General features: G+C 68.4%; 99 protein-coding genes and 1 tRNA gene. 60 read left to right on the top strand and 40 right to left on the bottom strand.

What is annotated here, in order from left to right; genetic code table 11:
- Window positions 1-282: 282 nt before the first annotated feature.
- The 3 genes from PMI01_RS10935 to PMI01_RS10925 all read right to left on the bottom strand — a co-directional run bounded on the left by PMI01_RS10935 (window position 283) and on the right by PMI01_RS10925 (window position 6,515).
- Window positions 283-2,232 carry a sialate O-acetylesterase gene (locus tag PMI01_RS10935; protein WP_007668015.1) on the bottom strand — a complete coding sequence of 650 codons (1,950 nt, stop codon included), beginning with the start codon at window positions 2,230-2,232 and terminating at the stop codon, window positions 283-285.
- Between the two features lie 70 nt (window positions 2,233-2,302).
- A complete protein-coding gene (locus PMI01_RS10930; protein WP_238537042.1) occupies window positions 2,303-3,040 on the bottom strand; it encodes a FadR/GntR family transcriptional regulator in 738 nt (245 codons plus the stop codon).
- 136 nt (window positions 3,041-3,176) lie between these two features.
- Window positions 3,177-6,515, bottom strand: a complete 3,339-nt coding sequence (locus PMI01_RS10925; protein WP_007668008.1) for a TonB-dependent receptor domain-containing protein — start codon at window positions 6,513-6,515, stop codon at window positions 3,177-3,179.
- Between the two features lie 380 nt (window positions 6,516-6,895).
- Here PMI01_RS10925 and PMI01_RS10920 point away from each other — a divergent pair, with 380 nt between their 5' ends.
- From PMI01_RS10920 to PMI01_RS10895, 6 genes are all read left to right on the top strand, one after another.
- Entirely contained in the window at window positions 6,896-9,076 is a 2,181-nt protein-coding gene (locus tag PMI01_RS10920) for a polysaccharide lyase 6 family protein (RefSeq protein WP_007668007.1), read from the top strand.
- Between the two features lie 5 nt (window positions 9,077-9,081).
- A complete protein-coding gene (locus tag PMI01_RS10915) occupies window positions 9,082-11,250 on the top strand; it encodes an alginate lyase family protein (protein WP_007668006.1) in 2,169 nt (722 codons plus the stop codon).
- Window positions 11,247-12,557: an MFS transporter gene (locus PMI01_RS10910; protein ID WP_007668005.1), complete on the top strand. Its 1,311-nt coding sequence runs from the start codon at window positions 11,247-11,249 to the stop codon at window positions 12,555-12,557. The genes PMI01_RS10915 and PMI01_RS10910 overlap by 4 nt, the downstream gene beginning before the upstream one ends.
- On the top strand, window positions 12,557-13,309 hold the full coding sequence (locus PMI01_RS10905) for an SDR family NAD(P)-dependent oxidoreductase (RefSeq protein WP_007668004.1): 753 nt from the start codon (window positions 12,557-12,559) through the stop codon (window positions 13,307-13,309). Before PMI01_RS10910 ends, PMI01_RS10905 begins: the two co-directional genes overlap by 1 nt.
- Before the next feature lie 14 nt (window positions 13,310-13,323).
- Window positions 13,324-14,208 carry an alpha/beta hydrolase gene (locus PMI01_RS10900; protein ID WP_007668003.1) on the top strand — a complete coding sequence of 295 codons (885 nt, stop codon included), beginning with the start codon at window positions 13,324-13,326 and terminating at the stop codon, window positions 14,206-14,208.
- Between the two features lie 299 nt (window positions 14,209-14,507).
- Complete coding sequence (locus PMI01_RS10895; protein ID WP_007668002.1) at window positions 14,508-16,046, top strand: FAD-dependent monooxygenase; 1,539 nt, start codon at window positions 14,508-14,510, stop codon at window positions 16,044-16,046.
- A 102-nt stretch (window positions 16,047-16,148) separates the two neighbouring features.
- Here the strand turns inward: PMI01_RS10895 and PMI01_RS10890 are convergent, their stop codons facing one another.
- Window positions 16,149-18,179, bottom strand: a complete 2,031-nt coding sequence (locus tag PMI01_RS10890; protein ID WP_007668001.1) for a phytase — start codon at window positions 18,177-18,179, stop codon at window positions 16,149-16,151.
- Between the two features lie 215 nt (window positions 18,180-18,394).
- Here PMI01_RS10890 and PMI01_RS10885 point away from each other — a divergent pair, with 215 nt between their 5' ends.
- Entirely contained in the window at window positions 18,395-19,624 is a 1,230-nt protein-coding gene (locus tag PMI01_RS10885) for a histidine-type phosphatase (protein WP_238537041.1), read from the top strand.
- Between the two features lie 170 nt (window positions 19,625-19,794).
- Here PMI01_RS10885 and iolG (PMI01_RS10880) read toward each other — a convergent pair whose 3' ends face one another.
- On the bottom strand, window positions 19,795-20,781 hold the full coding sequence (iolG, locus tag PMI01_RS10880; RefSeq protein WP_007667999.1) for an inositol 2-dehydrogenase: 987 nt from the start codon (window positions 20,779-20,781) through the stop codon (window positions 19,795-19,797).
- Window positions 20,782-20,796: 15 nt separating this feature from the next.
- Entirely contained in the window at window positions 20,797-21,783 is a 987-nt protein-coding gene (gene iolG / locus PMI01_RS10875; protein ID WP_007667998.1) for an inositol 2-dehydrogenase, read from the bottom strand.
- Between the two features lie 169 nt (window positions 21,784-21,952).
- Here iolG (PMI01_RS10875) and PMI01_RS10870 point away from each other — a divergent pair, with 169 nt between their 5' ends.
- The 9 genes from PMI01_RS10870 (at window position 21,953) to PMI01_RS10830 (ending at window position 32,645) form a co-directional block, all read left to right on the top strand.
- A complete protein-coding gene (locus PMI01_RS10870) occupies window positions 21,953-22,840 on the top strand; it encodes a MurR/RpiR family transcriptional regulator (RefSeq protein ID WP_007667997.1) in 888 nt (295 codons plus the stop codon).
- A gap of 114 nt (window positions 22,841-22,954) precedes the next feature.
- Complete coding sequence (iolC, locus tag PMI01_RS10865) at window positions 22,955-24,880, top strand: bifunctional 5-dehydro-2-deoxygluconokinase/5-dehydro-2-deoxyphosphogluconate aldolase (RefSeq protein ID WP_007667996.1); 1,926 nt, start codon at window positions 22,955-22,957, stop codon at window positions 24,878-24,880.
- Entirely contained in the window at window positions 24,880-26,727 is a 1,848-nt protein-coding gene (gene iolD / locus PMI01_RS10860; RefSeq protein WP_007667995.1) for a 3D-(3,5/4)-trihydroxycyclohexane-1,2-dione acylhydrolase (decyclizing), read from the top strand. The genes iolC and iolD overlap by 1 nt, the downstream gene beginning before the upstream one ends.
- Window positions 26,728-26,733: 6 nt before the next feature.
- On the top strand, window positions 26,734-27,633 hold the full coding sequence (iolE, locus tag PMI01_RS10855) for a myo-inosose-2 dehydratase (protein WP_007667994.1): 900 nt from the start codon (window positions 26,734-26,736) through the stop codon (window positions 27,631-27,633).
- 4 nt (window positions 27,634-27,637) lie between these two features.
- Window positions 27,638-28,444, top strand: a complete 807-nt coding sequence (gene iolB / locus PMI01_RS10850; RefSeq protein ID WP_007667993.1) for a 5-deoxy-glucuronate isomerase — start codon at window positions 27,638-27,640, stop codon at window positions 28,442-28,444.
- A 25-nt stretch (window positions 28,445-28,469) separates the two neighbouring features.
- The gene (locus PMI01_RS10845) at window positions 28,470-29,969 is read left to right on the top strand and encodes a CoA-acylating methylmalonate-semialdehyde dehydrogenase (RefSeq protein ID WP_162136390.1); all 1,500 of its coding nucleotides are present in this window, start codon (window positions 28,470-28,472) and stop codon (window positions 29,967-29,969) included.
- A 214-nt stretch (window positions 29,970-30,183) separates the two neighbouring features.
- Window positions 30,184-31,530: an MFS transporter gene (locus tag PMI01_RS10840; RefSeq protein ID WP_007667991.1), complete on the top strand. Its 1,347-nt coding sequence runs from the start codon at window positions 30,184-30,186 to the stop codon at window positions 31,528-31,530.
- A 2-nt stretch (window positions 31,531-31,532) separates the two neighbouring features.
- Window positions 31,533-32,336: an inositol monophosphatase family protein gene (locus PMI01_RS10835; protein ID WP_007667990.1), complete on the top strand. Its 804-nt coding sequence runs from the start codon at window positions 31,533-31,535 to the stop codon at window positions 32,334-32,336.
- Between the two features lie 87 nt (window positions 32,337-32,423).
- Complete coding sequence (locus PMI01_RS10830; protein ID WP_007667989.1) at window positions 32,424-32,645, top strand: hypothetical protein; 222 nt, start codon at window positions 32,424-32,426, stop codon at window positions 32,643-32,645.
- Here the strand turns inward: PMI01_RS10830 and PMI01_RS10825 are convergent.
- On the bottom strand, window positions 32,642-34,660 hold the full coding sequence (locus tag PMI01_RS10825; protein WP_007667988.1) for a TonB-dependent receptor plug domain-containing protein: 2,019 nt from the start codon (window positions 34,658-34,660) through the stop codon (window positions 32,642-32,644). The genes PMI01_RS10830 and PMI01_RS10825 overlap by 4 nt on opposite strands.
- Window positions 34,661-34,779: 119 nt before the next feature.
- Between PMI01_RS10825 and PMI01_RS10820 the strand changes: the two genes are divergently transcribed.
- The 5 genes from PMI01_RS10820 to tpiA all read left to right on the top strand — a co-directional run bounded on the left by PMI01_RS10820 (window position 34,780) and on the right by tpiA (window position 40,728).
- Window positions 34,780-35,106, top strand: coding sequence for a PepSY domain-containing protein (locus PMI01_RS10820; RefSeq protein WP_007667987.1), 327 nt, complete (start codon window positions 34,780-34,782; stop codon window positions 35,104-35,106).
- Window positions 35,103-35,771 (top strand): response regulator transcription factor, encoded by a 669-nt coding sequence (locus PMI01_RS10815; RefSeq protein ID WP_162136389.1) that lies wholly within the window; start codon window positions 35,103-35,105, stop codon window positions 35,769-35,771. Before PMI01_RS10820 ends, PMI01_RS10815 begins: the two co-directional genes overlap by 4 nt.
- A 10-nt stretch (window positions 35,772-35,781) precedes the next feature.
- Window positions 35,782-37,143 carry a sensor histidine kinase gene (locus tag PMI01_RS10810; protein ID WP_035035749.1) on the top strand — a complete coding sequence of 454 codons (1,362 nt, stop codon included), beginning with the start codon at window positions 35,782-35,784 and terminating at the stop codon, window positions 37,141-37,143.
- A gap of 231 nt (window positions 37,144-37,374) precedes the next feature.
- On the top strand, window positions 37,375-39,846 hold the full coding sequence (locus PMI01_RS10805) for a TonB-dependent receptor (protein ID WP_051989950.1): 2,472 nt from the start codon (window positions 37,375-37,377) through the stop codon (window positions 39,844-39,846).
- Between the two features lie 75 nt (window positions 39,847-39,921).
- On the top strand, window positions 39,922-40,728 hold the full coding sequence (gene tpiA, locus PMI01_RS10800; protein WP_007667983.1) for a triose-phosphate isomerase: 807 nt from the start codon (window positions 39,922-39,924) through the stop codon (window positions 40,726-40,728).
- Here tpiA and PMI01_RS10795 read toward each other — a convergent pair.
- The gene (locus tag PMI01_RS10795) at window positions 40,725-41,009 is read right to left on the bottom strand and encodes a PepSY domain-containing protein (RefSeq protein ID WP_007667982.1); all 285 of its coding nucleotides are present in this window, start codon (window positions 41,007-41,009) and stop codon (window positions 40,725-40,727) included. The two genes, tpiA and PMI01_RS10795, sit on opposite strands and share 4 nt — an antisense overlap.
- Before the next feature lie 669 nt (window positions 41,010-41,678).
- A complete protein-coding gene (locus tag PMI01_RS10790; protein WP_007667981.1) occupies window positions 41,679-42,551 on the bottom strand; it encodes an alpha/beta fold hydrolase in 873 nt (290 codons plus the stop codon).
- A gap of 259 nt (window positions 42,552-42,810) precedes the next feature.
- Here PMI01_RS10790 and PMI01_RS26435 point away from each other — a divergent pair, with 259 nt between their 5' ends.
- The gene (locus tag PMI01_RS26435; RefSeq protein WP_007667980.1) at window positions 42,811-43,860 is read left to right on the top strand and encodes a TniQ family protein; all 1,050 of its coding nucleotides are present in this window, start codon (window positions 42,811-42,813) and stop codon (window positions 43,858-43,860) included.
- 75 nt (window positions 43,861-43,935) lie between these two features.
- Here PMI01_RS26435 and PMI01_RS10780 read toward each other — a convergent pair whose 3' ends face one another.
- The 6 genes from PMI01_RS10780 to PMI01_RS10755 form a co-directional block, all read right to left on the bottom strand.
- On the bottom strand, window positions 43,936-50,151 hold the full coding sequence (locus PMI01_RS10780) for a YDG domain-containing protein (protein WP_007667979.1): 6,216 nt from the start codon (window positions 50,149-50,151) through the stop codon (window positions 43,936-43,938).
- Window positions 50,152-50,178: 27 nt separating this feature from the next.
- Window positions 50,179-51,894 carry a ShlB/FhaC/HecB family hemolysin secretion/activation protein gene (locus PMI01_RS10775; protein WP_238537040.1) on the bottom strand — a complete coding sequence of 572 codons (1,716 nt, stop codon included), beginning with the start codon at window positions 51,892-51,894 and terminating at the stop codon, window positions 50,179-50,181.
- Between the two features lie 212 nt (window positions 51,895-52,106).
- A complete protein-coding gene (locus PMI01_RS10770) occupies window positions 52,107-55,325 on the bottom strand; it encodes an efflux RND transporter permease subunit (protein WP_007667977.1) in 3,219 nt (1,072 codons plus the stop codon).
- Entirely contained in the window at window positions 55,325-56,485 is a 1,161-nt protein-coding gene (locus tag PMI01_RS10765) for an efflux RND transporter periplasmic adaptor subunit (protein WP_007667976.1), read from the bottom strand. The genes PMI01_RS10770 and PMI01_RS10765 overlap by 1 nt, the downstream gene beginning before the upstream one ends.
- Entirely contained in the window at window positions 56,482-57,738 is a 1,257-nt protein-coding gene (locus PMI01_RS10760; protein ID WP_007667975.1) for a TolC family protein, read from the bottom strand. Before PMI01_RS10760 ends, PMI01_RS10765 begins: the two co-directional genes overlap by 4 nt.
- Window positions 57,739-57,790: 52 nt before the next feature.
- Window positions 57,791-58,117, bottom strand: coding sequence for a hypothetical protein (locus tag PMI01_RS10755; protein WP_035035740.1), 327 nt, complete (start codon window positions 58,115-58,117; stop codon window positions 57,791-57,793).
- A gap of 318 nt (window positions 58,118-58,435) precedes the next feature.
- On the opposite strand from PMI01_RS10755, the gene PMI01_RS10750 reads away from it, so the two are divergent.
- The 5 genes from PMI01_RS10750 (at window position 58,436) to PMI01_RS10730 (ending at window position 65,135) form a co-directional block, all read left to right on the top strand.
- Window positions 58,436-60,694 (top strand): TonB-dependent receptor, encoded by a 2,259-nt coding sequence (locus tag PMI01_RS10750; RefSeq protein WP_007667973.1) that lies wholly within the window; start codon window positions 58,436-58,438, stop codon window positions 60,692-60,694.
- Between the two features lie 17 nt (window positions 60,695-60,711).
- A complete protein-coding gene (locus PMI01_RS10745; protein WP_007667972.1) occupies window positions 60,712-61,887 on the top strand; it encodes an MFS transporter in 1,176 nt (391 codons plus the stop codon).
- Between the two features lie 67 nt (window positions 61,888-61,954).
- The gene (locus PMI01_RS10740) at window positions 61,955-62,632 is read left to right on the top strand and encodes a TetR/AcrR family transcriptional regulator (protein WP_007667971.1); all 678 of its coding nucleotides are present in this window, start codon (window positions 61,955-61,957) and stop codon (window positions 62,630-62,632) included.
- Window positions 62,633-62,695: 63 nt separating this feature from the next.
- A complete protein-coding gene (locus PMI01_RS10735) occupies window positions 62,696-63,970 on the top strand; it encodes a D-arabinono-1,4-lactone oxidase (protein WP_007667970.1) in 1,275 nt (424 codons plus the stop codon).
- 13 nt (window positions 63,971-63,983) lie between these two features.
- On the top strand, window positions 63,984-65,135 hold the full coding sequence (locus PMI01_RS10730) for a DSD1 family PLP-dependent enzyme (RefSeq protein WP_007667969.1): 1,152 nt from the start codon (window positions 63,984-63,986) through the stop codon (window positions 65,133-65,135).
- A 95-nt stretch (window positions 65,136-65,230) separates the two neighbouring features.
- On the opposite strand, the gene PMI01_RS10725 is transcribed toward PMI01_RS10730, so the two are convergent.
- The gene (locus PMI01_RS10725; RefSeq protein WP_007667968.1) at window positions 65,231-65,848 is read right to left on the bottom strand and encodes a flavin reductase family protein; all 618 of its coding nucleotides are present in this window, start codon (window positions 65,846-65,848) and stop codon (window positions 65,231-65,233) included.
- Between the two features lie 221 nt (window positions 65,849-66,069).
- On the opposite strand from PMI01_RS10725, the gene PMI01_RS10720 reads away from it, so the two are divergent.
- The 6 genes from PMI01_RS10720 to PMI01_RS10695 all read left to right on the top strand — a co-directional run bounded on the left by PMI01_RS10720 (window position 66,070) and on the right by PMI01_RS10695 (window position 71,517).
- Window positions 66,070-66,735, top strand: a complete 666-nt coding sequence (locus PMI01_RS10720; protein WP_007667967.1) for a hydrolase — start codon at window positions 66,070-66,072, stop codon at window positions 66,733-66,735.
- A 56-nt stretch (window positions 66,736-66,791) separates the two neighbouring features.
- Window positions 66,792-67,049 carry a DUF1427 family protein gene (locus tag PMI01_RS10715; RefSeq protein ID WP_007667966.1) on the top strand — a complete coding sequence of 86 codons (258 nt, stop codon included), beginning with the start codon at window positions 66,792-66,794 and terminating at the stop codon, window positions 67,047-67,049.
- An 83-nt stretch (window positions 67,050-67,132) separates the two neighbouring features.
- Window positions 67,133-68,989 (top strand): amidohydrolase, encoded by a 1,857-nt coding sequence (locus tag PMI01_RS10710; protein WP_202948075.1) that lies wholly within the window; start codon window positions 67,133-67,135, stop codon window positions 68,987-68,989.
- Window positions 68,990-68,991: 2 nt separating this feature from the next.
- Window positions 68,992-69,411, top strand: coding sequence for a DoxX family protein (locus PMI01_RS10705; RefSeq protein ID WP_157223742.1), 420 nt, complete (start codon window positions 68,992-68,994; stop codon window positions 69,409-69,411).
- Window positions 69,408-70,136, top strand: a complete 729-nt coding sequence (locus PMI01_RS10700; protein WP_007667963.1) for a YoaK family protein — start codon at window positions 69,408-69,410, stop codon at window positions 70,134-70,136. The genes PMI01_RS10705 and PMI01_RS10700 overlap by 4 nt, the downstream gene beginning before the upstream one ends.
- A gap of 4 nt (window positions 70,137-70,140) precedes the next feature.
- Window positions 70,141-71,517 (top strand): alginate export family protein, encoded by a 1,377-nt coding sequence (locus PMI01_RS10695; RefSeq protein WP_157223741.1) that lies wholly within the window; start codon window positions 70,141-70,143, stop codon window positions 71,515-71,517.
- 7 nt (window positions 71,518-71,524) lie between these two features.
- Here PMI01_RS10695 and PMI01_RS10690 read toward each other — a convergent pair whose 3' ends face one another.
- Window positions 71,525-72,484, bottom strand: a complete 960-nt coding sequence (locus tag PMI01_RS10690; RefSeq protein WP_007667961.1) for a LysR substrate-binding domain-containing protein — start codon at window positions 72,482-72,484, stop codon at window positions 71,525-71,527.
- A 149-nt stretch (window positions 72,485-72,633) separates the two neighbouring features.
- On the opposite strand from PMI01_RS10690, the gene PMI01_RS28065 reads away from it, so the two are divergent.
- From PMI01_RS28065 to PMI01_RS10635, 11 genes are all read left to right on the top strand, one after another.
- On the top strand, window positions 72,634-73,713 hold the full coding sequence (locus tag PMI01_RS28065; RefSeq protein ID WP_007667960.1) for an HlyD family secretion protein: 1,080 nt from the start codon (window positions 72,634-72,636) through the stop codon (window positions 73,711-73,713).
- Window positions 73,710-75,245 carry a DHA2 family efflux MFS transporter permease subunit gene (locus PMI01_RS10680; protein WP_007667959.1) on the top strand — a complete coding sequence of 512 codons (1,536 nt, stop codon included), beginning with the start codon at window positions 73,710-73,712 and terminating at the stop codon, window positions 75,243-75,245. The genes PMI01_RS28065 and PMI01_RS10680 overlap by 4 nt, the downstream gene beginning before the upstream one ends.
- Window positions 75,229-76,692: an efflux transporter outer membrane subunit gene (locus PMI01_RS10675; protein WP_007667958.1), complete on the top strand. Its 1,464-nt coding sequence runs from the start codon at window positions 75,229-75,231 to the stop codon at window positions 76,690-76,692. Before PMI01_RS10680 ends, PMI01_RS10675 begins: the two co-directional genes overlap by 17 nt.
- 309 nt (window positions 76,693-77,001) lie before the next feature.
- Window positions 77,002-79,800 (top strand): TonB-dependent receptor, encoded by a 2,799-nt coding sequence (locus PMI01_RS10670; RefSeq protein ID WP_007667957.1) that lies wholly within the window; start codon window positions 77,002-77,004, stop codon window positions 79,798-79,800.
- A 58-nt stretch (window positions 79,801-79,858) separates the two neighbouring features.
- Window positions 79,859-81,157 carry an alginate lyase family protein gene (locus PMI01_RS10665; RefSeq protein WP_007667956.1) on the top strand — a complete coding sequence of 433 codons (1,299 nt, stop codon included), beginning with the start codon at window positions 79,859-79,861 and terminating at the stop codon, window positions 81,155-81,157.
- A gap of 92 nt (window positions 81,158-81,249) precedes the next feature.
- Window positions 81,250-81,591, top strand: a complete 342-nt coding sequence (locus tag PMI01_RS10660) for an ArsR/SmtB family transcription factor (RefSeq protein ID WP_007667955.1) — start codon at window positions 81,250-81,252, stop codon at window positions 81,589-81,591.
- Window positions 81,584-82,042, top strand: a complete 459-nt coding sequence (locus PMI01_RS10655; protein ID WP_007667954.1) for an SRPBCC family protein — start codon at window positions 81,584-81,586, stop codon at window positions 82,040-82,042. Before PMI01_RS10660 ends, PMI01_RS10655 begins: the two co-directional genes overlap by 8 nt.
- A gap of 46 nt (window positions 82,043-82,088) precedes the next feature.
- The gene (locus PMI01_RS10650; RefSeq protein WP_007667953.1) at window positions 82,089-82,859 is read left to right on the top strand and encodes a DUF899 domain-containing protein; all 771 of its coding nucleotides are present in this window, start codon (window positions 82,089-82,091) and stop codon (window positions 82,857-82,859) included.
- 170 nt (window positions 82,860-83,029) lie between these two features.
- On the top strand, window positions 83,030-83,239 hold the full coding sequence (locus tag PMI01_RS10645; protein WP_007667952.1) for a hypothetical protein: 210 nt from the start codon (window positions 83,030-83,032) through the stop codon (window positions 83,237-83,239).
- Window positions 83,236-83,418, top strand: a complete 183-nt coding sequence (locus PMI01_RS10640; RefSeq protein WP_007667951.1) for a hypothetical protein — start codon at window positions 83,236-83,238, stop codon at window positions 83,416-83,418. Before PMI01_RS10645 ends, PMI01_RS10640 begins: the two co-directional genes overlap by 4 nt.
- Entirely contained in the window at window positions 83,419-83,619 is a 201-nt protein-coding gene (locus PMI01_RS10635) for a hypothetical protein (RefSeq protein ID WP_007667950.1), read from the top strand.
- 72 nt (window positions 83,620-83,691) lie between these two features.
- On the opposite strand, the gene PMI01_RS10630 is transcribed toward PMI01_RS10635, so the two are convergent.
- The 15 genes from PMI01_RS10630 to PMI01_RS10565 form a co-directional block, all read right to left on the bottom strand.
- Complete coding sequence (locus PMI01_RS10630) at window positions 83,692-84,384, bottom strand: response regulator (protein ID WP_007667949.1); 693 nt, start codon at window positions 84,382-84,384, stop codon at window positions 83,692-83,694.
- A 7-nt stretch (window positions 84,385-84,391) separates the two neighbouring features.
- A complete protein-coding gene (locus tag PMI01_RS10625) occupies window positions 84,392-87,070 on the bottom strand; it encodes a sensor histidine kinase (RefSeq protein WP_007667948.1) in 2,679 nt (892 codons plus the stop codon).
- Window positions 87,071-87,073: 3 nt separating this feature from the next.
- A complete protein-coding gene (gene kdpC / locus PMI01_RS10620) occupies window positions 87,074-87,652 on the bottom strand; it encodes a potassium-transporting ATPase subunit KdpC (RefSeq protein WP_007667947.1) in 579 nt (192 codons plus the stop codon).
- Between the two features lie 27 nt (window positions 87,653-87,679).
- Window positions 87,680-89,758 (bottom strand): potassium-transporting ATPase subunit KdpB, encoded by a 2,079-nt coding sequence (gene kdpB / locus PMI01_RS10615; RefSeq protein WP_035035735.1) that lies wholly within the window; start codon window positions 89,756-89,758, stop codon window positions 87,680-87,682.
- Between the two features lie 52 nt (window positions 89,759-89,810).
- Window positions 89,811-91,523 carry a potassium-transporting ATPase subunit KdpA gene (gene kdpA / locus PMI01_RS10610; protein WP_007667945.1) on the bottom strand — a complete coding sequence of 571 codons (1,713 nt, stop codon included), beginning with the start codon at window positions 91,521-91,523 and terminating at the stop codon, window positions 89,811-89,813.
- 13 nt (window positions 91,524-91,536) lie between these two features.
- Window positions 91,537-91,629, bottom strand: coding sequence for a potassium-transporting ATPase subunit F (locus PMI01_RS27070; protein ID WP_007667944.1), 93 nt, complete (start codon window positions 91,627-91,629; stop codon window positions 91,537-91,539).
- Between the two features lie 211 nt (window positions 91,630-91,840).
- Window positions 91,841-92,062 (bottom strand): hypothetical protein, encoded by a 222-nt coding sequence (locus PMI01_RS10605; RefSeq protein ID WP_007667943.1) that lies wholly within the window; start codon window positions 92,060-92,062, stop codon window positions 91,841-91,843.
- Window positions 92,059-93,108 (bottom strand): hypothetical protein, encoded by a 1,050-nt coding sequence (locus PMI01_RS10600; RefSeq protein ID WP_007667942.1) that lies wholly within the window; start codon window positions 93,106-93,108, stop codon window positions 92,059-92,061. The genes PMI01_RS10605 and PMI01_RS10600 overlap by 4 nt, the downstream gene beginning before the upstream one ends.
- Window positions 93,109-93,138: 30 nt before the next feature.
- Window positions 93,139-93,588, bottom strand: a complete 450-nt coding sequence (locus PMI01_RS26690; protein WP_007667941.1) for a RebB family R body protein — start codon at window positions 93,586-93,588, stop codon at window positions 93,139-93,141.
- 10 nt (window positions 93,589-93,598) lie between these two features.
- Complete coding sequence (locus tag PMI01_RS10590; protein ID WP_007667940.1) at window positions 93,599-93,868, bottom strand: RebB family R body protein; 270 nt, start codon at window positions 93,866-93,868, stop codon at window positions 93,599-93,601.
- Window positions 93,869-94,033: 165 nt separating this feature from the next.
- The gene (locus PMI01_RS10585; RefSeq protein ID WP_007667939.1) at window positions 94,034-94,843 is read right to left on the bottom strand and encodes an MBL fold metallo-hydrolase; all 810 of its coding nucleotides are present in this window, start codon (window positions 94,841-94,843) and stop codon (window positions 94,034-94,036) included.
- Window positions 94,840-95,634 carry a TatD family hydrolase gene (locus PMI01_RS10580; protein WP_007667938.1) on the bottom strand — a complete coding sequence of 265 codons (795 nt, stop codon included), beginning with the start codon at window positions 95,632-95,634 and terminating at the stop codon, window positions 94,840-94,842. The genes PMI01_RS10585 and PMI01_RS10580 overlap by 4 nt, the downstream gene beginning before the upstream one ends.
- A gap of 4 nt (window positions 95,635-95,638) precedes the next feature.
- Window positions 95,639-96,643, bottom strand: a complete 1,005-nt coding sequence (locus PMI01_RS10575; protein WP_007667936.1) for a DNA polymerase III subunit delta' — start codon at window positions 96,641-96,643, stop codon at window positions 95,639-95,641.
- 2 nt (window positions 96,644-96,645) lie between these two features.
- Window positions 96,646-97,272, bottom strand: coding sequence for a dTMP kinase (gene tmk, locus PMI01_RS10570; protein WP_007667934.1), 627 nt, complete (start codon window positions 97,270-97,272; stop codon window positions 96,646-96,648).
- A 54-nt stretch (window positions 97,273-97,326) separates the two neighbouring features.
- Complete coding sequence (locus PMI01_RS10565; protein WP_238537039.1) at window positions 97,327-98,280, bottom strand: septal ring lytic transglycosylase RlpA family protein; 954 nt, start codon at window positions 98,278-98,280, stop codon at window positions 97,327-97,329.
- 154 nt (window positions 98,281-98,434) lie between these two features.
- Between PMI01_RS10565 and PMI01_RS10560 the strand changes: the two genes are divergently transcribed.
- A tRNA-Ser gene (locus tag PMI01_RS10560) sits at window positions 98,435-98,524 on the top strand.
- A 188-nt stretch (window positions 98,525-98,712) separates the two neighbouring features.
- The gene (locus tag PMI01_RS10555; protein ID WP_035035732.1) at window positions 98,713-99,903 is read left to right on the top strand and encodes a tyrosine-type recombinase/integrase; all 1,191 of its coding nucleotides are present in this window, start codon (window positions 98,713-98,715) and stop codon (window positions 99,901-99,903) included.
- On the opposite strand, the gene PMI01_RS10550 is transcribed toward PMI01_RS10555, so the two are convergent.
- Window positions 99,900-100,094, bottom strand: coding sequence for a hypothetical protein (locus PMI01_RS10550; RefSeq protein WP_007667928.1), 195 nt, complete (start codon window positions 100,092-100,094; stop codon window positions 99,900-99,902). The two genes, PMI01_RS10555 and PMI01_RS10550, sit on opposite strands and share 4 nt — an antisense overlap.
- A gap of 78 nt (window positions 100,095-100,172) precedes the next feature.
- On the opposite strand from PMI01_RS10550, the gene PMI01_RS10545 reads away from it, so the two are divergent.
- From PMI01_RS10545 to PMI01_RS27060, 13 genes are all read left to right on the top strand, one after another.
- Complete coding sequence (locus PMI01_RS10545; RefSeq protein ID WP_007667926.1) at window positions 100,173-100,376, top strand: hypothetical protein; 204 nt, start codon at window positions 100,173-100,175, stop codon at window positions 100,374-100,376.
- A complete protein-coding gene (locus PMI01_RS27065; RefSeq protein WP_007667924.1) occupies window positions 100,373-100,549 on the top strand; it encodes a hypothetical protein in 177 nt (58 codons plus the stop codon). Before PMI01_RS10545 ends, PMI01_RS27065 begins: the two co-directional genes overlap by 4 nt.
- Window positions 100,550-100,774 carry a hypothetical protein gene (locus PMI01_RS10540; protein WP_007667917.1) on the top strand — a complete coding sequence of 75 codons (225 nt, stop codon included), beginning with the start codon at window positions 100,550-100,552 and terminating at the stop codon, window positions 100,772-100,774.
- A gap of 29 nt (window positions 100,775-100,803) precedes the next feature.
- The gene (locus tag PMI01_RS10535; protein ID WP_007667915.1) at window positions 100,804-101,175 is read left to right on the top strand and encodes a hypothetical protein; all 372 of its coding nucleotides are present in this window, start codon (window positions 100,804-100,806) and stop codon (window positions 101,173-101,175) included.
- 16 nt (window positions 101,176-101,191) lie between these two features.
- Entirely contained in the window at window positions 101,192-101,392 is a 201-nt protein-coding gene (locus PMI01_RS10530; protein WP_007667908.1) for a hypothetical protein, read from the top strand.
- Window positions 101,393-101,476: 84 nt separating this feature from the next.
- Window positions 101,477-101,980, top strand: a complete 504-nt coding sequence (locus tag PMI01_RS10525; RefSeq protein ID WP_157223739.1) for a hypothetical protein — start codon at window positions 101,477-101,479, stop codon at window positions 101,978-101,980.
- Window positions 101,980-102,234 (top strand): hypothetical protein, encoded by a 255-nt coding sequence (locus tag PMI01_RS10520; RefSeq protein WP_007667904.1) that lies wholly within the window; start codon window positions 101,980-101,982, stop codon window positions 102,232-102,234. Before PMI01_RS10525 ends, PMI01_RS10520 begins: the two co-directional genes overlap by 1 nt.
- Window positions 102,234-102,506: a hypothetical protein gene (locus PMI01_RS10515; RefSeq protein WP_007667898.1), complete on the top strand. Its 273-nt coding sequence runs from the start codon at window positions 102,234-102,236 to the stop codon at window positions 102,504-102,506. Before PMI01_RS10520 ends, PMI01_RS10515 begins: the two co-directional genes overlap by 1 nt.
- Window positions 102,506-102,838: a hypothetical protein gene (locus PMI01_RS10510; RefSeq protein ID WP_007667897.1), complete on the top strand. Its 333-nt coding sequence runs from the start codon at window positions 102,506-102,508 to the stop codon at window positions 102,836-102,838. Before PMI01_RS10515 ends, PMI01_RS10510 begins: the two co-directional genes overlap by 1 nt.
- Before the next feature lies 1 nt (window position 102,839).
- Window positions 102,840-103,058 (top strand): hypothetical protein, encoded by a 219-nt coding sequence (locus PMI01_RS10505; RefSeq protein ID WP_007667896.1) that lies wholly within the window; start codon window positions 102,840-102,842, stop codon window positions 103,056-103,058.
- 23 nt (window positions 103,059-103,081) lie between these two features.
- Complete coding sequence (locus tag PMI01_RS10500) at window positions 103,082-103,267, top strand: hypothetical protein (protein ID WP_157223738.1); 186 nt, start codon at window positions 103,082-103,084, stop codon at window positions 103,265-103,267.
- Window positions 103,264-103,776, top strand: a complete 513-nt coding sequence (locus tag PMI01_RS10495) for an HD domain-containing protein (RefSeq protein WP_007667894.1) — start codon at window positions 103,264-103,266, stop codon at window positions 103,774-103,776. The genes PMI01_RS10500 and PMI01_RS10495 overlap by 4 nt, the downstream gene beginning before the upstream one ends.
- 697 nt (window positions 103,777-104,473) lie before the next feature.
- On the top strand, window positions 104,474-104,737 hold the full coding sequence (locus tag PMI01_RS27060; RefSeq protein ID WP_157223737.1) for a hypothetical protein: 264 nt from the start codon (window positions 104,474-104,476) through the stop codon (window positions 104,735-104,737).
- Window positions 104,738-104,838: 101 nt separating this feature from the next.
- Here PMI01_RS27060 and PMI01_RS10485 read toward each other — a convergent pair whose 3' ends face one another.
- From PMI01_RS10485 to PMI01_RS10460, 6 genes are all read right to left on the bottom strand, one after another.
- Window positions 104,839-105,411: a hypothetical protein gene (locus PMI01_RS10485; RefSeq protein WP_007667893.1), complete on the bottom strand. Its 573-nt coding sequence runs from the start codon at window positions 105,409-105,411 to the stop codon at window positions 104,839-104,841.
- Window positions 105,412-105,478: 67 nt separating this feature from the next.
- Window positions 105,479-105,925, bottom strand: coding sequence for a lysozyme (locus PMI01_RS10480; RefSeq protein WP_007667891.1), 447 nt, complete (start codon window positions 105,923-105,925; stop codon window positions 105,479-105,481).
- Window positions 105,922-106,194: a hypothetical protein gene (locus tag PMI01_RS10475; RefSeq protein WP_007667890.1), complete on the bottom strand. Its 273-nt coding sequence runs from the start codon at window positions 106,192-106,194 to the stop codon at window positions 105,922-105,924. The genes PMI01_RS10480 and PMI01_RS10475 overlap by 4 nt, the downstream gene beginning before the upstream one ends.
- Window positions 106,191-106,499, bottom strand: coding sequence for a hypothetical protein (locus PMI01_RS10470; RefSeq protein WP_007667888.1), 309 nt, complete (start codon window positions 106,497-106,499; stop codon window positions 106,191-106,193). Before PMI01_RS10470 ends, PMI01_RS10475 begins: the two co-directional genes overlap by 4 nt.
- A gap of 89 nt (window positions 106,500-106,588) precedes the next feature.
- Window positions 106,589-107,182, bottom strand: a complete 594-nt coding sequence (locus PMI01_RS10465) for a hypothetical protein (protein ID WP_007667885.1) — start codon at window positions 107,180-107,182, stop codon at window positions 106,589-106,591.
- Window positions 107,183-107,217: 35 nt separating this feature from the next.
- A complete protein-coding gene (locus PMI01_RS10460; protein WP_035035729.1) occupies window positions 107,218-109,245 on the bottom strand; it encodes a hypothetical protein in 2,028 nt (675 codons plus the stop codon).
- 123 nt (window positions 109,246-109,368) lie between these two features.
- Between PMI01_RS10460 and PMI01_RS10455 the strand changes: the two genes are divergently transcribed.
- Window positions 109,369-109,716, top strand: a complete 348-nt coding sequence (locus PMI01_RS10455) for a hypothetical protein (protein ID WP_157223736.1) — start codon at window positions 109,369-109,371, stop codon at window positions 109,714-109,716.
- Here PMI01_RS10455 and PMI01_RS10450 read toward each other — a convergent pair.
- A complete protein-coding gene (locus PMI01_RS10450; RefSeq protein ID WP_007667876.1) occupies window positions 109,691-110,527 on the bottom strand; it encodes a hypothetical protein in 837 nt (278 codons plus the stop codon). The two genes, PMI01_RS10455 and PMI01_RS10450, sit on opposite strands and share 26 nt — an antisense overlap.
- Between the last annotated feature and the right edge of the window lie 260 nt (window positions 110,528-110,787).

Raw genomic sequence — 110,787 nt, 5'->3', positions numbered from 1 at the left:
GGGTGGGGCTTCACCGCCGCAAGATGCCCTGCACCGATCCCCCACCCGACCCGCTACGCGGGCCACCCTCCCCACAAGGGGGAGGGAAGGACGAGATGGTTTTTGGATTTCAGAAACTGACGGTTCAAAGGTCCGACTTGGGTCGTTCATCGCCCTTGGAGCGCCGGGCCGAAGGTCGTATTTCTGGCGCGACCTGAGAGTCCGTTAGTGGCGCGGACTCGACCGCTAGTTCCCAGCGCGTCTGCATCCCGATACGCGAAGGGGCGTCCGCCCCGCGCGTTGCTAGTCGACCGAAATCTCGAAAGGCCCCACGGGCAGGTCTTCGCTGTTGAACAGGTTGACGAACGGGGCGTCGCTCCAGGCATAGCGGATGGCGCGGATTTCGGGCCGATTGACGCCGGACAGCGTCACGCGGTCCCCCGCGGCCATCGCGGATGCGTAGCGGCATCGGCGGTCGCGGTCGCAGACCTCGAAGCCGATGGCGGTGTCGCTGCTGTACGTGCGCAGGCCGTCCGCGGCGTCGCTGAAGCGCACGACCAGATCGTCGCCCGAACGCATCACGGTCACGGGGGAGGGGCTCTGCGCCACCGTCTCACCATAGGCCACGCGCCGGGCGGTCAAGGCCAACCGGGCGCCCACGACGGTCTTCTGGCCAGGATGAATGTCGTAGCGGTCGCCGATGTCGATGATCGAGGTTAAGCCCACACGGTCAAGCGTCTGGGCCGTCCGCCGCTGCTGTTCGCGCACCTCGGCGGTGTTCGATGCGCCCGGGCGGTCGCTGACGGGGCCGTAGCTCGGCAGCTGGGCGAGCACGAAGGGCAGGTCGGTCTCGCCGAACGCGGCGCGCCACTGCCGGATCAGCGCCGGCAGAAGACGACCGAAACCGGCCGGGTCATGGACGTTGGACTCGCCCTGATACCAGGCGATGCCCTTGACAGTATAGGACGTCACGGGCGCGACCATGGCGTTGTACAGGCTGCCCGTGCCCTTGGTCGGATCCCAGGGGGTCAGCGGAACATCGCCCAGGGCGTCCAGCGGCGCGGAGACGCGATAGCGCCAGGCTTGCGGCAGCGGGGCCTTCGATCCGTCCGCCAAGGCCAGGAAGCGCTGGTCGTCGGTGTCGTAGAGGCCGCCGGAGCCGCCCGAATCCAGCACCCGGACCGCGACGACGTTCCGGCCCGCCACGAGCAGGCCCTTGGGCAGGGCGTAGCTGCGGCGCGTGGTGCGTCCCTCGATGCCGCCGACGCGCACGCCGTTGACGAAGGTGGTGTCGCTGTCGTCGATCAGGCCCAGGGCGATACGCGTGGCGCCCTCCGCCTGGGCCTTGGTCAGGGTGACGGCGGTGCGATACCAGACCGCGCCGTTGAAGCTGCTCAGTTCCGGGTCGCCGAGGCGCTCCCAAACCCTTGTCGGATGGACCGGCTTCCAGCCGGCGTCGTCGAAATCGGGCCGGGCCCAGGCGGCCTTGGCCTTGGCGTCCGGCTCGTGGGCCGTCCACCAGGCTTCGAAATAGCGCGCCTGCCGCGCCTCGCCGGCCTGCGGATCCTTGGCGTAGAGGTCCAGGCGATCCAGCGCGTCGTCATAGGTCTTGAGGGAACGCAGTCCGGCCTCGCCGATCCAGGCCTGGGTCTGGGTGCCGCCCCAGGTCGACGTGATGAAGCCGACCGTCACGCCGAAGTGGGCTTGCAGCGCCTTGGCCATGAAGTAGCAGGCGGCCGAGGCCGGACCGACGCTCGCCGGCGCCGCCAGGGTCCAGCCGCTGACGGCCTTGGCCTCGTCGAGCGGGCGCGGGGCGACATCGCGCCCGACATCGGTGAACCGCAGCAGTGGGTTCTCGGAGTCCCGGACCTCGTTGCCGCCGTTGGTCGCGTCTTGCAGCTTGAGGCCCATGTTCGACTGGCCGGAGCAGAACCAGACCTCGCCGATCATGACGTCGCTGAGCACGGTTTGATCGCGGCCGTCGGAGACGGAAAGCGTGTGGGGGCCGCCGGCGTCCATGGGCTTGGTCGTCATCGCCCACCGCCCGTTCGCATCGGCGGTCGTCGCCAGGCTCTGGCCGCCGATCTCGACGCTCAGGACGGCGCCGGGGTCGGCTCGGCCGTTGAGCCGAACCGGTTGGCCCCTCTGAAGGACCGCGTGATCGCCAAAGAGATTGGTGAAGCGGGGAGTCTCGGACAGAGCCGGGCCGCAGCCAAGGGTTCCGGCCAAGGCCAGAGCGGCAAAGCGTTTCATGCCGTTTCCTCGATGTCGTCGGCTGGGCTTCGTCCGCCCAGTCTTGTGTGGTCTGTCTGCCGTTCAGCCGTCAGGCGGCGCCGTGCTGCACGGAAAGCTTGAAGCGGTCGCGGTGCTGCAGCGCCTTGCGGCGCAGTTGCACGATGGCCTCGGTCTCCTCGGCCGCCAGCATGGCTTCGAAGAGGCGGCTGAAGTGCTCGCGCATCGCCAGCCGCGCGGCGTTGGGATCGCGGTTGCGGATGGCGTCGAGCACCGCCCGATGCTCCTCGATCCGGTCCTCGAATCCGCTCTTGCAGACGTTGCTGTAGACCTGGACGACCCGCGGCGCCTCGTTGCGCATCCGCCAGAGGGTGCGCACGAAATGCTCGATGATGGGACTGCCGCTGTTCTCGGCGATCAGCAGATGGAAGCGCTCGTCAGCCTCTTCGGCCGCCTCGTCGTTGCCCGCCATCACCCGCATGGTCTCTTCCAGCAGCGCCAGGGACTCCGGGGGCATGTTCAGCGCCGCCAGCGCCGCCGACTCCGCCTCGACGACCGCGCGGACCGTCGTCAGTTCGAACGCGTCGATCTCGGTCAAGGGCGACAGGTCTGTTGGCCGGCGGGGGCGGACATAGACGCCCGAGCCCGTCTTGACGGCGATGTAGCCCTGAGCCTCGAGGGCGATCTCGGCTTCCCGCACAGTGACGCGCGACACGCCGAGCCGTTCGGCCAGTTCGCGCTCGCCAGGCAGTCGGCTGCCCGGGGCGAACTCACCGGACTCGATGAGCTCGATGATCTGCTTTGCGACCTGTTGGTAACGCCTATCCATGGTCATCCGCCGATGCTCCGCTGCCGCTCGTCCGTGTCGCCTTGAGACGACTCGGCGTTCCCAACCCGGGCTGATGGGACATTGGAAGGTTCTATCAGGGGTGAACCAAAGCGGTATACCCCTGATAGGCCAAAGCCTAGTGCTTGAAACGCAAGCCCACCGTGAACTGCCGCCCGGGCGAGCCGTAGAGCGCGGCCACCGGATTGTCGGCGTAGTAGTACCGGCTGGTCGCTTGGTTGGTCATGTTCAAGCCCTCGATCGAGAAGGACGCCTGGTTCGACAGCTTGTAGCTGAACGCGAAGTCGACGTTCAGCGTGTCCTTGGAGCCGCCGAAGTCGTTGATCAGCGGCGTATCGCACGCCACGCCGCCGACGACGCCGGGCGCGCAGGCGCCGGCCACCAGCGGGTAGGTGGTGTAGTAGCTGTCGCGCTGGGCTAGGGACACGCGCGTGTTGATGCGCTCGTCCTCGTAATAGACTGTCAGGTTGACGGCGTTGGGCGACGCACCTAGCCACGGGGCCTTGCCCAGGGTCGCCGGGGTCGTGTCGGTGCCGGGATCCAGGATGTAGGTGAGCTCGGACTGGATGTGGGTGGCGTTGAGCTGGATGCCCGTGTTCTTCAGCAGTCCGGGCAGGAAGGTGAAGGCCTGCTGGTAGTTGACCTCCCAGCCCTTCAACTCCCCGCCGGGAGCGTCGCGGAACTGGCGCGCGGTCGCATCGTAGTCGCCGCGGATATAGGCGGCCTGGTCGCTGTTGGCGCCGAACTGCTCGATCAGGCTGGCAAGCCCCTCGGCGTCGAGGAAGGTCGACAGCGGCGCGGCGAAGCGCACGGTCTGCGGATAGGAGCCGATCTTCTTCTTGAACACGGCCACCGAGATCAGGCCGCCCTCGGCGTAGTACCACTCCACGGCGGCGTCGAAATTGTTGGCCCGGAAGGGCGACAGCTTGGGATTGCCGATCGTCAGGGTGGCGCCGGACGTCATCCCGCCCTCGGGGATCGTCAGCTGGGTGATGGTCGGCGCCAGCTGCTGCAGGGTCGGGCGCGACATGGTCTGGGCTCCGCCGAAGCGGAAGTAGAGGTCGTCGCGCGGGCGAATGGCGATGTTGAACGATGGCAGTACGTCCGAATAGGAATTGCCGCCCTGGACGGTGCGGCCGCCGGTCGAGCGGCCGGTCGAGTCCACGTCGGTCTTGGCGTAGCGCACGCCGATGTTGCCGAAGGTGTTCCAGCCGCCCAGGAAGTCGTAGTTGAAGTTGAGCTGGCCGTAGGCGCCTTCGGTCTGCTCGCGCACGGCGAAGGTCTCCCGGCCCTGCTGGCGGAACTGGGTGAGGCGCCAGTCGCCCCACTTGTTAATGCACTCGCAGGTGAAGCCGAACAGGTCGTCGAACTTCTGGATGTCGGGGCCGAACCACGACGTCGTCGTACCGGCGGGCACATCCAGGCCCTGGCCGAAATCGATGACCTTACCGAGGCTGGCGATCGAGACGCCCGCTTCCTTTTCGGTCGGGTTGATCTGGACGTTCTGGCGCTCGGTCTGCGAGGTCGAGAAGCGATAGTCGCGCTGGGTGCCGCCGAACTTCAGGGTTAGGTTGTCGTTGAGCTCCCAGGTGAAGTCGGCCTTCCACGAGTTGTAGCGGTTTTCGACGACCTTCTTGTGGTAGCGCAGGAACGAGACCCCCTTGAGGATCGTCCACTGGTTGGGATCGGCGGCGTTGAAGCCGGCGTCGAACAACGGCATGTCGCCGCCGCCGCGCTCGTCATAGGTGAAAGTGGCCGGCTGGTCGAACTGGCCCCACTCGGCCATCTTGCCGTAGGAATTAAGTTTGGACCGCGAGGCGCCGTAGGTGAAGTCGGCCCTGAACCGGTCACTGAACTCATGGGTCAGGTTGACCGAGATCTGGTCGAAATTGGTGTTGTAGCTGCCCTGGTCGGCGCGGGCGGCCCAGTCCAGGTTCCGCAGCTGCAGATAGTCAGCGACCCCGTTGGTGACATGGGCGGCCAGCACATCCGTCGCCGGGCGACCGATCTGCTGGGCGCGCATGGCCAGGCCGTCCGCAGAGGGGACATAGCCGCGCGAGACGGGCGAGTTGTAGTAGTCGTAAACGTCGAGATTGTTGGGGTTGTACGAGAAGCTGGTGCCGGCGACGAGCGCGCCGCCATAGGTGGCCTGGCCGCAGTCGATCGGCGAGGCGAAGGGCCCGCCGGCCGTGTAGGTGCAGGTGCCCGGGTAGAGGCCGCGCTTGGAGTTCAGCGCGGTCGCCGCATTGGCCGTGGCGTAGGTCGCGTTGGTGTTGTTGCGGTTCAAGCCGAACGGCAGCAACTGGTTCAGCGTCGAAGTGCTCTTCTGGTTCGAATGCAGCCCGTCGATGGTGAGGCGCGTCCGGGAGGAGATGTCCCATTGGTAGGACGCGGTGAGGCCCAGCCGCTTTTGGTGCAGGTCCTGTTGCTCGGGGCCGGCCAGGGCGGGGAAGATGATCTGCGAGCCGTCCAGCGACGGATGGAGCAAGGCATAGGCGGCCGGATCCGAGCCGGTCACCGCGTCGATATAGGCCGGGTTTGTGATGGCGGGCGTGGCCGACACCGTACCGGGGTTCGTCGCCGTCGGATTCGAGATGCGGTTGGTGAACAGCGTCCCGACCGGCGCTGAGAAACCGGCGCGGCGCGGGTTTTCCAACGTCGCCCAGGTGGCGGAGCGATAGACATATTCGCCCGTCACGATCTGGCGGCGGTACTGATCGGTTTCGGAGTCCTTCTCCGAATAGGCCGCCGAGGCCAGGAAGCCCATCTTGTCGTTGGCGAAGCGCTTGGAGAACAGGCCCGCCAGGCGTGGATTGTGGTGCTTGCCGTTCTGGTAGTAGGCGTCCTCGACCGAGAGCGCGTAGCGGTCCTGGCGATAGTCGAACGGTCGGCCGGTCTGCAGGTCGACCGTGGCGCCGAGCGAGCCTTCATCGGTCTCGGCCGAGGCGGTCTTGCGCACCTTTAGGCTGTTGAAGAGTTCCGAGGCGAAGACGTTGAAATCGAACGTCCGGGTGGAATTGATCGCGGTGGAATTGGTGTCGTTGGTGCCCGCCGTCGACAGCGCCTCGAGGTTGTTGATGCGCACGCGGGTGAAGTCGCCGCCCAGCCCGCGAACGGTGATGGTCCGCCCTTCGCCGTTGTCGCGATCGATCGAGATGCCGGGGATGCGCTGCAACGACTCGGCGAGGTTGGCGTCCGGGAAGTCGGCGATGTCCTCGGCGTTGATGGCGTCGATCATGACGTCCGACTGACGTTTGACATTCAGCGCGCTCTGCAGCGAGGCGCGGTAGCCGGTGACGACGACAGCCTCGACCTCCTGGGCGTCCTTGGTCGCGTTGGGGTCCTGCGACGCCGGCGCTTCCTGCGCGAAGGCTTGGCCGAAGCCCGAGCCGATGATCAGGCAGGTCGATGCCAGCAGCATGGCGCGCACACCGGCGCGCCGTGGATGGGTGTCCATAGTTCTCATCCTCCCCGGATACCAATTTTCTATATTTGGCTTACCTATTTGGTTGACCTCTTGAAAGCGAATGTCAACTCCCCAGCACGCAGTTTTCCCAGAGCGTTCCCCGATCAGGGCCTAGCAAGGCCTGGCTTCCCGCGGCCGACCGCCTCGGTTCGACGCTGTTCAGCGCAGAAGTGGCCGCTGAGCGCCTGCGGAAAATCCTCGTCGTTCAGGCTGCGGTTTGCGTGTCGCCTAAAATTGGTCGACAAAGTGGTTGACAGCTTATCGCTCAAATGGTCGGACTGATGTGTCCTTGTCATCCGACGCGCAGGTCGCGCGGCGCGGGTTTGACGGGCACAGGAAGCGGTCACGGCTTCGGGCGGGGAGGACGTCGATTGAGAAACCTGCGCTCGAGCCTTGCCACCTTGATGGGCCTGGGCGCCCTGGCCGGCTCGGTCCAAGCCTACGCGGCCGAACGTCTGGTGCGCACGCCGGAAGCCTTCGGGGCGGCGGTGCGGGCTTCGGTCCCCGGCGACTCGGTGGTGCTGGCCAATGGCGTCTGGAGCGATTTTGAGATGGTGTTCACCGGCGAGGGAACGGCCGTCAGGCCGATCACCCTGCGGGCCCAGACCCCCGGCAAGGTCGTGATCTCCGGCAAGTCCAACCTGCGCATCGCCGGCCGGCATCTGGTCGTCTCGGGCCTGACCTTCAAGGACGGCTTTAGTCCATCGTCCGAGGTCATCTCGTTCCGCAAGGACAATCAGGCGCTGGCCTTCGACTCCCGCGTCACAGAGACGGTGATCGACGGGTTCAACAAGCCCGACCGCGTTGCCGAGGATTACTGGATCGGTCTCTATGGCCAGAACAACCGCTTCGACCACAACCACCTGCAGGGCAAACTGAACAACGGCGTGACCCTGGCCGTGGTGCTGAGCTCGGCCGAGAGCCAGCAGAACCATCACCGCATCGACCACAACTATTTCGGCCCGCGCCCCCCGCTGGGGTCCAACGGGGGCGAGACGATCCGGGTCGGGACCAGCCCGTTCTCGCGCACCCGCTCCCTGACCGTGGTCGAGGACAACTATTTCGAGGGCTGCAGCGGCGAGGTCGAGATCGTCTCGAACAAGTCAGGCGGCAATATCTATCGCCGCAACGTCTTCGTCCGCTCGCAAGGGGCGCTGGCGCTGCGCCATGGCGACGACAATCTGGTCGAGGACAACGTCTTCCTGGGGGGCGGCCTGGCTCATACCGGCGGCGTGCGGGTGATCAACGCCGGCCAGACAGTGCGCAACAACTACTTCCAGGGCCTGCGGGGCGATGGCTTCACCGCGGCGCTGGTGATGATGAATGGCGTCCCGAACTCGCCGCTCAATCGCTACAACCAAGTGCTCGACGCGCGCATTGAGAAAAACGTCTTCGTCGATGTGAGGCAGGTGCTGTTCGGCGCCGGCGCGGACCAGGAACGCACCTTGCCGCCGGCCCGGAGCACGCTGTCGGGCAACGTCTTCCTCGGCGTAGGCGGCGAAGCGATCTTCAAGGCCATGGCGCCGATCGACGGCCTGACTTTCGTAGGCAACACGATCGACGGGGTTGCGCCGCCGACCGGCGCTTCGGGCTTCGAGGCCAAGGCGATCGGTCGCCACACCCTGCCCGATGGCCGTGTCTATCCGGACGCCGCCGCGCGCAAGGCCCTGGGCCTTCAGGCGCCGGGCAGGCTGCTGACCCGCGAGGAGACCGGCGTGGCCTGGTATCCCAAGAGTGACCGGGCCGTGGCCTTCGACAGCGGCCGCGTTCTTAAGATCAAGCCGGGCCAGGACCAGCTGGCGGCCATCGCTGTCAGGGCCAAGGCCGGGGACATCATCGAACTGGCGAGCGGCGACTATGCCGAGGGTCGCGTCGTCGAGGTCCGCCAGCCCCTGACCTTTCGCGCCGGGAAAGGCGCCGAACCGGTCGTGACCTTCGATCATACGACCCTGTTCAACCTAATCGGCACGGGCGCTCTGAAGCTGCAGGGCCTGCGCCTGTCGGGCGTCAACGCGCCGGACGCGATCGGCAACGCCGTGATCCGCGTAAGCCCCAGCGCCCCATTGAACAACTACGCCGTCGAGCTGGTCGACACTGAGGTCTCGCATCTAGGCGGCAAGGCGTTCGCCGTCCTGAGGGGGGAGAAGGGCGCTTTCGCCGACCATGTGACGATCAGCGGTTCGCGCTTCGCCGACATCAGCGGGACGGTGCTCGATCTCGCCGGCGAGACCGATGGCCTCTACGGCGCCGAGAGGGTCGACGTCGCCGGCAGTCAGTTCACACACCTGGGCGGACCCGTGCTCGATCTCGTGCGGGGCGGGACGGACGAGAGCACCTTTGGCCCACAGGTTCGCGTCAAGGGCTCGACGTTTCGCAACGTCGCGCCGGGCCAGCCGTCGATGCGACTGGACGGCGTCCAGGTCGTGAAGCTCGATGGCAATCTCTTCGAACGCGCGGCCCCGGTCCGCGTCACCGTCCACGTCGGCAAGCCCGATCTCAGCGAGGCCGGCAACAGCGGCGCGGCGCTCGAGATCGTCGATCAGCGCAAGTAGGTCAGATGCCCAAGCTTAAAGCGAAGTTCTACGCGGGCCTTGCGGTCCTGGCTCTCGCCGGAGCGGCTCAGGCCGCCACGCCCACGCCGCCCAAGCGAGCGGCCGGCGCGGCTGTTCAAGCGCCCCCCCTGTTCGCCGCCACCCTAGCCAAGAGCGAGGCTTTCGTGGATCCGCAGCTGCGCAAGGCCATCGACGTGCCGGTCCCGGCCGACGCCGGCGGCGGCTACACGCACGAGCGGCACAAGGACAACTACCGCCTGATCTATGAGGCGGGGATGCTGTACCGGCAGACCGGCGACAAGGCCTATGCCGAGTTGGTGCGGCGCGTGCTGCTGGACTACGCCAAGCTCTATCCGTCTCTGCCGCTGCACCCCAAGCGCGCCAATCAGGTCCCGGGCAAGCTGTTCTGGCAGGTGCTGAACGATAGCGTCTGGCTGGTCAATGCGATCCAGGGCTACGAGGCGGTCAAGGACGCCATCCCGGCCGCCGACCGCGCGACCATCGAGGCCGGCGTGTTCCGGCCGATGGCGGCGTTCCTGTCGACCGGCTCGCCCAAGACCTTCGACAGCATCCACAACCACGGCACCTGGGCGCTGGCGGCGGTCGGCATGACCGGCTACGCGATCGGCGACCAGGGCCTGGTCAACCAGGCGCTGTATGGCCTGGACGGTTCGGGCAAGTCGGGCTTCTACAAGCAGTTGGAAGAGCTGTTTTCGCCTGACGGCTACTACGCTGAAGGCCCGTACTACCAGCGCTACGCCCTGTCGCCGTTCCTGCTGCTGGCCCAGTCCATCCAGCGCCACGACCCGTCGCGCAAGATACTCGACTATCGCGACGGCGTGCTGCGCAAGGCCGTCTACGCCACCATCCAGCAGAGCTATGGCGGCCTGCTATTCCCGATCAACGACGCCATCAAGGACAAAGGGCTCGACACCCCGGAGCTGGTCCACGGCGTGGCGGTGACCTATGCCGCGACGCGGGACCCAGCCTTGCTGTCGATCGCCATCCAGCAAGGCTCCGTGGTGCTCAGCCCCGAAGGCCGCGACGTCGCCGCCGGCATCGCGCGCGGCGAGGCCAGGCCGTTCCCGTTCGCGTCGATGGAGCTTCGCGACGGGGCCAAGGGCGACAAGGGCGCGCTGGTCATCCTGCGGTCGGGTCCGAAGGCCAAGGACCAGGCGCTGGTGTTCAAGGCCACCTCCCAGGGCATGGGACACGGCCATTTCGACAAGCTGTCCTGGCAGTTCTACGACGCGGGCCGCGAGGTCGTGACCGACTATGGCGCGGCGCGGTTCCTGAACGTCGAGGCCAAGGCCGGCGGCCGCTACCTGCCCGAAAACGACAGTTGGGCCCAGCAGACGGTCGCCCACAACACGCTGGTGGTCGACGAGAAGAGCCAGTTCGGCGCCAACACCGACACCGGCGAAAAGCATTGGCCCACGATCCTGGCCTTCGCCGCCAAGGACGGCGTCCAGATGACCGCCGCCAGCATCGAGGACGCCTGGCCGGGCGTGCGCTATCGCCGCGCCATGGCTCTGATCGACCGGCCCGAGGTCGGGCGTCCGATCGTGCTGGACCTCGTGCGCGGAGAGGGGGGCGGCAAGCACCGCTTCGACCTGCCGCTGCACTATGACGGCCAGATCGTCGACTCCGGCCTGAAGTTCCTGGGCGGGACCAGCGAACTGAAGCCGCTCGGCAAGGCCGACGGCTACCAGCACTTGTGGGATCGTGGCCGCGCGCCGGTGAAGGACGGGGCGCGCGTCTCCTGGTTCAACCAGGGCCGGTTCTACGACTACGTCTTCGCCTCCAGCGACGTCGACCAGGTGGTCCTGACCGAGCTGGGCGCCGACGACCCCAACTACAATCTCCGCAACGAGCGGGCCTTCGTCCTGCGCGGCGACGACAAGGACAGCTTCACGCTAGCGGGGGTGCTTGAGCCGCACGGCGCCTACAGCGCCGCAGAGGAATACGCCCGCGACACCATCTCGTCCGTGAAGGCGGTCGAGCGCGTGTCGGAGAACGGCGCGGACCTCGTCTTCATCCGCCTGAACTCCGGCAAGAGCTTGGCGATCGGCGTCTCCTGGGATCGCGATCCCGCCAAGCGCCATCGGATCGTGACTCCCCACGGCGCCTATGCCTGGACCGGCTTCTCTGGCGTAGCGGAGCCCGTGCAATGAGCCGCCAGATGAGGTTCAAGGGCCTTCGCTGGCTGATCGTCGGCATGGTCGGCCTGGCCACGGTGATCAACTACATCGACCGCAACGCGCTGGCCGTGATGTGGCCGCAGATCTCTAAGGACATGGGCGTCGGCAAGGAAGAATACGCCCTCATCCTGACCTGCTTCATGCTGTCCTACGCCACCGGCCAGACGATCTTCGGCAAAATCTTCGACGCCCTGGGCACGCGGGTCGGCTTCATGCTGTCGATCCTGGCCTGGTCGGCCTCGATCGCCCTGCACTCAGTCGCGCGGTCGATCCTGACGCTCGGTGTGCTGCGCGCCACCTTGGGCGTCAGCGAGGCCGGCAACTGGCCCGGCGCGGCCAAGGCCAACGCCGAGTGGTTCCCGGTCCGCGAGCGCGCCTTCGCCCAGGGCATCTTCAACGCCGGCGCCTCGGTGGGAGCGATCATCTCCGCGCCGCTGATCGCCTGGCTGTTCCTGACCTTCGGCTGGCGCGCGACCTTCATGGTCATCGGCCTGCTGGGCGTCCTGTGGGTGGTCCCGTGGGCCATCGTCTGCCGCGCCGCGCCCGAGGACCATCCGTGGCTGTCCGCCGAAGAACGCCAGCACATACTGACCGGCCAGCGCCCGGCTTCCGGCGACACCGAGATCGACTATAGGCCCACGTGGTGGGGCTTGCTGCGCCACCGCGAAGCCTGGGGCCTGATCCTGGCCCGCTTCTTCATCGACCCGGTCTGGTGGCTGTTCGTCTCATGGCTGCCGATCTACCTGGCCGAGCGCTTCGGCTTCGACATCAAGCAGATTGGCCTGTTCGGCTGGGTGCCCTATGTCGGCGCTGCGGCGGGCAGCCTGTTCGGCGGCTGGATCTCCGGCTGGCTGATCGGTCGCGGCTGGCAGCCGGTCAAGGCCCGCAAGTGGGCGATCACCCTGGGCGGCGTCTTCATGCTGCCGGCCCTGCTGCTGACCATCGGCGCGTCCTCGCCGCTGCACGCGGTGCTGCTGATCGCCGTGATCCTCTTCGGCTTCCAGGTCGCCATCAACAACATTCAGACCCTGCCCAGCGACTACCTGCCCCGGTCGGTCGGTTCGCTGGCCGGGATCAGCGGCACCGCCGCCGTGGTCGGGGTGCTGATCACCACCTGGATCGTCCCGGTCGCCACAAAGGTCAGCTACGCCCCGGTCTTCGCCATGGGCGCCAGCCTGGTTCCCCTTTCCATCCTGTCCATCTGGCTCTTGGGCGGCCGAGGCGAACGCCTCGTCGATCCCGCCCTTTCGGTCCCCACTTCCAACGGAGCAAATTCCTGATGCGCCTCAACAACAAGACCGTCATCGTCACCGGCGGCGCACGCGATATCGGCAAGGCCGTGTCGCTGAAGCTGGCGGCCGAAGGCGCCAATGTCGCCGTCAACTATTTCGGCAGCGAAGAGGGCGCCAAGGCGACCCTCGCAGAGATCGAGGCGGCCGGCGGCCGCGCGCTCATCCTGAAAGGCGATATGACCTCCGCCGCCGACGTCCAGGCGCTGATCGATACGGCCGTATCGACCTTCGGTGGCCCTATCGGCGCCCTAGTCAATGTCGCCGGGGGCATGGTGGCCCGCAAGACGCTGGGCGAGATGGACGAGGCCTTCTTCGACCACGTCATGCGCCTGAACCTGACCTCGGTGTTCCTGACCACCCAGGCGGCGGTCCCGCACATGACCGCCGGCGCCGCGATCGTGAACCTGTCCTCGCAGGCCGGCAAGGACGGCGGCGGTCCCGGCGCCACGGCCTACGCCACGGCCAAGGGCGCGATCATGACCTTCACCAAGGCCATGGCCAAGGAACTGGGTCCCAACGGCATCCGCGTCAACGCCCTGTGCCCGGGCATGATCGGGACAACTTTCCACGACACGTTCTCCAAGGACGAGGTCCGCGCCCGTGTCGCCGCCGGCACCCCGCTGCGCCGCGAGGGCCGCGCGCCCGAGATCGCCGACGCGGTGGCCTATCTGGCCAGCGACGAGTCCAGCTTCCTCACGGGGGTCTGCCTGGACATCAACGGCGGCCTGCTGATGAGCTGATGGGAGAGACGTCGATGATCGCCAAGGCTCTCGCCGCCATCGCCCTGCTGGGCGCGACGCCCGTCGCCGCCCAGACCCCGACCGACCCCGTGACGCGAATCCCGGTCACGGCGCCGGAGGCGACCAGGGACGTCGTCTACCTGCAGCCCAGCGGCAAGGACCTGCATCTCGACGTCTACCGCAACACCGCGTTCAAGGGTCCACGCCCGGTGCTGGTCTACATCCATGGCGGCGCGTGGTGGAAGGGCGAGAAGCCGGCTGGATGGGGCGGCTTCCGCGCCTATCTGGCGGCGGGGTTCTCGGTGGTCACGGTTGAGTATCGCCTGACCGACGTCGCGCCCGCGCCTGCGGCGGTGCAGGATGTGCGCTGCGCCCTGTCGTGGGTGAAGGCCAACGCCAAGGCGTACGGCTTCGACGCCAAGCGGATTGTACCCTACGGCGCCTCGGCAGGCGGTCACTTGGCCTTGATGGCCGGCATGCTGCCCAGGAACAACGACATCGACCTGCCCGCCTGCCGCGACCAGCCGACCGTTCCGGCGATCCTCGATTTCTACGGACCCTATCACCTGCGGCCAGACCTTCCCGGCGCGTTCAAGAGCCCGTCGACCGCGCGTTGGATCGGTGAAGGGCCGGAGTCCCTATGGACGACGATGTCGCCGGCGGCGTACGTGCGTAAAAGCCAGCCACCTGTCTTCATCGTTCATGGGGATGCGGACCCGACCGTGCCTTACGAGGCTTCGCTGGCGCTGAAGGCGGACCTAGATAAGGCTGGCGTTCAAAACCTCCTCCACCCTGTGCCGGGGGGCGTGCATGGCAAGTTCCCAAAAGAGGAGCAGGACAAGATCGAACGCGAGGCCCTGGAATTTCTGACGATGACCAGGGTAGTTGGCGCTCGCTAGCGCTAAGCGCTGGCCAAGTGTCGGCTTTCCGGCGCGGGGCCAAGGTCAGCTTCTGGCGCTTGTCGAACGAAGGCTGCGATTGAAGGCCGCAGGCCATTCCGCTATGTACGCCCCGTCGGAAAAGGCAGACTTGGTCTGGTAAGCCCAAGTCCTTTCGGTAACGAAAGCTCTGGTCTTTGGCTTCGCGCCTGGGATCCCCGCGACGAACTTTGGACGCTCTGGCGAGCGCCCGTCGTTCGTCCGCGCGATCTCCTGCTCGAGGAACGCTCCGGTCGAACACCATCGACCAAGGAGCGACTATGCCTATCCATCATCCTTACACCCATGACGTCGTCATCGCCGGCGCTGGCCCGGTTGGGCTCCTTCTCGCCTGTGAGCTAAGGCTTGCCGGCGTTTCCGTCGTGGTCCTCGAACAGGCCGCGAATCCGCGTTCCCCGCTCAAGGGGCTGCCGTTCGGCATGCGCGGCCTATCGGCGCCGACGCTCGAAGCCCTCGACCGTCGAGACCTCTTGAACGCGGTCGAAGCCGCGCAACGCTCCAACCAGTCCACTGGCGCCGCCAAGGCCGCCTCCCATTGGATGCAGACGCCGCGTCGCCCCGCCGGCCATTTCGCCGGCATCCAGTTTTTCCATGAGCAGGTCGATACTGCCCGCTGGCCATATCGACTGCCGGGGTCGGCAGACGTCAACCTGGCGGTAGACATGCAGTCTCTGGAAACCGTTCTGGCCGAACGGGCGACCGCCATGGGCGCCGAGATCTGGCGCGGCGCGCGGGTCGAGGGCCTTGAGCAGTCGGACGAGGGCGTCACCGTCCAAGTCGGCGGCGAAAGCCTCCACGGCCGATGGCTGGTCGGATGCGATGGCGGCCGCAGCATTGTGCGCAAGGCCGGCGGCTTCGCCTTCGTCGGCACCGATCCTGAGTTCACCGGGTATTCGGTCGAGGTCGAGCTGGCCGATCCCGACGCGCTCATCCCCGGGCGAACCTACACCGCGACCGGCATGTACACATATGCGCGGCCTGGCGTGATCGCCATGGTCGATTTCGACGGCGGGGCTGCTCATCGGACCCAGCCGCTCACGCTCGATCATGTGCAGGCGGTGCTGCGACGGGTTTCGGGTGTCGATGTCACCATAGTCGCCCTCAAGCTCGCCGCGACCTGGACCGATCGAGCCTTCCAGGCGACGGAATATCGCCGGGCGCGCGTGCTGCTGGCGGGCGACGCGGCGCATATCCATTCGCCGCTCGGTGGCCAAGGGTTGAACCTCGGCATCGGCGACGCCATGAATCTTGGCTGGAAGCTTGCCGCCACCATCCGCGGTGAGGCGCCTGCGGCGCTGCTCGACAGCTATGCCGCCGAGCGTCTCCCTGAAGGCGCCCGCATTCTCGACTGGTCGCGCGCCCAGGTCGCCCTGATGAGGCCCACGCCAAGCACCCGTGCTTTGGAGGCCGTCATCCGTGACCTCATCGCCACGGGCGACGGCGCCACCTATTTCGCCGAGAAGGTCTGGAACGTATCGCTGCGCTATGATCTCGGCTCGAACCATCCTTTGGTCGGCCGTAGCGTTCCCGACTTCGCTTTTTCAGGTGGTCCCAGGACGGGCGAACGATTGCGTGACGGGAAGGCCCTGCTGCTGGACTTTGCCTCCGGCGCGCCGCTTCAATCATTCGCCCACCGTTGGCAAGGGCGGGTATCTTACGTCGCCAGAGAGCCGGAGGATCGGCTAGGCCTAAGCGCCGTGCTCGTCCGTCCGGATGGCGTCGTCGTTTGGGTCAGCGAGATCGCCGGCGATGATGAAGGCCTGCCTCGGGCCGCTTTGCGGTGGATCGGCGAACCATGAATTGCGATTGAAGCCGAGGAACCAACGTTATCGCGGGCCGCGCTGCAGGTCGCGTTTTGGCAGTGGCGCCAAGGTTCGCAATTGGCGCCGATAGGCGCCGGCTCAGTTCAGCCCCAGCTTCCTGGCGATCGTCGACCAGGGCACCAGCTTGAAGTTCTGGTTCTCGGGCGGAGAGACGTTGCGGCCGTCCTGGGCGACGAAGGCGCCGCCCTCCAGGCCCGCGCCCAACGAAGCGCTGGTGACCTCCAGCCCGTCGGTCTCGGAGATGCCGTCTATACCGCTGGCCCCGTCGGCGATCACGGCGAAGCTGCCGACATAGGCATTGTCGCCCTCGCGGCGGAACAGGGCGTAGCTGTTGTTGCCCTGGCTGGAGACCACCAGATAGCCCTTGCCGCCGGCCTGGGCGTACAGACCCACGCCCTCCAGATCATCCTTCAGGGCAGGATTGTCGGCGACGCGCGCCACGGCCTTGCGCGCCGTTCCGGTCGCGGGTTCGGCGCCCAGCGTCCACAGCGCGACGTCCTCCTCGGCGACATAGAGCTTGCCGGTCTCGTCGTCGGCGACGCAGCCCTCGGTCTGGGTGTCGAACTTGACGTCGCGCACCGGCTGGGCGCGGACCTTGCCGGCCGGGGTGGCGACCAGCTTCCACTGCCGGACCAGGCCGTTCGGATCGCTGATGAAGACGAAGGTCGCGCCCTTGCGGTTGCGATACATGCAAAGACCGTAGGGGTCCGAGAGGCCTGTGGCCTGGACGCCATCGGCGACGCTGGTCAGCAGCCGGGTCTCGGGATCGATCGTATAGATCGCGACGGCCTTGTGGGTGCGGTCGCTGGCCGTGACCAGAGTGACGCTCTTGCCGGCCAGCTTGAAGCCGTGGCGCAGGTCGACATTGTTCATCTTGCCGTCGGGGAGGTGCTGCAGAAGCTTGCCCGACAGGTCGTAGACCAGCATGCCGCCCTTCTTGTCGGTGGCGATGATGGCGCTCTTGGCCGGATCGGTCGGGTGGACGTAGATCGCCGGATCATCGGCGGCGTCGCCGCCGTGGTCGACCGGCCGGGTCTCCATCGTCGCCGTCACCAAGGTCAGCTTGCTGGGCGCGACCGTCGGGGTGTCGGCTCCGGGCGAGACGTTCAGGGCGGCGGCGACATCCTTCCACGACAGCACCTGGGTGTTGGCGCCGACCTTGCGGTCGTCGGTGACCAGCAGGGCGCCGGCCGGCAGGCCCGCGCCGGCGGGGGCGCGCAGGCCGAACAGGCCCGAGGGGGCCTCTAGCAGGTCCGCGCTGGCGGCCTGGATGCGGAAGGCGCCCAGGAACTTGTCGTCGGCGTTGCGGTCATAGACGTTGTAGTCGCCCGCATCGGCGTTGGCGGCCACAAGGTAGTTTCCCTGGGCGCCGCCATTCAGGACGGCCAGGCCGCCGACCTCGCCCTGGATGCGGCCCAGGCGGTTGATGTCGATCACGGTGGCCACGGCCTCGGCCTCCGGATCGGCGTCGTAGCGCCAGATCCCGACCGCCTGCTGGGCGACATAGAGCGCGCCGCTGGCGTCATCGGCGACGCAGTACTTGGCTTCGGACGACAGGTGCAGGCGTCGCACGATGCGCCCGTCCAGCTTGCCGTCTGCGGCCTGGAACAGCAGCCATTGGTCCAGCTGGCCTTCGCCGCCCAGCGTGAAGGCGTAGAGCGCGCCGTCGCGGGCGCTCCTGTGCAGGCACAGACCCTCGCCGGCGTAGCCCAGGGTCAGCGGGCGGGCGTCGAGGCTGGCCGCGGCGCCGGTGGTGAAGTCGTATCGCGACAGGCGCAGGCGGCCGTCCTTGCGATCCAGCACCGCGATCAAGTCGTCGCGCACGTCCACGCCATAGGTCTCGCCGCCGGGCAGGGCCGAGCGGCGCTGTCCGTCCAGGCCGTAGAACGCCAGCCCGCCCAGTTCGGCGGTGGCGGCGAGGACGCTCTTGGTCGGGTCGGCGGCGTTGTAGAGCAGGGCGGCGGCGTTGGCGCCGCCCTGCGCGGCAGGCGTCGTCGCGCCGACCGGCGCAACGGTGACCTGGGCGCTCGATGTCTGGGCCAGCGCCGGGGCGGCGATCAACAGAGCCAAGGCGCTGGCGGCGGTGAAGCGAGTGCGGCGATGGATCATGTGGTCCCCCTGATGTCGCATCTGAAATCGTGCGACCTGGCTAGATCGCCGGCCCTGACGTCTCGCTGACGAAACACGGTTTGGCGACAAAAATTGCACTGAAAATTCTAATCAAGTTGCAAAATAGAATATCTGTTCGTACAACTCGGTCAACAAGCACGCCGCCAAGGGTGAGCGGCGAGGGAGGCGTTATGGCGAGACTTCGATACGCACTGATGACGGCCGCGATGATCGCCGCGCCCCTGATCGCGAGCCCGGCGAGCGCCGCGTCGACCGGCGGCCCGACCGGCGACCTGAAGCTGGATCGTGTGGTCATGCTGATGCGTCACAGCGTGCGTCCGCCGACCAAGTCGCCGGCCACGCCGGAAGGCACGACCGCCCAGCCCTGGTCGACCTGGACCACACCGTTCGGCGAGCTGACCCCGCACGGAGCCGAGGGCGCGCGGCTGATGGGGGTCTATAACCGCACCTTCCTGGGCGCGCGCGGCCTGATCCCGCGCGACGGCTGCGCGCCCAAGGGCGAGATCGTGGTCTGGGCCAGCGGCAAGTCGCGCGCCATCAAGACTGCGGAGTCGTTCGTCGAAGGCCTGCAGCCCGGCTGCGGCATCGTCGTCGACCATCCCCAGACCGAGGACGACGATCCCGTCTTCCATCCGGCGGAAGGCATCGACGGCGCGGTCGCGCTGAAGGCCGCCGAGCGCCGGAAACCCGGCGTTCACGCCGAGGCGCGCATCCACGCGGCGGACTTCGCGGTCCTGCAAAGGGTGCTGGGCTGCGATCCGGCCACCAAGGCCGGCTGCGACCTCGCCAAGCGGCCGTCCGGGCTGAAGGGCAACAAGGGCGACAGCCCCGACCTGGAAGGCGCCCTGTCGATCGCCTCGACGGGCGGCCAGACGGTCCTTCTGGAGTATGTCGAGGGTAAGCCGATGGACCAGGTCGGCTGGGGACGCGCGTCCAAGGCCGACATCCAGGCCATGCTCCGCTTCCATCCGGTGAAGTTCAACTACGAGGTCGGCGCGCCCTACATCGCCGAGCGCTATGCCGCCCCGATCGCCAAGCGCGTGCTGTCGGCCCTGAACGGCGAGGCCGACACCGGCCGCCTGACCCTGCTGGTCGGCCACGACACCAACATCGCCGCCCTGCGCGCCTTCTTCGACGCCCACTTCACCGCCGCCGACTATCCGCGCGACGATCCGCCGCCCGGCGGCGCCATGGGTTTCGAGTTGCTGAAGGACGGCGGCGGCCACGCCTTCGTCCGCGCCTACTACACCGCCCAGAGCATGGACCAGCTGCGCGAGCTGCAGCCCCTGACCGCCGTCAATCCGCCGGCCTTCTCGTACTTCCCGATCCCGGGCTGCGGCGTGAAGGGCGACGCCACGGTGTGCCCGCTGGAAACGTTCAGGAAGATCGTTGGCGGCAAGCTGGCTGATCCCGCGAAGAACTGAACCTCTCGATCTTGGTGAAACTGCGCGGCGGCCCTCGCGAGGGGGCCGCTGTTTTTTCGCGTGCTTCCTTCCGGCGAAGCCGGACCCGAACTGTCGGAGGTCAGAACGAAAAAAGGGCCGCGCGGTGTCCGCCCGCGCGGCCCTCATGCGTCGGCTACGAGGACGACGGTCTAGAGCTTCACGACCTGACCGGTCCGCGCCGACTGGCCTGCCGCCTCGGCCAGGGCCAGGGCCTCGACGCCGTCGGCATAGCCCACCGACGGCAGCTCGTCCCCGCGCAGGATCCCCGCGAAGTGCGCCATCTCGCGGCGATAGGCTTCAGCGTAGCGGTCCAGGAAGAAGTTCTGGAAGCTGTCGGTGGCCGCGCCGGCCTCGCCCCAGACCGAGACGGTGCTTTCCATGACGTTGTCGGCCCGCACCAGGCCCTTGGCGCCGAACGCCTCGATGCGCTGGTCGTAGCCGTAGCCGCTGCGGCGGCTGTTGGAGATCACGCAGATCTTGTCCGAGGCCGTGCGCAAGAGGATCTTGGCGGTGTCGACGTCGCCAGCCTCGCCGATGGCCGGATCGACCAGGCAACTGGCTGCGGCGAACACCTCGGTCACCGGCTCGTCCAACAGCCAGCGGGCCATGTCGAAGTCGTGGATGGCCATGTCCTTGAACAGGCCGCCCGACACCTTCACGTACGACACCGGCGGCGGGGCCGGGTCGTGGCTGGTGATGTGCACGGTCTCCAGCGCGCCCACGACGCCGCCGGCCAACCGGGCCTTCAGGCCCTGGAAATTGGGATCAAAGCGCCGGTTGAAGCCCAGGAACAGCTTGACGTCCTTGCCGCCCAGCAGGCCTTGCGCCGAGCGGGCGCGGGCCAGGTCCAGGTCGATCGGCTTCTCGCAGAACACCGCCTTGCCCGCCGCCACGGCCTTGAGGCAGTAGTCGAGGTGGGTGTCGGTGGAGCTGGCGACGATGACGCCGGCGACGGCGGGATCGTTCAGGGCGGTCTCCAGATCGGTGACGGTCGCGCCGATCTCGGCCGCCAGGTCGTCGGCGGCCGCCGCGACCGGGTCGACCACGTATTTCAGGCGCAGGCCGGGCTGGCCGCCGACGTTCTTGGCGTGGATGCGGCCGATGCGGCCGGCGCCCAGGATGGCGATATCGTACATGGGAACCTCGATATTCTAGAGTCTGACGGGGGCGCCGGTCGCCGCCGAGCAGGCGGCGGCTTCGGCCAGTTCCAGGGCGGCGACGCTGGCGGCGAAACCGGTTTCCGGTGCGGCCTTGCCTTCCAGGATGTCGGCGAAATGATCCATCTCGGCGGCGTAGGCGCCGGCGTAGCGGTCAATGAAGGCGAACGGAAACCGGTCGGCCTGGGCGCCGGCCTCGCTCCATACCGAGACGGCGGTGTTGGTCAGGTTGTCGACCCGCGCCGCGCCCTTGGCGCCGAAGGCCTCGATGCGCTGGTCATAGCCGTAGCCGCTGCGGCGGCTGTTGCTGATCATGCACAGGCGGCCGGTCGCGGTGGTCAGGACGACCTTGGCGGTGTCGACGTCGCCCAGGCGGCCGATCTCCGGATCGATCAGGCAGCTGGCCCAGGCGAACACCTCGATCGGACGCTCGCCCATCAGCCAGGAGGCCAGGTCGAAGTCGTGGATGGTGAAGTCCTTGAACAGGCCGCCGCTGGTCGGGATGAAAGCCGGGGGCGGGGTGGCCGGGTCGTGGTTGACGATGTGCAGGCTTTCCACCTCGCCGATCTGGCCGCTGTCGATCTTGGCCTTCAAGGCCTGGTAGTGCGGGTCGAAGCGTCGGTTGAAGGCCACGAACAGCTTGCCCTCGGCCTTTTCGAGCTCTCCCGAGGCGGTCAGCAGCCGAGCCAGGTCCAGGTCCAACGGCTTTTCGCAGAACACCCTCTTGCCCGCCCGCAGGGCGTCCAGGGCGTTGTCGAGATGGGCGTCGGTGGAGCTGGCGACGATGATCCCCTTGATGTCCGGATCAGCCAGCACTGCGTCGAAGCTGGCCAGCCGCGCGCCCAGCGCCTGGGCCAGCGGGCCGGCGACCTCGGGGCGGGGGTCGACCAGGGCGACCAGGTCCAGGCGGGGATTGGCGGCGGCGTTGCGGGCGTGGATCGCCCCCATGCGTCCCGCGCCCAGTTGCGCCACCTTGATCATGCCTGTCGCTCCCCGTTCCGGCGGCTCCGCGGGCCACGTTCCATTCCGGTGTAATGTAGAACAAAAATTCCTTCCAGATGGAAAGTGGAACGCGGCGGCGAATCTGGTGCGTTTGTGTTCGGGCGCGGAACGGATATTCTAAAACTTGAGCGATCATATCGAGGGACCGATGGACGAAGCGACCCCGGCGTTGGAAACCGCGCCCAAGACGGCCGAGGAGCTGCGCGCGGCGATCCTCGAGCGCTACGACTCGCTGAGCAAGCGCCTGCAACAGATCGCCCGCTACGTGCTCGACGAGCCCAACGAGATGGCGCTGGAGACCCTGGCGGTGATCTCCGAGCGCTGCGGCGTGCAGCCCTCGGCCATCGTCCGCTTCGCCAAGACCTTCGGCTATCCGGGCGCCAGCCAGATGCAGCGGCTGTTCCGCGACGGCCTGCTGTCGGGCCATGCGGCGCTGGGCTACGGCGAGCGGGTGCGCCACTTCAACGAAGCGGTGGCCAAGAAGCCTGACGGCGGAGCCGACGTGCTGGCCGAGTTCGTGGAAGGCAACACCCTGGCCCTGCAGAACCTGGCCCAGACGGTCAGCGAAGAGGACATGGCCAAGGCCGTGAAGCTGATCGACAAGGCCGAGACGGTCTATGTGGTCGGCTTTCGCCGCTCGTTCCCGGTAGCCTCGTACCTGGCCTATTCGCTGCAGCAGGTGAACAAGCGCACCCTGTTCATCGACGGGGTGGCGGGCCTGACCAAGCAGCAGGTCCAGACCATCGGCCCCAAGGACGTGCTGATCGCCGTCAGCTACCACCCCTACGCCGAGGAGACGATCCAGGCGGTTGAGATGGCGGCGGCGCGCGGCGCGTCGATCCTGTCGATCAGTGACAGCCTGGTCAGTCCGATCGCCAAGCCGGCCACCGTGGTGCTGCACGTGCGCGAATCGGAGGTGCGGACCTTCCGGTCGCTGGCCGCCTCGATCTGCCTGGCCCAGGCCCTGGTCATCGGATTCGCCTTCGAGAGCTCGCGCGCCAAGGGACGTTCGGCCAAGGCGGCCAAGTCGGCCTGAACGACCTGTTCCATTTCACCCTCAAAATGAAATGGATATTGCAAGCGTTCCAGAGTTGGAATATGCGTTACATATCGCCGGCGGGGAGCCGGCTCCAAGTGACGTGGAACTGGCATGGCGCAGGACGCTAAAACTCTCGATCTGATCGCCGTGGGCCGTTCCAGCGTGGACCTCTACGGCCAGCAGATCGGCGGCCGGCTGGAGGACATGGCCTCCTTCGCCAAGTATCTGGGCGGCAGCCCGACAAACACCGCCTCGGGCGGCGCGCGCCTGGGCCTGAAGACCGGCCTGCTGACGAAGGTCGGCGCCGACCACATGGGCCGCTTCATCCGCGAACAGCTGGCCCGCGAGGGCGTCGACGTGGCCGGGGTGCTGACCGACGCCGAGCGGCTGACCGCCCTGGTCGTCCTGGGCATCCGCGACCGCGACACCTTCCCGCTGATCTTCTACCGCGAGAACTGCGCCGACATGGCGCTGGAGGCCGGCGACGTCGACGAGGCCTGGTTCGTCCGGGCCGGGGCGGTGCTGATCAACGGCACGCACCTGTCCCAGCCCGGCGTCTACGCGGCCAGCCTGAAGGCGGCCCGCGCGGTCAAGGCCGCTGGCGGCCGGGTGGCCTTCGACATCGACTACCGCCCGGTGCTGTGGGGTCTGACCGGCAAGGACGCCGGCGAGAACCGCTTCGTCGAGAACCAGGACGTCACCCGCAAGCTGCAGGAAGTCCTGACCCTGTGCGACCTGATTGTCGGCACGGAGGAAGAGATCCACATCCTGGGCGGCGCGACCGACACCATCGCCGCCCTGCGGGCTATCCGCGAGCGCTCCGACGCCCTGCTGGTCTGCAAGCGCGGTCCCGACGGCTGCGTGGCCTTTCCCGGCGCGGTGCCGGACAGCCTGGACGAGGGTGTCAGCGCCCGCGGCTTCAAGGTCGAGGTGTTCAACGTGCTGGGGGCGGGGGACGCCTTCATGGCCGGCTTCCTGCGCGGCTGGCTGCGCGGCGAGCGGATCGAGACTTGCTGTGAGTGGGGCAACGCCTGCGGCGCCATCGTCGTCTCGCGCCACGGCTGCGCCCCGGCCATGCCGACCTGGATCGAACTGGAGCAGTTCCTGAGCGAGCGCGAGCGGCCGTTCCGCCTGCGCGAGGACAAGGACCTCGAGCACACCCACTGGGCCACTACCCGTCAGGGCGTGCACGAGGAGTTGACGGTCCTGGCCATGGACCATCGCAGCCAGTTCGAGGACCTGATCGCCGAGACCGGCGGCGACGCCGACCGCATCCCGCACTTCAAGACCCTGGCCCTGCGCGCCGTCGAGGCTGTGGCCGGCGGCGACCACCGGTTCGGCGTGCTGCTGGACGGGCGCTTCGGTTTTGACGCCCTGGCCCAGGCCGCCGACAGGCCATACTGGATCGGCCGCCCGATCGAGCTGCCCAAGTCACGGCCGCTAGTGTTCGAGAGTTCGGCCGACGTGGCCACCGAGTTGGCCGAGTGGCCGCTGAACCACGTGGTCAAATGCCTGATCTTCTACCATCCCGACGACGAGGTCGATCTGCGCGAGCGGCAGGAGCGCCAGCTGCTTCGGCTGTTCGACGCCTGCCGCAAGACCCGACATGAGCTGCTGGTCGAGGTGATCCTGCCCAAGGGCATGGACAGCGACGCCCACACCGTGGCCCGGGCCATCCGCCGGCTCTACGCCATCGGCGTGCGGCCCGACTGGTGGAAGCTGGAGCCCGTCGCCGATCCGGCCGCCTGGCGCGAGATCGAACTGGCGGTCAACGAAAATGACCCTCTGTGTCGGGGCGTGGTGCTGCTGGGCCTGTCCGCGCCCGAGGCCGAGTTGTTGGCCTCGTTCGAGGTCGCCGCGCGCTTTCCGATCATCAAGGGCTTCGCCGTCGGCCGGACCATCTTCTACGATGTGGCCCGTGACTGGCTGAGCGACCGCCTCGACGACGACGCGGCCGTGAAGGCGCTGGCCGGCAAGCTGTCGGTGCTGGTCGAAGCCTGGCGTCGGGCCCGCGCCGCTGGGGAAAAGGCCGCGTAATGAGCACCATCCGTCTCACCGCCGCCCAGGCGACCGTCCGCTGGCTGAGCCAGCAGCATGTCGAGACCCGCCAGGGCGTCGTTCCGTACTTCGCCGGGGTCTGGGCGATCTTTGGTCACGGCAACGTCGCCGGCCTGGGCGAAGCCCTGCATGGCGTCCGCGACGTGCTGCCGACCTATCGGGCTCACAACGAGCAGGGCATGGCTCATGCCGCCATCGCCTTCGCCAAGCAGTCGCGGCGAGAGCAGGCCATGGTCTGCACCAGCTCGATCGGTCCTGGCGCGACCAACATGGTCACCGCCGCCGCCCTGGCCCACGTCAATCGCCTGCCGGTGCTGTTCCTGCCCGGCGACGTCTACGCCAGCCGACGGCCCGACCCGGTGCTGCAGCAGGTCGAGGATTTCGGCGACGGCACGATCAGCGCCAACGACTGCTTCAAGCCTGTGTCGCGCTATTTCGACCGCATCGTCCGGCCCGAGCAGATCCTCGACGCCCTGCCGCGCGCCCTGGCCACCATGCTGGACCCGGCGACCTGCGGCCCGGCGACCCTGGCCTTCTGTCAGGACGTCCAGGCCGAGGCGTTCGACTATCCGGAGGCCTTCTTCGGGAGGCGCGTCTGGCGTATCCGCGCCGCCCGGCCGGATTCGCGCGAGCTGGGCGACCTGGTCGCCCTGATCAAGGCCGCCAAGGCGCCGCTGATCGTGGCCGGGGGCGGGGTGCTGTACGCCCGCGCCGAGGCGGCTCTGGCGGCCCTGGCCTTCGACAGCGGCGTACCGGTCGCAGAGACCCAGGGCGGCAAGGGTTCGCTAGCCTGGGATCATCCGCGCAACCTGGGCAGCGTCGGCGTCACCGGCAGTTTGGCCGCCAACGCCGCCGCCGAGGCCGCCGACCTGATCGTCGGGATCGGCACGCGCCTGCAGGACTTCACCACCGGTTCGCGGGTCCTGTTCGGCGCGGCGGGCCGCAAGCTGGTCCAGGTCAATGTCGCCCCGTACGACGCCCACAAGCACGGCGCGGTCAGCGTGGTCGGCGACGCCGGCGCGGTGATCGCCGCCCTGACCGAACGGCTGGGCGGCTGGAAGGTCCCGGCCGCCTGGACGGACGAGAGCACGGGCCGCATCGCCGGCTGGAACGCGATCTTCGACGACGCCACGGCGCCCGACGATCGCGCGTTGCCGACCGACGCCCAGGTGCTGGGCGCGGTGTGGCGCGCGGCGTCCGACAATGCGGTGGTGGTCTGCGCGGCCGGCGGCCTGCCGGGCGAACTGCACAAGCTGTGGCGCGCCAAGCAGCCCGGCGGCTACCACGTCGAATACGGCTTCTCATGCATGGGCTACGAGATCGCCGGCGCCGTCGGCGTGAAGATGGCCGCGCCGGACCGCGAGGTCCACGTGATGGTCGGTGACGGCAGCTATCTGATGCTCAATTCCGAGTTGGCCACCTCGGTCATGCTGGGAACCAAGCTGATCGTCACCGTCCTCGACAATCGAGGCTACGGCTGCATCAACCGGCTGCAGTCCGCGACCGGCGGGGCGCCGTTCAACAACCTGTTGGCCGACACCGTCCACCAGGCCCTGCCCGACATCGACTTCGCCGCCCATGCCAGGAGCCTCGGCGCGCGGTCGGAGAAGGTGGCCGATCTCGCGGAACTGGAAGCGGCGCTGCAACGCGCCAAGGCCAGCGACCGGACCTATGTCATGGTCATCGACACCGATCCCGTGCCGACCACCGAGGGCGGCGGGGCGTGGTGGGACGTGGCGGTGCCCGAGGTCTCGGTGCGGCCCGCCGTGAACGCGGCGCGCGAAGCCTACGAAAACAAGATCAAGCAACAGCGTACGGGAGACTAAACGCCCATGACCATCCGTTTCGGCGTGAGCCCCATCGCCTGGATCAACGACGACATGCCCGAGCTAGGCGGCGACACGCCGCTGGCCAGCGTGCTGGCCGACTGCCAGGCGATCGGCTTCGAGGGCGTGGAGCTCGGCGGAGTGTTCCCCCGTGATCCGGCGGTGCTGAAGCCGCTGCTGGACAGCTATGGTCTTTCGCTGGTTGGCGGCTGGTACAGCGGCAATCTGCTGGTCCAGTCGGCCGACGATGAGATCGCCGCCCTGCAGAAGCACCTGGCCCTGCTCAAGGCCATGGGCAGCACGGTCTTCGTCCACGCCGAGACCAGCAACGCCATCCACGGCGACAAGTCCAAGGCCCTGTCGGCCACCCCGCGTCTCGACGCCGAAGCCTGGAAGGAGTTCGGCGCGCGCCTGACCAAGGTGGCCGACTACATCCAGTCCCAGGGTCTGAAGTTCGCCTACCACCACCACCTGGGCACGGTGGTCGAGCGGCCCGAGGACCTGGAAGCTTTCCTGGCCAACACCGGTCCGTCTGTGGGGCTTACGGTCGACACCGGCCACGCGGCCCTAGGCGGGCTGGATCCGGTGGCGATGATCCGCAGCTATCCGCACCGCGTCGCCCACGTGCACTGCAAGGACATCCGCAGCGAGGTGTTCCGCAAGGTGATCTCACGCGGCGGCGGCAGCTTCCTGGACGGCGTGCTGGCCGGCATGTTCACCGTGCCCGGCGACGGCTATCTCGACTACGGCGCGGTGATGCAGGCCCTGGCCGAGATCGACTACTCCGGCTGGATCATCGTCGAGGCCGAGCAGGACCCGGCCATCGCCAATCCGCGCGAATACGGCGAGATCGGCCTGGCCACCCTCAAGAAGGAAGCTGCCGCGGCGGGCCTGAAGGCGGCGTGAGGTCATGACAAACCTTCTCGTCCGCCCCCATGCGCCCGACGCCTCGGGCGCGGTGCTGGAAGTCACGCCCCAGTCGGCCGGCTGGAGCCATGTCGGCTTCAAGGTCGTCACGCTGGAACCCGGCCAGCGGTTCGAGGGCGGCGACACGGCCCGCGAGACCTGCCTGGTCGTGATGAGCGGCAAGGCGGCGGTCACCGTGGCCGACAAGGCGTTCGGCGAGATCGGCGGCCGGGCCAGCGTGTTCGAGGACGCCGCCCCCGGCGCGGTCTACGCCCCGGCCGGCGTTGCGTTCAGCGTCACGGCGGTCACCGCCGTGGAGCTGGCCCTGTGCTCGGCGCCCGGCAGGCCCGGCCTGCCGCCCCGCCTGATCGCGGCCAGCGACATGCCGCGCGAGGTGCGCGGGCAGGGGACCAACGTCCGCCATGTGCGCAACATCCTGCCCGAGACCGCGCCGGCCGAGGGCCTGCTGGTGGTCGAGGTGGTCACGCCCGGCGGTCACTGGTCCAGCTATCCGCCGCACAAGCACGACACGGCGGCCGACGGCGAGGAAACCGCGCTGGAGGAGACCTACTATCACCGCCTGAACCCGCCGCAGGGCTTCGCTTTCCAGCGCGTCTACACCGACGACCGCAGCCTGGACGAGACGGTCTGCGTGCAGGACGGCGACGTGGTGATGGTGCCGCGCGGCTACCACCCGGTTGGCGCCCCGCACGGCTACGACCTCTACTACCTCAACGTCATGGCTGGCCCGCACCGCAAGTGGATCTTCCGCAACGACCCGGCCCACGACTGGATCGCCCGCAAGGCCTGATCGCCCAAGCTATTAGAAGGAGCGCGTGATGCGCAGCATTCCCCACTTCGTCGGCGGTCGCGCCGTCGAGGGTACGTCCGGCCGCTTCGGCGAGGTCTTCGATCCCAACACCGGCCAGGTGCAGGCGCGTGTCGCCCTGGCCACCCAGGGCGAGTTGGACGCCGCCATCGCCAACGCCGCGGCCGCCCAACCGGCCTGGGCCGCGACCAATCCCCAGCGCCGGGCGCGGGTGATGTTCGAGTTCGTGCGCCTGCTCAACGTGCACATGGACGAGCTGGCCCACCTGCTGTCGTCCGAGCACGGCAAGGTCATCGCCGACGCCAAGGGCGACATCCTGCGCGGCCTGGAGGTCATCGAGTTCGCCTGTGGGATTCCCCACCTGCTGAAGGGCGAATACACCCAAGGCGCGGGCCCAGGGATCGATGTCTATTCGATGCGCCAGCCGCTGGGCGTGGTGGCGGGCATCACCCCGTTCAACTTCCCGGCCATGATCCCGATGTGGATGATGGGGCCGGCCATCGCCAGCGGCAACGCCTTCATCCTCAAGCCGTCGGAGCGCGATCCGTCGGTGCCGGTGCGCCTGGCGCAGCTGCTGACCGAGGCTGGCCTGCCGCCGGGGATCCTCAACGTCGTGCACGGTGACAAGGACTGCGTCGAGGCTATCCTCGACCACCCGACCATCAAGGCCGTCAGCTTCGTCGGCTCGTCCGACATCGCCCAGTCGGTGTTCTCGCGGGCCGGGGCCAGCGGCAAGCGGGTGCAGGCCATGGGCGGCGCCAAGAACCACGGCGTCGTCCTGCCGGACGCTGACCTCGACCAGGCCGTGGCCGACATCATCGGCGCGGCCTACGGCTCGGCCGGCGAACGCTGCATGGCCCTGCCGGTGGTCGTGCCGGTCGGTGACAAGACCGCCACGGCGCTGCGCGAGAAGCTGGTGACGGCGATCGGCGGGCTTCGGGTCGGCGTCAGCACCGACAAGGACGCCCACTACGGCCCCGTGGTCAGCGCCGCCCACAAGGCGCGCATCGAGAGCTACATCCAGATGGGCGTCGACGAGGGCGCCGAACTGGTGGTCGACGGCCGCGGCTTCACCCTGCAGGGCCACGAGGACGGCTTCTTCGTCGGCCCGACCCTGTTCGACCACGTCAAGCCGACCAGCCGTTCGTACCAGGACGAGATCTTCGGTCCGGTGCTGCAAATGGTCCGCGCCGAGAGCCTGGCCGAGGGCATCGCGCTGGCCTCGCGCCACCAGTACGGCAACGGCGTGGCGATTTTCACCCGCAACGGCGACGCCGCCCGCGAGTTCGCCGACCAGGTCGAGATCGGCATGGTCGGGATCAACGTGCCGATCCCCGTGCCGGTGGCCTATCACAGTTTCGGCGGCTGGAAGCGTTCGGGCTTCGGCGATCTCAACCAGTACGGCCTGGACGGGGTGCGGTTCTACACCCGCACCAAGACCGTGACCCAGCGCTGGCCCAGGGGCGGGGCGGTGCTGGACCAGAGCTTCGTCATTCCGACGATGTGACTTCGGGCTCCTCCCCCGGACGAAAGCGCTCCTGCGTGCGCTGAACTGGGCCTCGAACCTCCGGGTTCGGGGTCTTCTTTTTTGGACGTTCCAAATCGTTCTCGAAGTAGAAAAAATCTTCCATTCAAACCCGAAATGAAATAACCTGTTCTAATAGAGGTCGACGACGGCGCCGCTCGAAGCGCCGCCGGGGACCAGGGGAGACGATCCGCGCATGACCGCCTTGCTGAAGTTCTTCGCGCCCGGGGCCGACGCGCCGCTGTTGGGCGACCAGGGGGCGATCGACACGCTCTACAAGCGCCATCGCTTCCGGATCATGGTGGCCATCACCCTGGGCTATGGCCTGTCCTACACCTGCCGCCTGGCCCTGGGCATGGTCAAGAAGCCGCTGATCGACGCCGGGGTGTTCTCACCCACCGAACTGGGCCTGATCGGCTCGGCCCTGTTCTACACCTACGCCTTCGGCAAGCTGACCAACGGCTTCCTGGCCGACCACGCCAACATGAAGCGGTTCTTCGCCTTCAGCGTGCTGATCTCGGCGATCGCCAATATCGGCATGGGCTTCTCGACCACCGTCGCGTTGTCGGCGGCGCTATGGGGCCTGAACGGCTGGTTCCAGAGTTTCGGCGCCCCGGCCGGCGTGGTGTCGATGACCCAATGGTTCTCCAACCGCGAGCGCGGCCGCTACTACGGCATCTGGAGCACCGCCCACTCGATCGGCGAAGGCCTGACCTTCGTGGCGGTCGGCGGCGTGGTGGGCGCCCTCGGCTGGCGCTACGGCTTTTGGGCCCCGGCCTTCGTCGGGGTGCTGGTGGCGATCGGCAGCTATTTCCTGATCCAGGACCGGCCCCGGACCCTGGGCCTGCCGACCGTCGCCGACTGGCGCAACGATCATTGGCAGGCCGAAAAGCCCAAGTCGGCGGCCGGCAGCACCTTCAAGACCCAGCTGCAGATCCTGAAGATCCCGGCGGTCTGGGCCCTGGCCCTGTCGTCGGCCCTGATCTACGTGACCCGCTACGCCATCAACAGCTGGGGCGTGCTCTACCTGCAGGAGGCGCGGGGCTACTCCCTGGCCCAGGCCGGCGGCATGCTGATGATCAGCACCCTGGCCGGGATCTTCGGCGCCATCGGCTACGGCTTTATCTCCGACAAGCTGTTCAACGCCCGCCGCCCGCCGGCCAACCTGCTGTTTGGCCTGATGGAGCTGGCGGGGCTGGGGATCATCTTCTACGGCCCCAACACCTATCCGGTGCTGATCGCCGGCATGATCCTGTTCGGTCTGGGCATGACCGCCTTGGTCACCTCGCTGGGCGGGCTGTTCGCCACCGACATCTGCCCCAAGCGGGTAGCGGGCGCGGCCATGGGCCTGATCGGCGTGTTCAGCTATCTCGGGGCCGCCATCCAGGAACAGATCAGCGGCGCCCTGATCGACAAGGGCATGCGCGTCATCGACGACGTGCGCCACTACGACTTTGGGCCGGCCATCCTGTTCTGGATCGGCGCCTCGGCCCTGTCCCTGACCCTCGCCACCAGCCTGTGGCGCACGAAGCTGAGAGACTGATCGTGAGCCAACCTTCCCCCCTGATCCAGACCATGATCCGCGCGGCCCGGGCCGCCGGCGACCGCCTGAAGCAGGACTTCGCCGAGATCGCCACGCTGGAGATCAAGCACAAGAACGGTCCCGCCGACCCCTTCACCATCGCCGACGTCCGCGCCGAGCAGACCGTGAAGGCGATCCTCGCCGAGGCCTATCCCGACTACGGCTTCCTCGGCGAGGAGGGTGGTGTCGTCCCGGGCGCCGACGCCTCGCACACCTGGATCTGCGACCCGCTGGACGGCACGGCCAACTTCCTGATCGGCCTGCCGATCTGGGCGGTGAACATCGCCTTGACCCGCGACGGCGAGGTGATCGCCGGGGTCACCTACGTGCCGATGCTCGACGAGCTGTTCCGGGCCGAGGTCGGGCAGGGCGCCTGGCTCAACGACAAGCCGATCAAGGTCTCCAGCCGTCAGGGCCTGGAACAGGCCGTGCTGGGCGTCGGCATTCCGTTCATGGGCAAGCCGCGCCAGGCCCAGTTTCACACCGAGATGCGGCGCTTGACCGACAAGGTCTCGGGCGTGCGCCGCCTGGGCGCGGGAGCCGTCGACATGGCCTATGTCGCCTGCGGCCGGTTCGACGCCTACTGGGAGCAGAGCGTCAGCGCCTGGGACATGGCCGCCGGGGCGGTGATCGTCCGCGAGGCCGGCGGCGTGGTCACAGACACCCTGGGCCGGTCGCTCGACCTGATGAACGGCACGGTCCTGGCCGTGACGCCGCAGCTCAGCGAAGCCCTGCTGCACGAACTGCGCCCCGTCGAAACCGCCTGACATTTTTACATCTGTAACTAATCGCCATAACGAGGGCCGGTCTCGGCCGCTCGTCGATCCAGCCTGCGCCAAAGGACGCGAACCCTCATGCTCGATCTCGTCACCATCACGCCCGAAGAGTTCGCCGACCTGCGCGCCAGCCTGCCGGCCATCACCGACCGCTACCTGTTCGACGTGTTCGGGATCAGCGAATTCACCTGGGTCAAGCTGCGTAAGGGGCTGCCCGTCAAGCGCGTCACCCTGGAGCGGGCCTTGGCCAAGCGCGAGTGCTGGCGGGCCATGGGCGGGGCGGCGCGCAAGGCGGCCTAGCCGCCGAACGACCGCTGCAGGGTCACGCCCGCGAACGCGCCATGGTCCAGGCTGCGGGTTTCGATCCGCTTCAGCGCCGCCGCGCCGCGCAGGCCCGCATACTGCTCGCGCCGCCGATCCACCTTGCCGCGGGTCAGGTTGTCGACCTCCAGGCGCAGGTTCCAGGCCGGCGCCGGGCGGCTCTCGACGAAGGCCGACCAGCGGGCCTCGACCCGATCGGTGCGAACCTCGTCGAACCGGTATTCCCGTTTCTCCTCGGCCAGGACCAGATCGACCCCCCAGCGCATCTTCCGGACCGGCAGGTCCTGGGTGAAGTGTAGGGCGCCCCCGACGGACGGCGCGTCGGACAGGCCGCGCCGTCCGTCGGGGGCCGGATCGATCACGCAGCTGCGCCGCGCGGTGACGTCGGCGTGCAGCAGGCCGCCGGGGATCACCGCCTCAAGCGGCAGGCTGGCGTTCAGTTCGATCTCGTCGCGCGTGGCGTGGCCGATGTTGCCTGGCGCGTCGAAGGCGTAGCCGGGACCGACGATCGGCACGCGGTCGACGGCGTCGGCGATCTCGTCGTGCCGGACAGTCAGCACGATCGCCCCGGCCTTGCCGAACCGCCGCTCCCAGGTCGCGGCCAGCCGCCAGGTCTTGTCCGGTTCGAGATCGGGATTGCCGGCGGTGACGGTGTTGGAGGTCAGCGAGGTCGAACTGACGAAATCCTCGAAGTCGAGCTGGCCCACCCGGCGCTCCAACTCGAGCCGCAGTTGATGATGCTCGTCGCGGGCCCAGGTCACCAGCAGGCGGGGCTTGGGATAGAGGAAGGTCTTCTCCAACTGGCTGTCGCCGGTCTGGCGCAGGCGGGAGGCCTCGATACGCGCGCCGGCTTCGATCGTCAGCGTTGGCCGGGCGCGCCAGGCGGCGGTGGCGAACACCTCGCCCCGGCGTTCCTCGACCCGGACATTAGCCGAGGGCAGGGCGATCGCCACCCCGTTCTCCTCGAGCGCCGAACGGCTGTCGAGGACGTTGAGCGCCGCCTCGCCGCCGAGCTCGACGGTCAGGCCGGGCGCTTCCCGGCGCGCCAGGGCGCGGGCGATGGTCTCAGCGGCCTCGGCGTTCAGGCGCGTGGCCGAGGTCTCCGCGCCTTCGAGCGCATGATCGCCGGCCCGCGTGCGGGTGGCGTGGTGCAGGGCCAGGGCCTCCAGCTTCCAGCGCGAGGTCAGGGCGCGTTCGAAGCGGCCGCCGATTTCGACCTCGCCGACGTCTTCGCGTTCCACCACCGTCTCGATCGACGGGCCGGGCCGGCGCTCCGTCTCCCGGATGTTGGCCCGCGTTATCTCGTCTCGCAGATTGACGTCTAGCCGCAACTTGCCGCCCAGGACTGGGCGCTCGTGACCGACGGCGGCCTGCGCCAGGCGCGCGCCCTTGTCCTCGCGATAGACCGCGTCGCGCTGCACCGACCCGTCCGGACGCGTCCAGATCCTGGGACCTTGGCCCTTCTCGTCGTCCACCGTCCGTTCCGCCGAGGCCGACGCCTCTAGCAGCCGGTCGCCGCGACGGCGCGAAAGCTCGCCGGCCAGCTTCGGGGCGACAGCGCCCGGGTGGAAAGCGCTGGACGTCTCCAGTCGGCCGCGCGTCGTCGTCTCGCGGGCCCGCACGACGTTGGCGATCAGGCCTCGGCCCTGCATGTCGACGCCCGGCGCGCCGGCGCGGATCAGCTCGATGCGGACGACCGCGCGGGCCGGAATGCGCCGCAGGACGGTCTCCAGGCTCTCGGACTTGCCGGTGGGCCGCTGTCCGTCGATCAGCACGTTGCCCGTGGCGCCGGAAAAGCCCCGCACGTCGCTGTCGCCGCCGTTGAAGGTGAAACCGGGTAGTCGGCTCAACATGTCGAAAGCCGAATACGGCTGGGCGTCGGCGAAATAGGCGGCGGCGTACGGCGTGACCGGATCTTGGGCCGCCAGGGCCGGCGTGGTCGCGCTCGTCGCGGCCAGGGCGGCGGCGAGAAGGGTCTTGTGTCTGGCGATCATGTCGGTCTTCCCCACGCGGCCGTCCGCGCTCCTGGAGAAGCTTTGTCAGTGCGCGCCTGACATCGGGCCGTTGCGGTTCGTCAGGGCGGTGTCAGGATGGGCGTGAAATCCTGGGACCCATGAAACCGCACCTCACCTTCCTGCTCGCCGCCGTCCTGGCCCTGTCGCTCACCGCCGTGGCGCCCGCCGGCGCCTGGGCCGGCGATCACAAGAACAAGGACCACGAAGCCGCGCGCGCCGCCCTGGCCCGGGGCCAGGTCTTGCCGTTGACCCGCATCCTGGCGATCGCCGAGCAGCGCGCCCCGGGCGACGTGCTGAAGGTCGAGCTCGAGGACGACGACGGCAAGCTGGTCTATGAGGTCAAGATCCTGGGCCGCAACGGCTGGGTTCGCGAGCTCGACATCGACGCCCGCACCGGAGCGGTGCTCAAGATCGAGAACGATTGATGCGGGCGCTCGTCGTCGAGGACGATCCCGTCGTCGGGCCCGACCTGGTCAAGGCGCTGAGCGCCTCCGGCTTCGTGGTGGATTTGGCCCGCGACGGCGAGGACGCCTCGTTCAAGGGCAGTGTCGAGGACTACGCCGCCGTCGTGCTGGACCTGGGCCTGCCACGCCTGGACGGCCTTTCGGTGCTGCGCCGCTGGCGAGCCGAAGGGCGGGCCTTCCCGGTGTTGATCCTGTCGGCGCGCGGCGACTGGACCGAAAAGGTCGAGGGCATCGAGGCCGGCGCCGACGACTATCTGGCCAAGCCTTTCGAGATGGGCGAGCTGCTGGCCCGACTGCGCGGCTTGGTGCGCCGGGCGGCAGGACGGGTGTCGCCGGTGATCGAGATCGGCCGCTTGGCGTTGGACACCCGGCGGATGTCGGCGACCCTCGACGGCGCGCCAGTGCGACTGTCGCCGCTGGAGTTCCGCCTGCTGGACTGCCTGGCCCACCATCCGGGGCGGGCGGTGTCGGCGGGCGAGCTGGCCGAACAGCTGTACGGCGTGGCCGACACTGGCGACGCCAACGCCATCGAGGCCCTGGTCGTGCGGCTACGGCGCAAGGTCGGGCCCGAGGTGATCGAGACGCGCCGGGGCTTCGGCTACCAGTTGGGCGGCGCGACCGCATGAAAGCTCGCCCGTGAAGGCCGGCTCGCTCCGTCTGCGCCTGATTCTCGGCGGAGCCATGGCGATCCTGGTCGCCCTGGTCGTCTCGTGGCTGGCCATGACCTGGCTGTTCGAACGCCATATCGAACGGCGCGAGACCGATGAGCTGACCCGCGTGGCGCTGAACCTGGTGGCGGGGCTGTCGGTCGATCCGGCCGGCAAGCCGGTCGTCGCCGGCGCGCCTTCCGATCCGCGCCTCGAGACGCCGGCCGGCGGTCTGTATTGGCAGGTGTCGACGGTGGCGGGAGCGGTTCGTTCGCGCTCCTTGTGGGACCAGGCCTTGAAGCCTCCGGCCGAGGCTCCAGCCGGGACCTGGCGCGCGCGGATCGCCGCTGGACCGTTCGATGACCGTATCTTGCTGGTCGAGCGCCGCGTGCGGCCGGACCACGCCGGCCCCGCCGTGCTGGTTCAGGTGGCCAGCGAGGAGAAGGCCTTGCGCGCCGCCCGCGCCGAGTTCGGCCGCGACCTGGCGATCTTCCTGGGTGGGCTGTGGGTGGTGCTGTCGGCTGCGGCCACCGTGCAGGTCGTGCTGGGCCTGTCGCCCCTGACCCGGATTCGCGCCGACTTGGCCCGGCTGCGCGGCAGCCCCTCCGCCCGCCTGGCCGACGATCATCCGCGCGAGATCGCGCCGCTGATCGGGGCCATCAACGACCTCGCCCAGGCGCGCGAGGCGGACCTGACCCGCGCCCGCCGCCGGGCCGGCGACCTGGCCCACAGCCTCAAGACCCCGCTGGCCGCCCTGTCGGCCCAGAGCCGGCGGGCCCGGGCGGCGGGGGCGAGCGACGCCGCCGACGGCCTCGACCGAGCCATCGAGGCCATGGCCGCCGCCCTGGAAACCGAGCTGGCCCGGGCCCGCGCCGCCGCCGCGCGCGAGACCAGCGTCCACGTCCGGGCCGAGGCCCTGGCCGTGGTCGAGCGGCTCGTGGCGGTGGTCGAGCGCACGGCCGAAGGCGAGAGGCTGATCTTCGACGTCGAGATCGGCGCCGATCTTCGCGCGCCGGTGGCCGAGGACGTGCTGACCGAGATGCTGGGCGCCCTGATCGAGAACGCCGCCCGATTCGCGCGACGTCGGGTTCGGGTGTCCGGCGTCGCCACGCCGGACGGCCTGACGCTGTCGATCGACGACGATGGGCCCGGCATGGAGGAAGGGCGCGCGGAGGCCGCCCTGATGCGCGGCGGACGCCTGGACGAAGCCGGCCCCGGCCATGGCCTGGGCCTGGCGATCGTCCGCGATCTCGTCGAGGCCTCGGCGGGCGAGATTTCGCTGGGTCGCTCCGATCTGGGCGGGCTGGCCGTGTCTCTGGCCTGGAAGAGGCGGATCGACCCTGGCGTGTAAAGGCCCGAGGGGGGGCGTCTTTTTGGAATGGATGATTGAATTCGATATTGCACGAAATTTTCCATCCTACTTGCAAAATAGAAAATCCATTCGTATTGTCTGGTTGTCGGCCCAGAGCGCCCAATGGCGCCGTTGCGGAGAGTCGGCGAACCAGAAGGGGAGGGTGACGCTATGGCATCCAGGAATTTAATTGGCGCTCTGCTGCTGAGCTCCTGTATCGTGGCGCCGTGCTTGGCGGCCGCGCAGGAGACCGTGCAGGTCGAGGAAGTCGTGGTCACCGGCCAGCGCGCCTCGGACCGGGACTCGCTGCTGAAGAAGCGCGACGCCATCAGCGCCGTCGAAGTGGTCTCGGCCAACGACGTGGGCAAACTGCCCGACCAGAACGTCGCCGAAGCCGTCCGCCGCCTGTCGGGGGTGTCGGTGGCCACGGACAAGGGCGAAGGCCGCTACCTGATCATCCGCGGCATCGAGCCGAACCTGGCCAATGTGACGATCAACAACCAGACCGCCTCGGCCCCGGAGCCGGAGTCCCGCAACGTCAAGCTGGACGACATTCCCTCGGCCCTGATCGGGTCGGTGACGGTCATCAAGTCGCTGACCCCCGACCTCGACGCCAACGCCATCGCCGGCCAGGTCGACATCAACACCCTGACCGCCTTCGATCGCACCAAGAACATCTTCAGCGCGCGTGTCGTGCGCGGCACCTTCGAGGCCACCGACAGCAAGGCGACCGAGGGCGACGTCTCGGTGGGCGGCAAGTTCGGCTCCGAACGCCAGTTCGGCCTGGTGCTGGCCGGCAACTATTCCAAGCGCCCGTCGGTGTCCGACGACGTGTTGACCAGCAGCCGTCAGGTTGTGGGCGGCGTCGACCTGCCCGCGGAATTGGACATGCGCTCCTACAGCCCCGCCATCCGCAAGCGCTCGGGCGCTGTCGCCAACTTTGACTGGCGGCCGAACGACGACATCAAGCTCTATGCGCGCCTGATGTACTCGAAGTTCGACGACAACGAGACCCGCGACCGCTTCCGCTTCTTCTTCCCGGGTTCGGCAGGCAGCTATACCGGGCTGAGCGCGGACGGCGGCACGATCACCTCGACGACCGCCCGCCACCTGGTGCGCCTTCGCAACGAGATCACGGACACCACCACCCTGGCCTTCGGCGGCGACTTCAAGCTCGGCAAGGGCGTGCTGACGCTCCAGGGGACCCACGCCCTGTCCGAGAAGAAGGATCCGATCCGCGACGAGTTCGACTATCGCTCGACCGGGGCCCTGACCGGGGTCTTCACCGGCACTGCGGGTCTGCAGCAAAGGCTGACCGCCGGCGCCTCGGCCCTATCGGCCAGCACCTACAACCTGCGCCAGTACAAGCAGGTCAGCCGTCACGCCGAGGAGGACCTCAACCAGGTCCGCGCCGACTACAAGCTGCCGATCGAAGCCTGGGGCGAGGGCAGCTATCTGAAGTTCGGGGCCAAGTACCTCGACCGCAACAAGTTCACCGACGCCACCGGCCACGTCTATACGCGCGGCAACGGCGAGACCCTGGTGGGCGAGACCAGCAACACCATCCCGACCGTCTACAAGGGTCGGTTCTCGTTCGGGCCGACCGTCGATTACGGTTTGGCCAAGGCCTATTTCGAAGCCAACAAGGGCCTGTTCACCGACTCCGCCACCGACCGCCTGGTCGAGACCCTGGGTTCGGACTTCAAGGTCGTCGAGAAGATCACCGCCGGCTACGGCATGGCCAGCGTCACCCGCGGCGACCTGACGGTCATCCCGGGCGTGCGGGTCGAGCACACCGAGGGCAAGACCTCGGCCATCGCCGTGACGCCGACCTCGACGATCAACGACACCTACAACCAGTTCGGCAGCTACGGCTACACCGACTGGTTCCCCAGCGTGAACCTCAAGTACAACTTCTCCCACACCCTGCTGGCCCGCGCGGCGGTCACCACGGCCCTGGGCCGTCCGAACTACGCCGACCTGGCGCCGACCCTGGCGGTTAGCGCCGCCGACAACGAGGTGACGCTCGGCAACCCCGACCTGCAGCCGCAGAAGGCCGTCAATTTCGACGCCTCGCTGGAATACTACTTCCCCGGCGAAGGCGGCATCTCCCTGGGCTTCTTCCACAAGCGGATCGAAAACCCGATCTTCACCTCGACGGAGACCCGCAGCGGCACCTTCGGCGGCGTGGCGCTGGTCAATGCCGACGTGACCCAGGTGACCAACGGCGACAAGGCGCGGGTCACGGGCCTGGAGTTCAACGTCCAGAAGCCGCTGACCTTCCTGCCCTCGCCGCTCGACGGTTTCGGCGTGAACTTCAACGCCACCCTGGTCAATGGCAAGATGGACGTTCCGGGCCGCTCGGAGAAGATCAAGCTGCCCAACCAGTCCAAGCGGCTGGCCAGCGCTCAGCTCTACTACGAGAAGTACAACTTCTCGGCTCGCCTGGCCTACACCTACCGCTCGGCCTACCTGTACGAGCTCAACACCAGCGACCCCACCGGCGCGAAGGACATCTATTTCGACAAGGTGACCACCCTGAGCGCCCGCGTGGCCTATCGGATCAACAAGGTCGAGATCTTCGCCGAGGGCAATAACCTCAACGACGCGACCGATTACTACTACTATCAGACCCGCGACCGCTTCGCGGAGTCCGAAACCTACGGCCGCTCCTACCGGTTCGGTCTCTCCTACACCTTCTAGCCTTGCGCGAGGCCCAGACGTCCTGCGACGTCCGGGCCTTTTCGCGTCCGCGCTCCCCCACATCGAGATGATCTCATGGCGCAATCAACGCCCGCCTTGTCGCGCCTGGTGGTCGGCAACTGGAAGATGAACGGCGGCCCGGATCAGCTGTACGCGGCTGCGGCGATCGCGCGGGCGACGGCCGAGGACACTCCAGAACCACGGATTGCGATCTGTCCGCCCGCCACCCTGCTGCACCGCCTGTCGCACGTGCTGATGGGCTCCGCCATCATGACAGGCGGCCAGGACTGTCACGTCGAGGCGGCCGGGGCGTTTACCGGCGCCGTGTCCGCGGGGCTGCTGGCCGAGGCTGGAGCCAGGGTCGTGATCCTGGGGCATTCGGACCGGCGTCAGGGCTCGGGCGAGGACGACGCCCTGGTGGCGCGCAAGATCGCGGTGGCGATCGATGCGGGCCTGGAGCCGATTGTCTGCGTCGGCGAGACCTGGGCGCAACGGAACACGGGGCAGGCCCTCGAGATCGTGCGTCGCCAGGTGCGCGGATCGCTTCCGCCCGCCCTGGCGGGGCAGGCCTTCGCGGTGGCGTACGAGCCGGTCTGGGCGATCGGCACGGGCGAACGCGCGTCGGAGGACGATATCGCTGAGATGCACCGGGCCATTCGGCGGGAATTGAGCGAAATGTTCCTGGGCAGTCGGTCCGCGCCGATCCTTTATGGCGGCTCGGTCACGCCCGAAGGGGCGGCGGCGATCCTGGCCGCGCCCGAGGTGGGCGGGGTGTTGGTCGGCGGCGCGTCGCTGCGGGCCGAGAGCTTTGTCGCCATCATAGAGGCCGCGCGAGAGGCGGATCGCCCGGCGCGGGAGACGCGCCGGGCGGATCGTGATTAGTCGTCGAGCCGCTGGCGAAGGATCGCGCCGTCGGCGGCGACGTCGAGCTCCAGGCGGCGACCATCCGAAGCCCGGGCCTCGATGTCGAAGCCCTTGTGATCGCGGTCCATCTCCAGGATGGCGAAGCCCTGGGCCTCCACCCGCGCGGCGGCCTTGGCGAAGGACGGCGACGTTGGGGCCGGCGGGCTCGACGCCTGGGCGATCGCCGTCGCTCCGGCGCCGAACGCGACGACCAGACCGATCATGACGGCGGGGCGGCGGAAGATTTGCTTCGAGAACATGACGTGACTCCAGAAATTGAAACTGGAGAGACCTTGCATCGCCCCAGCTGACATGATCCCGGCGCGGGCCGTCAGGACCATGTCATGAACGCTAGTGAATGAACTCCTTGTATCTGGATCATGGCGCTCGGGCGTGATGGCTTGGCGCTGTGAACGGACCGGCGGCCACCGGTCCGTTCACGCGGCGCGTGGCTCCCGTAATCCCTTTGGCTTCAACCGCGAGTGAACCCAGAGGCCGCCGCCGCAGTCACGCACGACTTGAACGCTGATCGCATGCACAAGGCAGGTTACCGACGGCGACGATCAGGAGTTCACCCCGTTGCCCGACGATGCGCAGATCACGCCGCCGGTCGGGGCGTGAGCGGCGGGATGTCGGACGAGGCTCACAAGCAAGGTGACGCACACGGACGGCATGCCGTGATCTTGGGCGCGGCCAAGACGCGGATCGGGCGGTGCGCTACGCCGTCAACATCGAAGTCGGCCGGCGTCCACGGAACGCTCCACCTCCCACTGCAGAAGAGAGCGCTTGAGAGTTCGCCGTCGTCCACAATCCCCATTGGTGAAGGTCGAGTTTCTGGAGCCGCCTCAGTGTTCGCTCCTGGCGCACCGCCGTTGATAACGGCAGCTCCGACATCCAGGATTCAACCGGTACCAGGGGACTTTCCCAGCCTAGGCGGCGGCTCGTCGCGCGTTGGCGGCGATGGCCAGCGCGAAGGTTTCATGGAGTTCGATCGGCAGATCGTGACCCATTCCCTCGATGATCATCAATTTGGCGTCCTTGATGTTGGCGGCCGTGTCCCGTCCCCCAACCACCGGTATCAGCGGGTCGTCGGCCCCGTGCGCTACCAAGGTCGGAGCCACGATGGTGTTGAGCTGGGCGCGGCGATCGCCGGCCGTGATCATGGCGGCGAGCTGCCGACCGAAGCTCGCGGGATTGTGGGCTCGCCTCAGTTCGGCCAGCGCCTGTGAGCGGTAGGCGTTCTCATCGAAAACGAAGCCGGGACTTGAGATCACTCGGGCCGTCGCCACGCAATGGGCCAGATAGCCCGCCTCGTCCCAGGCCGGATCCGGAGCGGGCCGCATCAAGGCGCTCATGGCTTCGGGCGACGGCGGGGGCAGTTTCGGATTGCCGGTGCTGGACATGATCGAGGCCAGCGAGAGCGTACACTGGGGATGCTCGGCGGCCATCAGCTGCGCGATCATCCCGCCCATCGATCGGCCCACGACGTGAGCGCGCTCGATTCCGAGGGCGTCCAACAGCCCGACGGCATCATCGGCCATGTCGCGCAGGGTGTAGGCCAGATTTGTTCGCTCGCCTCGCCCCAGGGCCTGAACCAGATCGGCTATCTCAATGACCGGCGTGTCGCCGAGGTGAGTTGAAAGGCCGGCGTCCCGGTTGTCAAAACGGATGACCCGGTAGCCTTGCGCCGCGAGCATCTCGCAAAACGGGCCTGCCCAGCGGATCATCTGTACGCCTAGGCCGGAGACCAGCAGGATGGGCTCGGCGTTCTTCGGTCCGAACTCGTCGAACGCGATGGTCATCCCGTTGGATCGGACATTTGGCACTTTATTTTTTCCTGAGAGGCTGACCGCCACGACGGAAGCGGACCGTGTAGGGGGCGCAGGGCGGAATGTACGTCTGAAAATTACCCGGGTGAAAATAGCGTCTAAATTCACCCGGGTAAATGGTTGTCGCTCCGAACCCGGAAGACGTGGGACGAAAGGGCGACCACCGCGCTCTCCAATGGCGACGCAAGGGTGGCTATTGAGGGAGAGGAGCGCCTGACACCCGCTCTAATCGATGCTACTTCCCGAGAATTCAGGAGTTCGGCCCAGGCCACGAGCAGGGGATCCAATTGTGGCAAGTGTTGATCGATGGCAGCCTGTCTTATCGAGCTTGGCACCAGCTCCCTATCCAGATGAAGCAATCTCGTCGTGGTTATTTCGAATCGCGGACGCTCATTTGCTCACTCGCGGAGAGCTTGCTGCCGAGATCGGAGCTGATCCAGAATCCCTTGAGCGAGGTCACATGGACTCGCTAGATCGCGTTTCGGACGCGACAGGTGTTCCACTAGATCGGCTCATTGCCGCCGTACACCCGCAGCTAATCGTCAAACCGCTTCCACTGTTTCGCCTCTCTCGAGAGGCCGTGGTCTGTCATGACTGCCTCTTGGAAGATCGAAAGGCGGGGAGGGAGCTTTATGCCCGGACGGCCTGGATGTATCCGCTGGCGACCACGTGCAGCGTGCACAAGAAAACTTTGATGCCGAGCCAATTTCCCTTCGTGTTTCATATGGAGAGGAAGGGTAAAATACAACACGATCCACTTAGATCTTCAACTTCACAGCATACAGTCCAACTGCGCGCCAGACTTGATACCTTGCTGAAGGGAATTAAAAAGACCGGCACTGTGCCGTCTGACCTTTATATATTGGGTCGGCTTCGGTCATTGATCGGCGATCTGGTTGATGCGCTCAGATCAGAGCCGCGTCCAGGTGCCGCTTCTTTGTTTCGGAGCGTGAACTGGGGCGTGCATCAGTTCAGCCCAAAATTGACGCGCCACATGATCGCAGACGGGTTGGCGGATCTCGAGCCGTTCGATCGGCTCAAGCACGTGCTCGTGGCAATGGCGATCCTGGCGGAGCCCGATGAAAACGGGCCGATCGCTGGATTTGTGCAAGAGTGCCAATATCGGTTGCCGGAGCAGAGTGTCGATCCGCTGGCCGCGCTAGCGGCTGGCCTTACGAAGCGCGACTTCACAGAGTTCGATCTGCGAACGGCCGAATGGCCTTCGAAGCTGAAAGCCAGATGGGCGTTAGTCAGGCATTACATGCATTTTGCGCCTAAGTAATATTATCAGAAATTATCTCTTCAAACCACTGCTGAGCCGCCGAGCGGTCGTCAGCGCGACCGCCGCGCTTGCAGCCTAGCGCAGCGTCGCCACCGCCCGACCGCCGGCGCTGCCGGACATGGCGGCTTGTGGCGGACAGCCTTCGCCGGGACAGGCCTGGCCCCCGGTCGTGAGATTGATCTCCGGATCCCAATCCAGGGTGAAGTCCGGCGACTGGACGAGGTGCTTGAGCGTCATCGAGCCGCCCGCCTCGCTCGACGGGAACGGCCGGATCGTGAACACGGCGCCGGTGAAGGTCAGGTCGTAGTTCATCGACAGGCCCAGCGTCCCACGCGTGATCCCGTAGCCGCCGGGCACCTCGCCCGGGTCGCGCGTGAGGCCGCCGGTGAAGGCGTCTCCCGCGGCCAGGTCGCCCACCGCGATGCGGTAGGTCAGGGTCGGATCGACAGCGCCGAACGGCTTGAACGCGCTGTCGGCCGCGACCGTCACCTGCCGGCGCAGGATGTCGGCCAGGCCGCCGCTGACGCCGCCGAGGTCGTAGTTGGCGGCGTCGAGGCCGGTCAAGGCGGCGGCGGACACCGTGACCGTCTTGCCGGTCCCGGCGTTCTTGTCGGCGAAGGCGTAGGTTCCCGACGCGTTCACGGTGTCGCCGGCCACCACGCCGGTCAGGCCGATCGAACCGCTCGCGGCCGTCGTCCCGTCATAGGTCTTGTTGGCGGCGGCCAGCGCGCCGGTCAGGCCCTTCTTCAGGATATCGGCCTGGGTCGTGGCCAGCGGGGCAAGCGTGTAGTTGCCCGCGTCGGCGCCCGACAGGGCCACGCCCGCAGCCGTCACCGTCTTGCCGGTCCCGGCGTTCTTGTCGGCGAAGGCATAGGTTCCCGACGCGCTCACCGTGTCGCCGGCCACCAAGCCGGTCAGGCCGATCGAACCGCTCGCGGCCACCGTCCCGTCATAGGTCTTGTTGGTGGCGGCCAGCACCCCGCTCAGGGCCTTGGGATCGATCCGCAGCGAGCCGGCGGGTCCGGCCGCGAAGGCGTAGTTGAGGTCGGAGGTCAGGCCGCCGGTGACGGCGTTCAGGGTGTAGGTCCCGACGTTCTTGCTGGTCGCGCCCGAGATCACCAGAGCGCCCAGCCAGGCGTCGGTGAAGAGATCGCCGTTGATCAGGCCCGTGACCGTCGCCGAGAGCGACGGAATGGCCCCGCTATAGGTCACGGTCCGGCTGTCGGGCGCCACCGTTATGGTCGGCTGGTAGGCGTAGACGAAGCGGTTGCCGTTGTTGACACCCACCGTGAAGCCCGAGGCCGCGAAGTCGTAGGGCGCGCCGTAGAAGCTCTTGCCGACCAGGCCGTTGAACGTATTGCCCGCCGTCGATCCCTGCGGATCGCCGAACGCCTGGGTGTAGATCAGCCACCGGCCGCCGGCGCTGGCGGCGGTCACCGCGTCCGCCCCGCGGGCGTTGGTGAACACCCCGTCCGAGGCCAGCACCACGGCGTCGCCCGCGCCGTTGGCTCGCACCGTGCCCGTGCCGGCGATGGTCATGCCGCCGTGTGAGGCGATCGACAGGGTCCCCGTGCTGAGCACGGTTCCGCTGATGGTCAGGGCGCGATTGCTGACCAGCTTCAGTCGGCCGGTGGTGTTGGTGAAGTCGCCCAGCTCGGCGATCTGGTTGTCGAGGCCGAAGATCGCCGCGCCGACCGAGGAGCCGGTCAGTTTCTGGGCGGTGATGACCCCGAGCGGGGCCTGGCCGATGGTCTGGTCGGACCGCAAGTCCACCGTCTGGCCGACGGCGACGATCGGGCCGACGATGTCGAAGGCGGTGGCGCCGTGGAACGCGAAGCCTCCGCCGGCGACATTGACCCAGTTCAGGTGCCTGACCTGGTTGTCGCCGAGCAGCGTGACGCCGGTTCCCGCGTTCACGCCCGTCCCGCCGGCATGTATGGCGCCCTGCTGGGTGATGTCGGTGGCCGCGGACAGGTTGAGCGTATTGGTGACGGCGATCACCCGGCCCGGAGTCGCGTCGCCAAGGCGCACGCCGGCGCCGGTCGACAGCACCGAGAGCCCGCCGCCGCCCGTGACATTGGCCGAGACCAGCCGCGTCTCGCCGCCGCCCCTCACCAGCGAAGTGCCGCCCGCCGTCAGTTGGTCCACGGTCACGGCGCCGTTCGAGCCGGTGATCCAGACCTGGCCGCCGGTCGCGCTGGCGTTGCCGACCCGTAGCGGGCCGTTGATGACCTGGACAGTGACGCCGAGCGGTCCGGACAGGGTGGTCAGGTTGGCGTTGGTCATGTGATCCAGGTTGACGTCGACCTTGCCGGTCGGCGTCGAGGCCACGAGCGCCAGGCTCGAGCCCGTCGAGGTGACGACGTTGCCCGCGGTGATCGCGCCCGGCGTCGCCGCGCCCAGGACCACGTCGCCGTTCGTCGCGCGGACCGTCAGGCCGTGGATCCCCGGTCCCGTCAGGACCGCCGAGCCCAGGCTGGCCGTGCCATTCGCGGCCGTGACCGTGATCCGCGCCACGCCCTGGGCCGAAGCCACGGCCATGCCGCCGACATCGCCGATCGCCGTGACCTGGCCGCCCCCGGCGTACAGCGCGCCCAGACTTCCGCCGTCGGCCTGGACGAAGACCGTGCCCGCATCGCTGGTGATGTCGCCGCCGATGACATCGCCGTTGAACACGTTGACGGCGATGGAGGACCCGTAGTGCAGGGTCTTGCCGCTGAAGTCGAAATCGCCGGCCTGATCCATGATGGTCCAGGTCCCGGCCTTGGCGCCCAGGGGCGTCAGCGCGGCGGCCGAGAAGTCGCCGCCGATCAGGGCGTAGGTCCTGTCGACGCTAAGGCTGGTCGCCACGTTCACCAGGCCGGTTCCGGCGTTCAGGTTCACGTCGCGGTTGGCCCGGATCGTATCGAGGGCGATGGCGTTGGCCGCCACCTCGATATCGCCGAAGGTCGTTCCCGTCCCGGCGTCGAGTTGGCCGGCGCCGGTCACCGCCCCGTTCAGGGCGATGATGCCCAGCAAGCGGTCGGCGTGAACGACGGCTCCCAGGTTCACCCCACCGGTTCCGGCGCTCAGGCCCACGTCGCCGTCGGACCGGACCACGCCGAGGGTGATGGCGTTGGCCGCTATGTTGACCTCGCCGTCGTGGGCCCCTGCCCCCAGGCCGGCGTCCAGCTGACCCGAGCCGGTCACCGCCCCGCCGTTCAGGGCGGTGATGGTCAGCCTGCGATCGGCATGGATGGCCGTGGCCCCGAAGTTCAGGCCGCCCAGGGTGTCGGTGATGGTGACGTCGCGGATGAGACCGCTGAACAGGGTCGGGGTCAGCGCGTCGCCCAGGAAGTCCTGAGCGGTGATCGTGTAGTCGCCGCCGCTGGTGGTCGTGAACCCGGTCTCCAGCGTGCCGCCCATGGCTTCGAGCGTGATGTTGTAGGCCGCCAGCTCCTCGATCTTCAGGTCGCCGGTCTTCTGGACGACGGTCGCGGTCCCGGCGATGCCGGCGCCGACCAGGGCGATCCCGTTGCTGGCCGAGTTGATATTGACCACCGCGTCGCCGTTGGAGGACAGCACCTGCAGCCCGCCCGAGCCGCAGCCGCAGGTGGGGTCGGTGATCGCGGAGTTGGCGGCGGTGATCGAGGCCTTGTCGTCGGCGCCGAAGGTGGCCTTGTTCAGGGCCACGACCGCGATGCCGTCGGCCCCCTCGCCGCCCCGCAGGGTCGCGTCGCCGTTCAGCGAGATCACCTGGACGGTCTGGCCGGCCTCGGCCAATTGCACCAGGACGTTGCTGTCGATGGCCGCCGCCTCCAGGGCGCCGCCGGCCTGGAGGTGGCCCACGTCGACGCCGCCGCCGAACAGCTCCAGGTCGCCGCCGCTGGAGATCAGGCTGGCGGCGGTCCCGTCCAGCAGGCCATCGGTCTCGATATGCACCCGCCCGCCGCCGTGCACCGAGCCGGTGATCGTCAGGTCGCCGCCGTGGGCCAGGAGATCCAGGTCGCCGGCGGTCGCGGTGGCTGTACCGACGCTCAGGGCGCCGTCCAGCGCCTCGACATAGAGGTCGCCGGTGTTGGCCGTGATCGCGCCGAACGACGCCGGGCCGGTGCGGATCGTGACGTCGACGCCCGCCCCTTCCAGCGTGTCGAAGCCGGCGCTGCTGTCGAGATGGACCAGCGCGTCGCCGGACGTCGACCTGACGTCGGCCGTGCCCGTGCTCCCGCCCGTTCGGCTGAAGACGTTGTCGGTGGTGATGGTCAGGTGGCTGTCGGAGCCGAGAATGGCGTCGCCGGCGGCGACGATGCTGAGATTGTCGCTCGCGCCCGAGCCCGTCAGCACCGCCTTGCGCAGGACCGCCTGGCCGGCGTTCGACAGGAGGGAGACGCCGCCGCCCGCCGTGGCCGAGGTTACCTCGATACTGCCCGCCGCGATCACACCGACGCCGCCGCCGGCGCTGAGGTCGCCCACCGCGATCAGCCCGCCGGCGTCCAGCGAGAAGAACCCGCCGGCGTGCAGCGTCCCGCCGGAATGGGTGATGTCCCCACTGGTGGTGAAGAGGCTGACGTTTCCGGCGGAGTCGATGTTGTCGGTGATGTCGAAGCCGTCGGCGTCGCGAAACGCGAGGGCGCCGCTGGTGGTGTTGTTCACAACACCCAGACTGGTCACGAGGTTGTCCTCGGTCAGGCTGATCCCGGTCGCCGCCGTGACGTTCAGGACGTCGGCCGTGATCGTGCCCGCCGTCTGGGTGATGGCGCCGCCCGAGGTCAGCGAGACGTCCCCGCCCGAGACGATCGCGTCGGTCAGGCCGAAACTGTCGAGGTCGTGATAGCTGAAGCCGCCCGTGCCGCTGTTGATGATCCCCAGGTTGGTCACGTTGTTGCCGGCCTGGGTCAGGACGACGCCCGAGGCCGCGTCGACGGTCAGCAGCCCGGCGGTGATCGAGCCGCCAGCCTGGGTGACCATCCCGGTCGTCGAGGTGAACGAGGCCGTGCCGGTCGCGGAATAGGCGCCGGTCAGCGACAGGGGATTGGATCCCGTCACCGTCAGATCGCGGGTGCTGCCGCCCGCCCCCAGGATCGTGCTGTTGGTCGACTCGATCGTCACATCGCCGGCGGCGACGCCCGTCCCCTGGGTGTTGGCCGCGCCGACGTTGACGAAGCCGCTGGTCGAGCGCGCCAGGACGTGGGCGTCGTCGCTCGCGCCCAGGCCCGTGGACCGCAGCGTCGCGCCGCCGGCCGAGACGTCGCCGGTGGTGGCGGTGATCTCGATGTCGTCGCCGGCGAAGACCTGGTGGGTCACCATCGCCCCACCCGTGGTGGCCGTGACGAAGACGTCGCGCGCGGCGGCGGCGGTGTCGAGGAAGATCATCGGAGCGCTGAGGAAGAGGTCGCGCCCGGAATTGGCGGTGGTCAGCGACGCCACGTTGCCGCTCTGGATGGTGATGTCGCCAGAGACGCCGGTGGTGGTGGCCGAACCGACCGAGGTGTTGTTGCCTGAAGAGACCGAGACGCCGGTCGCGCCGGTGATCGAGGTGACCGTCGCGCCGGGACCGCCGGCCGCCACCGAGGCCGCGCCGGTGGTGGCCGTGACTTCGCTGGCGGTGATCGAACCCGAGGTCGTCGAAATGTCCACCGTGGCGCCCGAGGCGATGCCGACGTTGAGGTCGCCGCTGGACGCGCTGAGCACGACGTCGCCGGTGCTGTTGATCGAGGCGCTGGTCGCCGAGCTGATCGTCGTCATCTTGATCAGGGCGTCGGTCGCGGCGCGCAGGTTGGCCAACGGATCGGCGGCGGAGACGAAGCCGGCGTCGCTGAGCGACGAACCGCGGCTGAACAGGAAGCCGCCGGCGGTCATGGTCGCGCCGGGCGAGACGATCACGCCCTGGGGTGAGTAGAACCAGACGTTGCCGGCCGTGGCCGCCCCGACCTTGCCGGTCACCACGCTGCCGGTGTCGAACCGGATCTGGCTGGTGGTCTTGTTCAGCACGATGTCGTCGGCGGCGTCGAAGATGAAGTTCATCGCGTCGCCGCTGCTGAGGTGCAGGTCGGTCCAGTTGATGACCGTCCGGGGCGCGTTCAGCTCGATCTGCAGGGTGATCGCGTCGGGGAAGCTGATCGTCGGCTGCGAACCGCCGCTGGAGACCGTGATGTTGGCGGCGCTCGGTATGCCCGGCAGGGTGCCCGCCAGGGCCGGCGGGGCCAGCATCGCGGCCACGCCGCACAGGGCCGAGGCCGCCAGCAGCCTGGCCCGGCGCGCGGGGCGCGAAGCGGTGCGAGAAAGGATCGGACGGATCGGCGACGGGGTCATGGCGGACGCTCCGGGAACTTCGATGGTCTAGAACAGGGCGGCGGACAGCGAGATCAGGACGCGCGACGGCGGTTCGTCGCCGGTCCCGAACGGGCTGTCGAAAGGCTTGGCCCAGGTCAGGTCGACGGCCACCCGCGAGGTGACCTGGGCGCGCACCCCGACCCCGGCCGAGGTCAGGTCCAGCTTGCCCGCCCCGAAGCCGAGGTTGGTCAGCTCGGCGGCGTCGTAGAAAGCGTACGGCCGCCAGGCGGCGCGACCGCCCCCTTTCAGCGAGAAAGGCAGCGACAGCGGCGTGGTGCTGACCTCGAGCGAGGCCGACACGGCGCGGTCGCCGGACGCCGCCGACGGGTCGTAGCCTCGCCCGACCGTCAGGTTGCCGACCCCATACTCCTCGTAGGACAGTAGCGGATCGTCGGTGTGCTGCCAGGCGACGATCAGCTTGCCGATCACCGGCCCCGCCAGGCGGCCGCCGATCTCGCCTTCGGCCCGCATCACCGTGGCGTCCGGCTTGCCCAGGAAGCGCGAGGCCTGCGGGTCGCCGTAGCGGCTGGCGCCGAGGCTGTGGACGCCCTGGCGCAGTTCGAGCATCCCGGTCAGGGCCACCGAATGGGCCGCCAGGCTGGCCGGCGCGAAGTGGCCGTCGAGCCGGACGAAGAACACCCGCAGATGGTCGTCGGTCAGCACGGCCACGCCGCCGCCGAACTCGACCTTCTGGTCGACCCAGTCCAGCCCGACCCCGATGTTGAGGTTGTGGCGGCGATGGCGCACCAGCGGATAGGTCAGGCGGGCGCTGCCGGCGAACGACTCGCCCTCCAGGTCCAGCGGTTTGAGGGTGTCGCCGGGCCGGGTCCAGGCCCACGAGCCCGAGAGGTCGGCCACCAGGCCGTCGCCGCCCATGAAGAAGCGCTCGGCCACCTGGATGACCCGCTGCTCGTCGCTGGACAGCGTGCCGTAGCCGAGGATCGAGGTCCGCTCGCCCAGCGGGGTGAAGCCGTTGAGATCCAGCCGCGCCAGGGCCAGGTCGCGGCCGACGGTCCTGGAGCCGTAGTTCTGGATCTGCGCCGAGCCGTCGACGGCGTCGCGGGCGATGGCGATATCCAGGTCCAGCGCGCCCTGGCCGAGCGGCGACGGCTTGAGCACCGACTGGATGCGCACGCCGGGCACGTCGGAGGCCAGCAGCAGGTAGCGCTGTGCGACGTCGAGATCGAACGGCGCCATGCCGCGCAGGTGGTCGAGGAAACGCACGACCTGCTTCTGGGCCGGGCCGGCGTCGCCGTGATAGGTCACCGCCGCGATCCGCGCCTCGACCACCGTCAGGGTCAGTCGCCCCTCGGTGATCCGCTGCTCGGGAATGACCACGCTGGCCAGCACGCCGCGCCGCAGATAGAGCGCCGCGGCCCGGTCACGGATGTCGCAGACCACGCTCACCGGCGCCTCGCGGCCGATGAATTCGGCATAGGTCGAGGCCAGGGCCTGGTCCGACAGCGCCAGGGCGCCGGACGTCGCGCCATGGAACTCCACCGCGCTCAGGGTGACCTTGACGGCGCTGTCGCGAAAGGCGCAGGGCCCGGCCTCGACGCCCTTGAACAGGTCGCCGCGCGGCGCGGCCGCGATCGGGGCGGCCCGGGCCGGATCCAGCTCCTGCCGTGACGGCAAGGCCACCTGGGCCGCCGCGGGATTTGCGACGAGCAGGGCCGCGCCCAGACACGTCATCGCGCTCGCGCCGATAATGGCGCGACGCATTCTGAACAAAACTCGCAAGCAACCCCTCCGACCACCTAGCGTGGCGTCGTCCGCCTCATGCGACACTATGACGCGAATCCCGCCCGGATAACAGAGATCATGGAACGGCGGGCGTGAGACGGCCGGCTGGATCTGCCGCCGCCATTGGTCAAGGCGCTGCTACCGCTTCGGAACCTCTGCTCCGAAGCGGTAGCGCCCATAGTCAGAATGGCTCAGGTTCGATCGTCGTTGGCGGACAGTCGTCGCGGCAACCTCAGGATCACCTGGCTGATCGCCGGCAGGACCAGCAGGGTCAGGGCCGTGGCGGTGATCAGGCCGCCGATGACGACGATGGCCAGCGGCTTCTGCACCTCGGCGCCCGTGCCGTGGGCCAGGGCCATGGGCACGAAGCCGATGGCCGGGACCAGCCCGGTCATGATCACCGGTCGCACCCGTTCCATGGTCCCGTCGATGATCGCCTGGGCCAGTTCGACGCCGTCTTCCAGGCGCTGGCGGACGCTGCTCATCACCACCAGGCCGTTGAGCACCGCCACGCCGGACAGGCAGATGAAGCCGACGGCCGCCGACACCGAGAAGGCGATGCTGGTCATGGCCAGGGCGAAGACCCCGCCCGCCAGGCCGAGCGGCACGGCGGTGAACACCGCCAGGGCGCGGCCAAATCCGCCCAGCGCCATGTAGAGGATGGCGAAGATCAGGGCGAAGCACAGGGGCACGACGATGGCCAGGCGGTCGGAGGCCGCCTTGAGGTTCTGGAACTGGCCGCCCCATTCCAGCCAGGCCCCGGACGGCAGGGCCACGGCATCGACCTTGCCCGCGGCCTCGGCGACGAAGGACCCGACGTCGCGGCCTCGGACATTGGCCTGGACCACCACGCGGCGCTTGCCGTTCTCGCGGCTGATCTGGTTGAGGCCGTCGGCGAACGCGAACCGCGCCACGGCGCGCAGGGGCACGGAAGCGCGCGGGTGACCGCCCTCCTCCGGCAGCATTACCGGCAGGGCGCCCAGGACATCCAGGTCGTCACGGGTGGCGGCCGGCACGCGGACGACCACGGCGAAGCGCCGGTCGCCCTCGAACACCAGGCCCGCCTCGCGGCCGCCCAGGGCGGCGGCGACCGTGTCGGCCACCTCCTCGACCGTCAGGCCAAGGCCGGCGATGGCCGCCCGGTCGAACTGGACGTCCAGGGTCGGCGCCCCGCCCGTCTGTTCGACCCGGACGTCGGCCGCGCCGGGCGTGGCTTGCAAGGCCGCGCCGATCCTGGCCGCGGCCGCGCTCATCTGTTCCAGGTCGTCGCCATAGAGCTTGATGGCCACGTCGCCGCGCACGCCGGCGATCAGTTCGTTGAACCGCATCTGGATCGGCTGGGTCAGTTCGAAGCTGTTGCCGACCAGGCCGTCAAGCCTGGCCTGGATCCGGTCCACGACATCGGCCTTGCTGTCGACGCCGTCGGGCCAGTCCTTCTCCGGCTTGAGGATCACGAAGCCGTCGGAAATGTTGGGCGGCATCGGATCGGTGGCCACCTCGGCGGTGCCGGTCTTGGAGAACATCCGCTCGACCTCCGGCAGGCTGGTGATCGCCCTTTCGACCTGTCTCTGCATGGCCAGCGACTGTTCGAGAGAGGTGGACGGAATCCGCTGCGACGACAGGGCGATGTTCTTCTCGTCGAGTTGGGGGATGAACTCCTGGCCCAGGAAGGTGAAGACCACCCCGGCCAGGGCGAAGACGCCCACCCCGGCGGCGATGAACGGCCACGGCCGGGCGACCGAGCGGCGCAGGACGGGCGCGTAGATCCGCTTGATCCAGGCGACGACCGGCACGTCCTTCTCGGCGACCCTGCCGCGGATCAGCAGGGCGACCATGGCCGGCACGAAGGTCAGGGACAGCACGAAGGCGCTGGCCAGGGCCAGCATCAGGGTGATGGCCATCGGCGAGAAGGTCTTGCCCTCGACGCCGGTGAAGGTCAGCAGCGGCGCGAAGACCAGGAAGATGATCGCCTGGCCATAGACGGTGGGCCGGATCATTTCCCGCGAGGCCAGGACGGTCTCCTCCAGGCGCTCGTTCAGGGTGAGGAGCCGCCCCTCGTGATGCTGGCGCTCGGCCAGGCGACGCAGGCAGTTTTCGATGATGATCACCGTGCCGTCGACGATCAGGCCGAAATCCAGCGCGCCCAGGCTCATCAGGTTGCCGGAGACCTCCAGCCCGTTCATGCCGATGGCGGTCATCAGGAACGAGAACGGGATGACCAGCACCGCGATCAGGGCGGCGCGGACATTGCCGAGCAGCAGGAACAGCGCCGCCGCCACCAGGATCGCCCCTTCCAGCAGGTTGCGCTGGACGGTGGCGACGGTGGCGTTGACCAGCTTGGAGCGGTCGAGCGTCGGGGTGACGATGACCCCCGGCGGCAGCGATCGCTCGACCTGGGTCAGCTTCTCGCCCACCGCCTTGGCGACGGTGCGGCTGTTTTCGCCGATCAGCATCAGGGTGGTGCCGATCACCACCTCATGGCCGTTCATGCTGGCCGCGCCGGTGCGCAGTTCGCCGCCCACCCTGACGCCGGCGACGTCCTTGACCGCGACGGCGACGCCGCCCCGGGTGGCGATCACGGCGTTGGCGATTTCGTCGAGGCTGCGGATCCGGGCGTCGGCCCTGACCAGATAGGCCTCCCCTGCCCGCTCGACGAAATTGCCGCCGACCGAGAGGTTGGCCGCCTCCAGCGCCTTGGCCAGTTCCGGGAACGACACGCCATAGGCGGCCAGCTTCACCGGGTCGGGCTCGACCACATATTGCTTTTCGAAGCCGCCGATGGTGTCGACGCCGGCCACGCCCGTGACGCCGCGCAGCTGCGGGCTGATGATCCAGTCCTGGACGGTGCGCAGATAGGCGGCGCGGGCCACCTCGTCGGTCAGGCGCGCGCCCTCCGGCGTCAGGAACGCGCCGTCGCTCTGCCAGCCCGGTTCGCCGTCGCGGATCTTCGCCCCGCGCCCGCCGGGATTGGCGAAGTCGATGGCGTACATGAAGACCTCGCCCAATCCGGTGGTCACCGGACCGATCTGCGGCTGGACGCCTTCGGGCAGGCTGTCGCGGGCCTGGGCCAGGCGCTCGTTGACCTGCTGGCGGGCGAAATAGAGGTCGACGTTCTCCTTGAAGACCGCCGTGACCTGCGAGAAGCCGTTGCGCGAGATCGACCGGGTGGACTCCAGGCCCGGAATGCCGGCCAGGGCCGTCTCGACCGGGAAGGTCACGCGCTTTTCGATCTCGGTCGGCGAGAGCGATGGGTCGCTGGTGTTGATCTGCACCTGCTTGTTGGTGATGTCCGGCACCGCGTCGATCGGCAGCTTGCTCAGCTGCCAGGCGCCGAGCGTGGCGATCCCCAGGACGACGAACAGCACGGCCCAGCGGGCCCGCACCGAGAACGACAGAAGCTTGGCGATCATCAGTGCGCCTCCCCTTCGCCCTTGCCGAGTTCGGCCTTGAGCAGGAAGGCGTTCCTGGTCGCCACGGACTGGCCGGCCGTCAGGCCGCCGGTGATCTCGACGCGCCCGGCCCCGCGCGCGCCGACCTGAACGGTCTGAGCCTTGAAGCCCCCGGCCGTCCGAACGAAGACCACAGGCTTGCCGTCCAGGGTCTGGACAGCCTCCTCAGGCACGACGACGCCACCACCCAGGCCCGCGCGCGCTGGCAGGATGCGCACCCGCAGGGTCTGGCCAGGCTGCAGGCTCGCGCCGTCGGGAAGGGTCAGGACGACCGTGGCGGCCCGGGTCTCGGCATTGAGCCCCGGGGTGATCGCGCGCACGACGACGTCGAGCGCGCGGCCGTCGCCCAGCTCAAGCACCGCCCGGTCGCCGGGCGCGATGCGCTGGGCGTCGGTTCCGGTGACGAAGGCCTCGATCTGGACCTGGCGAGGGTCGGCGACGCGGAACAGCTCGGTCTGCGGCTCGACGAAGGCGCCGAGGCTGGCCGGGGCGGCCGTCACCCGGCCGGCGATCGGGCTGGTGACCCTGACGCCCCGGCCGTCGGCTGTGACCCGGGCGGCGCCGGCGGCCACCTGGGCCCGGCGGGCCTCGGCGTTGGCCATGGCCGCCTCGGCCTGCGCCTGCTCGTAGTCCTGGCGGGGCGAGACGCGCTGGTCGTACAGCGACTTCTCGCGGGCCAGGGTCTTCTGGGCCAAGGTGGCCTTGGCGGCGGCGGTCGTGCGGTCGGCGGCGATCTGGGCCGCGTCGCCGCTTTCGACGATGGCCAGGGTTTCGCCCGCCCCGACGGGGTCGCCCAGGCGCTTGAAGATCCGGGTGACGGCGCCGCCGGCCCTGGCGGTCAGCACGGCCTGGCCGCCCGGCGAGGCGGTGACCGAGCCTTGAGCCAGGATCTCGGCCGACAAGCCGCCGCCGGCGACGGTCTCGGTGTGAATGCCGGCCGACTGGATGGCCTCCGGTTTCAACACGACCTGATCCGCGTGTCCCTCGGCTTCGGCATGCGCCTCGGCGGTCGGCGCGACGGGCGTCTTCTGGGACACCGTGGCCAGGCCGAAGCCGCTCGCGGCGGCGATCAGCACGGCGGCGGCGACGCCGCCGTAGAGCGGCAGGGAGGACGATTTCATGGATGGTCTCCAAACGGCGCGACGCCCTGCAGGCGCGCGAGCGCGGCTTCGGCGGTCAGGCGCTCAAGCCGGGCGTTGAGGATCTGGTCGCGCGCTTCGATCAGCACGCGACGGGCGTTGAGGACTTCGACCAGCGGCAGCTTGCCGCCCTCGTAGCCCAGGCGGGTCAGCCGATAGGCCTCGGTCGCCGTCGCCTCGGCCTGGCGGTTGGCGGCGACCCGGGTCTGGGCCGCGCCGGCCTTGGACAGCGCCGAGGCGATCTCGGCCTGGGCGTCGAGCCGGGCCGCGCCGAGACGCGCCTCGGCCGCCGTCAGTTCCGCCCGGGAGGCGGAGATCGCGCCGCGATTGCGGTCGAAGATCAGGAACGGCGCGGAGACGCCGGCCACCAGGGCGGTGGCGTCGTCCCCCGCCAGCCGGCGAACCCCCAGCGACACCGAGACGTCCGGCGCCGCCCGGGTCTGCTCGACCCGAACCCGGCGCGCGGCCGCCTCGCGTTCGGCCTGGGCGGCCAGATAGGCCGGGGTGTCGATCGGATCGACGGCGGGCAGCGCCTCCATGCGGTCGGCATGGGCCAGAAGGCTGACGGCGATCGTGGTGATCGGCGGATCGTCGCCGGTCAGGGCGGTCAGCCGGGCGAAGGCCCCTTCCCGTTCGGCCTGGGCTTCGCCCAGCTGGGCGCGGGCGGTCTCGACGGCCGAGCGCGCCTGCAGAACCCGAAGCTCGGCCTCCTTGCCGGCCTCGACCAGGGCGCGGGTGACCCGAAGGTCCTCCTCGGCCAGGGTGATGGCGTCGCCGGCCAGCCTGAACCGCAGGTCGGCGGCCTCGGCCCCGGCATAGGCCTGGGCCAGGTCGAAGGCGAAGGCGGCGTCGACCATGGCCGCCCGGGCGCGGGCGACCTCCAGTTCGGCGCGGCCGGCGGCGATGCGGGCCGGACGCTTGCCGCCCAGTTCCAGCGCCTGCTGGACCGAGGCGGTGCTTTCGGCGGCGTCGCCGCCCTTGAACGGCCCCTGCCCGGCGAAGTTCTCGACCTCCAGGCTCAAGGTCGGATTGGGTCGGGCCGCGGCCTGGCGGGCCAGGCCTTCGGACTGGGCGACATGGGCCCGGCTCTCGGCCAGGCGGGGGGCGGCGGACTGGGCCCGCCGCAGGAGTTCGGCGTAGGCGGGCGCCGGGTCGGCCAGGGTCGGGCCGGAACTGAACGCTCCGGCGACGACGCAGGCCAAGGCCGCACGCAGCGGCCATCGGGTCGATGACATGAAAATCCTCGCGATGTGACGGAATGGAGCGCGCCGGGGCGCGCGCGGTCCGTCAGGCGCGGGGCGGTCGTTCCGGTCCGGCCAGGTCGAGGGAGGTGAGCGCGCGGGCGCGGGACGCGGCCGGCGAACCGTCGGCCAGGATCAGGATCGGGTCGGCGTCGAGCAGGCCGCCAAGCATCGGCGCGACATGATGGCAATGACCGTGTTGGCAATCGCCGGCGTCGATCGGGTGCGGGACCTGGTGATCGGCCGCTTCCACGGCGGAAACCTGCGAGGCCCCGGTAATGACCGGGCGGTCGTCGCCCGCGCAGACCGCGGCGTCGATGGCCGGCGTGACGACCAGCGCGACGAACAGACAGGCGGCCAGAAGGCCTCCCATGCCGCGCAACCATGTCGTAAGCCGCCTCATCCCCGCCCTATAGCGTCACCGCGGCGGCGCGGGAATGCGTTACATAATCACGGTTAGACGCCGGCGGCCGTCTGGGCGGCCACCCCGCCCCGCCCTTGTGCGTTGTCGGCCCGGTGCGCCGGCGGCGAGGCCATTCGGATCAATTTTCGAGCTTTCCAGGCCGGGGTCTGCCCCCGAAACGCCCCGTTCAGGCCGATCCGTCGCGAACGAACGCGGCTCCACGAACGGTGCTTGCCATAACGATAGCTATAACTACTATATCTCCAAAAGCAGCAATGGGGATGTGGGATGCGGAAGCTTCAGGTGCTCGCAGGCGTCGCAAGCGCGGCGATGGTCGCGGCGGCCGGACAGGCCATGGCCCAGGAGGCGACCGCGCTCGAAGAGATCGTCGTCACCGCCCAGAAACGTTCGGAAAACCTGCAGGACGTGCCGGTCTCCGTGACGGCCTTCACCGCCGACCAGTTGAAGAACCAGCGGGTCGGCGACGTGCTGGCGCTGTCGGGCCTGTCGCCGGGCCTGCAGATCAAGACCGACGACAACGCCGCCAATCCGCGCATCTTCATCCGCGGCATCGGGGTCAACGACTTCAATCCCAGCACCGCCAGCGCCGTCGGGGTCTATCTCGACGGGGTCTATGTCGCCTCCCCGATGGCCCAGATGGCCGGCTTCTACGACCTGCAGCAGGTCGAGGTGCTGCGCGGTCCGCAGGGCACGCTCTACGGCCGCAACACCACGGGCGGGGCGATCAACGTCACCACCAAGAAGCCGAGCAACACGCCCGGCGCCGACCTGGCCGTCGACTACGGACGGTTCAATTCGCTCAACGTCCAGGGCGGCTTCGGCGGCCCGCTCGGCGGCGACGACCTGTCGTTCCGGATCAGCGGCCTCTACGACAAGAGCGACGGCTACACCCTCAATCGCCTGACCGGCAACAAGGGCAACGACGCCGACCGCAAGGCCGTGCGCGCCGCCCTGCGCTTCACGCCCGACGACAAGCTGACCGTCGACGTGTCGGTGAACTACAGCAAGTCGAGCGGCGGCTCGATCCTGACCTACAACCGCTCGCTGATCGCCCAGACCCCGGAAGCGGCCAGCACCGCCCTGCCCGATCCGACCTTCGGCTATTCCTTCTGCAAGCCCAGCTATTACACCTCCGGCCAGTGCACCAACGCCGCCGGCTACGCCAACACCAGCAACAACAAGTACGAGGGCGACTACCGCTTCGAGGGCAAGGACATCGTCAAGCTGTTCGGCGCCACGACATCGGTCAGCTACGACTTCGACGGCGTGACGCTCTATTCCGTCACCGGCTACCAGAGCGCCAAACGCGACGATCTGGAGGAGACCGACGCCAACCCGGTCTCGATCTTCGGCGCCCGCTACATCGCCGAGCAGGACACCACCAGCCAGGAACTGCGGCTGCAATCGAACGGCGCGACCGCCCTGCGCTGGGTGGCCGGCGTCTATGCGGCCCGGGACAACCTGGACAACAACAGCCATTACGACGTGCTGGACGTGATGCGGGTCCCGACGCCCGATAATCCGACCGGCATGGATCCGGCCAACAGCGTCGGCGTGTTCGGCTGGCCCCTGCACCAGAAGACGACCAGCTACGCGGCCTTCGGCCAGGCCGACTACGACCTCAACGATCGCCTGACCCTGACCGCCGGCCTGCGCTGGTCGCAGGACGAGAAGACATTCCACTATGTCAGCGACGTCGACTACGGGCTGATCACCCTGTTCACCCTCGACGACTCCAAGATCTTCAGCTCGGTGTCGGGGCGCCTGGGCCTGCAATACAAGCTGAGCGAAGACGCCAACCTCTATGCGACCTACAATCGGGGCACCAAGAGCGGCGGCTTCTTCAGCGGTCAGACCACCGATCCGGCCGATATCGGCCCTTACCGGGATGAAACCGTCAACGCCTACGAGGTGGGAGCCAAGAGCGAGTTCCTTGATCGTCGCCTGCGCGTCAACGTCTCGGCCTTCTACTATGATTACAAGGATCTGCAGGTCTATACGGTGATCCAGCGCAACGGCCTGCCGGTGCAGCTGTTCACCAACGCCTCGGCGGCGCGGGTTTATGGCGGCGAGGCCGAGATCGAGGCGCGTCCCATGAAGGGCCTGAGCCTGACCCTCGGCGCGTCGCTGCTGAGCGCCGAGTACAAGGACTTCCAGTCGCTCGGCAACGACTACTCCGGCAACACCCTGCCCTCGGCCCCGAAGGTCAGCCTGAACGGCGCCGCCCGCTACGAGCATCCGCTGCCGACGGGCGACCTGGTGTCCCAGATCGATTTCACCTACCGCAGCAAGGTCTATTACGACACCGCCAACACCGAGCGGCTCAGCGACAAGGAACGCGCCTTCGTCAACGGCCAGGTCGGCTGGCGTCTCGCCGACGGTCGCTACGAGCTGGGCGTCTGGGGCAAGAACCTGTTCGACACCACCAACATCTCCGACATCACCCCGATCGCCGCCTTCGGCTTCGACGTGTTCAGCATGGGGCCGCCGCGCGCCTACGGCGTCTATTTCCGGGCGAAATATTGAGCGCGGCCGAGGCGATCATGACGGCGGAAGCCCCGTCGCCCAAGGGCGCCTGGATCGGCGATCCCCCCAGCCTCATCCAGCGCCTCGCGGTGTTCTGGGTCGGGCTGGTCGGGGTGCTGTTTCCCGGCGTCGGGCCGCTGCTGCTGGGCGGCATGGAGGCGACCGGGCGGCTGACGGCGGCACAGATCGGCCAGGCCGGCATGGCCGAGCTGGTGGCCATGGGCGTCGGCGCGGCGGTCGTGGGGCCGCTGCTCGGCGAGCGCCGGTTGCGGCTGGCCGCGGTGGGTTGCGGCCTGCTCCTGGCGGCCCTGGACATGGCGACCACGCGGATGTCGGGCGACGCCCTGATCCTGGCGCGCGCCCTGGCGGGCTTGCCGGCCGGGGCGATGATCTGGCTGATCACCGGCATGATCGTCCGCGCGCCGCGCCCCGAGCGCTGGGCGGGCCTCTACCTGACCATCCAGACCCTGGTCCAACTGGGCGTGGTGGCCGGAATCGGCGCCTTCGTCGTCGGGCCGTTCGGCCCGGACGGCGGCTTCGTGGTGCTGGCGGTCCTGACCGTGAGCGCGGCCGTCGTCGGCCTGGCCGTTCCCCGCGCCTACGCGCCGCTGGCGGAGGCGGCCGACAACCCCAAGGGCCTGCCCAGTCCGCGCGGTTGGATCGCCCTGGCCGCCGTGCTGTGCTTCCAGGCGTTCATCCTGGCCGCCTGGATCTATGTCGAGCCGCTGTCGCGCCAGGCCGGCCATTCCGTGACCACGGCCAGCGCGGCCTTCGCGGTGTCGCTGGCCGCCCAGGTGGCCGGCGGCGCGGCCGCCACGGCCCTGGCCGGCCGGCTGTCGTGGTTCTGGTCGCTGACCGTCGCCGTGCTCGTGGCGATCGGCGCATTGCTGGCGATGGCCAGCCTGCCGTCCGCGGCGGTGTTCCTGGCGGTCTCGGGACTGTTCGGCTTCGTCTGGCTGTTCGCCTCGCCGTTCCTGACGCCGCTGGCCATCGAGGCCGACCCCAGCCGGCGGGCGGCGCTGCTGGGGCCGGGCGCCAGCCTGCTGGGTTGCGGCGCGGGACCCCTGCTGGCCTCGTTCGTCGTCACCGGCGCGGACGTGCGGCCGGCGGTCTGGCTGGGCGTGATCCTGGCGGTCGTCACCCTGGTGATCATCGCCGGCCTGCACCTGACCCGGCCTCGCTCCGCCGCCTAACGACTAGCGCCGATTGGCTTTTCCAGTGAAGCGCACTAGTCCAGAGCGGACTTGAAGGAGAACCGCCATGCCGAAGACGACGGCCAGGAAGACCGCGTCCTCGACGGCCCCCGACATCGCGCTGGACGCCAAGCTTCAGCCCACCCAGGCCCGCGGCCAGGACACCTACGAGATCGTGCTGTCCACGGCCGGCGAACTGCTGGGCGAGTACGGTTTCGAGCAGCTGAGCACCAACGCCATCTGCAAGCGCGCCGGCCTGACGCCGCCGGCCCTCTACCGCTACTTCCCCAACAAGTACGCGATCCTCAAGGAACTGGGCGACCGGCTGATGAAGGCCCAGGACGACGCGGTGTTCGCCTGGATCGAGGCCGGCGGCTTCGACGGCGCGACCGCCGGGGAGCGGATCGACAAGAACGTGGTCATGCTCACCGAGATGATCGAGATGACCCGGCGCTTTCCCGGCGGCGCGGCGATCGGCCGGGCCCTGCGCGCCGTGCCCATGCTGCAGCAGCTACGCTTCGCCTCGCGCGACATGGTCGCCGACCGCTTCGTGGAGTTCATGCGCGAACGGTTCCCACAGGTCTCCGAGGCTCGCCTGCGCATCGCCATGCGGATGACCGTGGAACTGACCTACGCCGCCACGGAGATGGCCGTCGAAGAGCCCGACCGGGACGCCGACGCCCTGATCCGCGAGGTCTGCCTGCTGTTCGACCGTTATTTCGAGACCATCGCCGACGCGCCGTAGAACGACGGCTTGCCAATACGCTAGCTTTTACTATCATATCGTCATCACAATCGGGGGAACGCGATGACGGGATGGAACAACTGGTCGGGCAGCGTCATGGCCACCCCTCGACTCATCGCCCGGCCGCGCGACGCCGGCGAACTGGCGGCCCTGGTCGCCCAGGCCGGCAAGGTCCGCGTCGTCGGGGCGGGCCACTCGTTCATGCCGCTCTGCGAAACCAGCGACCTGCTGCTGAGCCTGGCCGATTACGAAGGCGCGATCGACATCGCGCCCGACCGTCGCACGGTCTGGGCCCCGGCCGGCTGGAGCCTCAAGAAGCTGACGGCGGCGCTGTGGGACGAGGGCCTGTCGCTGATCAATCAGGGCGACATCAATCCCCAGTCCCTGGCCGGCGCGGTCTCGACCGGCACCCACGGCACGGGCGCGGAACTGGGCAGCCTGTCGACCCAGGCCCGCGGCTTCCGGCTGATGACCGCCACCGGCCAGATCGTCGAATGCGGACCGACGCTTAACCCCGAACTTTACGAGGCCCAGCGCCTGTCGCTCGGCCTGTTCGGCGTGGCGGTCGAGATCCGGATCAACGTCCTGCCGGCCTATCACCTGGAGGAACGCGTCGAGCGCCGGCCGCTGGCCGAGGTCGCCGAGCGCCTGGACGAGCTGGCCGCCGCCACCCGCCACATGGAGTTCTTCGTCTTCCCCTACTCGGACGACGTGATTTTCAAGACCCTGCACCCGGTCCCCGCCGACACGCCCGGCCGCCCGCCCAGCGAGGCCGGGGAAACCGACGAGGCGACGTTCAAGATGATCTGCGACATCTGCGCCGCCCTCCCCCACCTGACGCCGCCTCTGCAGCGCCTGATCATGCGCCTGGCCGGCAAGTCCAGCCGCCGGGTCGGCCCGGCCCACGCCATCTTCCCCTCAGAGCGCAACATCCGCTTCGAGGAGATGGAGTACGAGCTGCCGCGCGCCGCCGGCCTGCCGACCCTGCGCGCCGCCATCGACCACATCCGCAAGCGCCGCCTGCCGATCACTTTCCCGTTCGAGTTCCGGCTGGCGGCCGGCGACGACATCTGGATGAGCCCGTTCAACGCCGGCCCCGGGGCCTCGATCTCGTTCCACCAGTACGCCAAGATGCCCTGGCGCCCGGCCTTCGCCGAGATGGAGGCGGTGCTGCGCGACGGCGCCGGCCGGCCGCACTGGGCCAAGCGCCACACCCTGACGCCCGCCGACGTCCACAGGCTCTATCCGCGCGCCGCCGACTTCCTGGCGGTCCGCAAGACCTGGGACCCGACCGGCAAGTTCGCCAATACTCACCTGACCGAACTCTTCGGCCTCTGATCGGAACCGCGCCATGACCGACCAAGACCTGCACGCCCACCTGATCGGCGCCCAGGGTTCGCGCCGCGACCTCAACACCCCGGTCCTGGTGATCGACCGCCCGGCCCTGGAGCGCAACATCGCCCGCATGGCGCAGTTCGCGGCCAGCAAGAACCTGAAGCTCCGCCCGCACGCCAAGACCCACAAAAGCGTCGACATCGCCAGGCTGCAACTGGCGGCCGGCGCCGTCGGCCTGTGCTGCGCCAAGATCGGCGAGGCCGAGGTCCTGGCCGAGGGCGGGGTGACGAGCGGCCTGCTGATCACCTCGCCGGTCGTTTCGGCGCCCGCCATCGCCCGGCTGATCGCCCTCAACGCGACGACGACCGACCTGATGGTCGTGGTCGACCACCCGGCCAATGTCGCCGCCCTGGGCGAGGCCGCGACCGCCGCCGGCAAGCCGCTGAAGGTGGTCATCGACCTCGACCCCGGCATCCACCGCACGGGCGTCGCCTCGCCCGAGGCCGCCGTCGCCCTGCTGGCGGCCATCCAGGCCCAGCCGGGCCTGACCTATGCCGGCCTGCAATGCTATTGCGGCATGCAACAGCACATCGAGAGCTTCGCCGACCGCAAGTTCGCCATCGAGGATCGCGGCGCCTATATCCGCTCGGTGATCGACGCCCTGACCGCCGCCGGCGGACCGCCGCCGATCGTCAGCGGCTCGGGCACCGGCTCCCATCGCATCGACGCCGAACTGAACATCTTCACCGAACTGCAGGTCGGCTCCTACGTGTTCATGGACGGCCAGTACCTGGTCTGCGACATCGCCGGCGACGGGGCCGACGCCAGTCCCTACGAGGCCTCGCTGCTGATCGACGCCCGCGTGGTCAGCGCCAACACCCCCGGCATGGCCACCGTCGACGCCGGCTTCAAGGCGCTGTCGACCGACGCCGAACCGCCGAAGGTCCTGGCCGGCGCGCCGGAGGGTTCGCGCTACTTCTTCATGGGCGACGAGCACGGCGCGATCCTGCCGCCTTCGGGCCAGGCGTCGCCGGCCCTGGGCGAGCGGGTGGTGCTGGGCGCGCCGCATTGCGACCCGACCGTCAACCTCTACGACACCTACCACGTGGTCGATGGCGACACCCTGGTGGCGTTGTGGCCGGTCTCGGCGCGGGGGCGCTCGCGCTAGGAGTATTTTCAAGCGAAGTGGGCGCCGGTTCGCGTGAGGAAAATGCGCTGAAACAAAGATCTATGGCCCTGTCCTGATGCAATCGGGTCGGGGCCCTAGCCCGGCCGGAACATCTGGAACTTCTCGGCCTCGCTGATCCCGAAATAGTCGGCCGGGCCGCCGCCGCGCAGGATCGGTTCGGCGGCGACGGTGTCGTAGACCCCGTCGGTCAGCAGCGCCTGGTCGATGTGGACCATCACCACCTCGCCCAGGGTCAGCCAGGCGTCGACGGGGCGGCCTTCGGCGTCGGTGAGCCGGATCAACTGCGTCAGCCGACATTCGAACGCCACCGGGCTTTCCGCCACGCGGGGCGGCGTCACCCGTTGCGAGGGCGCGGGCGTCAGGCCGGCCAGGGCGAACTCGTCGACGTCGCCCGGGACCATCGCCGAGGTGAGGTTCACCGCCTGGGCCAGCGGCCGGGTCGCCAGGTTCCAGACGAACTGGCCGGTCTCCTCGATGTTGCGCACCGAGTCCTTCCAGCCGGTGCTCGAAAACCCGATGATCGGCGGCCGGTAGTTGAAGGCGTTGAAGAAACTGTAGGGCGCGAGGTTGCGCACCCCAGCCGCGCTGACCGTCGAGATCCAGCCGATCGGCCGGGGCGCGACGATGGCGTTCAGGGGATCGTGCTTCAGGCCATGACCGGCCTTGGGGTCATAGGAATGGATCGCGGTCATGGTCGCCTGCCTGTCTCCGGCCGAGGCCTCCATACAGGCCAGGAGCCCGGATTCGGCAAGTCGCTCCGTCGCCGTCGGAAGCTGCAAAACCGGGTCCGAAACGTCCAATCCCGCCGACGCCCCGCCTTGTAGGCTTTAGCTCTCCATGGACGCGGCCGTCGAAGGCCAACTCTGGGCCGGCCGGGTCCGTGGCGCGCACCTCGATCAGCTGGAAGAACCCCATGCCCATCCTCGCCACGCCGACCCCCGGCCCGCTGCTGCTGACCCCGACCGACCACACCCTGATCATGATCGACCACCAGTCGCAGATGGCCTTCGCCACCCACTCGATCGACGCCACCAACCTGCGCACCAACGCCGCCCTGGTGGCGCACGCCGCCGCCGGCTTCGGCGTCTCGACCATCCTGACGACCGTGGCCGAGAAGAGCTTTTCGGGCCCGATCTTCGAGGAGATCAAGGACGCCTTCCCGACCGCCGAGGTCACCGACCGCACCTCGATGAACACCTGGGAAGACGCCAACGTCATCAAGCGCGTCAACGCCATCGGCAAGGACCGCTTGGTGCTGGCCGGCCTGTGGACCGGCGTCTGCATCGTCGGTCCGGCCCTGTCGGCGCTGGCCCAGGGCTTCGAGGTCTATTTCATCACCGACGCCTGCGGCGACGTCTCGGTCGAGGCGCATGAGCGCGCCGTGGCGCGGATGATCCAGGCCGGCGCCCGGCCGATGACCTCGCTGCAATACCTGCTGGAGCTGCAGCGCGACTGGGCTCGTACCGAGACCTACGAGATGACGACCGGCGTCGCCAAGAAGTTCGGCGGCGCCTACGGCCTGGGCATCATCTACGCCAAGACGATGTTCGGCGCGTCGGAAGGCTCGCACGCCGCCTGACCGGCTCCGGCGGGATCCAGGTCCCGCCGGGTTCGCCCTTTGGCATGGAGGTCCCCATGAAGCCCTATCTGCTCTCCCTCGGCGCCGGCGTTCTGGTGGGCGCGCTCTATGCGCTGATGGGGGTGCGCTCGCCGGCCCCGCCGACCATCGCCCTTCTGGGCCTTCTGGGCATGCTGCTGGGCGAACAGGTGGTGCCGATCGCCAAGCGCCTGATCGCGGGCGCGCCAGTCGTCGCCTACCTCAAGACCGATTGCGCCGAGAAGGTGCTCGGCCCGCACGCGCCGGCCGCCCTGCGCGGCAAGGACCGGGCATGAGCACGCTCAACCGTCGCGGAGCCCTGGCGCTGGGCGCGGCCCTCCTCCCCAGCTCCCTTTTTGCCCAGATTCAGAGACCCGCCATGCCCGCCAAGGACCTGCTGCTCGTCAACGCCAAGATCACGACGCTGGATCGCGGCAACCCGCAGGCCTCGGCGGTGCTGGTGCGCGACGGCCGGTTCGCGGCGGTCGGCGACGAGCAGGACGTCCGGGCCGCCGCCGGCCCCGACGCCACGGTGATCGACGCCGGCGGCCGGCGGGTGATCCCCGGCCTGATCGACAGCCACATGCACATCATCCGTGGCGGGCTGAACTACAACATGGAGCTGCGCTGGGACGGGGTTCCCACCCTGGCCGACGCCATGGCCATGCTGAAGAAGCAAGCGGCCAACACCCCGCCGCCGCAGTGGGTGCGGGTGGTCGGCGGTTTCACCGAGCACCAGTTCGTCGAGAAGCGCCTGCCGACCCTGGACGAGATCAACGCCGCCGCGCCCGAGACGCCGGTGTTCATCCTGCACCTCTACGACCGCGCCCTGCTCAACCGCGCCGCCCTGCGCGCCGTCGGCTACACCAAGGACACGCCCAATCCGCCCGGCGGCGAGATCCAGCGCGACGCGTCCGGCGAGCCGACCGGCCTGCTGCTGGCCCAGCCCAACGCCACGATCCTTTACGCCACCTTGGCCAAGGGACCGAAGTTACCCCCTGAATATCAACTGAATTCCACCCGTCACTTCATGCGCGAGATGAACCGGCTGGGGGTGACCGGGGTGATCGACGCCGGCGGCGGCTTCCAGAACTATCCCGACGACTACGCGATCATCGAGAAGCTGCATGCCGACGACCAACTGACCCTGCGCATCAGCTACAACCTGTTCACCCAGAAACCCAAGGCCGAGCTGTCGGACTTCCAGTCCTGGTCCAGGCAGGTGAAGCCCGGCCAAGGCGACGACACCTACCGCCACAACGGCGCCGGCGAGATGCTGGTCTACTCCGCCGCCGACTTCGAGGACTTCCGGGTCGAGCGGCCGGAGATGCCGGCCAACATGGAAACCGACCTCGAGCCGGTGATCCGCCTGCTGGCCGAGCAGCGCTGGCCCTGGCGGCTGCACGCCACCTACGACCAGACCATCGACCGGGCGCTGGACGTCTATGAGAAGGTCAATCGAGACATTCCCTTTGATGGCCTGCACTGGTTCTTCGACCACGCCGAGACCATCAGTGAGCGCAACATCGACCGCATCGCGGCGCTGGGCGGCGGCATCGCCGTGCAGCACCGCATGGCGTTCCAGGGCGAGTATTTCATCGACCGCTACGGGGCCAAGGCCGCCGAGGCGACGCCGCCGATCGGCAAGATGCTGAAGGCCGGGATTCCGGTCGGGGCCGGCACCGACGCCACCCGGGTGGCCAGTTATAACCCTTGGGTCTCGCTGAACTGGCTGGTCACCGGCAAGACGGTCGGCGGCACGCGGCTCTATCCGCCCGCCAACCGCCTGGACCGCGAGAGCGCCCTCCGGCTCTGGACTCAGGGCAATACCTGGTTCTCCAACGAGGAGGGCAAGAAGGGCCAGATCGCCGTCGGTCAGCTGGCCGATCTGGCCGTGCTCAGCGGCGACTATCTGCGGGTTCCGGAGGAAGAGATTCCCCACCTCGGCTCGGTGCTGACCCTGCTGGGCGGCAAGGTGGTGCATGGCGAGGGCGACTACTCCAGGCTGACCCCCGCCCTGCCCCCGCCGATGCCCGACTGGTCGCCGGTGCGCACCTTCGGCGGCTACCAGGACCGCTCACGCAAATCGGCGATGGCCCTGGCCTCGGCCTGCGGCTGCGCCAGCGGCTGCGGCGTCCATGGCCACGATCACGCCGCCGCGCTGGGGGCCGAGGCCCCGACCTCGGACGCCCGCTCGTTCTGGGGCGCGTTCGGCTGCGGCTGCTGGGCGGTATGACCATGACCACCCCCGCTCCCATCGCCGCCCTGCTGAAGGCCCCGGCCCTGTCCGTCCTGGCCCGCGTGCTGCTGACCCTGCCCTATTGGTGGAGCGGCCTGTCGAAGATCGCCAACCTGTCCGGGGCTCTGGGCGAGGCCCAGCACTTCGGGCTCAAACCCGCCTGGCTGGTCGTCGCCGTCACTGTCCTGGTCCAGCTCGGCGGTTCGATCCTGCTGATCGTCGGGCGCGCGGGCTGGCTGGCCGCCGGCGCCCTGGGGGTGTTCACCGCCCTGGCCACGCTGATCGCCCATCCGTTCTGGACGGTGGCCGACCCCATGGAGCGCTTCCACGCCCTCAACACCTTCCTCGAACATGTCGGCCTGATCGGCGGCTTCATGCTGGCCGCCATCCTGGTCGAACGCGATCGGAGCCGATCATGAGCACTGTTCCCGAACCTGCTCCGCTCCGCAATCCGGGCCGGGCCGCCGCCCTTCTGGCCTTCAACGCCGGTTTTATCGACACCGTCGGCTTCGTCGGCCTGTTCGGGTTGTTCACCGCCCATGTCACCGGTAACTTCGTGCTGATCGGCGCGTCGATCGTCACCCATAGCTCCGGGGTGATCGCCAAGCTGCTCGCCCTGCCGACCTTCATCCTGGCCGTGGCCGTGACCAGCCTTCTGCTGCGTCGCTGCCGAAACAACAGGCGTCTCGCCATCGGTTATCTGCTGTTCTTCCAGATCGTGCTGCTGATGGCGTTCATGGCGATCGGCGTGCTTGGCGGTCCCTTCAAGAGCGGCAACCAGCCGATCGCCATCGCCTGCGGCCTGGTCGGCGTGGTGGCCATGGCCCTGCAGAACGCCGGCTCGCGCACGCTGTTCTCGCAGCTCTCGCCGACCACGGTAATGACGGGCAACGTCACCCAGATCGTCATCGACCTGGTCGCCCTGACCGATCGGGCTCAACCCGATCCGGCCGCCCGGGCGCGGATCGGCAAGATGTTTCCGCCCGTCCTGGCCTTTGGTCTTGGCGCGATCGCCGGCGGGCTGGGCTTTGTCTATCTCGGTTTCTGGTGCGTGCTGATCGGCGTGGCCGCGGTCCTGGCGACGCTGTTCAGCCTGGTCCCGTTGCAACTGGCCAAGCCCGGGCAGGCCCCGCGGCATGGTTGAGCGCATGAGGCGTCGGATATTCGCGGCCGTGGCGACGGGGCTGGCCCTGGCCGGCGGCGGCGCGGCCCAGGCCGCCGACCCGCCGGCGTTCAAGCCCATCCGCTCCGACGAGGACTACAGCTATCTCAAGAGCCGCCCGGTCCTGGAAGGCGGCGACCGCCTGCGCTTCCTGCCCCTGACCGAGGACGGGGAAACCTACCTGACCCTGGGCGGCGAGGCCCGGCTGCGCGTGGACTCCTTCGACGCGCCGCGCTTCGGTCTCGGCGGCGCCCAGGCCGACGTCTATGGCCTGGGCCGCGCCCTGTTCAGCGCCGACCTGCATCTGGGCTCGCGCCTGCGGGTCTATGGCGAACTGGGCCTGCACCGCGACATCGGCAAGAAGGACCCGCCGGCGATCAGCGACCGCGACGGCCTGGACGCCCAGGTGGCGTTCGTCGACCTGACACCGGACGCGGCGCGCCGCTGGCGCCTGCGCCTGGGCCGCCAGGAGGTGTCGCTCAACCCTACCCAGCGGTTCGTCTCGGTGCGCGAAGGCCCCAACATCCGCCAGAGTTTCGACGGCCTGCGCGTCACCCGCCAGACCCCCGGCCTGCGGCTGGAGGCCTTCTACCTGCGGCCGGTCGTGATCCAGACCGGGGCGTTCGACGACAGCCGCAACGCGGATCAGCGCTTTTACGGGGTCTACGCGTCCAGGCCGCTGAACAAGGCGGTGACCCTGGACCTCTACGCCATCGCACTGGAGCGGGACGGCGTCCGGTTCGGCGGCGTGCGCGGCGACGAGCGCCGCACCAGCCTGGGCGCCCGCCTGGCCGGCAAGCGCGGCGCGATCGACTACGAGGCCGAGGGCATGGTCCAGGGCGGGCGGTTCGCCGGTCGCGACATCCGCGCCTGGGGCGGCAGCCTGGGCGGCGGCTACACCCTGGCCCGAGCCTGGTCGCCGCGCCTGGGGCTGCGGCTCGACGCCGGGTCGGGCGACAGCAACGCCAGCGACGGCAGGCTCGAGACCTTCAATCCGCTGTTTCCCAAGGGCGCCTATTTCAACGAGACGGGCCTGACCAGCTGGAGCAACCTGCTGGCCGTCCGCCCCAGCCTGGGCCTGGCGCCGCGCCGCGACGTCAGCCTGGAAGTCAGCTACCTGATCCGCCGCCGCCAGACGGGGGACGACGCCATCTATCTGCAGCCGTCGACGCCGCTGGCCCCGGTCGGCGCCGATCGATCATGGGCGGTGGGCGACGCGGCCCAGCTCGACGCCACCTGGCAGGTCAACCGCAACCTCAAGCTCCAGGCGCAACTGGTCCATCAGTCGGCCGGCGACGCGATCCAGGCCGTCAACGGCCGCGCCGTGGATTTCGGCATGCTGATCGCGCAGTTCCGGTTCTAAAGGTCGCCTAGAGCTCGGCCGCGACCTCGACGATCAGGCGCAACAGCCAGGCCACCGGCCCGGTCTCGCTTTCGCCGCCCCGGATCACCGCGCCGAAGGTGGCTGGCGCCGGGTGACGGGTCGGCTCGATCATCACCAGGCGCTTGCGCTGGCTGGCCAGGATGGCGAGGCGACGCGGCAGCAAGGCCGCCATGTCGGTCTCGCCCACCACCATCAGGGCCGAGAACACGTCGGGCACGGTGATCGGACCGTCCAGGCCGCTGGCGGAGTTCAGGGCGTAGTCGTTGCTCCAACTGGTGATCCGCCGCAGCCCCAGCTCGCGCCGTGTCGTTCCGCCCTGCGCCTCGTCATGCTTGTGCGGTCCGCCGATCACCAGGCAGGGCAGCTTCGCCACCTGCTCCGGTGTCGCCTCGCCCTGGGTCAGCGGATGGTCGGCGCGGATCACCCAGACGCCCGTCTCGCTGAACAGCGGCGTGTGGACGAAGCGCGGAGCCACGCTTTCGAAGCCGCCGATCACCATGTCCAGCCGCCCGCGATCCAGGTCCTCGGCTAGGGAGCCCTCGCCGCCACGGATGCGCAGCTTCATCTGCGGAGCGTCGGCCTGCAGCCGCTTGATCACGCTCGGCATCAGCACCCAGCAGAGATAGGCGCTGGCGCTGACATGGAACACGCGCTCGTCGACCCGTGGGTCGAAGTTGGGAACGGTGACCGCCGTTTCCAGCAGCTTGAGCGCGGCGCGGATCGACCCGCCCATCTCGACCGCGCGGGGCGTCGCCTGCAGGCCGGACGGCCCGCGCACGAACAGCTCGTCGCCGAGCGACAGGCGCAGCCTGCCCAGGGCATGGCTGATCGCCGACTGGGTCAGTCCCAGCTTGGCCCCGGCCCGGGTCGCGCTCTCTTCCTCCAGCAGGGCGTCGAACACCCGCAGGAGGTTGAGGTCGAGATTTCTGAAATGCGCGTCGTTCATGATTTCCGTGACGGAATATCATTTTGCTCATGAGAGTGGAACGCCTATCTCGCGCTCAAGGCAGGCCCTCCCCGGCCACCCTCATCATTTTCTGTCGAGAGACTGGCGGCCGGCGCGAACGTCGGCCGCTTCAAGACGTGGAGCAGCGCGTGAGCGACGCGGAAGGTTACCAGGCGATCGCCGAAGCCGAGGAAGAGGCGGCCCGCCATCGTGGACGGCGGACCCTGGGCCAGACCTTGCGCTGGCCGCTGATGATCGGCGGCCCGCTGATCGTCTTGGCGCTGGTCGCCTATTTCATGCTGACCGGCGGCCGGTTCGAGTCGACCGACGACGCCTATGTCCAGTCGGCCCGGGCGGCGATCAGCCCCAGCGTGGCCGGCCGGGTGGTCGAGATCGAGGTCGGCGAGAACCAGGCGGTCAGGAAGGGCCAGGTGCTGTTCCGCCTCGACCCGGCCGATTTCGAGGTCGCCGTCGCCCAGGCCCAGGCCGCCCTGGCCGCCGCCCGCTTCGAAACCGAGGGTTCGCGCGCCGTCTACGACCAGCGCAACGCCGACCTCGCCGCCGCCCAGGAAACCGTCGCCTACACGACCCGCGAGGCCGCCCGCCAGCAGGCCCTGGCCGCCGCCGGCGTCGCCACCAGGGCCCAGGCCGACGCCGCCGCCCACGACGCCGAACAGGCCCGCCGGCAGATCGCCGTGGTCCGTCAGCAGATCGCCTCGGCCCTGGCCGACATCGGCGGCCGGCCCGGCGTCGCCGCCGACCAGCAGCCCAAGGTCATGCAGGCCAAGGCCGCCCTGGACCGCGCCAGGCTGGACCTGAGCTACACGACCATCGTCGCCCCCGCCGACGGCGTGGTCACCAAGGTGGAGCAACTGCAGGTCGGCAACCGCGTCGCCGCTTCCCAGACCCTGTTCTGGCTGGTTTCGGGCGCGCCGTGGATCGAGGCCAACTTCAAGGAAGACCAGCTGGCCCACATGCGGGTCGGTCAGCCGGCCACCATCAAGGTCGACGCCTATGACCACGACCTGAAGGCCCACGTGGTCAGTTTCAGCCCCGGCACCGGCTCGAGCTTCGCCCTGCTGCCACCCGAGAACGCCACCGGCAACTGGGTCAAGGTCGTCCAGCGCCTGCCCGTCCGCCTGGCGCTCGACGAGACCGCGCCGCACCTCAGCGCCGGCCTCAGCGCCAAGGCCAGGGTCGACGTCAGATCGGCGAAAGCGGTCCGATGACCCGCGACGGAAACGGCAAGGGCGACGCGGCCAACCGGATTCCGATCACGATCGCCGTCATGCTGGCGACGATCATGAACTCGCTGGACACCACCATCGCCAACGTCGCCCTGCCGCATATCCAGGGCAGCGTCTCGGCCTCGGCCGAGCAGATCACCTGGGTGCTGACCTCCTACATCGTCGCCGCGACGATCATGACCCCGCTGACCGGCTTCTTCGCCGACCGGGTCGGCCGCAAGATGGTGTTCCTGGTCTCGATCGCCGGGTTCACGGTGGCCTCGATGCTGTGCGGCGTGGCCGGCAGCCTGGTCGAGATCGTGCTGTTCCGCCTGCTGCAGGGCCTGTTCGGCGCGGCGCTGATCCCGCTGTCCCAGGCCGTGCTGCTCGACATCAACCCGCCCGAGCGCCACGGCCAGGCCATGGCCATCTGGGGGGCCGGCGCGGTGCTGGGTCCGATCCTCGGCCCCGCCCTGGGCGGCTGGCTGACGGACAATCTCGACTGGCGCTGGGTGTTCTTCATCAACCTGCCGATCGGCGTCCTGGCCTTCGGCGGGGTGTTCCTGTTCCTGTCCGAGAAGAAGAGCACCGAGAAGAAGCGGTTCGACGTGCTGGGCTTCGCCAGCCTGGCCCTGGCCATCGGCGGCTTCCAGATGATGCTCGACCGCGGCCCCAGCCAGGACTGGTTCGCCTCGACCGAGATCTGGACCTACCTGATCGTCGGGATCATCGCGCTGTGGATCTTCGGCGTGCAGCTGGCGACGGCCGCCAAGCCGTTCGTCGACCGCGCCCTGCTGGCCGACACCAACTTCGTCACCTGCTGCCTGTTCGGCTTCTTCATCGGCATCCTGCTCTACAGCGTGCTCGCCCTGCTGCCGCCGATGATGCAGAACCTGATGGGCTATCCGGTGGCGTTCACCGGCCTGGTCAGCATGCCGCGCGGCGTCGGCTCGTTCATCGCCATGTTCGCGGTCGGTCAACTGATCGGCCGGATGAGCATCAAGCTCATCCTCTTGATCGGCCTTTCGGTCAGCGCCGTCTCGCTGTGGATGATGACCCAGTTCACGCTGGGCATGGACACCCACCTGATCATCGTCTCGGGCTTCCTGTCCGGGGTCGGGACTGGCCTGATCTTCGTGCCGCTCAGCACCATCGCCTTCGCCACCGTCAAGCCGCAGCACCGGGCCGAGGGCGCGGGCCTGTTCACCCTGATCCGCAACATCGGCTCGGCGGCCGGCATCTCGATCATGCAGGCCCGGTTCGTCAGCGGCATCGAGACCCACCACGCCAAGCTGGTCGAGCACGCTCGCCCCGACAACCCGCTGTTCCAGGCCTATGCGCCGCTGGTCTTCCAGACCCAGGACGCCATCGCCCGGTTCAACGGCCTCATCACCCGCCAGGCCTCGATGCTGTCCTACATCGACGATTTCCAGCTGATGCTGGGCATCACCATCCTGTGCGCCCCCCTGATCCTCCTCATGCGAACCCCCAAGAAATCCCCGGGGGGAGAGACCGTCCATGTCGCCGAACACTAAACGCCTCGCCGTCCTTTGCGCCTCGGTCAGCCTGGCCGTCCTGGCCGGCGCCTGCACGACGGTGGGTCCGAACTTCGCCCAACCCAACGCGCCCAGGGCGACCGGCTATGCCGCCAAGGGCGAAGCGACGCCGCCCGAGGCCCGCCTGGACGACGCCGGCGCCGCCGCCGGCCCGTGGTGGACGGCGTTCGGCTCGCCCGCCCTCGACGCCACCATCCGCCAGGCCCTGGCCGACAGCCCGACCCTGGCCGAGGCCGAGGCCACCCTGCGCCAGTCGCAATCGGCCCTGGCCCAGGCGCGCGGCGTGGCCGGCCCGCAGGTCGACGCCACGGCCGGCGTCAATCGCGAACGCGCCAACCTGCAGGCCTTCGGCTTCACCAGCTTCGGCGACGTGACCCTCAGCAACCCGACCTTCAACCTCTATTCGGTGGGGGGAAGCGTCGGCTACGACCTGGACCTGTTCGGCGGCGCCCGGCGGCGGATCGAAGGCGCCGGCGCCCGGGTCGAGGCCCAGGCCCGGCGCGCCGAGGCCGCCTATCTGACCCTGACGGCCAATGTCGCCCTGCAGACCCTGACCATCGCCACGCTCAACGCCCAGATCGAGGCGGTGAACCAGATGATCGTCGCCGACCAGGCCAATATCGACCTGGTCCGCCATGCCAACGCCCTGGGCGGCTCGACCGCCACGGCTCGGGTCTCGGCCCAGAGCCAGATGGAGCAGGACCGCGCGCTGCTGCCGTCCCTGCAGGGTCAACTGGCCGCCGCGCGTCACGCCCTGGCCCTGCTGGCCGGCCGCGCGCCGGCCGACTGGACCGCGCCGGACTTCACCCTGGCCGACCTGAACCTGACCGCGCCCGTGCCCGTCGCCCTGCCCTCGGTGCTGGTGCGCAGGCGGCCCGACATCCTGGCCGCCGAGGCCGACCTGCACGCCGCCACCGCCGACATCGGCGTGGCCACGGCCGACCTCTATCCAAACATCAAGCTGACCGCGTCCCTGACCCAGGGCTCGCTGAAGCCCGGCGACATCTTCTCGTATGACGCCACGGCCTGGAACGTCGGCGCCGGCCTGACCGCGCCGATCTTCAACGGCGGGGCCCTCAAGGCGCGTCGCCAGCAGGCTCGCGAAGCCGCGACGGCGTCGTCGGCCCGCTACCAGCAGACCGTCCTGACCGCCTTCGCCCAGGTGGCCGACGCGCTTTCGGCCCTGGCGGCCGACGACGACGCCATCGCCGCCTACGGCCGCTCCGAGGGCCAGGCCGGCGAGAGCCTGCGCCTGGCCCGCGTCGCCTACGACCAGGGCGGCGGCACGCTGCTGGAGGTGCTGGACGCCCAGCGTCGGGTGCACGAGGTCCGGGCCTCCAGGGTGCGCGCCCAGGGCCAGCGGCTCGCCGACGCGGTGCGCCTGTTCGCGGCGTCGGGCGCCGACTGGCGAACCCGGGCTTCCTGACGCCTCCGGTCGCGGCCGTTCATCCCTCCCAGGTCCCGCACGAAATTGGCCGCCCAATTATGCCTCGGCAGTCTGGGCGCCAGCGTTGTCATGGGAATGATCGACCCTCGGCGGGTGAAAACTTCGCCATGAACGTGCGCATATCGCCGTCATCATAGTCGACAGCTCCCGCCCGACTCCAGTTAAGTGACCGGTCACAGCGATATGGTCTGGCCAATCCACTTGTCTGGGCGCCCAATTTGAGTATTGTGCCGGCCAACGCGACGCCGGGTCCACGGCGCGCCAGTTCTTTTCGGGGAGCCTACGCCTATGAATGACACCGGTTACCATCGCTCTCGCCGGTTGGCCTGGCTGGCCACCGCCGCCGTCCTGATCGCCGTTCCGGCCCTGGCGCAGGAGGCCGCTCCGAGCGACCCGGCGGCTGTCGAGGAAGTCGTCGTCACCGGTGTCCGCGCCACGCAACGCAGCTCGGTCGAGACCAAGCGCTCCACGGCCGTCATCGTCGACGCCATCACCAATGACGACATCGGCGCCCTGCCCGACCAGTCGGTCGGCGAAACCCTCGAGCGCATCACCGGCGTCGCCGCCGACCGCTTCAAGGGCAGCGCCAGCGAGATTTCGGTCCGGGGCCTGGGTCCGTTCCTCGGCTTCTCCACCCTGAACGGCCGCGAAGTCTCCAGCGGCAGCGGCGACCGCGCCGTGTCGTTCCAGCAGTTCCCGTCCGAACTGGTCAACGGCGTGCTGGTCTACAAGACCCAGTCGGCCGACTTCGTCGAGGGCGGCGTCTCGGGCGCCATCGAACTGCGCACCCTGCGCCCGCTGGAGGCCAAGAAGCGCCTGCAGCTGGACCTGCGCGGCGTCTACAACCCCTATGACAGCAAGATCGCCGGCCGCAACGGCCTGGGCTATCGCGGCTCGGTCTCCTATGTCGACCAGTTCGACACCAAGATCGGCGACATCGGTCTGGTGCTCGGCTATTCGCGGGTCGACTCCACCCAGCCGGAAGACTTCTACACCGCCAGTTCCAGCTTCCAGCCCTGCAACACCGTCAACACCACCCCGACGGCGGTGGCCGGTGGCGGGGCGGGCACGAACTGCAGCTACAACGCCGCCTCGGGCAATCCGGTCTATTTCGTCTCCAACGGCTACACCTTCCGCCAGCTGACGGCCGAGGATCACCGCGACGCCTTCATGGGCGCCCTGCAGTGGAAGCCCAACGACATCTGGAACGTCAATCTGGACCTGCAGCTGTCGTCGCGCACCTCGACCGAGGACCGCCACGACCTGACCCTGGCCGAAGGCCGCCGCGGCGTCGCCCCGGTGACCATCGCCGAAAACGGCGCCCTGCTGGTCTCGCGCGGCAACAGCACGCTCGAGAACGTCTCGACCTATCGCCGGCGCGACGAGGACTATACCGGCGGCGGCCTGGCCATCGAGCGCAAGACCGATCGCCTGACGCTCACCACCGACCTGTCCTACTCCAAGACCCACCGCAACCAGGTCGACCGCTCGGCCCGCCTGCGCAGCAACACCCTGTTCGGCGCCGCCGGCCGCGTGGCCTACACGCTGGACCAGACGACCAGCATCCCGAAGATCACCTTCGTCAATCCGATCGATCTCAACAATCCCGACGCCTACACCACCAACGGCTACGCCCGCCGCCAGATGGAAGACCGCACCGACGAGATCGCGGCCGGCCGCTTCGACGCCACCTACCGCTTCGACAACGGCTTCATCGAGTCGGTGAAGGGCGGCGTGCGCTATTCGGACCACCACCGGGTCGCCGACCTGGAGAACAACAACAACATCGACCCGGTGAGCGGCGCGGTGCTGCTGACCGGCAACGCCAACTGCCGGCAGCGCTTCCCGGAGCAGAACTGGGGCGGCAAGAGCGGCACGAACGTCAACTCCTGGGCCACGTTCGACGCCCGCTGCCTGTACCAGACCTTCACCGGCTCGGAAGACCTGGGCCCGATGGCCGACAGCCGCAGCGCCGGCGACATCGACATGCGCGAGAAGATCGGCGCGGCCTACGTGATGGCCAACTTCCGCTCGGAAATGGCCGGCAAGCCGATCAGCGGCAATTTCGGCGTGCGGGTGGTCAAGACCAAGGTCGATTCCAAGGGCTGGCGCGGCGCCTACACCGCCGTCAACAGCGGCGGCTTCATCGTGCTGAACCCGGTGCCGGGCAGCTTCGATCCGATCGAGATCAAGAACGACTTCACCAACGTCCTGCCCAGCGCCAACCTCAACATCGACCTGCGCGACGACGTGAAGCTGCGCTTCGCCGTCTCCAAGTCGATCGCCCGTCCGAACATTGAGGACATGGGCGCTGGCCGCACCCTGGTCACCGACGCCAACGGCACGAGCGTCGAGGACGCCATCGCCGGCATCTCGGGCGGCAACCCGCGCCTGGAGCCGTTGCAGTCGTGGAACGGCGACGTCTCGCTGGAATGGTACCTCAACGCCGACACCAGCTTCTCGGCGGCGGTGTTCTACAAGCGCCTGAAGGCCGGCATCGTCCCGGCCTATGACGCCTCGATCATCGAGAGCGTGACCATCGACGGCGTGACCTACCAGCTGCCGGTCGCCCAGCAGACCAACAGCACCGCGGTCAACCACCTGAAGGGCATCGAGCTGACCGGCCAGCACGCCTTCACCTGGCTGCCCTCGCCGCTCGACGGCTTTGGCCTCATCGGATCGATCACCTTCGCCGACGCCGATTTCGAGTATGACGACCCTTCGGCCGTCGATCCGGCCAACCCGATGCGCAACTTCACCGACCCGGCCAACGTGGTCGGCCTGTCGAAGCGTTCGGGCAGCGCCACGGTCTACTGGGAAAAGTACGGGGCCTCGATCCGCGCCGCCTACAAGTTCCGCAGCGGCTACTTCAAGCCTTCGGGCCTGACCGCCAACCGCTTCGTGGACGACAACGGCTACATGGACATCTCGGCCAGCTACGATCTGAACAGGAACGTCCAGGTCAAGTTCCAGGCCCTGAACGCCCTGGGCGACCGCCAGATCATGTGGCGGCCAGTCGAGGGGTCGGTGGCCGAAACCAGCTACTTCGGCACGAGCTACATGTTCGGCGTCCGCCTGCGCTACTAGTCTTCCTCCAGCCCGCCGCGACCCTTTCTCCGCGGCGGGCTTTTTTCTGGAATTCCCGATGATCCGCCAGCTTCGCAACGCGTCGGTCCGCGCGCTCGCCGCCGTCATTTCCATGGGGCTGGGCGTCCAGGCGTTCGCCGCCGAGCCCGTCGTCCCCAGCCTGGCGCAGCCGGGCCTGTGCAAGGGGAGCGACGGAACCGCCGCCGCCTTCGACGGTCGACGCACGTTCCGCTGGAGTCCCGAAGCCCTACGGTACGCCAAGGGCCACTTGAGCGATCCGACGATCGCCCCGGCCTACAAGGGGGTGATGACCCGGGCCGAGGCCGCCTTGACCGGACCGACCTATACCGTCGCCGACAAGAGCCGCGTCCCGCCCAGCGGCGACAAGCACGACTATATCAGCATGGGCCCCTACTGGTGGCCGGACGCCAGCACGCCGAACGGCGAGCCCTATGTCCGCCGCGACGGCGAGGTCAATCCCGAGCGCGCCACCAACGCCTTCGACGTCTCCGACCTGGAGGCGATGAGCGGCGGGGTCGAGGCCCTGTCCCTGGCCTATTATTTCACCGACGACCCGCGCTACGCGACCAAGGCCGCGCAGCTGCTGCGCGTCTGGTTCCTCGATCCGGCCACCCGGATGAACCCCAACGCCAAGTACGCCCAGGGCGTGCCGGGCCGCGCCACCGGCCGGGCCGAAGGCGTGCTCGACACGTTCCGCCTGCTGCGGGTGATCGAGGGCGTGGGCCTGCTGGCCCCGTCCAGGGCGCTGTCCGACGCCGACCAGAAGGGCCTGGAGCGCTGGTTCGCCGACTACGCCGCCTGGATGCGCACCGACCCCAACGGCCGCGAGGAGCAGGCCGCCGGCAACAATCACGGCATCTGGTTCGACTACCAGTTGGCCGGCTTCTCGCTGTTCGCCCGCCAGGACGCGGTCGCCCGGCAGGTGGTGTCCGAAGCCGGCGCCCGGCGGATCAAGGCGCAGGTCGCGCCCAACGGCTCGCTGCCGCTGGAGCTCGGCCGCACCCGCGCCCTGCACTACAGCTACTTCGCCCTCGAGGCCCTGGTCGGCACGGCCGAGTTCGGGCGTTGCGTGGATCTCGACCTCTGGCGCTACCAGACCGCCGACGGCCGCGGCCTGCGCGCCGCCTTCGGCTTCCTGGCGCCCTATGTCGGTCGCGAGGCCAGCTTCCCCTATCCGGAGCTGAAGCCACGGGAAGCCGCCGGCGAGGCCTTGCCGCTGTTCGCCTCGGCGGCGGCCGCCTATGGCGACCCGGCCTTGACCGACAAGGCCGCCGCCCTGGCCGCGCGGTATCCGGCCAGCCAGACCCACCTGCTGGTCGTCCCCGCCAGGCCCTAACCCCTCTGGAGCCGCCGCGTGTCGTCCTTGACGCATGGCGCCATGCGCAGTAACAAACCAAAAGGTTAGATAACTGATTGGCTTGATACGCGATGACTCCGGATCGCTTGAGCGACACCTTCTTTGCCCTGGCCGATCCGACGCGGCGGGCGATCCTGGCGCGCCTGACCCTGGGCGAGGCCTCGGTCAACGAACTGGCCAAGCCGTTCGAGATGAGCGGACCAGGCCTGTCCAAGCACCTGAAGGTGCTGGAGCGCGCCGGCCTGATCAGCCGCGGCCGGGAGGCGCAGTGGCGACCCAGCCGCCTCGAGGCCGGGCCGCTGAAGGACGCCGCCGACTGGCTGGACGGCTACCGCCGCTTCTGGGACGCCAGCTTCGATCGCCTGGAAGAACATCTGGCCGACCTTCAAGCCAAGGGAGGCCAGCATGACTGATCAGGCCCTGGACCAGCGCGTCCTGACGCTCACCCGGCTGTTCGCCGCGCCTCGCGCCATGGTGTTCAACGCCTTCCTCGATCCGGTCCCGATGTTGCGGTGGCTGGGACCGCCGCATTATCCGGCCACCTTCTTCGAGACCGATCCCCGGGTCGGCGGTCGCTGGCGAGCCTGCCTGACGGGCAAGGAGCACGGCGACAAGGTGTGGCAGAGTGGCGTCTATCGCGAAATCTCGCCGCCCGAGCGGCTGGTCTACACCTTCGGCTGGGACCAGGCCGATGGGACAAGGACCCAGGACACGGTGATCACCGTCACCTTCGCCGACCACGACGGCAAGACGCTGATGACCTTCACCCAGGCCGCCTTCGCGACCTCAGACGCCTGCGAAAACCACCGGATGGGCTGGAACGGCTCGTTCGACCGCCTGGAGGCCTTGGCCGTCCAGGCCTGACCCCGGCCGGCGTCACGCCGACGCGGCCCATGACCCGGAGATCGTGATGCACAACCCGATCGTTTCCCGCGCCGAATGGCTGCAGGCGCGCACCGCCCTGCTGGCCCAGGAAAAGGCCTTCACCCGGGCCAAGGACGCGCTCACGGCCCAGCAGCGCGCCCTGCCCTGGGTCGAGATCACCAAGCCCTACGTGTTCGACGGCCCGACGGGAAAGGTCACCCTGTCAGAGCTGTTCGACGGCCGCAGCCAGCTGTTCCTCAAGCACTACATGATGGGCCCGGGCCAGACCGAGCACTGCGTCGGCTGCGCCTTCGAGGTGGATCACGTCGAGGGAATCCTGACCCATCTGCGAAACCATGACGTCACCTACGCCGCCGTGGCCCGCGCGACGATCCAGGAGATCGAGACGATGCGCGCGCGGATGGGCTGGAAGTTCCCGTGGGTTTCGTCCTTCGACAGCGACTTCAACTACGACTTCGACGTCTCCTACACCCCCGAGCAGATCGCCGCCGGCCAGGCCGTCTACAATTTCCACCCGAGCCAGCCGCCCATGCTGGACCTGTCCGGCGACAGCGTGTTCTTCAAGGACGAGGACGGACGGATCTTCCACACCTATTCCACCTTCGGCCGCGGCGCGGAGCCGTTCCTGGCCACCTACGGCTTCCTCGACGTGACGCCCAAGGGCCGCGACGAGACCGGGCCCCATCACAGCCTCGGCGATTGGGTGCGGCCGCACGACATGTATGGCCAGGGCGGCACGGTCGAGGCGAATGGCCGCTATCACCCGCCGGCCTGCGGCTGCGGCGCCCATCCGTGAAAGCCGGAAGCTATTGGCGTCCGATCGCGTTATAGAAGGGCTGGGTCAGTGATCGCCCCGCGTCATGCGGGATCGCCGGCCTGAAAGGACGCCATGTCCGACCTTCCGCGACATCGCACCACGACGCGCGCGGCCTTCGCGTGACGCGCTGGGCCGCCTTGCTGGAGTCCATGGGCATCCACCAGGTTTCCGCGCGGGAGATCCGGGCCGAGGCCTTTTTCCTGGGCAACCGCCATCAGGGTCAGATCGTCGAGGGCGCGCGCCTCGAACTGGAAGCGCCGGACCTGGACCCGCACCGCGCGGTGCTGCTTCGGGCGGTCATTCGGGCTACGCCCGCGAACGCCACGCATGGGGTCGACGCCACCGGGAACGACCTATGACCGACGAAGAGATCCAGGCCCTGCGCCGCGAAAACGACTACCTCAAGCGCCGCAACGCCCAGCTTCAGGACGATGTCACCAGCCTCGGCGGCCAGGTGTTGCGAATGCAGCAGGAGCTGGAGCGGCTGAGCGGTCGGCGGGCCATGGTCACCCCTGATCCACTGTCGGGCGGCCAATAGATGACCTTGTCCGCCGGTCAGTTCACCGCCCTGAGAAACCTGTCGCGCAAGAAGGCCGGCGAACAGGTCGACTGGATCAACATCGCCGACGCCCGGGCCCTGACCGATCTGGGGTTCGCCGAGCGGACCGGCGGCGGCTGGACGATCACCCCAGCCGGGGCCGCCGAACTCGCCAGAACTGGCGACAAGGCTCCGGAGTGATTTGGGGATTATATTTGTGGTGTTAAGCCATTGAAAATTCTTTGATAACATGGCTTCATCTCGTCCGAGCATTCAGTCGCCAATGAAGCGATAGCCGATCCCCGGCTCGGTCAGGATCATCTTCGGCGTCGACGGGTCGGCCTCCAGCTTCTGGCGCAGCTGGCCGACGAAGACCCGCAGGTACTGGGTGTCGTGGGCATGGGCCGGCCCCCAGACCGCCGTCAGCAGGTCCTTGTGGGTCAGCACCTTGCCGCGGGCCACGGCCAGACGGGCCAGGACGTCGTATTCGCGGGGCGAGACCTTCACCACGGCGCCGCTCCGGGTCACCAGATGCTTCTCGATGTCGATCTCGACCTCGCCGGCCCGGATCGGCGCCTGCGGGCCCTGGGCCTGGCCACGCTGGCGCAAGGCCACGCGAAGACGCGCCAGCAACTCCCCGACACCGAACGGTTTTTCGACATAGTCGTTGGCCCCGCGATCCAGGGCCTCGATCTTCTCGGCCTCCCGGTCGCGGGCCGACAGGATGACGATCGGCCCGTCATAGAAGGCCCGGGCCTTCACCAGCACGTCCTTGCCGTCCATGTCGGGCAGGCCCAGGTCCAGCACCACGGCGTCGGGCGACCACAGGGCGATGCCGCGCAGCCCCTCCTGGCCGCTGTCGGCTCGCAGGGGCTCATAGCCGGCCGCGTCCATGGCCGGGGCCAGGAACCGGTGGATCTGCGGCTCGTCGTCGATGATCAGGATGCGTTGGCGGACTGCGCTCATGACCGGCTCATAGCAGATGATGCGGCGTGGCGACCGCCTTGGGCAGGCTGATCAGGATGCGCGTGCCCTTGCCGTCGTGGATCGGGCTGGCGGCGGCGATGCGCCCGCCCATGGCGTCGATGAAACCCTTGGAGATCGACAGGCCCAGGCCCGCGCCCTGGTTTCGGTCGGTCGGCTCCTCCATGCGGCGGAACTTCTCGAACACCTGCTCCAGCTCGGCGATGGGGATGCCCCTGCCCTCGTCCTCGATGCTGATCACCACGTTGGCGCGGTCCTCATAGGCCGCCATCTCGATGCCGGTGGCGGCCGGACTATAGGCGATGGCGTTTTCGAGGATGTTGACGATCGCCTGCTCCAGCAGGCTGGAATCGGCCCGCACCAGGCTGAGCTCGGCGGGGAAGTCGCGGGTCAGGACGCGGTCGCCCAGCCGGCGCGAGACGCGCTCGGCGGCGGCGCCCAGCACGTCGCGCACGTCGGTCCAGTCGGTGCGCAGCCGCAGCGCCCCGCCCTCCAGTCGGGTCATGTCCAGCAGGTTGCCGACATAGCGGTTCAGCCGCTCGGCCTCCTCGCGGATGCTCAGCAACAGGTCGTCGCGCACCGCCGCCGTCATGCCCTTGCCGTAGTCGATCAGGGTGCTGGAGGCGCCCAGCACCGTCGACAGCGGGGTGCGCAGATCGTGGCTGATCGAGTTGAGCAGGGCCGAGCGGAAGCGGTCGGCCCGGCGCAGGGTCTCGGTCTCGACCGCCTCGCTGGCCAGGTCGGCGCGCTCCAGGGCCACGGCGCCCTGCTCCAGCAAGGCCAGCAGCAGGCGTTCGTCCTCCGACCCGGCGACCATCGCCCCGGCCTCGACGCCGGCGACGCCGGCCCGTGAGCGCACCCCCTCCAGCGGCCAGAAGGTCCAGCGGGTCTGCGGCAGGGTGCCGGTGCCGAAACCGGCGGCCTCGCCCTTCTCCCAGGCCCAGCGGGCGGCGGCCATAGGCGCGGCGTCCAGTTCGTCCAGGGTGGGCGCGCCGGCCACGGGCCGCAGTTCGCCGTTCTGGGGCAACAGCACCACGGCCTTGGCGCCGACCGCCGCGGCCGTCTGTTCGGCCAGGGCCTTGGCGGCCGCCTCGCGCCCGGCGGCGGCCGAGAAGGTGCGGCTGGCGGCCAGCAGGGCCGAAACCGCCGAGGCCCGGCGCTGGGCCGCGCGGCCCTGGTCGCGCACCCGGCCGGCCAGTCCGCCCGCGGCCAGGGCCACGGCCCAGAACACGATCAGGGTCAGGAAATCGGTCGGCGACCCGACGACGAAGGACTGGCGAGGCTCGAGGAACAGGTAGTTGTAGACCAGGAAGGCCGCGGTCGCCGCCGCCAGGGCGGGGCGCAGTCCGCGCAGCACCCCCGCCGCCAGCACGGCGGCCAGGAAGATCATCCCCAGATCGACGCGGTCGAAGGTGACGTCGAGGCCCCAGGCCACCGCGGTCGCCGCCGCGACGCAGCCGGCGCTGATCAGATAGGAGGTCCAACCGGCTGCCGACCGTCGCTTGGGCGGCTCGACGATCGGCTCGTGCGTGGCCTCGGTGACGACATGGATCGCCGCGCCCCGCGCCTCCCGCAGCAGCGCCGCGGCCAGGGAGCGGCCCAGCAGTTCGCGCCAACGGCTGTCGGCCGACTTGCCGATGACGATCTGGGTGACGTTGTTGCGGCGGGCATAGGCCATCACCGTGGCGACGATGTCGGCCCCGGTCAGCACCACCGTCGTGCCGCCCAGCTGCTCGGCCAGCTTCAGCGCGTCGCGCAGTCGCGCCGCCGCCGTGGGGCCGCCCCCCGCGTACTCGGGACGCTCGACATGGGTGACGGTCCATGGCGCGTCCATCATCATGTCCGACAGTCGCCGGCCGGCCCGCACCAGCGCCCCGGCCATGGCGTCGCCGCCGACCAGCACCAGGATCCGTTCACCCGCCGCCCAGGGCCCCTCGACGCCCTTCTCGCGCATGGCGGCGACCAGTTGGTCGTCCACCGTCTGGGCCGCGCGCCGCAGGGCCAGCTCGCGCAGGGCGGTGAGGTTCTCGACCTTGAAGAAGTTCTCCGAGGCCAGCCGCGCGGTCTCGGGCACATAGACCTTGCCCTCGGTCAGCCGCTCGCGCAGCTCGTCGGGGGTGATGTCGATGACCTCGATGGCGTCGGCCCGCGACAGGGCGCTGTCGGGCACCGTCTCGCGCTGGCGCACGCCGGTGATGCGCTGAACGACGTCGACCAGGCTTTCCAGGTGCTGGACGTTGAGGGTGGTCCAGACGTCGATCCCCGCCGCCAGCAACTCTTCGACGTCCTGCCACCGCTTGGGATGACGCGAGCCGGGCGCGTTGGAGTGAGCGTATTCGTCGACCAGCAGCAGGGCCGGCCTGCGCTCCAGGGCCGCGTCGAGGTCGAACTCCATCATCACGTGGCCGCGATGGTCGATCGGCCGGCGCGGCATCACCTCCATGCCGCGCAGCAGGCTCTCGGTCTCGCGGCGGCCGTGGGTCTCGACCAGGCCGATCAGCACGTCCTGGCCGTCGGCCTTGCGGCGTCGGGCGGCGCGCAGCATCTCGTAGGTCTTGCCCACGCCCGGGGCCATGCCGAGAAACACCTTGAGGCGCCCCCGGCTCGCCTTGTTGGCGGCGGCCAGGAGCGCCTCTGGGTCGGGACGTTTTGGATCGTCAGCCGCCAAACGCTATCCGCCCTTTGGGAAGCGAGCGTCGAGCGCCCGGTTGACCGCCAGGACGTTGACGCGCGGCTGGCCGATGAAGCCCAGCAACGGCCCCTGGACATTGCGGTCGATCACCGCCTCGACGCGGGCCACCGGCAGGCCGCGCGCCTTGGCGATGCGCGGCGCCTGGAAGCGGGCATAGGCCGGCGAGATGTCCGGATCCAGGCCCGAGCCCGAGGTCGTCACCGCGTCGGCGGGAATGACCGCGCCGGGGTTTTCGGCGCGCAGGGCGTCGGCGTCGGTCTTGACCCGCGTGGCCAGGGCCTCGTTGAGCGGACCCATGTTGGAGCCGCTGGAGGCCGAGGCGTCGTAGCCGGTCCCCGCCGCCGAGGGGCGCGGATGCAGATACTTCGCCTCGGCGAACGGCTGGCCGATCAGGGCCGAGCCGACGACGGTTCCCTTGGCGTCTCGCAGCAGGCTGCCGTTGGCCTGGGCGGGAAAGGCCGCCTGGGCGATGCCCGTGACGGCCAGGGGATAGCCCAGGCCCAGCAGGGCGGTGAACAGGCCCATCGAGACGAGGGCCGGACGGATATGGGAGAGCATGGCTTTCGAGTCTCCGGAGAATGCAGCTTAGGCCAAGCCGAGGGCGGATACGATCAGGTCGATCAGCTTGATGCCGACGAACGGTGCGACCAGGCCGCCCAGGCCGTAGACCAGCAGGTTGCGCGACAAGAGCTTTCCCGCCCCAATCGCCCGATATTTCACGCCTTTCAGGGCCAGCGGGATCAGGGCGACGATCACCAGGGCGTTGAAGATCACTGCCGACAGAATGGCGCTCTGCGGGCTGTGCAGCCGCATGACGTTCAGCGCGCCGAGCGCCGGCAGGGCGACCACGAACATCGCCGGGATGATGGCGAAGTACTTGGCCACGTCGTTGGCGATCGAGAAGGTGGTCAGCGCCCCGCGGGTGATCAGCATCTGTTTGCCGACCTCGACGATCTCGATGACCTTGGTGGGGTCGCTGTCGAGGTCGACCATGTTGCCGGCCTCGCGGGCGGCCTGGGCGCCGGTCTGCATGGCCACGCCGACATCGGCTTGAGCCAGCGCCGGGGCGTCGTTGGCCCCGTCGCCGCACATGGCGACCAGCCGGCCCTTGGCCTGTTCGGAGCGGATCAGCCGCAGCTTGTCCTCCGGCGTCGCCTCGGCCAGGAAGTCGTCGACCCCGGCCTCGGAGGCGATGGCGGCGGCGGTCACCGGGTTGTCGCCGGTGATCATCACCGTGCGCAGGCCCATGCGGCGCAGGTCGGCGAAGCGCTCCTTGACGTTGGGCTTGACCACGTCCTTCAGGTGGATGACGCCCACCAGGACGCCGTTCTCGCTGACCGCCAGGGGCGTGCCGCCCGAGCGGGCGATGCGATCGACGGCGGCGGTGACCTCGGCCGGGATCAGCTTGGGATCCAGGGCCAGCGAGCGATAGACCGCGTCCACCGCCCCCTTGCGCCAGGACATGCCGCCCCCCTTCCCGTCTGGCGCATCAAGGCCTGATTGACGGGTGGTGGCGCTGAAGGCGATCGAGGTGGCGCCGGCCGGGGCTTCGATGACGATCCCCTGGTTGCGGCCCAGCTCGACGATCGAGCGGCCTTCCGGGGTGTCGTCGGCCAGGGAGGCGCTGACGGCGGCCCGCAGGGCGGTCTCGGGACGCACGCCCGGCGCGGCGATCACCTCGGTGGCCATGCGGTTGCCGAAGGTGATGGTGCCGGTCTTGTCGAGCAGCAGGGTGTCGACGTCGCCGGCGGCCTCCACCGCCCGGCCCGAGGTGGCCAGGACGTTGTGCTTCATCAGCCGGTCCATGCCGGCGATGCCGACCGCCGAGAGGAGCCCGCCGATCGTGGTGGGAATGAGCGTGATGAACAGGGCCCCAAGCACAAGCGGATCAAGGGCCACGCCCGAGAACTTGCCCAGGCCCAGCAGGGTGACCACGGCGATCAGGAAGATCAGGGTCAGGCCGGCCAGCAGCACGGCCAGGGCGATCTCGTTCGGGGTCTTGCGACGGTCCGCGCCCTCGACCATGGCGATCATGCGGTCGAGGAAGGTGTTGCCCGCCGAGGCGGTGACCCGGACCTTGATCCAGTCGGAGACCACGGTGGTGCCGCCGGTGACGGCCGAGCGGTCGCCGCCGCTTTCGCGGATGACGGGCGCGCTCTCGCCCGTGATAGCGGCCTCGTTGACGCTGGCCATGCCCTCGATGATCTCGCCGTCGGTCGGGACGACGTCGCCGGCCTCGATCAGGATCACCTCGCCCGGAACCAGCTTGTGGGCCGCCGTGGGGATGACCGTGCCGGTCTTCTCGTCGATGATCAGCTTGGCGTTGGTGGTGACGCGGGTGGCGCGCAGGCTGTCGGCCGCCGCCTTGCCCCGGCCTTCGGCGACGCTCTCGGCCAGGTTGGCGAACAGCACGGTGGCCCACAGCCAGGCCGCGATCTGCACGGCGAAGCCGGCCGACTGGTGGCTGGCGATGGCGGCGACGGCCGAGACCGTCGACAGCAGGGCCACGATCCAGGTGGCGAAGATCACCGGATTGCCGGTCAGCTTGCGCGGGTCCAGCTTGACGAAGGCGTCCTTGGCCGCCCGGGTCAGGATGGCCGGGGACAGCCCGCCCGCCAGGGCGCTGGCCTTGCGCCGGCCCTCCCCGGCATGCTCGCCCCCCATTGGGGTTTCGATGGTCGTCATTTCAAATCGCCTTTGCGATCAGCAGATTGTGTCAATGGACTTGGGCGACGGCGCCCAGCACCTGGAAGTGCTCGACGATCGGCCCCAGCGCCAATGCGGGGAAGAATTGCAGGCCGCCCAGGATCAGGATCACCCCGATCAGCAGGCCGATGAACAGGCCGCCATGGGTGGGCAGGGTCCCGGTCGAGGGGGCCAGCTTGGGCTTGGCCGCCAGGGAGCCGGCCATGGCCAGCACCGCGACGATCGGCATGAACCGGCCCATGGCCATGGCGACGCCGAGCGTGGCGTCCCACCAGGGCGCGTTGGCCGTCAGGCCGGCGAAGGCCGAGCCGTTGTTGGCCGTCGCCGAGGTGTAGGCGTAGAGGATCTCCGACAGGCCGTGGGGGCCAGAGTGCATCAGCCCCTTCAGCGCCGTGGGCAGGACCGCGGCGATGGCCGAGAAGCCCAGGGTCGCCACCGGAATGGCCAGCACGGCGAGGATGGCGAGCTGCACCTCGCGGGCCTCGATCTTCTTGCCCAGGTATTCCGGCGTGCGGCCGACCATCAGGCCGGCGACGAACACCGACAGCACGGCCATGACCACCATGATGGCGATCCCCGAACCGATGCCGCCGGGCAGGATCTCGCCCAGGTGCATCAGGAACATCGCCATGCCGCCGCCCAGGGGCATCAGGCTGGAATGCATGCCGTTGACCGAGCCGTTCGAGGCCCCGGTGGTCATCGCCGCCCAGGCGGCGGTGGCCGGCGCGCCGAGGCGCACCTCCTTGCCCTCCATGTTGACCGAGGTGTCGACATGGGCGGCGACCAGGGCCGGCGCCGGCTGGGTCTCGGTGACGTAGATGATCCCCGCGCCCGCCGACAGCAGGAGGGTGGCGGCGATGACCAGGGCGCGAACGTCTTTCTTGGCCAGGACCGAGCGGCCGAAGGCGAAGAACGCCGCCCAGCCCAGCACGTTGATCGAAATCGCCGTGATCAGGTTGGTCAGCGGAGTCGGGTTTTCGAACGGATGGGCCGAGTTGGCGTTGAAGATGCCGCCGCCGTTGATGCCCAGTTGCTTGACGGCTTCCTGGCTGGCGACCGCGAACAGCGAGATCTTCTGATGCGCGCCTTCCAGGGTGGTGGCGTCGACGCTGGCGGTCAGGGTCTGCGGCAGGCCCAGGAACGCCAGGACCAGCGCCAGCGCGAAGCAGCACGGCAGCAGCACATAGAGCGTGGTGCGGACCAGGTCGGCCCAGAAATTGCCCACGCCCTCGCCGCGATTGGCGATGAAGGCCCGCGCCAGGGCCGCGGCGATGGTGGCGCCGGTGGCGGCCGAGACGAAGTTCTGCACCGTCAGGACCAGCATCTGGCTCAGCGTCGACATCGTCGTCTCGCCGCCATAGCTCTGCCAGTTGGTGTTGGTGACGAAGCTGACGGCCGTGTTGAACGACAGGTGTCCGGACAGGCCGGCGAAGCCCTGCGGGTTCAGCGGCAGCACGCCCTGCAGGCGCAGCACCGCATAGACCAGCACGAAGCCGACCAGGTTGAAGGCCAGCAGAGCCCCGGCATAGCCGAACCAGGTCTGGCTCTTCTTCGGATCGACCCCGCAGGCGGTGTAGAACAGGGCCTCGACGGGGCGCAGCACCGGGTCCAGCCAGGTGCGCTCCCCATTCCAGACGCGCGACATGTACGAGCCGAGCGGCCAGCCGATCGCGACCGCCAGGCCCAGCGTCAGGGCGATTTCCGCCCAACCTTGCCAATTCATGGAATGTGATCCGTCAGAACTTGTCGGGTCGCAGCAGGGCCACGACCATATAGGCCGCGACGACGATCGCCCCGGCTCCCCAAAGCGCGCTCACCAGCATGGTCATAGGCGCCTCAACGCAACGGCGAAGGCGGCGAAGGCCAGGAACAGCCCGCCGCCCAACGCCAAAAAGATGAAATCAGCCATCTTCGGCCTCCAGCTAACTTGGCCGGAAAAGACCATAGAGGCGCGTAAGGGCTCCATGCGGATGGGCCCGGTCGGCATAAGGGGAGCGTAAAGATCGGCGCGCGACGGGCGTGCGCGCCGGCGGCGTCGACCTACTTCGCCATCGCTCTGACGGCCGCGGTCACGGCTTGCGCGGCGTCTCGGTGGGCGGCCTGGGTGTCCCGGGCCTGGCTCGAGATCGCCTCGCCGACGGCCCGCTGGGCCGCCAGCATCGCGCTGCTGGCGGCGCTCATGGCGCGCGGGCGAACGGTCTCTCCGGCCACCTTGTCGGGAGCCGTCGCGCGGCCGATCGGCTTCTTGGCGTCGGTCGTCATGCTTGCGCTCCCTTCGAGGGTCCGAACTCACCGAGCGTGATCAATCCCGGAGCGTCCAGGCGAACCTGGGCGCGATACTGGCCCTGCTCCAGCGGAAAGGTGCAGGAGGCGCCGTCCTGGTCCATGCGGCCACGCACGATCGGAACGCTGGCCAGGAAGTCCTGGGCGGCGCGCAGATAGTCCTCGATGATCCGCCGCGCGGAGTCGCCGATCTCGCGCCGGAAAGCGGAATGCTCGACGACTTGCCACACCGCCACCGAGAGGCGTGGGAAACCCAAGGTCCTTCCCTGCCTCACCCAATCCTGGACGATGCGCCCGACCTCTCCGGGGCCGACGAGGCCGTCGACCCGCGGACAGTCGTGGGCTCCAAACAGCAGGGGCAGCAGGGCATTGACGGCGGCCGCGGCCGCGGCGGCGCGATCACTCGCCGTGGCCCCCACGAGGTCGAGCTTGTCAGCCAGCCGCAGATAGGTCCGATAATAGTCGACGAACTCCGGCGGGCTCTGCGCCTGAAGAACCGCGAACGCGGCCGCCTCCTTCGCCAACGGCGCCGGTATGGTCTTGGGATCGAGCGATCCCACCAAGCCGTGGAGCGCCGCGCGGGCCTCGAAATCAAGACACTGGAACACCGGCGCGCCGTCGACGCCGAGGTCCTTCAGCAGGGCGGCCCCCTGGTCCAGATCGGCGCTGTCGAGCAGTCCATGCGCGTCGAGCACCTTGCGAACCCGCGCCGCCAACCCGGGCGCGCCCGGATCCTGCTGGGCGTTGGCCAGCAGCCTCAGGTCGGACAGGCCAAGCGTCATCAGCTTGATCGGGCTGACCCGCAGGCCAAGGTTCGGCAGGAGGGCGAAGCCCGTGGCGTGCAGGCCCTCCTGAACACCCCCCACCAGCGCCGTCTCGTCGGCGAAGTCATAGCGTGACGCCGGATCGCCGATCGCCCAGCCCAGCCACTCGGCGCCACCGTCGACGAAGGCCAGAGACAGGCGTCCAAGTTCGGAGAGACTGCCTGGGTGCGGGACCGGGCGTCCGGCAAGGAAAACGCTCATGCTCTTCTCCCCCGCCCCGCGCCAGGCGACCTATGCCGCTGGCGCCGCGGCGACCGCCGCCAGTTGCTGCAGATTCTCCCGGGCCTGGGCCGCGTCTGCGCCGCCACCCGCGGCGATAGCCTGCAAAACGCTGATCGCCGCTTCCCCCTCGGCAAGCGCCGCGGCCGCCGTGGCGGCGGGCGATGGGGATGGAGCGGGCGGCGGATAGACGCTCGCCAGGATATCGGCGGGATTGACGCCGCCGACGCCGTGTTCCGCCGATCCCAGCAATCGGGCCACCGCCAGGGCCGTCGCGGCCTGGGCCACGATGTAGCCCTGTTGCTGGGCGTGGGTCGCGTTGTGGGCGGCGTTGGCCATGGCCTGCGCGGTGGCCTGATAGAGCGCGGCCGTCGCGAAGGCCGGACCCGAGCCCAGGACCTGGGTCCCGGCCTGGGTCACCGCGTCGGTGATCTGGCTATTGACCGTCGTCGGGAAAGCCATGTCGAAGCCCCTAGCCGCCCAGGATGTCTTTGGTCGTGACACCGGCGCTGGCGGTGTCGACCGAGTACAGGGTGGCGACGCCCATGGTGGTGGCGGCCTGGGCGGTGACGTAGCTCTGTTGCTGGGCGTTGGTCGCGTTGTGGGCGGCGTTGGCCAGGGCCTGGGCCGTGGCCTGATAGAGCATGTTCATGGCGATCGCCGGGCCGTCGCCCAGCACCTTGACGCCGGACTGCGAGATGGAATCGGTGATCTGATCGTTGACGGCCGTCGGGAACGCCATGGCTGGGCCTCGTTCTATCGCGTTCGCCGTCACGGCTCGGGACGAGCGGTGGACGCGAACCTCCGGTTGCGCGGCGGAGGTTAGGGTCGTCCGCGCTCGCGGATCAACAGATGATTTAGCGCACGCGGTTAATCGCCCATTTCGTGCGGCTCCGATCCAGGGCCGCTAGTCGATTTCGAACCGCATCCCGTCGTAAGCCGGCTCGACGCCTGGTGGAAGTTCCGCCGCCAAGGCGTTGAAATCCAGGTCGATATGCAGGTTGGTCAGGATCGCGCGACGCGGCTTGGCGCGGGCGATCCATTCCAGGGCCAGCTCCACATGGGCGTGGGTCGGGTGCGGGGTCCAGCGCAGGGCGTCGACGATCCAGACGTCCAGGTCGGCCAGGGCGGCCCAGCTCTCCTCGGGAAAGCCGATGGCGTCGGGGGTGTAGGCCACGCCGCCGAACCGGTAGCCGACGGCGCGAATCTCGCCGTGGTCGACGTCGAAGGTGGTCACCGGGATCGCGCCGCTGGGGCCCTCGACCCGCCAGCTCGCCCCGTGGTCGGGAATGGTGCGGGCCTCGCAGATCGCCGGATAGCCGCCCGTGCTCTCGAAGATGTAGCCGAACCGGCGCTCCAGGCTGACCCTCGTCGCGACGTCCATATGGGTCGGCACGCGCCGGCGGCTGTTGAGGAAGAACGGCCGCAGGTCGTCTATGCCATGGGCCTGGTCGGCATGGTCATGGGTGAACAGGCAGGCGTCCACCCGGCGGACGCCCGCCCCGACCGCCTGCAGGCGGAAGTCCGGCGCGGTGTCGACCACCACGGTGGTGTCCTGGACCGGATCGCCGCCGCCCGGCCGGCGGACCAGCAGCGAACAGCGGGTGCGCAGGTTCTTCGGTTCGGCCGGATCGCAGTCACCCCAGTTGCCGTCGGCGCGCGGCACGCCGCCCGAGGAGCCGGAGCCCAGGATGGTGAACTCCAGGCGGTCGCTCATGCCCGGGCGCTCGCGAGGCGCGGAATCCGATCGAACACGGCGAAGAAGGCGTCCTCGGTGCGCTGCTCGGCCTCGGCCCGGCTCCAGCCGCGGATCTCGGCCAGCTTGTCCAGGATGTGCGGCAGATAGGCCGGCTCGTTGCGCCGGCCACGCATCGGCACGGGAGCCAGATAGGGGCAGTCGGTTTCGAGGATGATCTTGTCGGCCGGCATGTCGGCGATGATGTCCCGCACCTCCTGCGCCTGCTTGAAGGTGGCGATGCCCGAGACCGAGAACCAGGCTCCCAGCGCCGCCATCCGCTTGGCCAGCTCCGGACCGCTGGTGTAGCAGTGCATCAGGATCTTGAACGGCCCCTTGGCGTGCTCCTCCTCGAGGATGTCGCCCATCACCTGGTCGGCCTCGCGGGTATGGACCACCAGCGGCAGGCCGGTCTGGCGCGCCGCCGCCACGTGGGCGCGGAACACCTGCGCCTGCACGTCGCGCGGGCTGAGGTCGTAGTGGAAGTCGAGCCCGGTCTCGCCGATGCCGATCACCTTGGGCCGGGCCGCCAGCTCGACCAGGCGTTCGGTGGTGAGGTCGGCGTGGTCCTTGGCCTCGTGCGGGTGGGCCCCCACCGTGCACCAGATGTCGGCCTGCGCCATGGCGATGGCGTGGACCGCCTCGAAGGACGGGATCTTGTCGCAGATGGTCACCATCAGTTCGATCCCGGCCGCGCGGGCGCGGTCGATCACCGCGTCGCGGTCCTCGTCATACTGATGGGCGTGCAGGTTTACGTGACTGTCGATGAGCATGCGGTCAGATCGCCGCTCTGGCGGCGGCGCGCAAGTCCATGATCGCGGTCCAGAACACGTCGGCCCGGTCCAGATTGATGGCCTCGGCCTCGCCCGGGGCGCGCATGATCCGCTCCCAGGCCGCCACCCAGCGGTCGAGCCCCGCCGGGGTGCGGTCGCCGGCCATGCCGGTGGCCATGGCGTGGATCTGGTCGCCCAGCCGGTCGAACAGCAGCTCGAACCGCGCCGCGCCCTCGGCGCCCTTGAAGGTGTCGGCCATCGCCAGCAGCGCGCCCTCGTCGAGGTCGGGCAGCTTGCGGAGGATCTCGCCGGCCGCGTCGTCAGCCGCCAGGGCCCCGGCGGCGGCCAGTTGCAGCGCCCTGCCCGGCGCGCCCTTGGCCATGCGGGCCAGGCGGTCGGCGTCGTGCGACGACACCCCGGCCCGTTCCTCGACCATGGTCGCGGCGACCGACAGCGGCGGGGCGGGCGCCACCAGGCGGCGGCAGCGCGAGCGGATGGTCGGCAGCAGCCGGCCGGGCGAATGGCTGACCAGCAGGATCACGCCCCGGGCCGGCGGCTCCTCAAGAGTCTTCAGTACGGCGTTGGCGGCGTTGACGTTCAGGTCGTCGGCGGCGTCGATGATCGCCACCCGATATGGCGAGACGGCGGGCGAATTGGCGAAGAAGGCCGGCAGTTGGCGGGCCTCGTCCACGGGGATCGACTTGCGAGCCTTGCCGTCGTCCGTTTCGCGCTCCAGCACCATCAGGTCGGGGTGCGAACGGGCCGCGACCTGGCGGCTGACAAAATCGGTCGGCGACGCGCCCAGGGGCCCGAACGCCGGATCGGGCCTGGCGCCCAGCAGCCGCCGCGCCATGCGGTAGGCCAGGGTCGCCTTGCCGACGCCCTCGGGGCCGGTCAGCAGCCAGGCATGGTGCAGGCGGCCGCGATCCAGGGCGTCGAGGAACGCCAGCTCGGCGTTCTCGACGCCGTCGATGCGGAAGACGTCGCGCGGATGCGGAGGGGCGTCCACGGCTAGAGGCCCAGCCGCGCGGCGACCACGTCCCAGACCGCCGCCGTCACCGCATCGAGGTCGGCGTCGGCGTCGATCACCGCGCAGCGCTCGGGCTCTCGGCGGGCGATCTCCAGATAGCCGGCCCGCAGCCGTTCATGGAACGCCAGGCCCTTGGATTCGAAGCGCGCCTCGCCGCCCCGGGCCGTGGCGCGCGCCAGGCCGACCTCGGCGGGCAGGTCGAACACCAGGGTCAGGTGCGGGATGGTGCCGCCCAGCACATGGTCTTCCAGCGCCGCGATCAGGGCGGCCGGGGCGTCGCCGCCCGCGCCCTGATAGGCCCTGGTGCTGTCGGCGAAGCGGTCGCACAGCACCACGGCCCCGCGATCCAGGGCCGGGCGGATCACCCGCTCCACGTGGTCGCGGCGCGAGGCGTACATCAGCAGGGTTTCGGTGATCGGCGACCAGCGGTCGGCCGCGCCGTTGACCAGCAGGTCGCGGATCGCCTCGGCGCCCTCGCTGCCGCCCGGCTCGCGGGTCAGCACCACGTCGGCGCCGTCCGCCTTCAGGCGGTCGGCCAGGCGGCGGATCTGGGTGGACTTTCCAGCCCCCTCGCCGCCCTCGAAGCTGATGAATGTTCCGCTGGTCACCGGCTTCAATTCGGCCGGAACGCCCGTCTTGTCCAGACCCGTTTGGGCCCCAGCCTAGGGACGAAGCACCGTGGCGTCGGAAAAGCCCAGGGCGGCGACGCGATCGCGCACGCCGAAGGCTTCGCCCTCGTCGGGTCCGGCGTTGACGACCACGCGATAGAGGACGCCCTGGCCGCGCTCGACGGACTCGATCGAGGCCTGGCCGGCGCCGCTCAACTGGGCCGCGGCGCGCTCGGCGTTGTCGCGGTTGGCGAAGGAGCCGGCCTGGACGCGATAGCTGGCCGCCACCGGGGCCGGCGGCGCATCGACCACCGGCGCGGGCGGGTTGTAGTCCGGCTCGGCCATCTTCGGTGGCGGCGGATCATCGTAGGCCGGCTGGGCCGGCGGCAGGCCCGTGGCATAGGCGCGGGCCTTGGGTGGCGGCGCGTAGCGCGGTTCGGGCGGCGGCGGAGCCGAGGCGATGATTCGCCGCTCGTCGAAGGGCGTCTTGCCGGCCGGACCGACATAGCGGACCCGGACGCGGGCGACGCCGCTGCGCTGATAGCCCAGCTGGTCGGCGGCGGCCTTCGACAGGTCGATGATCCGGCCGTCGACGAACGGTCCCCGGTCGTTGACCCGCACCTTCAGCTTGCGGCCGTTGTCCAGATTGGTGACCTCGACGATGCTGGGCAGCGGCAGAGTCTTGTGGGCCGCCGACGGCAGGTCCATGTCGAAAATCTCGCCGTTGGCCGTGCGGCGATTGTGGAACTGCTCGCCGTACCACGAGCCGATTCCCTTCTCGTCATAGTTCGGATCGGCCTTGGGATAGTACCATATCCCCCTGATCTGATAGGGCTTTTCGGTGCCGCGCAAACCCTTGGTCGATCCGGGCGCCGGCGGACCGGAATAGGGTTTCGAGGTCGAGGACTGTTGGGGCTTGTAGATCGGCAGGCGCGGCTCGGGCGTGGCGCAGGCGACCAGGCCCGCGCAGCCGAGCGCCGTCACGGCCATGCCGCGCAGCAGACGCATCTCGCCTCGCGCTTCGCGTCCCATGCCTCACCAGCTCCCGGCGGACCACCCGCTGGCGTCGAAAGTGGTTCAGGAGGCTTGAGGTCTGGTTAATCAAAGGTGCGACCAAACGGACTGGAGCCGGCGCGCGACCGCTGATATAGCCACCCGCTCCGGGCAGGTGGCCGAGTGGTTTAAGGCAGCGGTCTTGAAAACCGCCGTGGGTGAAAGTCCACCGTGGGTTCGAATCCCACCCTGCCCGCCAACACCCTGTTGCACGCTGTAGCAGGTTGCGCGCCGAACCCCCGTCAGACAAATAATTCCGGCGTCTCGCTGTGGCTGCGTATCGCACCTTGTAGCAGGCTAACTTAGGGCTCGTCTTAGGGCGGGGCTTAGGGTGGCGAGGGCGGATGCAGGGCCGTAGGTTTCCTGTACGTTCTTCCGGTGGAAACCATGGCTCGACAGATCAACCGACTGACGGCGACCGAGGTCAAGGCCCTCTCGGAGCCAGGGATGCACGCCGATGGTGCCGGGCTCTATCTGCGCATCGATCAAACGTCGGGTCGCCGATGGGTCTTCGTGTTCTTCCATGGCGGCAAGCGACGAGAGATGGGGCTGGGGTCCGCATCGACCGTGGACCTGAAGGTTGCCCGCCGCGCAGCCGACGCCGCTCGCCTGCTTGTCGCCGCCGGCCGAGATCCAATCGCTGAGCGCAAACTGGACGCCGCGAGCGCCGTGACCTTTGGCGAAATGGCCGAACAGGTGATCAGTGACCTTGAGCCGGGGTGGAAAAACCCGAAGGCCGGGCCGCAATGGCGTGCCAGCCTCAAGCAGCACGCCGCCGTGCTGACCAAGATGCCAGTCGCCGCCGTTGATGAGGTCGCCGTTCTACGCGTCCTGCAACCGATCTGGCAGACCATCCCTGAGACGGCCACCAGGGTCAGGGCTCGGATCGAGCGGATCTTGGACATCGCCCGCATCCGAGGCCTCAGAACCGGCGAGAACCCGGCGCGCTGGAAAGGCCACCTGCAGATCATCATGGCCAAGCAGGCGCGCGTCAGGGGTCACCACAAGGCTCTGGCCTATGAGGGCGTCCCGGCCTTCATGGTTCGCCTGCGAGACCGCCAGGCGATGGCCGCTCGCGCCCTGGAGTTCACGATCCTCGCCGCGACCCGCACCACAGAGACCCGCGAGGCGACATGGGCGGAGATCGATGGCGATGTCTGGACCATCCCGGCGGAGCGCATGAAGGCCAAGAAGCCGCATCGTGTGCCGCTCACCCCACGCATGGTCGAAATTCTGGATGAGGTTCGACCGCTTAAGGCCGCGGCGGACCTGATTTTTCCAGGCGATCAGCGTATCGAGCCACTGTCGCGCATGGCGATGGCGATGCTGCTTCGGCGCATGGAAGTTCCTGTCACAGTCCACGGATTCCGCTCGGCTTTCCGGGATTGGGCTGGAGACTGCACGCCCCATCCGCGCGAGGTTGTCGAGGAGGCCTTGGCGCACACGGTCGGCAGCTCAGTGGAACGGGCCTATCGGCGCAGGGACGCCCTGGCCAAGCGGCGGGAATTGATGGAGGCCTGGGCGACCTATTGCGCTACCCCGCCGAACGCGAACGTGATCCCGTTCAAGCAAGCCTAGGGCTTGGCTTTCTCGCGGCGCTTGATCTCGGCCTCGACCGCTTCCTGGAGGAACGCGGTTTGGGTCTCGCCGACGCGCAACAGCAGCTTGATCCGGTCCTTGGTCCCCGCAGGAAACCGGCCCGGCATCTTGTCGAAATTGAGCTTCGTGCGTCCCACGGAGCGGCGTGTACCGGATTCCTCGATGGTCATCAATTTCTGATATCCAAAACGCTTGACGCCAAAGTGATATCAGATATTTATGTGATATCAGCTTTAAAGGCAACCGACATGACCACCTCCACTCCCAAGCACGGCCAGACGGTCGTCTTCTCCAAGGTCCCCGCCGGGTCGTACTGCTCGACCGGCGTCGCCTACCGGGTCGATCGCAAGGACAACAAGGGCGCGTTCCGGTTCGAGAACGTCGAGCGGGGCTCGGCGACCTATGACCAGCCCTGGGCGGTTAAGTCGGCTCAGTGGGAGATCGCAGCATGAGCACCAAGAGCAAAGACGTTGGCCGCGAGATCGCCCGGCTCGCCCTTGCCGACGCGCGCTACGACACTGACATGCTGGAGGAGGTCTTGGCCTACTGCTGGGACCAACTCTGCTGGCGCAAAACCGACGCCGATCTGATCGCCCTACGCGATGGTCTGAGCGTGGAGGGTTAGATGGCCTGGATACCAGTCGATAGCACCACACCGACCGACACCTACCTCATCGTCTACAGCGACGGCCTGAGGTGGCGCGGAATGAATGGCCTGGCCATCGCTTACCTGCACAGCGACTTCAACGGCAATAAGGGTGTCTGGACGCTGGACGGCCGATGCGGCCCCATCGCTCGCGGCGAACAGATCCCTACGAAATGGGACTACCTGCCCGCACCACCCGCCTAACCCCTCTCGCCAGAACAGGAGTTTCTGACATGACCAAGACCATTCGGGATTTCCTCGTCGAGACCTTCGGCGACAGCGCCCTCGAAATCGACGGCCTGGACGACGTCGGCGGCTTCCCCTTCTACGGTGTGAACCTGACCTTGAACGGCTCCGGCGGCCTCTACGTGCAGGCGGGCGGTGAGTGCCTCATGACCTTCGAACGCCGTATTTCGGAGTTCGGATCGAAGGCGCGTCCGGTCTATCTGAAGCGATGCACCCAGGCACGCGACGCCGGTCAGCGCACGCGAGACGCTGCGCATCGTAAGGCTCAGAACGACCGTGAGGGTATGACGGCCGACGATTGGAAGGACTTCCACGCCTTCACCCCTCACAGCCGCCTTCGCCTTTTCCAAAGCGCCTGATTTCTAGGAGAGCACCATGCGGATCGCCATTACCGCCGAAGAACACGCCAAGCTGATCCGCCTCTCGGTCGATCACGGCCCCGTTGCGACCAGCTTTGGCGACCCGCGCGGAACTGCCCTGTCCCGCAACGCCAAGGGCGAACTGGAAAGCCCATGGGTCCTGCCGTTCCTCGCTGAATGGCGCGGTTACACCGTCAGCGATGGCGCCGGCATCTGACTTTCCGCTTTTCCCCTGGGTTCGCGCCCGGGGGATGAGACGAACGCCAGAATCCCCCTCTCCATTGGAAGGTAAACGTGCGTAATGTCTGATCTTTTGGCCTTCCAGAGCCAGCCCAGCGCGGACGCAAGCGCGCTCGCACCGACCATGGATGAGTCCTGGATGGTCGTGGCGATCACGACCGGCGGCGATTGCATCGTCCTCAGCTATCGCAACCTCGGAGACTTCATCGACGGTCTGTTCGGCGAGGATAGCGGTCTGGAGGTTCCGAACGGGACCGGTCCCGGCATCTTCGCGGTGCGCAACTGCGTCGTCTACGGCAACCCCGACGAGGAGGAGCGCGAGCCCACCATGATCGAGGGCCAGTGGGTCAAACTGCGCGACCTGTCGCCGGCTGTGTTGCGGAAGGACCAAACTCCTCTGAGCGAAGCGGCCCTGACCTACGTCAAGGCGTCGCAGGCGCTCGATGCTGACTATCGGCGGAGGGGTGCCAAGGCTTCGGAGCACCAGCCGTTCGAGATCGCCGAGCAGCAAGCCCGAGAGGCGCTGTATCGGGCCGCCACCCCCTTCCAACAGGAGACCTTGTGATGGACGAAGAAATCTTCATCCGAGTGTACCGCCTGCCGCCCAAGCTGACGAACGGCTTCTGCTTCGACGGCGGCAACCCGATCGAGTTCTTGAACGTCGATTGGTTCGGCGTTCCTGGCAGCGTGGCCCCGCCGTCGCGCGATGAACTGGCGACGATGATCCGGTCCAAGATCTACTACGATCCGAGCGCCAAGTTCCTCGTGCTGGACACGCGACCGGGCGAGACCTTCGTCATCGATCCGGCGGTGGCGTGATGAGCGAGATCACCAGCAACAGCGAGGCGCAATCGTGGTCGGAGATCTCCGGCCATGCCGAACAGACCGTCACCGGCTCGTGGACCTATCGCGGCTGGACGATCAGCCTTGAGCCCGATGGCCAGTGGCACGCGTTCAGCGCCAACTACGACGCCAGCTACGAAGGGCCGGAGGACGGGTGGGTCGACAACGGCGAGAAGGTTTCCGGCTCCACGATCAAGGACGCCTGCGACGAGATCGACGCCTTCATCGAGAGCACGGAGGCCTCGTGATGCTGTCCAAAGAGACGAACGCCTTCATCCGCAACATCGGCCTGCGACCCGAAACGATCCGGGCGCTGAGTGACATGCGCTACTCCGACGATGTCGAGATGCTGGTGAAGATCGCCTTCGCTCGCGGTCGGACCGCCGCCGTGTCTACCCCGACGAGCGGCGCAACGCGGTTGATCGCGGCCATGCGGACCACAACCAGCATTGTCAGCCTGCCTTCGGGAGCTGACGGCGCGAAGATCGTCGTCGAGATGGATGAGGAAACGAGCCTCTACGACATCCTCAGCGCCGCATGGGACGAGGCCCGCGCTGCCGTCGCCCATAAGGAGGCCTGAAATGGCCGCTCTGACCTACTTCGAGCCTCGCAACGGTCGTCCCGGCAAGCGCTGGCGTTACCTCGTTCAAGAGGATGACGCCGCCGCTCCAATGGTGTTCGATGGCGGATGGTACTTCACCAGCCGCGTCGAGGCCGCCGAGCATTGCCGGCGCCTTGAGCGATCCAGCGGAGGCCGTTACTCACTCACCGACCGAGCCCGCACCAAGAAGGCCCGCTGACCATGGAGTACATGGAAAGCAAGATGCAGGACTTCTACGACGGGTGGGACGCCAGGATGGAGGAGTGCGCGGCGAAGACCTGCGGATGCCCGGTCGGTCACTGCGACGTCGATGAAGCCGGCCGCAAGCCGCGTGAGGTCTTCGCCGCGGACCTCGATGGCGACCTTCCCTTTTTCGCCCCTCCTGCTGCTGTAAAGGAAGAGCCATGAGCGCCAGCTACGACGCCCACGGAGCTATGCTCTTCGCCCGCCGGGCTCACGCTACCCAGGTCCGCAAGTACACCGGCAATCCCTACGCCGACCATCTTGCCGAGGTCGCGGGCATCGTGGCGACCGTGGCGCCGTTCGGGTCGATGAGCCTTATGACGGCGGTGGCCTGGCTGCACGACTGCGTTGAGGACTGCGGTGTTGATCCTGCGGAGATCAAGAGCTTGTTTGGAGCTGAGGTGGCTCAAGGTGTCGTCGCTTTGTCGGACATGGAGACCGGCAACCGAGCCGAACGTAAGGCCGCCAGTTGCGCCCGCCTTGCCGCCGCCGATGGTTGGATCCAGACCATCAAGTGCGCCGATCTGATCAGCAACACCTCGTCGATCGTCATGCACGATCCGAAGTTTGCCGTGACCTACCTTGCCGAGAAGCGGGCGCTGCTGGCAGTGCTCACGAAGGCTGACGGACGCCTGCATTCCCTGGCGTCGGCGATGACCAGCTCCACCGTGTGAACCGCCCATGATCCACGACCGACTTTATGGATCGTCAGGCGGGGTTTTGGCTTTCACAAAGTGGCGAGATTGGCTCCGAGGACGGTAGTCGAAACCGCATCCATTCGGGCGCTCGCCTGAGACCAGCCGCCCGGCGCTCTTCCACTTGAGCTACCTCGTGTCAGTAAGGAGCGGCCCCTGGACGCTGTCACCGGATTTCCGGTTACCTGCGTTTGCTCCAGCGCTTGCCGCCCCTCCGTCCCCGCACCGTAGGCTTGCGCCTCGTCTTCTGCGACTAGGCAGAGGACTTGGGCACGGGGAGAACTAACGCCCAGCGATCAACCCGGGCGGCCTCCGGAGAGGTCTTAGGTGCTGCGCCGAGCCGAGGCGGGATTCGAACCCGGGACCTCAACCACCTTGCGGCGACCGCGCTCTACCTGCTGAGCTAACCCGGAACGACGCAGCCAAACGAGCATAGCCTATCTCTCTGGAACATCTAGGCTTTCGTGTTAGAATTTGGGGATGGAAGATCACCCGACCGCAGCGGAATTTCGGCAGACCGGCTTTTCCGCCGACGCCGTCAATCACCCGCATTCTGCCGCCGGGTTTCGCTGGCTGTGCAGGTTCAACGGCATATCGCCCGAGAAGGCCCCGAGAACATGGCGCTACGCGTCGTGCGCAGGGATGCAAGCCTACATTCAGCGAAGAGCCGAGGAAGATGATCAACTGGAAAAACCTGGAGCCATTGCCGCTCAAGCGGAATGACCACGACGGACGAGAACGCCTAGCTGCAGCTTCGTTCGCCAAGAAGTGCGCCAAGCACAAGGGCCGCGCTCACTGGTATGCCTGGCAAAAGCGGCAGGCCGCGAAGATCAAGGCCGTCGCAGTTCGCCAGACGACAGCGAACAAGGCTTCTGCCCGCTCCCGGTTTCTGGCTGCGTCACGGGCCTATTGGTCAGGCCTGGCCGACGAGCACCCCTGAAACGCAGAAACAGCCCCGCCGCATCCCGAAGGAGCGGCGGAGCTGTTGGTCGCTCAAGCCTGGACCATGTCGTCGGCGTCAACAACATGGTCGGCGAGCGGTCAGGGCGTCGGGTCTGGCGCCTTGATGGTCTTGCTGTGGAGATCGGCCTGACGGCGGTACCAGTCGCGCCAGGCTACAGCTTCAGCTTTCCAGGAATAGGCGGTCCCTGCGAACTCGACGTCGTCGGCGACAAGCGCGGAGAGCGGTACTCCGGAATCGGCTTGGACAGGTCCACCGGCGCCGCTGGGAAGGCCGGGCAGACCAGAGAAGGCGTGGTCGTGCAGGCGCAGAGCGCCAGAACCGACGATGCAAGCACGATCGCTTTCAACAGGGACATATTCGATCACCTTTTCGATCTGCAGTTTGGTCCGGTATTGGATCTCGACCTTCGTGGCCGTCAGCGTCTCGCCGACTTCCGCGGTGATGGCTTGACCGGCCTTCTCGACCTTGGCGACGCGCTGGACGGCCTCGGCGACCCGCTGGGCCTCAGCGGCCAACGTGTCAGCCTTCCCGGCCCTGTAGCCCTCCGCGCGGACAGCGAAGAGCATTCCAGCGACGACGAGAGCGACGCAGACCCAGCGGCCGATGGGGGATTTGAGGAAGGCCCATGCGGCAGCGAGTAGAGCAATCACGGCCGGGCTCCGAACACGATGTCCAGCATCACACGCCACATGATGATCGGGATCAGGAACGAGGGCATCACGCACCGCCGCGGTAGATGGCGGCCTCGGCGGCGCGGCGCTTGGTCAGGCCCGCGAGCGACTTTCCGGCCTGCTTGTCCCAGCGGGCGAACTGCAGGGCCGCGTCGGCATAGTCGCCGGCCTTGTGCATCCGCAGGAGGGTGGAGGTTTTCAGCCCTCCGTCGCCATACCCGACATTGTAGGCGAAGCTGACCAAGGCGTCATACTGATCCTGGGTCGTCGGCGCAGAGCCGAGAAGTGCGGACACCTGACCGCCGAACCGCGCCAGGTCGCGCGCGAACCGCTCATCGGCTTGCACCTGGGTCCACTTCATGCCCATGCGGATGTCAGGTCCGGTCGATCCCCAGCCCAGCGTCGGACGATCATTCGGAGTCGGCATGTACGCCTTGAGGCGGCACTTCTCGTAGCCCTGGATGAAGGTGATGATCTTTGGCGACGGAGTCATGGCTTAGCCTCCTCAACGGCCGGGACCGGAGATGCCGCGACGCTAGGCGGCGAGGCGGCGGGGTCCTCGGAACTCGGCTTCTTGTTGCCCCACCGAGCGCCGGTGTAGAGGCCGAGCGCTCCGCCGACCGTTCCAGACACCAGGGCCGCGAAGATCGGCAGGTTGGCCTGCGGAATGGTGACGTAGACGAGGGCCAAGCCGGCGCCGCCCAGCATCAGAAGGCAGGCGCAGACCACGATCGCGTCGAGGGTGCGGTAGTCACGGGTCATCGACCGTACCCTTCGCGGGCCGCTTGGCGCTCTTCCGTCGCTGTCAGGCGTCGGTCGATCCGGTCCAGCGTGGTCAGCATCGACGTTGTCCGCTCATCGAGCCGGGCGATGGTCTCTCCGGCTGAAGCGCTGGCCCCAAGTTTCTGCTCGACCTGCGACACCCGCGTATCGATCCGAGCCCCCCACCAGACGATTCCTGCGGTTTGAACAAGCAGGGCGAACAGCAGGGCGGCTGCGCCCCACTCGATGCGACGTTCGCCGCGCCGAAGCTCCGACATGATGGGTTGTGCGGTTTCGGCGACCATGGCAGCTCCAGGCAAGAAAAAGCCCGCCGGTGAGGGCGGGCTGAATGAAGGTTTGTGGTGGTAGAAGGCTGGGCGGCCAGACTCGGAACCTAGGCCGCCTCTGAGCGACGAGCGACCCAGCCTAAATCTACAAGCCGGTCAGCGATGAGGTGGGCGACTAGGCCGTTAGCGATCAAGTTGTTGTGGATCGCGTCGCAGCGCAACGAGGCCGGGATAATGCCGCCCTCGATATCACGCTCGTCGCGGCGGGTCGGTGCGATGCCGGCCAGGCGCAGACCATTAACGATCAGGTGGCCCTGGGTGTCGAGGAAGCGGTCGCCAGCCAGGTCGCGGAGACGGTCGTCGATGGCTTCGCAGAGATCGAAGCTGGAAGTGCCGCGCCGCCGCGTTTTCGTCATCGGGATGACGAACAACCGGTCGTGGCCAAGGAGGTCAAACGCCGCTGCGTAGTCATCCGCGATCTTATCGGGTCCGACGCTGTAGCAACAGCGACCCATGCTGAAGAAGGCGATGCCTGGCAATAGGTCCGGCCGGGATCGCATCATCTCCAGGGTGGCGTCCGTAGATGCTCCGGCTTTTCCGGTGTTTCGCAGGTCGGCGTCAATGAGACCGCTTAGGATCGGCGGAATGTAGCCGTTGCCCGGCGGTCCGTCCCAGAAGCTATCGCCCCAAAAGGTGATCATACCTCACTCTACCATACCAAGAATCTGGGGGGAAGCTAAGCTGCCTTGAACTTGATCCCGTCCAAGGCGGTTCGGGTAGCGTTCAGGGCCGATTGCGCGATGATCTGGCCGGCGCTGTCGACATACAACGACACACTCGCTCCCACACCGAATGTTTGCCAGGGGCCGACGGTGTTTGCCGGATGGAAACCCGTCGGAAGGGTTCCGATGACGGTTCCTGACGTCGTGGTGCCGTTTTTCATCGTGCCGACCAAGTGAACCCAGCCCTCGGCGTCCTTGAAATAGGCGGGCGCCTGCCAGGCCGGATCGAAGGCGACCCAACTCGCGGCGAGCGTCAACAGGGTCAGCGGAACCGTCACGCTATCGCAACCGTCGGCCGATTTCAGCGCGCTCGCCGTGTCGCTAAGCGTGCCTTTCCAGCGGTCCAGACGCATCGATGGCGAGGTGAACCCGCCCGCCACCTTCATGGTCTCGCCTTCACCGCCGCCGGAGCGTGTAAAGCCGGCGCAGAGGTTGGTACCCGCCCCCAGCCAAGTCAGGTTGAAGGTCGCGCCCGCTCCGGTTCCGCCTGAGAACGACGCGGGGTTGCTCGGGCGATCCCACCAGTCGCCACCGCGGGTAACGGTGACGGTGGCGATGACGCCAGCAGGCGCGGTCGCCACCGTCACCTGAGGCGCGACGCCACCCCTACCGCTGGTCAGCGACAGGACGTCACCAACGGTATATCCAGCACCTCCTGAGGCCACCGCCGCCGCCTGCAACACACCGGAATCGTCCACGCGCGAGGTCTCGCCGGTGCAGTCGATCAGTGCCACATTGGCGCTGCGGAAGACGTGCAGGTCAACGTCATCATTGTCGGTTGCGTCGAATCCGAACGCTTTACTGCCATCACTTCCGCTGTCGATTGAGAGACCGCGCGTCTTATTCGAGGCGCCCGAGCCGCCATAAATGCGGCAATCAGGAGAGTTATAGATGGCCAAGCCATCACCGTTAGAGGCCGTGCCATTACCATCGTACCGGCCGCCAAACTGGCGATAGCGGTTGCAACCACTGATCTGCTTGCCGGGGCCTAGGACATTGCTGCCACAAGACGGGCTATGGCTCTCACAGTCGTCGCTATTGAGGATGGCGATGCCGCCACCGCTGGACAGGGTCGCGGCGTTGCCGTTGGCGGTGATGTTGTAGTCGCGGAAGCCGTCGCAGTTGTCGACCAGAAGACCGAACCGGCGGGTATTGGTGTATATACTGTTGCTGTCGCTAGCCCCCGCTTGGTCGGCGACCACAAGTCCATCGCCACACTCAAAGGTCAGGTTGCTGTCGAAGCGTCCGCCAACGCCGCTGGAAACCGAGAAGGCTGCGCCGACAGGATCGCCAAGATAGGTGCCGTACCAACCACTGCCGCCCACGTTGGTGATGGTCGGCCGGTCGCAGTTCTCCAGCCTGATCCCAGCATGGGCACCAGACAGGGCGTTCCCGGCCGGGTTGCCATCGGTCGAGAAGCCCGAGAAGCTGAGGTCGTCGACGCCGCTTGCATAGAACATCCAGTTGTTCGATCCACTGGGGCGCGTGAGATTGCATTTTTGGCTGCCTGGCCCAGTGACCGAGGTCTCGTTGAGGGTGATATTTACGAAACCGCAGATCCAGTTAGCGCCGTCAGGTAGGCGGACGATTTTTGCCTGATCGACTGCGGCCTGGACAGCCGCCGTGATGTCGTTGCCGACGATCAACGACGCATACGGCTCCATCATGATGTCGGCGTAGAGGACCCGCTGAGCGCCGAGCGACACCAGGTTGATCGCCGGATTGAACGGGTCGATGTCTCGGATCGTCGTGCCGCCGGGCTCCGACTTGATGACCAGGCGGTAGGACAGGTCGGAGTTGTAGTAGACGTTCGGCATCCGGCCCGAGGCGTCGGCGACCACCGGCTGGGTCAGCGGCGTGGTCAGGGCCGCGTCGGCGTAGACCGGCGTCGGCGTCGTCGTGCCGCTGAGATAGAAGTAGAACGCGGCCCCAGAGACCGGATTGGCGTTGCTGTCCAACTGCTGAACCAGCGGTTGGGTCATGAGTTGACCAGCCAAGGGCGGGCTCCACGAAAAAAGGCCCGCCGGAGAACCGGGGGCCTTGCTGATGTTCTGAAAAGTGGGCTCCAGGTCAGTCCGCGCTGAACCCTGTTCGCCTAGTCTGGCTTGGTGTATGCTCGCGTCATGCGATCAAACTCAGAAGCGCTGCCCGTCATCGACGCGGAATATGAAGAGATCAGCCCCAAGCGCCGCGAGCGCTGGCGCCAGCCGTATCATCCCCTGCCCCGGCTCATCGCCTTCGCGCCCTGCCTTTTGGCGATCTGGGTCACGGCGATGTTTGCGCTTCAGGCCGACGAGCCGGCCATGAGGGTGGTCGCCGTGATCATTGCCGCCTTCCAGTGGCCCATCCATCGCCTTTCGGACTGGTTCTGGAAGTCCCTTCACCAGCGGGTTTCGCAAGAGGCCGCCGACGATCTGCGCGAGCGGATCATTGGCCGCCGGCACGAGCTGTAGGCGCAGCGATCCGCTTGGCCTTTTGATCCTCGACGTATTCGCGCGACTTCTCCGACGCGATCGACACGGCTTCGGCGAGGGCCACCAGATGGCGGTTGTTCTTGGCGGCGGCATTCAGCCGGCCGATCGCCGACGACAGCGCGGCCGGCGTTCGCGCTGAGCTGATATTGGCGATCCAGCGCACGACAGCGGGGTTGGTCATCGCCTCACCGGACAGGGCCATCGAACCCAGAACCTTCCAGGCTACTGGATTGAAGGCTTGGCTGAGCGACACGGCGTTTTGCACGTTCACGCCGGAATTTGACATGTTCGCGCCCTTCTCCACGGCCTTGATCCGGGTCGCGACGCGCTGCAGGTTTTCCAGTTCGGCACGAAGCGGACCCTTGCCGAACAGCACGTCCTTGCCCCCAGGTGAAAGCCCTTCCAGGCCAGTCACGAACTTGTGGATCGAGAACGCTTCGCCATCGGCCCCGCCAAGACGCTGGACGGCCGATGCGGCGACGTCGCTCCACTCGTGAGGCTGGAGCGACTTCTTCAAAGCCGACAAGCGGGCAAGATCTGCCCCGCCCTTGTCGCTCGCAGCCCGAACGACGACATCATAGGTAGACTCGCCGGCCTTGGGTGCGCCCTTGCCCACGAAGCTCTGGAGAGCGCCGTTAATGCGCTGCGAGCCGAGGCGATAGAAGCGGTCCGCGCGCTGCAGGTTGGTCTTGGCCTGCGGTCCGGCCAGGCGCTCGGCGTTGTTATAGATGTCCGTGGTCAGAGAGCTTTCGAGGCGCTGCAGGTCGGCTTGGGAAATGCCCTGGCGCATGCTCTAGGCTCTGCCCACGGAAGCTCGAAGCTCACCGAGGAGCAGGCACGCGATATCCTTTCTAAACGCCTTGGGCGCCGCGCCTTTGCGCGCATGTATGGGGTATCGCGCATCACCTGCCTTCAAATTCAAACGGGCAAGATATGGCGGCACCTCATCCCCGCCGGCCGCGCGGCTCTGGACCAGCAGGGAGGGCGGGATGGCGCTTGAACGCTACGCCCTGGAGCTCCGAGGACCGGATCGCTTCGACCTCGTCCACT

The sequence above is a fragment of the Caulobacter sp. AP07 genome, assembly GCF_000281955.1.
Lineage (GTDB): Bacteria > Pseudomonadota > Alphaproteobacteria > Caulobacterales > Caulobacteraceae > Caulobacter.
The sequence above is the reverse complement of the archived record's forward strand: the minus strand, read 5'-3'. Positions and strand labels throughout refer to the sequence as shown.

Coding starts and splice junctions, on each gene's coding strand:
- PMI01_RS10935 (WP_007668015.1), bottom strand. CDS start 2,232: ATGAAACGCTTTGCCGCTCTGGCCTTGGCCGGAACCCTTGGCTGCGGC.
- PMI01_RS10930 (WP_238537042.1), bottom strand. CDS start 3,040: ATGGATAGGCGTTACCAACAGGTCGCAAAGCAGATCATCGAGCTCATC.
- PMI01_RS10925 (WP_007668008.1), bottom strand. CDS start 6,515: ATGGACACCCATCCACGGCGCGCCGGTGTGCGCGCCATGCTGCTGGCA.
- PMI01_RS10915 (WP_007668006.1), top strand. CDS start 9,082: ATGCCCAAGCTTAAAGCGAAGTTCTACGCGGGCCTTGCGGTCCTGGCT.
- PMI01_RS10910 (WP_007668005.1), top strand. CDS start 11,247: ATGAGCCGCCAGATGAGGTTCAAGGGCCTTCGCTGGCTGATCGTCGGC.
- PMI01_RS10905 (WP_007668004.1), top strand. CDS start 12,557: ATGCGCCTCAACAACAAGACCGTCATCGTCACCGGCGGCGCACGCGAT.
- PMI01_RS10900 (WP_007668003.1), top strand. CDS start 13,324: ATGATCGCCAAGGCTCTCGCCGCCATCGCCCTGCTGGGCGCGACGCCC.
- PMI01_RS10895 (WP_007668002.1), top strand. CDS start 14,508: ATGCCTATCCATCATCCTTACACCCATGACGTCGTCATCGCCGGCGCT.
- PMI01_RS10890 (WP_007668001.1), bottom strand. CDS start 18,179: ATGATCCATCGCCGCACTCGCTTCACCGCCGCCAGCGCCTTGGCTCTG.
- PMI01_RS10885 (WP_238537041.1), top strand. CDS start 18,395: ATGACGGCCGCGATGATCGCCGCGCCCCTGATCGCGAGCCCGGCGAGC.
- iolG (WP_007667999.1), bottom strand. CDS start 20,781: ATGTACGATATCGCCATCCTGGGCGCCGGCCGCATCGGCCGCATCCAC.
- iolG (WP_007667998.1), bottom strand. CDS start 21,783: ATGATCAAGGTGGCGCAACTGGGCGCGGGACGCATGGGGGCGATCCAC.
- PMI01_RS10870 (WP_007667997.1), top strand. CDS start 21,953: ATGGACGAAGCGACCCCGGCGTTGGAAACCGCGCCCAAGACGGCCGAG.
- iolC (WP_007667996.1), top strand. CDS start 22,955: ATGGCGCAGGACGCTAAAACTCTCGATCTGATCGCCGTGGGCCGTTCC.
- iolD (WP_007667995.1), top strand. CDS start 24,880: ATGAGCACCATCCGTCTCACCGCCGCCCAGGCGACCGTCCGCTGGCTG.
- iolE (WP_007667994.1), top strand. CDS start 26,734: ATGACCATCCGTTTCGGCGTGAGCCCCATCGCCTGGATCAACGACGAC.
- iolB (WP_007667993.1), top strand. CDS start 27,638: ATGACAAACCTTCTCGTCCGCCCCCATGCGCCCGACGCCTCGGGCGCG.
- PMI01_RS10840 (WP_007667991.1), top strand. CDS start 30,184: ATGACCGCCTTGCTGAAGTTCTTCGCGCCCGGGGCCGACGCGCCGCTG.
- PMI01_RS10830 (WP_007667989.1), top strand. CDS start 32,424: ATGCTCGATCTCGTCACCATCACGCCCGAAGAGTTCGCCGACCTGCGC.
- PMI01_RS10825 (WP_007667988.1), bottom strand. CDS start 34,660: ATGATCGCCAGACACAAGACCCTTCTCGCCGCCGCCCTGGCCGCGACG.
- PMI01_RS10820 (WP_007667987.1), top strand. CDS start 34,780: ATGAAACCGCACCTCACCTTCCTGCTCGCCGCCGTCCTGGCCCTGTCG.
- tpiA (WP_007667983.1), top strand. CDS start 39,922: ATGGCGCAATCAACGCCCGCCTTGTCGCGCCTGGTGGTCGGCAACTGG.
- PMI01_RS10795 (WP_007667982.1), bottom strand. CDS start 41,009: ATGTTCTCGAAGCAAATCTTCCGCCGCCCCGCCGTCATGATCGGTCTG.
- PMI01_RS10790 (WP_007667981.1), bottom strand. CDS start 42,551: ATGACCATCGCGTTCGACGAGTTCGGACCGAAGAACGCCGAGCCCATC.
- PMI01_RS26435 (WP_007667980.1), top strand. CDS start 42,811: ATGCTACTTCCCGAGAATTCAGGAGTTCGGCCCAGGCCACGAGCAGGG.
- PMI01_RS10780 (WP_007667979.1), bottom strand. CDS start 50,151: ATGACCCCGTCGCCGATCCGTCCGATCCTTTCTCGCACCGCTTCGCGC.
- PMI01_RS10775 (WP_238537040.1), bottom strand. CDS start 51,894: ATGCGTCGCGCCATTATCGGCGCGAGCGCGATGACGTGTCTGGGCGCG.
- PMI01_RS10770 (WP_007667977.1), bottom strand. CDS start 55,325: ATGATCGCCAAGCTTCTGTCGTTCTCGGTGCGGGCCCGCTGGGCCGTG.
- PMI01_RS10765 (WP_007667976.1), bottom strand. CDS start 56,485: ATGAAATCGTCCTCCCTGCCGCTCTACGGCGGCGTCGCCGCCGCCGTG.
- PMI01_RS10760 (WP_007667975.1), bottom strand. CDS start 57,738: ATGTCATCGACCCGATGGCCGCTGCGTGCGGCCTTGGCCTGCGTCGTC.
- PMI01_RS10755 (WP_035035740.1), bottom strand. CDS start 58,117: ATGGGAGGCCTTCTGGCCGCCTGTCTGTTCGTCGCGCTGGTCGTCACG.
- PMI01_RS10750 (WP_007667973.1), top strand. CDS start 58,436: ATGCGGAAGCTTCAGGTGCTCGCAGGCGTCGCAAGCGCGGCGATGGTC.
- PMI01_RS10745 (WP_007667972.1), top strand. CDS start 60,712: ATGACGGCGGAAGCCCCGTCGCCCAAGGGCGCCTGGATCGGCGATCCC.
- PMI01_RS10740 (WP_007667971.1), top strand. CDS start 61,955: ATGCCGAAGACGACGGCCAGGAAGACCGCGTCCTCGACGGCCCCCGAC.
- PMI01_RS10735 (WP_007667970.1), top strand. CDS start 62,696: ATGACGGGATGGAACAACTGGTCGGGCAGCGTCATGGCCACCCCTCGA.
- PMI01_RS10730 (WP_007667969.1), top strand. CDS start 63,984: ATGACCGACCAAGACCTGCACGCCCACCTGATCGGCGCCCAGGGTTCG.
- PMI01_RS10725 (WP_007667968.1), bottom strand. CDS start 65,848: ATGACCGCGATCCATTCCTATGACCCCAAGGCCGGTCATGGCCTGAAG.
- PMI01_RS10720 (WP_007667967.1), top strand. CDS start 66,070: ATGCCCATCCTCGCCACGCCGACCCCCGGCCCGCTGCTGCTGACCCCG.
- PMI01_RS10715 (WP_007667966.1), top strand. CDS start 66,792: ATGAAGCCCTATCTGCTCTCCCTCGGCGCCGGCGTTCTGGTGGGCGCG.
- PMI01_RS10710 (WP_202948075.1), top strand. CDS start 67,133: ATGCCCGCCAAGGACCTGCTGCTCGTCAACGCCAAGATCACGACGCTG.
- PMI01_RS10705 (WP_157223742.1), top strand. CDS start 68,992: ATGACCACCCCCGCTCCCATCGCCGCCCTGCTGAAGGCCCCGGCCCTG.
- PMI01_RS10700 (WP_007667963.1), top strand. CDS start 69,408: ATGAGCACTGTTCCCGAACCTGCTCCGCTCCGCAATCCGGGCCGGGCC.
- PMI01_RS10695 (WP_157223741.1), top strand. CDS start 70,141: ATGAGGCGTCGGATATTCGCGGCCGTGGCGACGGGGCTGGCCCTGGCC.
- PMI01_RS10690 (WP_007667961.1), bottom strand. CDS start 72,484: ATGAACGACGCGCATTTCAGAAATCTCGACCTCAACCTCCTGCGGGTG.
- PMI01_RS10680 (WP_007667959.1), top strand. CDS start 73,710: ATGACCCGCGACGGAAACGGCAAGGGCGACGCGGCCAACCGGATTCCG.
- PMI01_RS10675 (WP_007667958.1), top strand. CDS start 75,229: ATGTCGCCGAACACTAAACGCCTCGCCGTCCTTTGCGCCTCGGTCAGC.
- PMI01_RS10670 (WP_007667957.1), top strand. CDS start 77,002: ATGAATGACACCGGTTACCATCGCTCTCGCCGGTTGGCCTGGCTGGCC.
- PMI01_RS10665 (WP_007667956.1), top strand. CDS start 79,859: ATGATCCGCCAGCTTCGCAACGCGTCGGTCCGCGCGCTCGCCGCCGTC.
- PMI01_RS10660 (WP_007667955.1), top strand. CDS start 81,250: ATGACTCCGGATCGCTTGAGCGACACCTTCTTTGCCCTGGCCGATCCG.
- PMI01_RS10655 (WP_007667954.1), top strand. CDS start 81,584: ATGACTGATCAGGCCCTGGACCAGCGCGTCCTGACGCTCACCCGGCTG.
- PMI01_RS10650 (WP_007667953.1), top strand. CDS start 82,089: ATGCACAACCCGATCGTTTCCCGCGCCGAATGGCTGCAGGCGCGCACC.
- PMI01_RS10645 (WP_007667952.1), top strand. CDS start 83,030: ATGGGCATCCACCAGGTTTCCGCGCGGGAGATCCGGGCCGAGGCCTTT.
- PMI01_RS10640 (WP_007667951.1), top strand. CDS start 83,236: ATGACCGACGAAGAGATCCAGGCCCTGCGCCGCGAAAACGACTACCTC.
- PMI01_RS10635 (WP_007667950.1), top strand. CDS start 83,419: ATGACCTTGTCCGCCGGTCAGTTCACCGCCCTGAGAAACCTGTCGCGC.
- PMI01_RS10630 (WP_007667949.1), bottom strand. CDS start 84,384: ATGAGCGCAGTCCGCCAACGCATCCTGATCATCGACGACGAGCCGCAG.
- kdpC (WP_007667947.1), bottom strand. CDS start 87,652: ATGCTCTCCCATATCCGTCCGGCCCTCGTCTCGATGGGCCTGTTCACC.
- kdpB (WP_035035735.1), bottom strand. CDS start 89,758: ATGGGGGGCGAGCATGCCGGGGAGGGCCGGCGCAAGGCCAGCGCCCTG.
- kdpA (WP_007667945.1), bottom strand. CDS start 91,523: ATGAATTGGCAAGGTTGGGCGGAAATCGCCCTGACGCTGGGCCTGGCG.
- PMI01_RS27070 (WP_007667944.1), bottom strand. CDS start 91,629: ATGACCATGCTGGTGAGCGCGCTTTGGGGAGCCGGGGCGATCGTCGTC.
- PMI01_RS10605 (WP_007667943.1), bottom strand. CDS start 92,062: ATGACGACCGACGCCAAGAAGCCGATCGGCCGCGCGACGGCTCCCGAC.
- PMI01_RS10600 (WP_007667942.1), bottom strand. CDS start 93,108: ATGAGCGTTTTCCTTGCCGGACGCCCGGTCCCGCACCCAGGCAGTCTC.
- PMI01_RS26690 (WP_007667941.1), bottom strand. CDS start 93,588: ATGGCTTTCCCGACGACGGTCAATAGCCAGATCACCGACGCGGTGACC.
- PMI01_RS10590 (WP_007667940.1), bottom strand. CDS start 93,868: ATGGCGTTCCCGACGGCCGTCAACGATCAGATCACCGATTCCATCTCG.
- PMI01_RS10585 (WP_007667939.1), bottom strand. CDS start 94,843: ATGAGCGACCGCCTGGAGTTCACCATCCTGGGCTCCGGCTCCTCGGGC.
- PMI01_RS10580 (WP_007667938.1), bottom strand. CDS start 95,634: ATGCTCATCGACAGTCACGTAAACCTGCACGCCCATCAGTATGACGAG.
- PMI01_RS10565 (WP_238537039.1), bottom strand. CDS start 98,280: ATGCGTCTGCTGCGCGGCATGGCCGTGACGGCGCTCGGCTGCGCGGGC.
- PMI01_RS10555 (WP_035035732.1), top strand. CDS start 98,713: ATGGCTCGACAGATCAACCGACTGACGGCGACCGAGGTCAAGGCCCTC.
- PMI01_RS10550 (WP_007667928.1), bottom strand. CDS start 100,094: ATGACCATCGAGGAATCCGGTACACGCCGCTCCGTGGGACGCACGAAG.
- PMI01_RS10545 (WP_007667926.1), top strand. CDS start 100,173: ATGACCACCTCCACTCCCAAGCACGGCCAGACGGTCGTCTTCTCCAAG.
- PMI01_RS27065 (WP_007667924.1), top strand. CDS start 100,373: ATGAGCACCAAGAGCAAAGACGTTGGCCGCGAGATCGCCCGGCTCGCC.
- PMI01_RS10540 (WP_007667917.1), top strand. CDS start 100,550: ATGGCCTGGATACCAGTCGATAGCACCACACCGACCGACACCTACCTC.
- PMI01_RS10535 (WP_007667915.1), top strand. CDS start 100,804: ATGACCAAGACCATTCGGGATTTCCTCGTCGAGACCTTCGGCGACAGC.
- PMI01_RS10530 (WP_007667908.1), top strand. CDS start 101,192: ATGCGGATCGCCATTACCGCCGAAGAACACGCCAAGCTGATCCGCCTC.
- PMI01_RS10525 (WP_157223739.1), top strand. CDS start 101,477: ATGTCTGATCTTTTGGCCTTCCAGAGCCAGCCCAGCGCGGACGCAAGC.
- PMI01_RS10520 (WP_007667904.1), top strand. CDS start 101,980: ATGGACGAAGAAATCTTCATCCGAGTGTACCGCCTGCCGCCCAAGCTG.
- PMI01_RS10515 (WP_007667898.1), top strand. CDS start 102,234: ATGAGCGAGATCACCAGCAACAGCGAGGCGCAATCGTGGTCGGAGATC.
- PMI01_RS10510 (WP_007667897.1), top strand. CDS start 102,506: ATGCTGTCCAAAGAGACGAACGCCTTCATCCGCAACATCGGCCTGCGA.
- PMI01_RS10505 (WP_007667896.1), top strand. CDS start 102,840: ATGGCCGCTCTGACCTACTTCGAGCCTCGCAACGGTCGTCCCGGCAAG.
- PMI01_RS10500 (WP_157223738.1), top strand. CDS start 103,082: ATGCAGGACTTCTACGACGGGTGGGACGCCAGGATGGAGGAGTGCGCG.
- PMI01_RS10495 (WP_007667894.1), top strand. CDS start 103,264: ATGAGCGCCAGCTACGACGCCCACGGAGCTATGCTCTTCGCCCGCCGG.
- PMI01_RS27060 (WP_157223737.1), top strand. CDS start 104,474: ATGATCAACTGGAAAAACCTGGAGCCATTGCCGCTCAAGCGGAATGAC.
- PMI01_RS10480 (WP_007667891.1), bottom strand. CDS start 105,925: ATGACTCCGTCGCCAAAGATCATCACCTTCATCCAGGGCTACGAGAAG.
- PMI01_RS10475 (WP_007667890.1), bottom strand. CDS start 106,194: ATGACCCGTGACTACCGCACCCTCGACGCGATCGTGGTCTGCGCCTGC.
- PMI01_RS10470 (WP_007667888.1), bottom strand. CDS start 106,499: ATGGTCGCCGAAACCGCACAACCCATCATGTCGGAGCTTCGGCGCGGC.
- PMI01_RS10465 (WP_007667885.1), bottom strand. CDS start 107,182: ATGATCACCTTTTGGGGCGATAGCTTCTGGGACGGACCGCCGGGCAAC.
- PMI01_RS10460 (WP_035035729.1), bottom strand. CDS start 109,245: ATGACCCAACCGCTGGTTCAGCAGTTGGACAGCAACGCCAATCCGGTC.
- PMI01_RS10450 (WP_007667876.1), bottom strand. CDS start 110,527: ATGCGCCAGGGCATTTCCCAAGCCGACCTGCAGCGCCTCGAAAGCTCT.